This window comes from Shewanella seohaensis (assembly GCF_023283775.1).
Taxonomy (GTDB): Bacteria; Pseudomonadota; Gammaproteobacteria; order Enterobacterales; family Shewanellaceae; genus Shewanella; species Shewanella seohaensis.
Genome location: NZ_JAKILE010000006.1, coordinates 1 through 115,343 on the forward strand (window position 1 = coordinate 1; position 115,343 = coordinate 115,343).

At 47.8% G+C, this 115,343-nt stretch carries 103 protein-coding genes, 1 other RNA gene, 1 riboswitch and 1 other annotated feature (1 of these 106 running past the window's edge); of the genes, 35 read left to right on the plus strand and 69 right to left on the minus strand.

The genetic code is table 11. The features are described 5' to 3' along the window. Positions 1 to 161: 161 nt before the first annotated feature. Positions 162 to 638 (minus strand): MarR family winged helix-turn-helix transcriptional regulator, encoded by a 477-nt coding sequence (locus tag L2713_RS08455; RefSeq protein WP_248967597.1) that lies wholly within the window; start codon positions 636 to 638, stop codon positions 162 to 164. 327 nt (positions 639 to 965) lie between these two features. Here L2713_RS08455 and yiaY point away from each other — a divergent pair, with 327 nt between their 5' ends. From yiaY to L2713_RS08470, 3 genes are all read left to right on the plus strand, one after another. Beyond that, complete coding sequence (gene yiaY / locus L2713_RS08460) at positions 966 to 2,114, plus strand: L-threonine dehydrogenase (protein WP_088210573.1); 1,149 nt, start codon at positions 966 to 968, stop codon at positions 2,112 to 2,114. 691 nt (positions 2,115 to 2,805) lie between these two features. After that, complete coding sequence (locus tag L2713_RS08465) at positions 2,806 to 3,180, plus strand: cytoplasmic protein (RefSeq protein WP_086904376.1); 375 nt, start codon at positions 2,806 to 2,808, stop codon at positions 3,178 to 3,180. A 327-nt stretch (positions 3,181 to 3,507) separates the two neighbouring features. Continuing rightward, the gene (locus tag L2713_RS08470; protein ID WP_086904377.1) at positions 3,508 to 3,720 is read left to right on the plus strand and encodes a hypothetical protein; all 213 of its coding nucleotides are present in this window, start codon (positions 3,508 to 3,510) and stop codon (positions 3,718 to 3,720) included. Between the two features lie 37 nt (positions 3,721 to 3,757). Here the strand turns inward: L2713_RS08470 and L2713_RS08475 are convergent, their stop codons facing one another. The 3 genes from L2713_RS08475 to aceB all read right to left on the minus strand — a co-directional run bounded on the left by L2713_RS08475 (position 3,758) and on the right by aceB (position 7,616). Next, the gene (locus L2713_RS08475; protein ID WP_011623516.1) at positions 3,758 to 4,126 is read right to left on the minus strand and encodes an acyl-CoA thioesterase; all 369 of its coding nucleotides are present in this window, start codon (positions 4,124 to 4,126) and stop codon (positions 3,758 to 3,760) included. A 374-nt stretch (positions 4,127 to 4,500) separates the two neighbouring features. Further along, positions 4,501 to 5,823: an isocitrate lyase gene (aceA, locus tag L2713_RS08480; protein ID WP_248967598.1), complete on the minus strand. Its 1,323-nt coding sequence runs from the start codon at positions 5,821 to 5,823 to the stop codon at positions 4,501 to 4,503. A 143-nt stretch (positions 5,824 to 5,966) separates the two neighbouring features. Continuing rightward, positions 5,967 to 7,616, minus strand: coding sequence for a malate synthase A (aceB, locus tag L2713_RS08485; protein ID WP_011626816.1), 1,650 nt, complete (start codon positions 7,614 to 7,616; stop codon positions 5,967 to 5,969). 835 nt (positions 7,617 to 8,451) lie between these two features. Between aceB and L2713_RS08490 the strand changes: the two genes are divergently transcribed. Beyond that, positions 8,452 to 10,923 carry a TonB-dependent receptor gene (locus tag L2713_RS08490; protein WP_248967599.1) on the plus strand — a complete coding sequence of 824 codons (2,472 nt, stop codon included), beginning with the start codon at positions 8,452 to 8,454 and terminating at the stop codon, positions 10,921 to 10,923. Positions 10,924 to 10,991: 68 nt separating this feature from the next. Here L2713_RS08490 and L2713_RS08495 read toward each other — a convergent pair whose 3' ends face one another. The 5 genes from L2713_RS08495 to L2713_RS08515 form a co-directional block, all read right to left on the minus strand. After that, on the minus strand, positions 10,992 to 12,761 hold the full coding sequence (locus L2713_RS08495) for a monovalent cation:proton antiporter-2 (CPA2) family protein (RefSeq protein ID WP_248967600.1): 1,770 nt from the start codon (positions 12,759 to 12,761) through the stop codon (positions 10,992 to 10,994). Between the two features lie 223 nt (positions 12,762 to 12,984). Continuing rightward, positions 12,985 to 14,712: a tetratricopeptide repeat-containing diguanylate cyclase gene (locus tag L2713_RS08500; RefSeq protein ID WP_248967601.1), complete on the minus strand. Its 1,728-nt coding sequence runs from the start codon at positions 14,710 to 14,712 to the stop codon at positions 12,985 to 12,987. Positions 14,713 to 14,775: 63 nt separating this feature from the next. Continuing rightward, a complete protein-coding gene (locus L2713_RS08505) occupies positions 14,776 to 14,988 on the minus strand; it encodes a hypothetical protein (protein WP_086904596.1) in 213 nt (70 codons plus the stop codon). A 22-nt stretch (positions 14,989 to 15,010) separates the two neighbouring features. Beyond that, positions 15,011 to 15,271 (minus strand): hypothetical protein, encoded by a 261-nt coding sequence (locus tag L2713_RS08510; RefSeq protein WP_248967602.1) that lies wholly within the window; start codon positions 15,269 to 15,271, stop codon positions 15,011 to 15,013. Between the two features lie 44 nt (positions 15,272 to 15,315). Beyond that, a complete protein-coding gene (locus tag L2713_RS08515; protein WP_248967603.1) occupies positions 15,316 to 16,107 on the minus strand; it encodes an SAM-dependent methyltransferase in 792 nt (263 codons plus the stop codon). Between the two features lie 403 nt (positions 16,108 to 16,510). Here L2713_RS08515 and L2713_RS08520 point away from each other — a divergent pair, with 403 nt between their 5' ends. Further along, positions 16,511 to 17,002, plus strand: coding sequence for an outer membrane protein assembly factor BamE (locus tag L2713_RS08520; RefSeq protein WP_248967604.1), 492 nt, complete (start codon positions 16,511 to 16,513; stop codon positions 17,000 to 17,002). A gap of 75 nt (positions 17,003 to 17,077) precedes the next feature. On the opposite strand, the gene L2713_RS08525 is transcribed toward L2713_RS08520, so the two are convergent. Then, positions 17,078 to 17,413 (minus strand): RnfH family protein, encoded by a 336-nt coding sequence (locus L2713_RS08525; protein WP_011623525.1) that lies wholly within the window; start codon positions 17,411 to 17,413, stop codon positions 17,078 to 17,080. Continuing rightward, positions 17,403 to 17,840 carry a type II toxin-antitoxin system RatA family toxin gene (locus tag L2713_RS08530; protein ID WP_011623526.1) on the minus strand — a complete coding sequence of 146 codons (438 nt, stop codon included), beginning with the start codon at positions 17,838 to 17,840 and terminating at the stop codon, positions 17,403 to 17,405. The genes L2713_RS08525 and L2713_RS08530 overlap by 11 nt, the downstream gene beginning before the upstream one ends. A gap of 253 nt (positions 17,841 to 18,093) precedes the next feature. Between L2713_RS08530 and smpB the strand changes: the two genes are divergently transcribed. Both smpB and ssrA read left to right on the plus strand, forming a co-directional pair. Next, positions 18,094 to 18,585, plus strand: coding sequence for an SsrA-binding protein SmpB (gene smpB / locus L2713_RS08535; protein WP_011623527.1), 492 nt, complete (start codon positions 18,094 to 18,096; stop codon positions 18,583 to 18,585). 72 nt (positions 18,586 to 18,657) lie between these two features. After that, positions 18,658 to 19,012: a transfer-messenger RNA gene (gene ssrA / locus L2713_RS08540) on the plus strand. A gap of 366 nt (positions 19,013 to 19,378) precedes the next feature. On the opposite strand, the gene L2713_RS08545 is transcribed toward ssrA, so the two are convergent. The 6 genes from L2713_RS08545 to L2713_RS08570 all read right to left on the minus strand — a co-directional run bounded on the left by L2713_RS08545 (position 19,379) and on the right by L2713_RS08570 (position 27,372). After that, on the minus strand, positions 19,379 to 21,079 hold the full coding sequence (locus L2713_RS08545) for a toxin-antitoxin system YwqK family antitoxin (RefSeq protein WP_248967605.1): 1,701 nt from the start codon (positions 21,077 to 21,079) through the stop codon (positions 19,379 to 19,381). Between the two features lie 9 nt (positions 21,080 to 21,088). Continuing rightward, positions 21,089 to 23,323: a hypothetical protein gene (locus L2713_RS08550; RefSeq protein ID WP_248967606.1), complete on the minus strand. Its 2,235-nt coding sequence runs from the start codon at positions 23,321 to 23,323 to the stop codon at positions 21,089 to 21,091. A gap of 756 nt (positions 23,324 to 24,079) precedes the next feature. Further along, complete coding sequence (locus L2713_RS08555) at positions 24,080 to 24,382, minus strand: heavy-metal-associated domain-containing protein (protein WP_248967607.1); 303 nt, start codon at positions 24,380 to 24,382, stop codon at positions 24,080 to 24,082. Beyond that, on the minus strand, positions 24,379 to 24,696 hold the full coding sequence (locus L2713_RS08560; RefSeq protein ID WP_086904600.1) for a hypothetical protein: 318 nt from the start codon (positions 24,694 to 24,696) through the stop codon (positions 24,379 to 24,381). Before L2713_RS08560 ends, L2713_RS08555 begins: the two co-directional genes overlap by 4 nt. A 16-nt stretch (positions 24,697 to 24,712) precedes the next feature. Then, positions 24,713 to 25,852: a transglutaminase domain-containing protein gene (locus L2713_RS08565; RefSeq protein ID WP_133180956.1), complete on the minus strand. Its 1,140-nt coding sequence runs from the start codon at positions 25,850 to 25,852 to the stop codon at positions 24,713 to 24,715. A gap of 248 nt (positions 25,853 to 26,100) precedes the next feature. Continuing rightward, positions 26,101 to 27,372, minus strand: a complete 1,272-nt coding sequence (locus tag L2713_RS08570) for an amino acid permease (protein WP_248967608.1) — start codon at positions 27,370 to 27,372, stop codon at positions 26,101 to 26,103. A gap of 255 nt (positions 27,373 to 27,627) precedes the next feature. On the opposite strand from L2713_RS08570, the gene L2713_RS08575 reads away from it, so the two are divergent. The 3 genes from L2713_RS08575 to L2713_RS08585 are packed head-to-tail and all read left to right on the plus strand — an operon-like array spanning position 27,628 to position 30,028. After that, a complete protein-coding gene (locus tag L2713_RS08575; protein ID WP_086903343.1) occupies positions 27,628 to 28,011 on the plus strand; it encodes a RidA family protein in 384 nt (127 codons plus the stop codon). Between the two features lie 20 nt (positions 28,012 to 28,031). After that, positions 28,032 to 29,306, plus strand: coding sequence for an L-cysteine desulfidase family protein (locus L2713_RS08580; protein ID WP_248967609.1), 1,275 nt, complete (start codon positions 28,032 to 28,034; stop codon positions 29,304 to 29,306). A gap of 41 nt (positions 29,307 to 29,347) precedes the next feature. Continuing rightward, on the plus strand, positions 29,348 to 30,028 hold the full coding sequence (locus tag L2713_RS08585) for a helix-turn-helix transcriptional regulator (RefSeq protein WP_086903341.1): 681 nt from the start codon (positions 29,348 to 29,350) through the stop codon (positions 30,026 to 30,028). 78 nt (positions 30,029 to 30,106) lie between these two features. Here the strand turns inward: L2713_RS08585 and L2713_RS08590 are convergent, their stop codons facing one another. Continuing rightward, positions 30,107 to 31,705, minus strand: coding sequence for an RCC1 domain-containing protein (locus L2713_RS08590; protein WP_248967610.1), 1,599 nt, complete (start codon positions 31,703 to 31,705; stop codon positions 30,107 to 30,109). A gap of 200 nt (positions 31,706 to 31,905) precedes the next feature. Continuing rightward, positions 31,906 to 32,820, minus strand: a complete 915-nt coding sequence (locus L2713_RS08595; protein ID WP_011626843.1) for a polyprenyl-phosphate transporter — start codon at positions 32,818 to 32,820, stop codon at positions 31,906 to 31,908. A 238-nt stretch (positions 32,821 to 33,058) separates the two neighbouring features. Here L2713_RS08595 and L2713_RS08600 point away from each other — a divergent pair, with 238 nt between their 5' ends. The 4 genes from L2713_RS08600 to L2713_RS08615 all read left to right on the plus strand — a co-directional run bounded on the left by L2713_RS08600 (position 33,059) and on the right by L2713_RS08615 (position 35,960). Continuing rightward, positions 33,059 to 33,553 (plus strand): hotdog fold domain-containing protein, encoded by a 495-nt coding sequence (locus tag L2713_RS08600; protein ID WP_011626844.1) that lies wholly within the window; start codon positions 33,059 to 33,061, stop codon positions 33,551 to 33,553. Between the two features lie 99 nt (positions 33,554 to 33,652). Continuing rightward, the gene (locus L2713_RS08605; protein ID WP_248967611.1) at positions 33,653 to 34,090 is read left to right on the plus strand and encodes a nucleoside deaminase; all 438 of its coding nucleotides are present in this window, start codon (positions 33,653 to 33,655) and stop codon (positions 34,088 to 34,090) included. Positions 34,091 to 34,234: 144 nt separating this feature from the next. After that, positions 34,235 to 35,479, plus strand: a complete 1,245-nt coding sequence (locus L2713_RS08610) for a DUF418 domain-containing protein (RefSeq protein WP_248967612.1) — start codon at positions 34,235 to 34,237, stop codon at positions 35,477 to 35,479. Next, on the plus strand, positions 35,457 to 35,960 hold the full coding sequence (locus L2713_RS08615; protein WP_248967613.1) for a DUF1294 domain-containing protein: 504 nt from the start codon (positions 35,457 to 35,459) through the stop codon (positions 35,958 to 35,960). Before L2713_RS08610 ends, L2713_RS08615 begins: the two co-directional genes overlap by 23 nt. Positions 35,961 to 35,968: 8 nt before the next feature. Here L2713_RS08615 and L2713_RS08620 read toward each other — a convergent pair whose 3' ends face one another. Further along, complete coding sequence (locus tag L2713_RS08620; protein ID WP_248967614.1) at positions 35,969 to 36,577, minus strand: TetR/AcrR family transcriptional regulator; 609 nt, start codon at positions 36,575 to 36,577, stop codon at positions 35,969 to 35,971. A 248-nt stretch (positions 36,578 to 36,825) separates the two neighbouring features. Here L2713_RS08620 and L2713_RS08625 point away from each other — a divergent pair, with 248 nt between their 5' ends. Continuing rightward, the gene (locus tag L2713_RS08625) at positions 36,826 to 37,305 is read left to right on the plus strand and encodes an HPP family protein (RefSeq protein WP_248967615.1); all 480 of its coding nucleotides are present in this window, start codon (positions 36,826 to 36,828) and stop codon (positions 37,303 to 37,305) included. 131 nt (positions 37,306 to 37,436) lie between these two features. Here the strand turns inward: L2713_RS08625 and L2713_RS08630 are convergent, their stop codons facing one another. Next, positions 37,437 to 38,765, minus strand: coding sequence for a short-chain fatty acid transporter (locus tag L2713_RS08630; RefSeq protein ID WP_248967616.1), 1,329 nt, complete (start codon positions 38,763 to 38,765; stop codon positions 37,437 to 37,439). A 221-nt stretch (positions 38,766 to 38,986) separates the two neighbouring features. On the opposite strand from L2713_RS08630, the gene bamJ reads away from it, so the two are divergent. Next, positions 38,987 to 39,457 carry a BamJ family beta-barrel-assembly machinery protein gene (gene bamJ / locus L2713_RS08635; protein ID WP_248967617.1) on the plus strand — a complete coding sequence of 157 codons (471 nt, stop codon included), beginning with the start codon at positions 38,987 to 38,989 and terminating at the stop codon, positions 39,455 to 39,457. A 66-nt stretch (positions 39,458 to 39,523) separates the two neighbouring features. Here bamJ and L2713_RS08640 read toward each other — a convergent pair whose 3' ends face one another. Both L2713_RS08640 and L2713_RS08645 read right to left on the minus strand, forming a co-directional pair. Then, on the minus strand, positions 39,524 to 42,130 hold the full coding sequence (locus L2713_RS08640; RefSeq protein ID WP_248967618.1) for a glycosyl hydrolase family 18 protein: 2,607 nt from the start codon (positions 42,128 to 42,130) through the stop codon (positions 39,524 to 39,526). 108 nt (positions 42,131 to 42,238) lie between these two features. Next, positions 42,239 to 42,327, minus strand: a riboswitch (cyclic di-GMP riboswitch). Positions 42,328 to 42,800: 473 nt separating this feature from the next. After that, the gene (locus L2713_RS08645) at positions 42,801 to 43,592 is read right to left on the minus strand and encodes an ROK family protein (protein ID WP_248967619.1); all 792 of its coding nucleotides are present in this window, start codon (positions 43,590 to 43,592) and stop codon (positions 42,801 to 42,803) included. 362 nt (positions 43,593 to 43,954) lie between these two features. Between L2713_RS08645 and L2713_RS08650 the strand changes: the two genes are divergently transcribed. Further along, the gene (locus tag L2713_RS08650) at positions 43,955 to 45,772 is read left to right on the plus strand and encodes an aminopeptidase P family protein (protein ID WP_248967620.1); all 1,818 of its coding nucleotides are present in this window, start codon (positions 43,955 to 43,957) and stop codon (positions 45,770 to 45,772) included. A gap of 148 nt (positions 45,773 to 45,920) precedes the next feature. Here the strand turns inward: L2713_RS08650 and L2713_RS08655 are convergent, their stop codons facing one another. Then, positions 45,921 to 47,009: a porin gene (locus L2713_RS08655; RefSeq protein ID WP_248967621.1), complete on the minus strand. Its 1,089-nt coding sequence runs from the start codon at positions 47,007 to 47,009 to the stop codon at positions 45,921 to 45,923. Between the two features lie 381 nt (positions 47,010 to 47,390). Next, positions 47,391 to 49,313 (minus strand): methyl-accepting chemotaxis protein, encoded by a 1,923-nt coding sequence (locus tag L2713_RS08660; RefSeq protein WP_283105254.1) that lies wholly within the window; start codon positions 49,311 to 49,313, stop codon positions 47,391 to 47,393. Between the two features lie 808 nt (positions 49,314 to 50,121). Here L2713_RS08660 and L2713_RS08665 point away from each other — a divergent pair. After that, complete coding sequence (locus L2713_RS08665; protein ID WP_248967622.1) at positions 50,122 to 51,690, plus strand: methyl-accepting chemotaxis protein; 1,569 nt, start codon at positions 50,122 to 50,124, stop codon at positions 51,688 to 51,690. A gap of 307 nt (positions 51,691 to 51,997) precedes the next feature. Then, positions 51,998 to 53,299: a DEAD/DEAH box helicase gene (locus L2713_RS08670; RefSeq protein WP_086903327.1), complete on the plus strand. Its 1,302-nt coding sequence runs from the start codon at positions 51,998 to 52,000 to the stop codon at positions 53,297 to 53,299. 233 nt (positions 53,300 to 53,532) lie between these two features. On the opposite strand, the gene L2713_RS08675 is transcribed toward L2713_RS08670, so the two are convergent. Beyond that, the gene (locus L2713_RS08675) at positions 53,533 to 54,423 is read right to left on the minus strand and encodes a hypothetical protein (RefSeq protein ID WP_248967623.1); all 891 of its coding nucleotides are present in this window, start codon (positions 54,421 to 54,423) and stop codon (positions 53,533 to 53,535) included. A gap of 360 nt (positions 54,424 to 54,783) precedes the next feature. Between L2713_RS08675 and L2713_RS08680 the strand changes: the two genes are divergently transcribed. The 3 genes from L2713_RS08680 to L2713_RS08690 all read left to right on the plus strand — a co-directional run bounded on the left by L2713_RS08680 (position 54,784) and on the right by L2713_RS08690 (position 57,063). Beyond that, on the plus strand, positions 54,784 to 55,431 hold the full coding sequence (locus L2713_RS08680) for a peroxiredoxin-like family protein (RefSeq protein WP_248967624.1): 648 nt from the start codon (positions 54,784 to 54,786) through the stop codon (positions 55,429 to 55,431). A 128-nt stretch (positions 55,432 to 55,559) separates the two neighbouring features. Beyond that, a complete protein-coding gene (locus tag L2713_RS08685; protein ID WP_248967625.1) occupies positions 55,560 to 56,195 on the plus strand; it encodes a DUF2913 family protein in 636 nt (211 codons plus the stop codon). Between the two features lie 118 nt (positions 56,196 to 56,313). Further along, positions 56,314 to 57,063, plus strand: a complete 750-nt coding sequence (locus L2713_RS08690) for a substrate-binding periplasmic protein (protein WP_248967626.1) — start codon at positions 56,314 to 56,316, stop codon at positions 57,061 to 57,063. 99 nt (positions 57,064 to 57,162) lie between these two features. On the opposite strand, the gene L2713_RS08695 is transcribed toward L2713_RS08690, so the two are convergent. From L2713_RS08695 to L2713_RS08715, 5 genes are all read right to left on the minus strand, one after another. Continuing rightward, positions 57,163 to 57,471 carry a ribbon-helix-helix domain-containing protein gene (locus L2713_RS08695; protein ID WP_089068911.1) on the minus strand — a complete coding sequence of 103 codons (309 nt, stop codon included), beginning with the start codon at positions 57,469 to 57,471 and terminating at the stop codon, positions 57,163 to 57,165. A gap of 126 nt (positions 57,472 to 57,597) precedes the next feature. Then, positions 57,598 to 58,158, minus strand: a complete 561-nt coding sequence (locus L2713_RS08700; RefSeq protein WP_089067279.1) for a DJ-1/PfpI family protein — start codon at positions 58,156 to 58,158, stop codon at positions 57,598 to 57,600. A 156-nt stretch (positions 58,159 to 58,314) separates the two neighbouring features. Continuing rightward, complete coding sequence (locus L2713_RS08705) at positions 58,315 to 60,093, minus strand: flotillin family protein (RefSeq protein WP_248967627.1); 1,779 nt, start codon at positions 60,091 to 60,093, stop codon at positions 58,315 to 58,317. Between the two features lie 33 nt (positions 60,094 to 60,126). Beyond that, positions 60,127 to 60,762 (minus strand): YqiJ family protein, encoded by a 636-nt coding sequence (locus L2713_RS08710; protein ID WP_248967628.1) that lies wholly within the window; start codon positions 60,760 to 60,762, stop codon positions 60,127 to 60,129. Between the two features lie 106 nt (positions 60,763 to 60,868). Then, positions 60,869 to 61,435 carry a DsrE family protein gene (locus L2713_RS08715; RefSeq protein WP_248967629.1) on the minus strand — a complete coding sequence of 189 codons (567 nt, stop codon included), beginning with the start codon at positions 61,433 to 61,435 and terminating at the stop codon, positions 60,869 to 60,871. 81 nt (positions 61,436 to 61,516) lie between these two features. On the opposite strand from L2713_RS08715, the gene L2713_RS08720 reads away from it, so the two are divergent. From L2713_RS08720 to L2713_RS08740, 5 genes are all read left to right on the plus strand, one after another. Beyond that, a complete protein-coding gene (locus L2713_RS08720; protein WP_380822987.1) occupies positions 61,517 to 63,010 on the plus strand; it encodes a carboxypeptidase M32 in 1,494 nt (497 codons plus the stop codon). Between the two features lie 118 nt (positions 63,011 to 63,128). Then, a complete protein-coding gene (locus L2713_RS08725; protein WP_248967631.1) occupies positions 63,129 to 63,623 on the plus strand; it encodes a GNAT family N-acetyltransferase in 495 nt (164 codons plus the stop codon). After that, on the plus strand, positions 63,623 to 63,973 hold the full coding sequence (locus L2713_RS08730; protein ID WP_037415674.1) for a DMT family protein: 351 nt from the start codon (positions 63,623 to 63,625) through the stop codon (positions 63,971 to 63,973). Before L2713_RS08725 ends, L2713_RS08730 begins: the two co-directional genes overlap by 1 nt. A 37-nt stretch (positions 63,974 to 64,010) precedes the next feature. Next, positions 64,011 to 64,268: a DUF2960 domain-containing protein gene (locus L2713_RS08735; protein ID WP_011623573.1), complete on the plus strand. Its 258-nt coding sequence runs from the start codon at positions 64,011 to 64,013 to the stop codon at positions 64,266 to 64,268. Between the two features lie 39 nt (positions 64,269 to 64,307). After that, positions 64,308 to 64,817 (plus strand): RDD family protein, encoded by a 510-nt coding sequence (locus L2713_RS08740; protein ID WP_011717856.1) that lies wholly within the window; start codon positions 64,308 to 64,310, stop codon positions 64,815 to 64,817. 106 nt (positions 64,818 to 64,923) lie between these two features. Here L2713_RS08740 and lptG read toward each other — a convergent pair whose 3' ends face one another. Both lptG and lptF read right to left on the minus strand, forming a co-directional pair. After that, positions 64,924 to 65,982, minus strand: coding sequence for an LPS export ABC transporter permease LptG (lptG, locus tag L2713_RS08745; protein WP_086903315.1), 1,059 nt, complete (start codon positions 65,980 to 65,982; stop codon positions 64,924 to 64,926). Next, positions 65,979 to 67,091, minus strand: a complete 1,113-nt coding sequence (gene lptF, locus L2713_RS08750) for an LPS export ABC transporter permease LptF (protein ID WP_011623577.1) — start codon at positions 67,089 to 67,091, stop codon at positions 65,979 to 65,981. Before lptF ends, lptG begins: the two co-directional genes overlap by 4 nt. Before the next feature lie 255 nt (positions 67,092 to 67,346). Here lptF and pepA point away from each other — a divergent pair, with 255 nt between their 5' ends. Continuing rightward, positions 67,347 to 68,855, plus strand: coding sequence for a leucyl aminopeptidase (pepA, locus tag L2713_RS08755; RefSeq protein WP_248967632.1), 1,509 nt, complete (start codon positions 67,347 to 67,349; stop codon positions 68,853 to 68,855). A gap of 176 nt (positions 68,856 to 69,031) precedes the next feature. Then, positions 69,032 to 69,150, plus strand: a sequence feature (Phe leader region). A 37-nt stretch (positions 69,151 to 69,187) separates the two neighbouring features. After that, positions 69,188 to 71,191 (plus strand): chorismate mutase, encoded by a 2,004-nt coding sequence (locus L2713_RS08760; RefSeq protein ID WP_248967633.1) that lies wholly within the window; start codon positions 69,188 to 69,190, stop codon positions 71,189 to 71,191. A 148-nt stretch (positions 71,192 to 71,339) separates the two neighbouring features. On the opposite strand, the gene L2713_RS08765 is transcribed toward L2713_RS08760, so the two are convergent. From L2713_RS08765 to ffh, 11 genes are all read right to left on the minus strand, one after another. Then, positions 71,340 to 72,644 carry a cation:proton antiporter gene (locus L2713_RS08765; protein ID WP_248967634.1) on the minus strand — a complete coding sequence of 435 codons (1,305 nt, stop codon included), beginning with the start codon at positions 72,642 to 72,644 and terminating at the stop codon, positions 71,340 to 71,342. Positions 72,645 to 72,689: 45 nt separating this feature from the next. Further along, on the minus strand, positions 72,690 to 73,025 hold the full coding sequence (locus L2713_RS08770; protein WP_011623581.1) for a hypothetical protein: 336 nt from the start codon (positions 73,023 to 73,025) through the stop codon (positions 72,690 to 72,692). A 162-nt stretch (positions 73,026 to 73,187) separates the two neighbouring features. Then, positions 73,188 to 74,300, minus strand: coding sequence for an FAD-binding oxidoreductase (locus tag L2713_RS08775; RefSeq protein ID WP_428847967.1), 1,113 nt, complete (start codon positions 74,298 to 74,300; stop codon positions 73,188 to 73,190). An 81-nt stretch (positions 74,301 to 74,381) separates the two neighbouring features. Beyond that, entirely contained in the window at positions 74,382 to 76,046 is a 1,665-nt protein-coding gene (gene hcp / locus L2713_RS08780) for a hydroxylamine reductase (RefSeq protein WP_248967636.1), read from the minus strand. Positions 76,047 to 76,262: 216 nt separating this feature from the next. Continuing rightward, positions 76,263 to 77,402: a bifunctional chorismate mutase/prephenate dehydrogenase gene (gene tyrA, locus L2713_RS08785; RefSeq protein ID WP_248967637.1), complete on the minus strand. Its 1,140-nt coding sequence runs from the start codon at positions 77,400 to 77,402 to the stop codon at positions 76,263 to 76,265. A 62-nt stretch (positions 77,403 to 77,464) separates the two neighbouring features. Beyond that, positions 77,465 to 78,556, minus strand: coding sequence for a 3-deoxy-7-phosphoheptulonate synthase (locus L2713_RS08790; RefSeq protein WP_248967638.1), 1,092 nt, complete (start codon positions 78,554 to 78,556; stop codon positions 77,465 to 77,467). Between the two features lie 398 nt (positions 78,557 to 78,954). After that, complete coding sequence (gene rplS / locus L2713_RS08795; RefSeq protein ID WP_006080791.1) at positions 78,955 to 79,308, minus strand: 50S ribosomal protein L19; 354 nt, start codon at positions 79,306 to 79,308, stop codon at positions 78,955 to 78,957. A gap of 34 nt (positions 79,309 to 79,342) precedes the next feature. Continuing rightward, entirely contained in the window at positions 79,343 to 80,089 is a 747-nt protein-coding gene (trmD, locus tag L2713_RS08800) for a tRNA (guanosine(37)-N1)-methyltransferase TrmD (RefSeq protein ID WP_011623586.1), read from the minus strand. Positions 80,090 to 80,104: 15 nt separating this feature from the next. Continuing rightward, entirely contained in the window at positions 80,105 to 80,635 is a 531-nt protein-coding gene (gene rimM / locus L2713_RS08805; RefSeq protein WP_086903309.1) for a ribosome maturation factor RimM, read from the minus strand. 20 nt (positions 80,636 to 80,655) lie between these two features. Beyond that, entirely contained in the window at positions 80,656 to 80,904 is a 249-nt protein-coding gene (rpsP, locus tag L2713_RS08810; protein ID WP_011071566.1) for a 30S ribosomal protein S16, read from the minus strand. A gap of 218 nt (positions 80,905 to 81,122) precedes the next feature. Further along, positions 81,123 to 82,496, minus strand: a complete 1,374-nt coding sequence (gene ffh / locus L2713_RS08815; protein ID WP_011623589.1) for a signal recognition particle protein — start codon at positions 82,494 to 82,496, stop codon at positions 81,123 to 81,125. Positions 82,497 to 82,784: 288 nt separating this feature from the next. Between ffh and L2713_RS08820 the strand changes: the two genes are divergently transcribed. Both L2713_RS08820 and L2713_RS08825 read left to right on the plus strand, forming a co-directional pair. After that, positions 82,785 to 83,573 carry a cytochrome C assembly family protein gene (locus tag L2713_RS08820; protein WP_011623590.1) on the plus strand — a complete coding sequence of 263 codons (789 nt, stop codon included), beginning with the start codon at positions 82,785 to 82,787 and terminating at the stop codon, positions 83,571 to 83,573. A gap of 101 nt (positions 83,574 to 83,674) precedes the next feature. Then, positions 83,675 to 84,946, plus strand: a complete 1,272-nt coding sequence (locus L2713_RS08825) for an HlyC/CorC family transporter (protein WP_248967639.1) — start codon at positions 83,675 to 83,677, stop codon at positions 84,944 to 84,946. Between the two features lie 65 nt (positions 84,947 to 85,011). Here the strand turns inward: L2713_RS08825 and L2713_RS08830 are convergent, their stop codons facing one another. The 12 genes from L2713_RS08830 to rpoE all read right to left on the minus strand — a co-directional run bounded on the left by L2713_RS08830 (position 85,012) and on the right by rpoE (position 95,090). After that, a complete protein-coding gene (locus tag L2713_RS08830) occupies positions 85,012 to 85,548 on the minus strand; it encodes an Mpo1 family 2-hydroxy fatty acid dioxygenase (RefSeq protein ID WP_248967640.1) in 537 nt (178 codons plus the stop codon). A 169-nt stretch (positions 85,549 to 85,717) separates the two neighbouring features. Beyond that, the gene (gene acpS, locus L2713_RS08835; protein ID WP_248967641.1) at positions 85,718 to 86,101 is read right to left on the minus strand and encodes a holo-ACP synthase; all 384 of its coding nucleotides are present in this window, start codon (positions 86,099 to 86,101) and stop codon (positions 85,718 to 85,720) included. Continuing rightward, on the minus strand, positions 86,101 to 86,838 hold the full coding sequence (gene pdxJ, locus L2713_RS08840) for a pyridoxine 5'-phosphate synthase (protein ID WP_133178708.1): 738 nt from the start codon (positions 86,836 to 86,838) through the stop codon (positions 86,101 to 86,103). Before pdxJ ends, acpS begins: the two co-directional genes overlap by 1 nt. Before the next feature lie 89 nt (positions 86,839 to 86,927). Continuing rightward, positions 86,928 to 87,629 carry a DNA repair protein RecO gene (gene recO / locus L2713_RS08845; RefSeq protein ID WP_248967642.1) on the minus strand — a complete coding sequence of 234 codons (702 nt, stop codon included), beginning with the start codon at positions 87,627 to 87,629 and terminating at the stop codon, positions 86,928 to 86,930. 49 nt (positions 87,630 to 87,678) lie between these two features. Further along, positions 87,679 to 88,698 (minus strand): GTPase Era, encoded by a 1,020-nt coding sequence (gene era, locus L2713_RS08850; protein ID WP_011623597.1) that lies wholly within the window; start codon positions 88,696 to 88,698, stop codon positions 87,679 to 87,681. After that, on the minus strand, positions 88,695 to 89,375 hold the full coding sequence (gene rnc / locus L2713_RS08855) for a ribonuclease III (RefSeq protein WP_011626882.1): 681 nt from the start codon (positions 89,373 to 89,375) through the stop codon (positions 88,695 to 88,697). Before rnc ends, era begins: the two co-directional genes overlap by 4 nt. Before the next feature lies 1 nt (position 89,376). After that, positions 89,377 to 90,294 carry a signal peptidase I gene (lepB, locus tag L2713_RS08860; RefSeq protein WP_089067266.1) on the minus strand — a complete coding sequence of 306 codons (918 nt, stop codon included), beginning with the start codon at positions 90,292 to 90,294 and terminating at the stop codon, positions 89,377 to 89,379. 179 nt (positions 90,295 to 90,473) lie between these two features. Then, positions 90,474 to 92,264, minus strand: a complete 1,791-nt coding sequence (gene lepA, locus L2713_RS08865; RefSeq protein WP_011717874.1) for a translation elongation factor 4 — start codon at positions 92,262 to 92,264, stop codon at positions 90,474 to 90,476. Between the two features lie 167 nt (positions 92,265 to 92,431). Continuing rightward, positions 92,432 to 92,905 (minus strand): SoxR reducing system RseC family protein, encoded by a 474-nt coding sequence (locus L2713_RS08870; protein ID WP_248967643.1) that lies wholly within the window; start codon positions 92,903 to 92,905, stop codon positions 92,432 to 92,434. Between the two features lie 11 nt (positions 92,906 to 92,916). Then, a complete protein-coding gene (locus L2713_RS08875; protein WP_011717876.1) occupies positions 92,917 to 93,849 on the minus strand; it encodes a MucB/RseB C-terminal domain-containing protein in 933 nt (310 codons plus the stop codon). 12 nt (positions 93,850 to 93,861) lie between these two features. After that, positions 93,862 to 94,485 carry a sigma-E factor negative regulatory protein gene (locus L2713_RS08880; protein ID WP_088210499.1) on the minus strand — a complete coding sequence of 208 codons (624 nt, stop codon included), beginning with the start codon at positions 94,483 to 94,485 and terminating at the stop codon, positions 93,862 to 93,864. Between the two features lie 26 nt (positions 94,486 to 94,511). Next, the gene (gene rpoE / locus L2713_RS08885; protein WP_011623604.1) at positions 94,512 to 95,090 is read right to left on the minus strand and encodes an RNA polymerase sigma factor RpoE; all 579 of its coding nucleotides are present in this window, start codon (positions 95,088 to 95,090) and stop codon (positions 94,512 to 94,514) included. A 189-nt stretch (positions 95,091 to 95,279) separates the two neighbouring features. On the opposite strand from rpoE, the gene nadB reads away from it, so the two are divergent. Further along, positions 95,280 to 96,893, plus strand: a complete 1,614-nt coding sequence (nadB, locus tag L2713_RS08890; protein ID WP_086903302.1) for an L-aspartate oxidase — start codon at positions 95,280 to 95,282, stop codon at positions 96,891 to 96,893. A 103-nt stretch (positions 96,894 to 96,996) separates the two neighbouring features. Here nadB and L2713_RS08895 read toward each other — a convergent pair whose 3' ends face one another. The 10 genes from L2713_RS08895 to rppH all read right to left on the minus strand — a co-directional run bounded on the left by L2713_RS08895 (position 96,997) and on the right by rppH (position 105,716). Next, a complete protein-coding gene (locus L2713_RS08895) occupies positions 96,997 to 97,437 on the minus strand; it encodes a protein YgfX (RefSeq protein ID WP_248967644.1) in 441 nt (146 codons plus the stop codon). Beyond that, complete coding sequence (locus L2713_RS08900; RefSeq protein WP_109285503.1) at positions 97,418 to 97,666, minus strand: FAD assembly factor SdhE; 249 nt, start codon at positions 97,664 to 97,666, stop codon at positions 97,418 to 97,420. The genes L2713_RS08895 and L2713_RS08900 overlap by 20 nt, the downstream gene beginning before the upstream one ends. An 82-nt stretch (positions 97,667 to 97,748) precedes the next feature. Next, positions 97,749 to 98,657, minus strand: a complete 909-nt coding sequence (nhaR, locus tag L2713_RS08905; protein ID WP_086903346.1) for a transcriptional activator NhaR — start codon at positions 98,655 to 98,657, stop codon at positions 97,749 to 97,751. Positions 98,658 to 98,752: 95 nt separating this feature from the next. After that, positions 98,753 to 99,139, minus strand: a complete 387-nt coding sequence (locus tag L2713_RS08910) for a hypothetical protein (protein ID WP_086903301.1) — start codon at positions 99,137 to 99,139, stop codon at positions 98,753 to 98,755. Between the two features lie 2 nt (positions 99,140 to 99,141). Continuing rightward, on the minus strand, positions 99,142 to 100,311 hold the full coding sequence (gene nhaA, locus L2713_RS08915) for a Na+/H+ antiporter NhaA (protein ID WP_089067264.1): 1,170 nt from the start codon (positions 100,309 to 100,311) through the stop codon (positions 99,142 to 99,144). A 117-nt stretch (positions 100,312 to 100,428) separates the two neighbouring features. After that, on the minus strand, positions 100,429 to 101,223 hold the full coding sequence (gene thyA, locus L2713_RS08920) for a thymidylate synthase (RefSeq protein WP_248967645.1): 795 nt from the start codon (positions 101,221 to 101,223) through the stop codon (positions 100,429 to 100,431). Continuing rightward, the gene (gene lgt / locus L2713_RS08925; RefSeq protein WP_011623612.1) at positions 101,223 to 102,029 is read right to left on the minus strand and encodes a prolipoprotein diacylglyceryl transferase; all 807 of its coding nucleotides are present in this window, start codon (positions 102,027 to 102,029) and stop codon (positions 101,223 to 101,225) included. The genes thyA and lgt overlap by 1 nt, the downstream gene beginning before the upstream one ends. A gap of 45 nt (positions 102,030 to 102,074) precedes the next feature. Further along, a complete protein-coding gene (locus tag L2713_RS08930) occupies positions 102,075 to 102,875 on the minus strand; it encodes a sulfite exporter TauE/SafE family protein (RefSeq protein WP_248967646.1) in 801 nt (266 codons plus the stop codon). A gap of 58 nt (positions 102,876 to 102,933) precedes the next feature. Continuing rightward, entirely contained in the window at positions 102,934 to 105,168 is a 2,235-nt protein-coding gene (gene ptsP / locus L2713_RS08935; protein ID WP_089067261.1) for a phosphoenolpyruvate--protein phosphotransferase, read from the minus strand. A 23-nt stretch (positions 105,169 to 105,191) separates the two neighbouring features. After that, a complete protein-coding gene (gene rppH, locus L2713_RS08940) occupies positions 105,192 to 105,716 on the minus strand; it encodes an RNA pyrophosphohydrolase (RefSeq protein WP_011623615.1) in 525 nt (174 codons plus the stop codon). 691 nt (positions 105,717 to 106,407) lie between these two features. Between rppH and mutH the strand changes: the two genes are divergently transcribed. Together mutH and L2713_RS08950 are read left to right on the plus strand one after the other, a co-directional pair. Then, positions 106,408 to 107,079: a DNA mismatch repair endonuclease MutH gene (gene mutH, locus L2713_RS08945; RefSeq protein ID WP_011623616.1), complete on the plus strand. Its 672-nt coding sequence runs from the start codon at positions 106,408 to 106,410 to the stop codon at positions 107,077 to 107,079. A gap of 123 nt (positions 107,080 to 107,202) precedes the next feature. Beyond that, positions 107,203 to 108,270: an adenylate/guanylate cyclase domain-containing protein gene (locus L2713_RS08950; protein ID WP_041412723.1), complete on the plus strand. Its 1,068-nt coding sequence runs from the start codon at positions 107,203 to 107,205 to the stop codon at positions 108,268 to 108,270. Positions 108,271 to 108,295: 25 nt separating this feature from the next. Here the strand turns inward: L2713_RS08950 and oxyR are convergent, their stop codons facing one another. The 3 genes from oxyR to mnmL form a co-directional block, all read right to left on the minus strand. Next, positions 108,296 to 109,207, minus strand: a complete 912-nt coding sequence (gene oxyR, locus L2713_RS08955; protein WP_086903133.1) for a hydrogen peroxide-inducible genes transcriptional activator OxyR — start codon at positions 109,205 to 109,207, stop codon at positions 108,296 to 108,298. Between the two features lie 217 nt (positions 109,208 to 109,424). Then, on the minus strand, positions 109,425 to 109,790 hold the full coding sequence (locus L2713_RS08960) for an Hpt domain-containing protein (protein ID WP_086903132.1): 366 nt from the start codon (positions 109,788 to 109,790) through the stop codon (positions 109,425 to 109,427). A gap of 185 nt (positions 109,791 to 109,975) precedes the next feature. Then, entirely contained in the window at positions 109,976 to 110,905 is a 930-nt protein-coding gene (gene mnmL / locus L2713_RS08965; RefSeq protein WP_248967647.1) for a tRNA modification radical SAM protein MnmL/YtqA, read from the minus strand. A gap of 586 nt (positions 110,906 to 111,491) precedes the next feature. On the opposite strand from mnmL, the gene gltB reads away from it, so the two are divergent. Then, positions 111,492 to 115,343, plus strand: the 5' portion of a protein-coding gene (gltB, locus tag L2713_RS08970) for a glutamate synthase large subunit (RefSeq protein ID WP_248967648.1). The gene runs 597 nt beyond the window's last position; the window shows 3,852 of its 4,449 coding nt (coding positions 1–3,852); it begins with the start codon at positions 111,492 to 111,494; the stop codon falls past the right edge of the window.

Sequence of the window (115,343 nt, forward strand, 5' to 3'; positions counted from 1 at the left end):
CCTCTTACTTGTGGTGAATAAGAAGGTCTCTTTTAACATGGGCGTTATTCAGGCTATAGCCTTAAGGGACAATCACCACCGCCAGAGGCGGTGGTTTTGGGATGACAATAACAAAGCACTGTAGATACAGTGCTTTTGTATTATTTAGCACCGAAAGGGGATTATTCGTCCCCTTGAATTTTACCCACCAACAGCATAGGCGCGGCATCAATTTTATCGGCGTCCATCATGGCGGCAATGCGCTCCACCGATGAGAGCAATTGACTCTGTTCCCACTCTTCAAGATGTTGATATTGCTTTATAAAGTGCTCTTGTAGCGGTTTAGGCGACTCTTGCAATAATGCCCGCCCCGCCTCACTTAAATGTAAATGCACCTTGCGCTTATCGGACTCGCTGCGTTTGCGGATAACTAATCCCCGCCCTTCGAGCCTATCAATAATTGTCGTCACAGTGGCTGGACTGAGGGTGATTTCTTCGGCCACCTGTTTGGCTAAGGGAGCGCCGAGCTGGGCAATTTTCTGCATTACCATCAACTGCGGCCCCGTCAGGCCTGAATGTTTATTGAGTTGCCGGGAATGAATGTCGATAGCGCGGATCACCCTGCGCAGTGAAATCAGCAGTTGTTCGTATTTTTCCATCGTGCTTCGCGTGCTCCTCATCAACCCAACGGCCGCACCTTACCAGAAACTCAGCCACAACTCACCTCGGCGGGTAATTTTATCGCACATTCGTCCTAGGATAACTAAACAAGTAAAAGCTGAAAAAAACCTTAAAAAACATAGCGTATATCAAGCCTGATCCCTGTCATAAAAGTTCATTATTTAGTTATCTAGTTCCAACTTTAGTGGGAATTTCACCTCAATAAACTGCCTAAGCCGATCTAGATCACATCTTGCATACCCCTTAATTGGTAGCTTGGTCACCAGAAAGAAACAAATTTAATTTACAAGCAAATAGGTGGACTTATGGCTGCTAAATTTTTTATCCCTTCCGTCAACGTATTAGGCAAAGGCGCCGTCGATGATGCTATCGGAGATATCAAAACCTTAGGCTTTAAACGCGCGTTAATCGTGACGGATAAGCCTCTCGTCAAGATTGGTCTGGTCGGTGAAGTGGCCGAAAAACTCGGTCAAAACGGCATTACTTCAACCGTGTTTGATGGCGTGCAACCCAACCCAACCGTCGGTAACGTCGAAGCCGGTCTTGCGCTATTAAAAGCCAATCAATGTGATTTTGTGATTTCATTAGGCGGTGGTTCACCCCATGATTGCGCTAAGGGTATCGCCCTAGTTGCCACCAATGGCGGCAGCATCAAAGACTATGAAGGGTTAGACCAATCCGCTAAGCCACAACTACCATTAGTAGCCATTAACACTACTGCTGGTACCGCCAGTGAAATGACCCGTTTTTGTATCATCACTGACGAAGCTCGCCATATCAAAATGGCAATTGTCGATAAACACACCACCCCATTACTGTCTGTGAATGACCCTGAGCTGATGCTGAAAAAACCAGCGAGCCTCACAGCTGCAACAGGTATGGACGCGCTGACCCACGCGGTTGAAGCCTATGTGTCTATCGCTGCGAACCCAATCACCGATGCCTGCGCCATTAAGGCCATTGAACTTATCCAAGGCAACTTAGTGAATGCGGTAAAACAAGGCCAAGATATTGAAGCCCGTGAGCAGATGGCCTATGCGCAATTCTTAGCGGGGATGGCCTTCAACAACGCCAGCTTAGGTTATGTGCATGCGATGGCGCACCAATTGGGCGGTTTCTACGATCTGCCCCACGGTGTATGTAACGCCCTGTTATTACCCCATGTACAAGAATACAACGCCAAAGTGGTACCAGATCGCTTAAAAGATATTGCTAAGGCGATGGGTGTCGATGTAGCCAATATGACCGATGAACAAGGTGCTGCGGCGGCGATCGCCGCCATTAAGGCCCTATCCGTTGCGGTAAACATTCCAGAAAACCTGACGTTACTCGGGGTTAAAGCGGAAGATATTCCAACGCTGGCCGAAAACGCCTTAAAGGATGCCTGTGGTTTCACTAACCCTAAACAGGCAACCCATGAAGAGATCTGCCAGATCTTCACTAACGCGTTATAAACCCGCGTTATAGAGCATTCGGATTAACGCAGTCTGTCGCGCGCCAATTGACAGGATGTTGTTCGGCTAGCGCAAGCTAACGACATGAGAATCGGCCCAAACAAGGGATCTTGTTTGGGCCTTTCTTTTGGGCTGATCCAGCCAATTTTGCACTACGGCATAATGTAAAAAGCCGCCGTAGCGCCTTAATCTTCGGCAGTTGGGATCCCATAGATCGAAAAATCGGCCCAATAGCGTAAAAACGTGATCTTGGTGGGTTACATGCTGTTACAAATCAGCTAGACTGGCTCCAGTTCGCTTTTTCCCTGCAAAAGATGAAGCCAGCTCAGAGGCCCATTCTAAGGAATGGGCCTCTGTCCCTTTTAGCGCCCGTCCCTACACCTTCCCAATAATTTGCTACTGTTTAATGGCTCACGGCACCATGTAGATCCTGTCACTTATTTGCTGCTTTATTGCGCAGTAATTAAGCAAAAACGAATTTGAGTGCAAAACTGAGAGATAGCACATAGATATTCGTTAAAAACTCATGCTAAATAACACTGAATGGAAATGAATTAACTGACTCATTTTTAACCAAAAACACTTGTAAAAACTGTGATTTAACTCGGGCGATATCAGCGCAATTAATGATTGACCGAATTCAAAAACGATGCCTATGATGGCAGCAACATCCTCAACAGGTAGGTACGCTATGACAGCAATTACTCATGTATATAACTACACAGTTAGATGTCCGCATTACAAAGATCCCGAACATCCAGTGAGTTGGTTAAACCACATCGAATTAAACCAATCCAGTGAAATTGCCTTAAACCGTATCACCAAATGGCACGAACTCTCAGGCAGTAAATCCTTCGAAACCAGTAAGTTTGTAGTCCGCAAAGCCGACAATGAAGAAGCCTACTTCTCCATGCAAAGTGATAGGCTTAAAAATGATGGTCATGCGCTGGTCACCTTTAAAATCTTCCTCGATACCTGCTGCGACGATGCCGCCCCAGAAGAAATTATGCAGCACCTGATTGATGACTATCAGCAGCGTTTAGCGAAACTCGACCAAGCCTCATAATCTTTTGCTTGGGAGTCACATGTCACATAAGCGGTTAATCGCTAAGTGAAATAGTAACAATGCCAGAGTTAATACTCTGGCATTTTGTTTTACTCACCTTGTTAACCAATCCATTCTAAACCGTCACTCATCCGCCACAGACCCACGCCTCGTTAACTTGGATGAAGACATTTCATCTTTACTCAAGCAAACTTATGCATTATCTCTCATCTAATAATTGGGCTACAAAGATTGGAGCTCCGATAATTGGATTTTCAGATTATTAAGGCGCGGTACAGCAGTATTTGGTATCTTGCCTAACAAACGTGCGTTATCAGGATGAGTACAATGAAAAAAGCGATGCTGTTAATACTACCACTGCTACTGGCCACCACAGCCTGCGCCGATTTAAAGGATGCGGGTCGCGCCATTGGCACCACCACTAAAGATGTGACAAAAGAGATTGGTCACGCCACCCGCGACACCACCAAAGCCATTGGTCATGCCTCACGGGATGCGGTGAAATCGGTCAAAGAAGATCTCACTAAAGATTCAGAGTGACGCCCATGCGTCACTCTGCTTTATCGGGGCTCAATACTTAGGCCGCATTGGCTCGAATACCATGGGGCACGGGTAAGCCCTGGGCATTCACGTTTACAAACACCATCTTATCGATACTAACTACTGGCGCTTGCGTCATCTTATTACGTACTTGGCAACTGACCGTAATGGAACTGTGCCCAAGGCTGACAAGCTCCAAACCAAATTCCAACACATCCCCCTGCCGCGCCGGCGTCATAAAATTGATTTCAGAAATCAGCTTAGTCACATGGCTGGAGCTCTTCATCTGGCACGCAGCAAAGATGGCCGCCTCCTCGTCAATCCAACTCAATAACTGGCCGCCAAATAGGGTATTTGCAGGATTTAAATGTTCAGGTTTGACTAAACGACGACTGTAATATTTCATGACGGTGACCTCACTGTGAATGCCAAGTTTTACAGCCAATTCACAGCATTATTTAGGCCAAGATAAATAGCCATTGAATAACAATGAGATAGCATTAAGTCTTTGTAAAACGGTTAAAAAACTGCACCAACTCGAGTCAGAGTTGCACCAGAATAATCAATTAGATAAAAAAATAGCGACTCAGAGAGTCGCCAAGCTCAGGCAAGCAATGTATTGACTGGGTAGGAAGTTAAGTCACAAGGTTTGACTTAAAAACCCGTGCAGCACATGTAGGCGAACTGCACGGGGGACAACAGCTGCAATGCAGCTAAACACAGGGTTTACGGGTACAACATCTTACGGGTAGAACCTATTCGCGTTACAACAGACTTCGCTTAAAACTGCTCTTCTTCGGTCGAGCCAGTCAGCGCCGTCACCGATGAATGACCGCCTTGGATCACTGTGGTGACTTGGTCGAAGTAACCAGTGCCCACTTCCTGTTGATGCGCGACGAAGGTATAGCCTTTCTTCGCTGCTGCAAACTCAACTTCTTGAACTTTCTCAACATAATGCTTCATACCTTCACCACGAGCGTAGTCGTAAGCCAGGTCAAACATGTTGTACCACATGTTATGGATACCCGCTAAAGTGATGAACTGGTACTTGTAGCCCATGTCCGACAGCGCTTGTTGGAAGCGCGCAATCGTCGCGTCGTCCAAGTTTTTCTTCCAGTTGAACGAAGGTGAACAGTTGTAGGCCAGCAATTGGTCTGGGTACTGAGCATGGATTGCCTCAGCAAAGCGGCGTGCTTCTTCTAAGTCAGGCTTAGCGGTTTCACACCAGATTAAATCCGCATACGGTGCGTAGGCGAGACCGCGAGAAATCGCTTGGTCCAGACCCGCTTTTACGCGGTAGAAACCTTCACTGGTGCGCTCGCCAGTCACGAAGTCACGATCGTATGGATCGCAATCAGAGGTCAGTAAATCCGCCGCGTTCGCATCGGTACGAGCGATAACTAAGGTTTCAACACCGCTCACGTCGGCTGCAAGGCGCGCCGCAACTAACTTTTGTACCGCTTCTTGGGTCGGCACTAATACTTTACCGCCCATATGGCCACACTTTTTCACTGAGGCTAATTGGTCTTCAAAGTGCACACCGGCAGCGCCCGCGTCGATCATCGACTTCATCAACTCGAACGCATTCAGTACGCCACCAAAACCCGCTTCCGCATCGGCAATAATCGGCAGGAAGTAATCGACAAAGTTTTCTTCTTCCGGATTAACCCCATTGCTCCACTGAATTTGGTCAGCACGGCGGAAAGAGTTGTTAATACGGGCTACAACAGCAGGCACTGAGTTTGCTGGGTATAAAGATTGGTCTGGGTACATAGTGCCCGCTAAGTTAGCGTCGGCAGCCACTTGCCAACCAGACAGGTAAATCGCTTCGATACCGGCTTTAGCCTGTTGTACCGCTTGGCCGCCAGTCAGTGCTCCTAACGAGTTCACATAACCTTTTTTTGCGCCACCGTTGACTAAACCCCACAGTTTAGCAGCACCGCGTTTGGCAATGGTGTTTTCGGGTACGATAGAACCACGAAGTGCCACAACTTCCTCTGCAGTGTATGGGCGACGGACGTTTTTCCAACGTGGATTCTCAGCCCAATCTTTTTTGATCGCGTCAATCTGTGCCTGACGTGAAGTCTGTGTTGCCTTAGTCATAGTGTCACTCCTTTCTCTGTGATGTTGTAGCAAGTGAAGCTGCCCCACAGCCTCACCCTGCCCATTGGTTTAATTGGCGGCTTGACCGCCATAACGCATTCCATGTAAACGCATTCAGTGTTACAGCATTAAAACGCTAATCATTAAGCCGTTAGCATCTCGTAACCGGGTAAGGTTAAGAAATCGACCAATTCATCCGAAGTGGTAATATCCTCAAGCAATACAGCCGCTTGGGTAAATTTGCCGTGGGTGAATCTGTCACCGCCCACTTCTTTTTTCACATTTGCTAACTCTTCCACCAGCATGTCCTTAAACAATTGTTTAGTGACGGGTTTGCCGTTTGAGAGTGACTTGCCATGTTGGATCCATTGCCAAATCGAGGCGCGGGAGATTTCCGCCGTTGCCGCATCTTCCATTAATCCGTAAATCGGCACACAACCGTTACCACTGATCCACGCCTCAAGGTATTGCAGAGCGATGCGAATATTCAGGCGCATCCCTTGCTCAGTGCGCTCACCATCACAGGGTTTTAATAACTCTGCGGCGAGGATCGGTGCATCCACATCACGGGTGATATGCAATTGATTTTGATGATCTTGGCCTATGTATTCGTTAAAGATCCCCATTGCCGTATCCGCAAGACCAGGGTGAGCGACCCAAGTCCCATCGTGACCATTGCGAGCCTCAAGCTCTTTGTCCTTACGTACCCGTTGCAACACGGTTTCGTTCTGAGCGGGATCCTTCGCTGGAATAAAGGCCGCCATGCCGCCCATCGCCAGTGCGCCACGTTTATGGCAGGTTTTGATCAGCAGTCTTGAATAGGCGCTTAAGAAAGGCGTATCCATGGTCACCGCTTGGCGATCCGGTAATACACGGTCGCTATGACGCTTTAATGTTTTGATATAGCTGAAGATATAGTCCCAACGACCACAGTTCAGCGCGACAATGTTTGAGCGTAATTCATAGAGAATTTCGTCCATTTCAAACACTGCGGGTAAGGTCTCAATCAAACAAGTACATTTGATTGTGCCAGGCTGTAGGCAAAATCTTTCTTCAACAAAAGCAAACACTTTTGCCCACCAACGCGCTTCAATATGGCTCTCGAGTTTAGGAATATAGAAGTAAGGACCACTGCCCTTCGCCAGCAATTGGCGATAGTTATGGTAAAAGTACATCGCAAAGTCGAATAACGCGCCGGGAATGGACTGCTGGTTAAATTCAACGTGCTTCTCTTTTAAGTGCAGGCCACGCACACGGCAGATTAATACCGCAGGATTTGGGCCTAACTTGTAGTGTTTACCGGTTTCAGGCGCTGTGTATTCAATCTCACCACGCACAGCATCACGCAGGTTAATCTGACCTTCCACGACTTTCTGCCAGCTCGGTGCTAAGGAGTCTTCAAAATCCGCCATAAACACTTTGGCATTGGCATTAAGCGCATTGATCACCATCTTACGTTCGACGGGACCGGTGATTTCGACACGGCGATCGAGTAAGTCATTCGGAATGCCGCGGATCTTCCATGCACCGTCACGAATTGCGCGAGTCTCGGGTAAAAAGTCAGGCAAAGCCCCTTTATCGATACGCGCCTGTCTATCTTTACGTTTGGCGAGTAAGGTGGGCACTTCTGTCGCAAATTCACGGCAAAGTGACTCAAGCAACGCCAGCGCGCCTTCGGTAAAAATCACCTCCTGCCCCGGGATGGTATTTCCTACTAAGGCCAGAGTGCCATTCGCAGTGGCCTTATTCTGTGTCGAATTCAATTGCTGTTCACTTAAAGTGTGTTCCGTCATCTTCTCGCCCTCCCAAGAGGCTAACCTTTTGCTCGTTTACGACCCGTTACCAGCAAAGACATGAGTAACATGTACAAACATTCACCACAAAACATTCAAATGTTCGTTTAGAACCAAAACTTACAGACAAACATTTGTATTTGCAACTATCCAAAAGTGCCATAACCGCTAAAAAATTTGACCAAAAAACCTCTCAAAATTGGTCTGACCAAGACTAAAAACTCAGTGCAAGCAACTGATAAATAAAAGCTTTAAAAATTTTAGCTAAATAAGATTTTTCTTATCGTGAAATTTGTCAGACAACTTTACCACTACAAGCGCCATGTAATTTTATACGTAATTTAATTACCTACTGAAAACTTAGCCATACAGCATTTTTAACCTATTCGACCTAAGTAGAAACCTGTGCGCGTTTTGAACTCCACCCGGAGGAAAGCGGTAAAAATCAACAAAACCAATCAATTAACAAAATAGAAACAGATTAAAAATTTAAACACCCGTTTAACTATTACGTTTACGTAAACAGTCGAACAAGTAAGGGGAGAGTGACAGGGATCACGGGTTATGTTTCTCGATCAAAAACCCGAGTCGATGTGGTTAACCCAAAAAATAAATCACTTTTTTATAAAAAAAATGAAACAAATTAGAAATCTGACCCAGCATTGCTTCAAATGAGGGCAGCAAGTGATAGTGAAGGTCTTTATCCCCAACACAGTTAACCGTATTTCATATGTAAAGATAACCAAGGTTCATGGTCTTTTAAGTGCCAAACAAGGGGTTGCAAACTAGATGAAAATCATTATCATTCGCGACCTTTCTGATTGGGTGACTTTCAATGCCAGTATTACAGCCTGTATTTCGCTTATCGCTTATTGCACTCGCCTGCCTCAGTGCTTTACCACACACAACCTACGCCGATGACACACCTTCAGCTCGCGATGAAAACGTCGAGCGTATAACGGTATATGGCAGACAAAACTCTGTGGTGAAAAACTCAGGACTTGCGACTAAGTCAGATATGTCCTTAATGGAAACCCCTGCGGCGGTTGTTATCGTTGACCAGGAGCTGATTAACAGCCAAGGAGTCGACAATCTGCAGGACTTGATTCGCAATATCAGCGGGGTGACTCAAGCGGGCAATAACTACGGCATTGGGGATAACTTAGTGATTCGCGGCCTCGGCGCAAACTACACCTATGACGGCATGTATGGTGGTGCCGGCCTTGGCAATACCTTTAACCCCACTCGCTCCCTAACCAATGTGGAATCCGTGGAGGTTTTAAAGGGGCCAGCGACTGGACTCTATGGCATGGGCAGCGCGGGCGGCGTGATCAACCTGATTGAAAAGAAACCGCAATTTGAATCCAAACACAAAATCACCACAGAAGTTGGCCAGTGGGATACCTACTCGCTCGCCGTCGACAGCACGGGTGGAATTACCGATGATCTTGCGTACCGCTTAGTCGCCAAAACCGCCCGCAGTGAAGGCTACCGTGATTTAGGCGCCGACCGTGATGAAGTGTTCGGCTCACTCAAATGGGTATTAAGTGACAGCCAAGATCTGATGCTATCCGGCGCGTATATCAAAGACGCCATTGCCGTTGACTCCATCGGCCATCCAATCCGTATCTACAATGCCGATTCTGTCGGTGGCAAAACCGCGGGCGAAGTCACTTGGCAAGATTTGATTAACGATCCTAAGGGTCAAGGCATACAGCTAACCGATGAGCAGCGTCAGCAATTAGCGGCATCACTCGCCAGTGGTGATGGTTTAACTCCCTACTCCTTCGGTGACGCGGGATTAATTTCTCCGATGGCAAAGGATAACGAAGGTGAAGAATTAAGGTTCAAGCTGACCCACAATATCTACTTTACCGATAATCTGTTCCTCAACCAGCAGTTGCAATATCGCGACTACACTACAGGTTTTGCCCGTCAAACAGGGGCTTACAACTATGTGTATTGGAAGCGTAAAATCAAGGTTGGCGGCGTATCGACTGATGTGATTAACGAAGATCCCCGCGCGCCACTGGTTGAAAATGGCGTGCTCTATCCCTTTGCAGCCAGACGTCAGGAATACCGCCAACTCGATGCCGAAGAAACCTCATGGCAGTATTTTGCCGGTCTACGTTACGACTTCCAAATCGGCAATATCGACAACGAATTACTGGTGAACGCTAACTACGAAGATCGCAACATTCGCCTCGAGCAATTCTCGATTTACGATGCGGATCAAGTCATTAAAAACAAACAAGGCGAAGTGATTTACCGTGGTTCGCTGCCTTACATTTACGATATCCGCAATCCAAACTGGGGAACGGGGAAATTTGCCGACTACGATCCACTCAAAACCGCCAACTACAACAAAAAAGTCAGCGCTTGGGGCTTAGGCGTGCAACATGTGGGTTATTTAGGTTATGGCTTTACCACCCGCGTTGGCGTGGCCTTTAACGAAATCAAACAGAGCTATGAGCACTTAGGTGTGGATGAGCGCTACAGCGCGAGTCAAGCGAGCCCCACTCCAGAGGAAGATAGCAAAGATAACGGTGTGACCTACAACTTGGGCTTAACTTATATGCCCATTGATGATTTATCATTTTTCGTTAATCACTCAAAGGGCCGCACCGCCTATAGCATCTTAGGCTCAATTACGGGGGAAAATACCGACCGCGAAGACTCAGAATCCGTCAGTAACGATCTCGGCATGCGCTTTAAAGCCTTTGACGATCAGATGCTAGCATCACTGGTGTTCTTTAAAAGCTCACGCACTAATGTGCCTTACAACAACCCAGACTATAACGCTGGCGTGTCTGGTGCCGAGGTGCCCGTGTACTTTTACGATGGCAGCGAAGATACCCAAGGGGTCGAGCTGGATCTCAATGCCCACTTAAACGATAACTGGCGCATCAACCTTAACGGCATGTATCAAGACGCTAGGGATAAACAAAACCCAAATGACAAAGCCAACTACGACAGCCGTCAAAAAGGTGTGCCCTATGTGACCGCCAGTGCTTGGATAACCTATGGTGCAGACTGGTTTGCCTTAACAAGCCCTATTGAGCTGAGTTTAGGCGCCAAGTATGTGGATGATAGAAGCACACACTCAAGCTCATTTGGCATCCCAGATGGTTATGTGCCGAGCTACACCTTAGTGGATTCTGCCATCAGCTACGCCACCGACTCTTGGAAGTTACAATTGAATATCAACAACCTATTCAATAAAGACTATTACAGCAAGGCGATGTTCCTCGGTGGCATGCCGGGCGAAGAGCGTAATGTGAAGCTGCAATATAGATACAGTTTCTAAGCGTTTTCCTTAAGCCCATAAACAAACAAGAGAGCCAATAGGCTCTCTTGTTGTTTTAGCTGGCAGACTTAACTGACGTTTTCCCGGTCACCACGCATCAGCGACTCCAACTCGGCTTTCCCCTTAGTGGATAAATCAATCAGCTTGGTTAAATCATGCTGATGGGCAGCACTGGCGATCACCAGCTTTTTATCGTGCTCGGCAAAAATCTTCACCCTTTCATTGGCTTGTACCTGTGATAAGCCTAAGCCCTGCAAAATCTTCTCACTGGCAGACAAAGCCGAACCAAAGGTTTCACGGAACACATCGGTCACCCCAAGGCTCATTAATCGATACGCGTGGTTACGGTCCCGCGCCCGAGCGACAATATTGATATGGGGGAAATGGGTTTTCACCTGCAGGGCAATTTCAATCGAATCCTCAACATTATCAACGGCCAGCAGCAACAAGCGCGAGCGCGCAATCCCGGCCGACATCAACATATCTAAACGTCTGGCATCACCAAAATAGACCTCACCGCCGTATTTGCGGATCACATCCACATGGCTGGCATCCTTATCTAAGGCCACAAACGGAATGCCCGATGACGCTAAAATCCGCCCAGTGATCTGCCCTACCCGCCCAAATCCGGCGATCACCACCTCAGACTCAGTCACATTAATGGTATCGGGCAAACGAGTATCCACCACCTTAGGTTTAGTGGCTCTAAATAGCGTGAAAATCATCGGTGTGACTGCCATGGATAAACCAATGGCGAGCACTAAGATTTGGGCGATTTTATCATCCACTATGCTGGATAATTGCGCCTGCGACAGCAGCACAAAGGCAAACTCACCGCCCTCGGCCAAGATAAGCCCTAGGGCAATACTCGGGCGCCATGTATGGTGTCGTAAACGTCCAAGCAGCATCAGCACGAGAGTCTTAATCAGTAACATGCCCAGCAAAATCGCGAGGATAAGTAAAGGATCGGTTAAAAACAGCTTGAGATCCATACTCATGCCGACCGCCATAAAAAACAGTCCAAGCAGTAAGCCCTTAAAAGGTTCGATATCGGTTTCGAGCTGATGTCGGTAGCTGGAGTTCGCCAGCATAATTCCGGCTAAAAACGCCCCCATACCCGCCGATAGCCCCAGCCACTCCATCAATTCGGCGCTGCCCATCACCAGCAATAATGCAAAGGCGGTTAACACCTCACGAACCCCGCTACTGGCAACAAGTTTAAGTAACCGCGGCAACAGATATTTGCCCACCAACACAAAGCCCACTAATGCCACACAAGTCCAATACCAAGGCACCGCATGGTGCTCAATCTGGGCCGAATTAGGCGCAAGGTAAGCGGTTAATAGCAACATGGGGATCACTGCGAGATCTTGCATCAACAACACCCCAAAGGCATCGCGGCCCAGCGGGGTGGTCAGCAGTCTATGTTCACTCATCAACTGCACCGCAAAAGCCGTCGATGACAAGGATAACGCCGCGCCCACCACTAATGCTGCCTCAACGGATAAGCCAAATCCCCAAGCTAAACCGCCAATTGCCGCCCAAGAAAGGAGTAACTGACCACTGCCGAGACCAAAGATGGCGCTGCGCAGCTCCCATAACTTGCTCGGGTTGAGTTCAAGCCCGAGCACAAACAGCATCAATACCACACCCAGCTCGGCAAAATGCAGCACGGCAGCGGGATCAGACACCAGCGCCATGCCGCCAGGCCCTAAAATCACCCCGGCAGCGAGATAAGACAGAATCGGTCCTGCGCCAAAACGTTTGCCCAAGGGTACAAAAATCACCGCGGCCAATAAAAATAACAGTACAGAAGTGAGCAGACTCGACTCTTCCATTAGGGCTCCACAACGTTAGCGAAAGGCAAAAATAGGGGTATGACCTTAAGCGAAAAAAGCTTCGGCTACCGCTGGCAATCATACTCTAGTTAGGCAGGAAAAAGTGTGAAAAATTGACCTAAAAATCATCGAGAAAACGCAAGAAATAACCGAAAAAACAAAAGAAGAAAACCGCGTTACATTAACCTAAACAGTCAGTTACACAGACAATACAACTCGTACCCTACTGCCTTGCCAACTGACTGGTAATATTGGTGGCGCGTTTATCGGAGGCTAAAGCGTCCTCATAACAAAATACACTGTTACGGCCATTCGATTTTGCGGCATACAGTGCCATATCGGCACGGTGCAGCAGAGGGTCTAGGCTTAAGTCTTCTTTTGTCATACCGCTGACCCCAAAGCTCGCGGTGATAGTAAATTTATGCCCCGACAGATGCGTATCAATGGCTTCAATTCGGCTTCGGCATTGTTCGGCAACTTCCATCCCCTTAGATTCATTGGCGTAAGGCAAGAATAGTGCAAATTCCTCACCGCCAATCCGAGCAAACACATCGCCATTGCGCACATGGGGTTTTAACGCCTCAACGACTTTTTTCAGCGCCCAGTCACCCGTACCATGGCCGTAGGAATCATTAATCCGTTTAAAATGATCTAAGTCGAATAAAATCACACAAAAATCGCCCCCTCGGGCAGCGGCTTGCACAAACAGATTTTCGCCAAGATCTTGCCCTGCACCACGGTTAAGCACACCCGTCAATGCATCCATTCTGGCCATGCGCATAAAACGCCGTTTTTGCAAATTGCCCACGACTAACAAAATCGCGAGGAAAAACAGCCCGCCCACTAATATCGTGATAAACATCAGCATATTAGTGTACTCACGTTCTTTTACCGTTTGCTGGGCGATATAAAGTTCACGTTCTTTATTTAGCAAGTTGATTTCACGCGCCTGCTCATCGGCATTAAACTTAGCCGCCTGATAAGCAAGGGTTTTCATCTTCGACTCATCAAAAATCAGTTGATTATAATGTTGCTCTTTTCTGGAGTATTCATAGGCTTGCTCAAATTGTTTGTCCGCCGCCATCAACTCGGCAAACACTTTGTAGGCAATATGCTTATGTTCGATATAACTATTATCATCGGGAAATGTGAGCACCTTAACAGCGTGACTTTTTGCTTGCACCAGCTCACCCGTTGCAAAGTAATTCTCGGCAAGTAGTGCATTCACATGGCTGATTTCTAATTGAAATTGGAAAGCTTCATACCCTTTTAACGTTAATAGCAAAATCGCTCTCGCATCTAAATAGTCACCCCGCTCCTGCAAAACCATCCCTTTGCCTTTCATCGACATCGTTGCTAAAAGGGGAAATTGCTTCGCATCACAATATTGACGGCTATCTTCGAAGGCATCGAAGGCGTCAGGACTTTTCACACCGAGCAAGTAAATCGCCCGCAGCAATTTGGCGTGGCAAATATCGCGGACATCGGTTTCCTGAGCGAGTTGTAACACCTTATTGGCATAGAGGCCCATATCGCTATAAGCGTCCATTTCAGAATAAATATTGGCAATTCTTAGATAGGAGTGACGTTTAATCGTAACATCATCGATATTCACCACTAGGGCTAATGCTTTGGCAACTGCCGACAAAGCTTTGTCATAGTCACGCATCCCTATATAGACCGTGGCTTGATAACTATAAATTGACGCTAATAATTCAGAACTTGTGATTAAGGTTTCGGCCTGATGCAGATCGTCTAACGCTTTGGCATATTCACTGACAAAAATATAACTAATGGCTCTGTCAATTCTTAGTCTGCCTTTTTGTGTTGGGGTTAAGCTGCTAAATGCAGTCTCATATTCGGCCAGTTTTTTCTGCGCAGCGCTAAGATCAGATTGCAGTAATACATCAAGCTCATTGAGTGCCTGATCAAAATCGAGAGAGTTAGCCATCAATGCTGTCGAACACAAAGCAAAGATGGCTAATAGGGCACAACGTAACCGTTTCAAGATAAGTTAATTATTACCATGATTCACTAATAAGAAGGCTTGATAGTCTTGGTCGCCACTTAACGTTTTGAGCTTTTCCATATCCCCAGTCATTACAGCGTTAATTTCTTCATCAGTTAATCCATGGGCACGCATCACCGCCTCGGGATTCTGTTTATAGTCTTCCATTAACTGCGCATCTTGGCCTAGCTGGGTAAAAAAATCCGATAATGCAGACATATTTTCTCCTTGCGATTACTAGTTAGGCTGCACAGCCAAAAGCTCTAACATTGGTCACTAAATCCGAACCTAAAAGGTTACCATGTGAAATGATAAGGTAAGACTGATAGCTACTATCGCCACTTAACGCTTTGAGCTTTTCCATATCCCCAGTCATTACAGCGTTAATTTCTTCATCAGTTAATCGATGGGCACGCATCACCGCCTCGGGATTCTGCTTATAATCTTCCATTAACTGCGCATCTTGGCCTAACTGGGTAAAAAAATCCGATAATGCAGACATGTTTTTTCCTTATTGTTAATAATGACTCAGTATCACACTTCAATTTAGCCCAAATCTTCGGGACCGATCCCTAACTTAGCCAAAATAGCATAGTTGTACTCTAGCTTTTTTGCTGGCGGAATTAACAACGTACTAACCGGTGTTAAGTGCGCTTGGGGTAAATTCGCTAAGGGTAAACGCTCGATACGCGGGGCTTGGATTGGCAAATTGGCCGCTTCGTATATGACCACCTCATGGTCGAGCGGGTACCATTGGTTCAACTGTTCCACGAGGATCTGCAACCTATCACTCGAGGTATGAAATTGGGTTAAGGTATGTTCGCCCGCAATCGCGATTTGCCAGAGTAATAAGTGGGTGGTGGAATCGGGCACATGGTTGAAAAACATAAACTGGCTGGCTTCAAAGCTTTGATGCCCCGAGTTACCAGGATCAATCCCTAAGTCGGCCCACAGGCAAGCTTCGGCCGAAATCCCCGGCTCCATCTTGGCCGAAAACCCTTCGGCCTTGGCGCGAGTTATCGCCATATGGGATACACAGGCAAATACCCCCGGATGACCATAGAGTGCACACACGGTTTTTTTACCCGCTCTCACCGCATCTAGAATGGCATTGACCATTTGTTCGTAGGTGTCTCGACGATTTTTAACTTCACCATTTTGCGCATAAAACTGCTGCAAATTGATGATATTGGAGTTGAGCTTCGTCAACCAACGCTGCGAGAAACCGTCGGGTAAGAGTGAAAATACAATATCGGCATGTTCAATATAGCTGCGGCTTAATACGCTAATTTGTCCCGCGAGCTGTAACCCCGTACCCACACAAACGAGTGTTCCCAATGGTCTCTCCTAAAAATGCACTGCCGCAGGCTTATTGATGAACTCAAACCGTCACCTTGATAGCAACCGCTAAACCCTATGCTACTCCCTAAAGTAGCGAAAAAATGCTAACACCATCAAAGTAAAACACTTTCACAACTTTACCCATGTTTTCACAACATTGCTACATGACTATTTCGACTTTGCTTAACTTTACGGTTTTTCAGCGCAATTTACCGCGGGGCAGCTTATTTAAGCGCAATGATCAGCATAAAAATCTTCACTCACAGCGAACTAAAACGCGCCGCTTAGGTCGAAAACTCACACAATTGCAACGATAAGCGCCGCAACGCCCAATTACCCTTGTCATAAGGGGGAGTGCTTGGGTATGATGGCCGCCAGATTTTCAGAAGTAGCGCATACAATGATCAATAAAAAGCAAAGTCTTACCCTGCTGAGTGCCATTGCGCTCTCAGTTTCGCTCAGTGCCTGTAGCGTGTTTGATTGGCTGGTCTATAAGCCCGATATTCCGCAAGGCAACTACATGGAGCCGCAACAGGTTGAAAAGTTGCGTATCGACATGACCAAAGAGCAGGCCGAATACATTCTTGGTCGCCCAGTATTGCGTGACAGCTTTGCCGATGACACTTGGTATTATGTTTACCACTATAAGAGTGGCCGTGATGCGAGCATTACCCACAAAGAACTGATCCTGCACTTTACTGGTAACAAATTAAGCTTAGTGAAGGGCGACTATGAATTAAGCCCAGAGTTTAATACGCCGCTTGAACAGAGTAAGTTACCTATGGCCAGCACCGCTGAGTCTGCGCCACTCGTGCCAGCACAGCGCCCAGATGAAAAGCCATTAGTGAAAGAAAATCAAACCGAAGCGCAAGTTCAAAAGCCAATCAAGTAAGCACACGGGTTTAACACTTGCCTTAAACACAAAAAGCGCCCATGGCGCTTTTTGTTTGTTCGTATTGCAGACAGATTAAGACACCCGTCCACCGGTCACTTTATTGGCACGACCTTCATCCTTGGCCTTATCGGCACGGCGACGGCGCACATCCTTAGGATCGGCAATCAGCGGGCGATAAATCTCCACTCGCTGCCCCGGTAAAATCACTTGGTCATGCTTAACCACATTGCTAAACACCCCAAGCTTTACCGTTTCTAAATCAATCTCAGGGAAAAAACTCACCATATTGCTCTGACGCACTATGTCAATTGCGCTCGTGCCGGGCAATACGCTAACCGAAATCACCTTTTGCTGAGTCGGCAGCGCATAAATAACATCGACGACGAACTTATCTGCTTCATTTGTCACTGTAAATTACCTTAGCGCGGCTGGTAAATGCCGTCACCATTGACACCATAAGATCATTAAACACTTTACCAAAAGCCATATCGACCAATGAGCTGGAAAACTCGAAATTTAAGTCAAACTCCACCTTACAGGCATCTTCCGTTAACTCGGTAAAACGCCACTGGCCGAATAAGTGTTTAAAAGGCCCATTTTCAAGTCTTAACTCGATACTCTTTCCCGGCACCACCTGATTGCGCGTGGTAAAGGTCTTACGGATCCCCGCCTTACTCACATCGACCGAGGCCACCATGGTTTTACCATCAAACTCAAGCACTTTACCGCCAACACAACCGGGTAAAAACTCTTTGTACGACTCAACATCATTGACTAAATCATACATTTGCATCGCACTAAAACGAACTAACACACTCCGAGAAATTTGCGGCATAGGGCTTGGCACTCTCAATCTAAGTAAACACGCTGTCTCAAGCGAACTCCGCGCGCCCTAATCTCTAGGGAAGCGAACAAAATTGGTTTGGATTCTACCACGATACTTAAAAAACGCACCCCTCACATATCCCTATGATGACTAAGCAAAACCGCATAAAAAAACAGCAATAAATTGATGAGGGCTTGAAATAGCTCAAATAAACCCTTATATCCATTTCAAATTGATTCACCGTGCGTATAATGGCGCCACTATGGTAAAGAAAAACTCAAAAAAAGCCGCGCCTGCGACAATCGCACGAAATAAGCGCGCAACCTTCGAATACCGTTTCGAAGAAAAAATGGAAGCTGGCATTTCCCTCATGGGATGGGAAGTGAAGTCTATCCGCATGGGTAAAGTGAACCTATCGGACTGCTACGTCTTCTTAAAAAATGGCGAAGCCTTTATGCACGGCTGTACCATAATTCCGCTCAATACCGCCTCCACTCATGTGGTGTGCGACCCGATTCGACTGAAGAAATTACTCTTAAGTCGTAAAGAGTTAGACAAATTAGCCGGTCTTGTTGAGCGCCAAGGCTACTCGATTATCCCTATCTCCATGTACTGGCGTAAAGGGGCTTGGGTCAAAGTGGAAATCGGCCTAGGTAAAGGTAAAAAAGACCACGACAAGCGTGAGGATACTAAAGCGCGTGAGTGGGAAGTGGAAAAAGCCCGCGTAATGAAAAAGGAAAAAACGCGCGGATAATGAACAAACGATTGAACTTGCAGCAAATGATACTAGGTTATCGCCACGCTACGAGTTACAATCAACTTTCTTGGGGGCGATTCTGGATTCGACAGGATTCACGAAACCCTGGGAGCATGCCGAGGGGCGGTTGGCCTCGTTAAAAGCCGCAAAGTTATAGTTGCAAACGACGATAACTACGCTCTAGCCGCTTAATGCCGCTAGCCATCTACCACACGTTTCGCACATGGGCAGTGGATTTGATGGTCATCTCACATCGTGCTAGCGAGGGAACCCTGTCCGGGGGTGAACCGCGAAACAGTACCGGACTCACCGTGTGGGATCCTGTCTTTCGGAGTTCAAACGGTTAAACAATAGAAAGACTAAGCATGTAGCGCCTTGGATGTAGGTTTTCTGGACGCGGGTTCAAGTCCCGCCGCCTCCACCAAATAAAACAAGGACTTAGCAGAGATGCTAAGTCCTTTTTCTTTTCAGTGGCCACAAAATGGCTACATCGGGATATTGCCCACTTAGCTCTTAAGATTTAATGCTCATTATTTTCTTGTACCCAAAAGATGACCTTGTGCATTTTTTAGTTTAACTAATGCACTTTGATTATTTATTTTGTAAACAACCCCAAATGCATCAAGATATGGCCAATATAGCTGCATATGGGACTACTCAAGAGATATATTTCGATGGACAGGCAGTTGTGGGGGATTGCCGAGGCTGAAAAATTTAGCTCAAATCCAAACTGACAGCGGCCCACTAAAAATGGGCTCGGCCAGTTTAGATCTGAGCGAGTACAGATACGTTATTGGCCCACATCGACACCATTTTGATAATGGTATTCAGATGAGGCTTCGCCGTTGAAGTAGTAGACCAACTTGCCGTGTAACTGGTTATCGACATACTCTTCGCTTCGCTGCAGGCTGCCGTCTTCATTGAAGCTGTAGCTTTTCCCTTGCAAAAGGCCTTTGTTATCGTATTGCATCGTACCCAATAAGTGGCCGTTAGCGGACATGGCTCGCCACGGCCCCACTTCGTGCCCCGCTTGGTATTGGCCGTGCCATAACTTCACCTCGCTGTAGCTGCTCTCGTCTTGTACTAACCATTTGCCTTCACGCTGGCCGTTAACGTACTGCCCTTGAGCTTGCAGTTGTTTATCGAAGCCTCGCTGTAAAAAAGCGCCATGCAGCTTATCGTTTTGATAAAACGCTTGATACATTACCGTGCCGTCGGCGGCGATATCGCTCTGCTCGCCGTTGAGCTGTCCTTGCGAATTAAACTGTTCGATACGCGTCGAATCAGGATTTTGGGTGACCCACTTACCAACCTTTAGATCCGATTGATATTGCCCAGTGACAAAACTGCCGTTTTCGGCGTTATCTTCACGATACGCGCCGTGCATTTTGCCTTTACTGTAATTTATCCGCCAGAGAGAGCCATTCCAACCTGCGCCGACATACACCCCTTCGTAGCTGCCTTTAACTCGCTCTTCTCGTTCAAGCAGCGAGCCTGTCCCATCAAAACGCTGACGCAGACTCCAGTCTTTTACGGTATCGCGCTGATATTGATAAGTTAGCTTTCCGCTCTCATCGAAGCGCTGCTCGTTGGTTATATGGCCTTTCGCGAGATATTGAGTGTCAATTTGGGAGGTTACATGGCCTGCACTCGCATAGGTTATATCCTGAATCTCACGGCCTTGTGCATCGTATTTCTGCTGCTGGGCTAACCGCCCTTGCGGATCAAAACGTTGTTGTATCCCTACCTGCTTATCATGCTGATAATGTTTAATTTCTCTAGGCACATCAGCGGCTTGGTAAACCAACACTTCACCGTGTAATTTCCCCTTAAGATAAAACTCCTTAGTGAATAACCAGCCTTCTTTTGTCCAGTAAAGGCGCTCGCCTTCTCTCTTCCCCGCCACCATATTCACGGTTTGCTCGGGCTGACCATTGCTATGGAAGCTTTCATATAAGCCTTCCATTCCCTTAGCGCCATAGGTTACCCGTGTTTGCAGCTGGCCATTGTCAAAATAACTTTGCGCTAATCCTGACTCCACTCCATTCGCATAATGTTGATGGTCGCGTAATTGACCATTGGTGTGGTAACGTTTTTGCTCACCGTGGAGCCTGCCATTCAGATATTGGTACTCACCTGAGCGTGTTCCATCTTCCCAGTAATACAGATGCGTTCCCTGATAACGCCCTTGTGCATCGCTACGTCCCTTGCGAGAGAGTTGACCATTGGGGTGATAAAATTCGAAATCACCGACGATAACACTCTCCGCTAAATTGGGGCCGTTGACTGTCCCCTTAAAAACGGGTTTATCCGTCTCTACATAAAAAAGCGTTACTGGCCACACGCCCTCTTGCTCAGTCGCTAGCTGTTTCTGGTAATAAATTGCTTCACTAGGCACCTCGCTAGGCTGCCATTGTTCGTCGAGTAAGATGCGTTCAGCCAACACATTAAACGACAGGAATAGTGCAGATAATAGTAATAAGGCTCTCATATCAGCTCCTTAAGGTAAGGCTGGGAATGCAGTAACCCACTGTTTATTGACGGGCTCGCCGCTAACCTTCAGGTATTCAATCGCCTGCACTCGCCCTTGCAGCTCAAACCAACGGTCTTGATGAAGCACTTGCTGTAACGGCCGTTGATAAAAATCGTCGCGCTCCCCAGGCATAAAAGGTGCGAGTGGAATGTTCTGCGCATTTAAAAAACGATAACGGCGCATCACCTCACCCACGGTTTGCGTGGTATCGAGTTCTGGCAATTGAGTGGTATCAATCAACCAACCTTGCTTAGGTTGATACGCAATCGCTTGCCATTCGGGCGTACCCGTACAGCTCAGGGCACTGCTGACTTTAATATCGTAAAAATTACGACGGATCCCATCGGCACTGGTAAGTTGATATAGAACCGTCTTATCAAGATGTTCCGCCATACTGTTTTCGGATTTAATCTGCGTCCATTGCAAGCTGTGGCCGTCAACTTGGGGCGCATCCACCACAGTTAAGGAGCACACTGCAGCTTGCTCGGCGCTTAACTGTAAGCTCACACCATACTTAGCTACCATTTGGGGTTCGAGTAAGGCGGGATCGGCGACTAATGTCTCTTGCGGCTTATCATAGCGCGCATACATATCATCACGGTAAAGCGTGCGCTGATCCACGGGGGGATAAGCGACGTTATTCATGTAATCCCCCATTGGAATAAAACGAACATCTTGGGTCAGCTCGCTACTCTCATCCGGTGTATTCACATAGATGGTTAGCGCCTGTGGCTCGGCCGGAAAACTAAACAAGCTGATGGGTTCAAATTGTATCGATGCAGCTAACCCCAACATATTCCGTTCGGCTGCGGTTAACCAAGCAGGTCCTTCTACCGACGGCGATTGGTACTTCATCATGGCGCCTTCGGCACCATCAAATCGCCCCGCTAACCAAGATTTATGGGTTGGGTCACGCGATGTCAGCACATAAGAGAAGGGCTTATCGGGGATGGGAGCAAATTCCAGCTGTAAATCTTTATACTGCAAGGACACCGTTTTGTTTGGATCGGGTGTTAATGCCAGTTTAACCAGCTTAGCGCCCTGATAGTGGGCCTTAGCACGAAACTCAGTCACTTGGGATAACAGCTCGGAGGGTTCATTCCAACCGACAAGTAAATGTTGCTCTACGGATTTATAAAAACCATCCTTTTCAGCGAAATTAAAGCGATAAATTTTACTGAGTTGTATCGGTAAAACACTGCCATCGGCACTGTGCGCCGTAATATCGGTTAGATGAAACTCTCCCGATGCTTTTAAACCTGAAAAATCATGCTGATAGGTAAGGCTGAGTTGGTCATCATAGAGATCAAAGTAACCTGCATCGTAGGCAAATACCGCCTCTTGGGTTAAAGATTTATTGGCCTCTTCAAGTGATAATTCGGGCTGTTTTTCATACTCACCTGGTGGGAAATCGTAATCAAAAGCCACTCGCTGCGACAGGTCGCCCAGCTCACGCTCCTTGGGCACCATAATCACATTGCTGCGCATCGTCCCCTTAAAGCCGTAACGCTCAAAGGGCACCTCAGCCACTAGCCCCATCTGCACAAGCCATCCTCGGTCGCGCTCCAGCATCAGTTGGCCGTATATTTTGGCTTGCTCACCTTCGCTTTCCACCTGAGCCAGAACATGGGTGTCAGTCACCTTTAACACGGTAAGCTTAGAATTAGCATGGCCTTGATAGGCCGGAAGCATCACCACAGCCCCCACTTCAGCGGGTATCGAATTAATAAAAACCGATGAGCTAAAGAGCTTTTTAAGTTCCTGCTCAAGCTCAAGACCGCGCTCTGCCAGCATGGCTTGCCAGGCTGGTTTATTTAACGCACTAAATTCTTTAACGCTGCCATCGTCTAAATCTAATGAAAATTCAAAGCCCTGAGAGAAAATGGCATGCATTTCGGGATTTCGCTCAGCCCGTTCACCGCTGCTCACGCCACTCCCTTGGCCATCTTGCATTTTCATATAATCGACATGCACTTCGAAGCGGCTATTTTTACCTGCCTCGAGCACCTTATAACGCAGTAATTGATGGGATGTGGTGTCCACCGTTTCATTACGGCCACCTGCCTCGACCGAGATACGGGCAGAGCTATAGACTTGATACGCGCGCTCATCGCCTTTTTGTGGCTTAAACTCCACATCGGCATCGCCAAATGAGCAGGCTGATAAGAGAAAACATGTAACTACGCTAACCAAATACTTCATGGTTATTCCCTGTAACTGAATATTAAAACGCCGCATTATGCCTGTTAATCCAAAATAAATACATTTTTGAGGCGATTTTATCGGGTTCTCTATTTGAGCGAAGCATATTATTGATGGAAAATGAGCGCGATTTCGAATTCAATTTTCGCTGTTCTGCGGTAGGAATTCGACGGTAAAAAGAACTATACCAAGCATCCCAAATAGGATTGCAGCAACTTACGGATAATATTCGCTGACGACGCTAGCGACTAAAATGACTGAAAAGGTAATAGAAAGGTTGTAAAAAAGATAATGGCATATATTTCCTGAAATGATTTAAAAATATCTATCACAAGCTCAACCTGCAGCTAGATATGAAAAAATACTATAAAATCAAAATCATGTTTGTCAATCGCAAATATTCATTTTATAAGCATGCTATTAGATCCTTTCCTCATCCAAGCATATTCAATAAGCAGCATCGATAAGCCTCTGGCTCTACATAATGAAATGCTGTTTATTGGTGCCAATAATAGGCCATGGACGATATCGTATATGATTGCTGGCAGTAAAATAGCCATATTGACAACCAGAAATCTTATTCAGTCAAAAGTATTAACTTAATTGGCTTTAACCATAATGGTATTAGTGAGCGAAAAACTCAATATTAATATTGTTCCGCTTGATAGAACTCAGTCCTGATAGATGCTAATAAAAAGCACAACCCAATTAAGTTGTGCCTTTTTGGTTAAATACTGAAGCGATATTGAGCCAATATCAGCTCTGCTTTTCGACCTTATTGATGCTGCCTTTGTAGCCTGTAGCATCGACGGCGGTAATCAACTTATCGAGGTTAAAATCATCGGCGACAGTGACCACAGCCTGCTCGGTTTTGAGGTTCGCCTTGGCTTTGATCACCCCATCGGTTTTACGCAGCGCTTGATTAACCACGGTAACGCACAGTGGGCAGGTCATGCCTTTAACATCGAGTGTCACCTGCACGTTATCCGCCCAAGTGAATGGGGTAAACCCCAATGAAGTGATGAGTAGGAGTCGTGCAATACGTGATAGTGGCTTCATTCGAACACCTCAAGTAGCCAAGGTAAAACAAAGGGATACAGTTGGAACGCCAGCACAATAGGCACAGTCAGCCAATAGGCTAATAGCATTTGTCCTCGGCTAAATGTACCGGTACAGAGCGGCTTTTTCGCAAAGTACAAGCGCCAAAAACCCAGCAAGATCAACCCTGTTGATAGGAGCAACATGGGTACTTGTAACCAAGCTAAGCTCGATAACCCCGACAGCCCCGCCGCAGACACGCCAAACACTAAATAGATTAAGGGCGCGATGCAGCAAAGGCTAGAGGCAACCGCCGCAACAACGGCGGCGGCCATGGTGGCAAGCAGCGGTTTAGCGCTGCTCGCTTGACTTGTAGTCATAGGCAAAGACTTTTGGCTCATAGTAATTAACAGGATCGCCGTCCACTTCGGCATAGGGATAACCAAAATTGTTCAGTGGAGTCTGCTCCGCCACGGGGAATAAGTCAAAGTCACGGCCATAGTTAAAGCCAACCCAATTCATTTCCCAGTTACCAAACAGGTAATCATTCACCGCTTGTACCGCAGGATCGCTATGCTCCTTCTTCTCAGTGAGGCGCATCTTAGTCACATCTGCAGGGTCGGCGGGCAACCAACCATAACCCGCTAAGTAGAACATGGCACGGCAATGTTGACCACCCGTCACATCGGCAAAACCCTTATCATCGGCGCTGCCAAAGGCCTTTTTGGAATAATGGCCCATCTTGATGGCTTGCCCTAAACGAATACCAAACATTTCACGAGCTGGCACACCGACAGCGCGCATCAGCGCCACAAATACTGAGTTGATATCGGTACACTTACCACCGAGTTTGCCACTTTCAAGAATGGCGGCCACATCGCCACTGCCACAACCTATAACATCGTTATCACGATACATGTTGGCGCTCACCCAGTTGTAAATCAACTGTGCTTGCTTAAGCGGCTCGGTTTCTTTGCCCACAATCTTATCCGCCGTTTGCTTCACAATACCGTCTACTGGCATATGCTTGGTTGGCTTAAGATAAATGGCGACGTCGGCAGGATACTCAGGCTTAGCTGGCGCACGGTAATGGGTCAACTCGCCACTTTTAACGGGTTCCCAATCTTGGGTTTCTATCACTAATTCTAGCGTTAGGGTCATCTTGCCCTTGGCATCGGGCCAAGTGGCAAACAGGGTTTTAGCGCCATAATGGTTATTGGCACTGATGTAGGCATCTTGATAAGTCCCACTAAAGTTAAGTTTTTCAACCTGCTGGAAAGCCGTGTTTTCGGGGAGTGGCACCCATAACTTCACCACGCCCGCAGAACCTTCTGGCGCGACGAGCTGATAGGTATTGGTTAAGGTAAAACGGCGGCGACCACAGGTTTTATCGGCCATAGCATGGGCTTGCGTCGACGCCGCCAACACTGGCATCACGGTTCCTGCCGCCGACAGAATGGCTGCACCCTTTAAAAAATCACGTCTTTGCATTAGGCATTCCTTAGTTTGATAAGCATTAGAAAAAAAGATACCACTAAAGTAGTTGCCAAGGATTATAGAAAGTTATCGATCGGGCACAATCACCAAATTTCATCCAGCGCGAACAGCATGACAAAAACCACTACCAGCGCACAGAGTCCCCCATTGCCAGGGGGAAGACTAAGACAATTTGTCCCAATCGCAGACAAACAAACAGGCACAGCACGACTGCCATACCTGTTTGTAAAGGAGGTAAATCATTAACTAAAGGCAAGCAGAGGAGAGACGCATAACAGTAAGCCGGTGACGATAATGATATACAGCGACACTCCTTTATATTTATGCAGCGCAGGCACTTGATAGACCAAATAGGCCGGGATCAAACATCCCACTAAACCGAAGATTGGACTACAGATAGAGGTAAAACTCAGCACAGGGGCATTTAATACAATCGCACCCCACGACAGTAAAATGGTAAAGATCATAATGCCGTAACCTACTAACGACTTATTGATCCGCTCCTCAGGCATCACTCGGCGCAGCATATTCATGGTCAATCCCTGACACGCCTCTCTAAACCCTAAATACACACCAAAATACGCCGTCATTACCGCAAAGATATTTAAGGTCAAGCTAAGCAGTTTTAAGGTTTGTCCTGGCATGCCCTGGGCCACCATGGCTAAAGCAGAGATATTTTCATGGGAAGCACGCACCGCCTGCTCATGCCCCATGGCGAGGGTAAAAGACACTGCGTAGAAAAACACCACTACAAACAACACCCCAAAGGCAATGTTCATCGCACGCATCGCCTTAAAGCGGGCTACGGCAAGGGATTTTTCCCGCGAGCGGTATGAGATCACCATAGGGCTTAAACTTTGGATAAATAGAATCGATGTCAGCGTAAAAGGCAACATCACAATAGCATCCTTTAGCCAATCGCCCGTGCTGGGCACGCTACCAATGTTATTAATATCCCATTTATCGACCATCATCAGCCCGAGTACCGCCACCACCCCAAGCTTAGTCAGCACCATAAAGGTGGAGATCTTAAATAACAGGTTTTCACCACGGGAGGCCAATGCGACTAAACCGCAGATCAGCGCTAGACCATAGAAGGGGTTTTCAGACAACAATGACTTAGTCGCGCCAAAGCTTTGTAAAAAGGAGGCGCTATCATTGGTGATGGCCGTGGAATACACAAACACCCAAATCACCAACATAATGAAGTACAAGCCGCCGAGTAAGATGCCCCAGTTTTTGCCCAGATACCCCGAAATCACACTCGGATAATCCTTACATTCAGGCGACTCGGCCAAGGTATTGATAAACAATCGCTGGAACAAATACATGGCAGGATAACCAATCACGCTGGAGAGCAAAAATACCCACAAGCCCATCAACCCCACCTGCACTGGCAAAAATACGATCCCGGCGCCAATCGCCATGCCAATACTCATAATGATCCAGCCCCAATCCGTACTGTCGAAGCGGGTATCCTCTTTCCATTGTGCCGCCGTTATCCTTGCATCCATATCTCATCCTAACCGAGTTGATGTTATTTTTTGCAAATATATTTGAACAAAACAAACTCAGCAAACAAAATACTCAACTTTTGTTGAACAAAGTGCCATCGCTCACAATTCAGTCCAAAACCCGCCGAAAGACGCATAAACTCGTCTTTACGGCATGAAACATTAAAAAATAATTGCAACCAAACCAAAATATGCAAATAATATTGCACATAGAATTTCGATAGCATTCAATTTTATTTGCAGATTGGAGAGATAATGAAAAGCATCATTCATGCAGAACGTGCCCCAGCCGCGATTGGCCCTTATTCCCACGGCACCAGTTATGGCAACCTGATTTTTACCTCTGGACAACTGCCTGTATGTAAAGAGAAAGGCGGCGTTGTCGATGGCGGGATCAGCGAACAATCTGTGCAATGCCTAGAGAATCTGAAATACGTGATTGAAGCCGGTGGTGGCAGCCTAGAAACCGTGCTTAAAACCACCTGTTACTTGAGTGAGATCAGTGACTTTGCCGCCTTCAATGAAGTCTATAAAACCTATTTCAAAACCGACTGCCCTGCCCGCAGCTGTTTTGCGGTAAAAGATCTTCCACTGGGTGTCAAAGTGGAAGTAGAAGCCATCGCCCACGTTCACGCATAAATTGGTAAGGTTGTAGCCCGATGAAACCTCTATGGCAGCAATACATTCAGATCATTAACCAAGTGGTTAAACCCGCCTTAGGCTGTACCGAGCCGATTGCCGCGGCCTATGCGGCGGCCGTAGCGCGCACCTTATTACCGGTAGAACCCGAGTCAATTGCGGTGCAAGTTTCTGATAACTTGTATAAAAACTCGATGGGCGTTTATGTCCCCGGCACAGGTAAAATCGGTCTTGCTATTGCCGCAGCCGCAGGCGCGCTTGCAGGCAATGCCGATGCGGGATTAGAAGTCTTGGCCAACGTGACACCTGAACAAGTGGCACAGGCGCAAACCCTTATTGATGTGGGTAAAGTGAAGGTTGAACGTACCGAGACCGACGAATTTATCTATTGCTGCGTGAGCTTAACCGCTGGCGAACAAGAAGCCATGGTGAAAATCTGCGGCGGCCATACCTTAATAGCCGAGAAGCGCTTAAATGGTGAGTTAGTCTTTACCGCCGATAGCGCCCAAACCAAGGCCACAGGCTCAATCTGCGACGGCGTCGATATCAATATTGAATCGATTTACCGCTTCGCCCAAGAAGTGCCCTTCGAAGAAATCCAATTTATTCTTAAAGCCTCGGAATTAAACAGTAAATTATCCGATGAAGGCATGTCCAAACCCTATGGCTTGGAAGTCGGCCGCACCATGAAGAACGGCATTGCCGCAGGGATCATCGGTGAGGACTTACTCAATAAGATTGTGATGCTCACCGCAGCGGCTTCGGATGCGCGTATGGGCGGTGCCAATCTGCCCGCCATGAGCAATTTAGGCAGTGGTAACCAAGGGATTGCGGCGACGATCCCTGTAGTGATCACCGCCCAGTGTTATAAAGTCAGCGAAGAGAAGCTAGCTCGCGCGCTGATCATGAGCCACCTCGGGGCGATTTATATCAAGTCCCACTATCCGCCGTTATCGGCATTCTGTGGCAATACGGTCACCAGTGCCGCAGCCTCTATGGCCATGGTGTATTTAGCGGGCGGCAGTTTCGAGCAATCTTGCTTTGCGATTCAAAACGTCATCAGCGACAGCTCGGGCATGGTCTGTGATGGTGCCAAAGCCTCCTGCGCGATGAAGGTCAGTACCTCATCGAGTGCGGCGGTACGCTCCTTCTTAATGGCGCTCAACAGCCAAAACGTTTCAGGCCAAGGTATCATCGCCAAAGATGTTGAGAAAACCATTAAGAACATAGGCAAGATGGTACTCAATGGCATGTCATCTACGGATGTCACTATCATTAACATCATGTCTGAATAAGACGGTTATTCCTGATAAGCTGCTGAAAAAGGCCGAATATTGTGAAATTGCAAGACTTAACCCAAAGCGATCTGGATATACTCAAGTCCATCGAAAATATCGTCGATGGGATTGCCGCCATGTATGGCCAACATACAGAGGTCGTGCTGCACAGCTTAGATGCTAAGCACCCTTCGGTGATCAAAATTGCCAATGGTCATGTCACTGGCCGTGAGGTCGGTGCGCCCATCACTAACCTGGCCTTGCTTAAGCTCAAAACGGGTCAGGATATTTCCAACTCTTACCTTACCAAGTGTGCCAACGGTAAGACATTACGCTCGATAACCACAGTGATCCGTAATCCTAAAAACCTGCCAATTGGGCTGCTGTGCATCAATACCGATATGGACGCGCCGCTGCAATCTGTGCTGCGCACTATGATGCCAGAGCAGCTCCTCGGCAGCGAATTGACCAGTTCGCCCGAGGTGTTTGCGCGCAATATTGATGAGGCGCTGCACAGCACTATCGATAGTGTTAACCACGAGGTGCGTGCGAATCCTGCGATTTCTCCTTCACAAAAAAGTCGTGAAATTGTCAATCAACTCCATGAGTTAGGGATTTTCGAACTCAAGGATAGCGCCCAAGTGGCTGCCACGCGATTAGGGATTTCTGTGCATTCCATTTACCGCTATTTGCGTGAAATTAAAGCCAATCAGGCGGAAAGCGAGAAAAGCCTCGCTTAAAAACAAAAGGGCTAAGATCTTCATCTTAGCCCTTTGTTTTTATCAGCTTGCTAGCTTCAAATGGGATTGCTCATTGGCTTAGAGCACATTGCTCGTTCTACCTGTTACATCCCAAGCCTGTACCGTGCCATCGTCCATTAGGGCAATCACATCCAGTAAATTACTGCGAATATCGCGCATGTGACTCAAATCAACGGCTTGCTTATCTAGCGTCACCGCGGGATCTTCCCGCATCCATACTGCAATCGAGCCATCTTGGCGTTTAACCGTAAAGCCTAACCCCGTAGGGAAAATATCCGTGGCTTGAGTAATGTCAGTTTTGGGACCAGAGTGGCCATCAACCACAGTGCCATCTTGCTTTAAAAAGGCAAACTCACGTTCATGGGTCACCACTTTGCTTACCTGAGTGACCTCTTGATAACGCGGCTGGTTTTCTGCCAATTCCCATCCTTCCCAAGCGATAGCCGTATTATCCCTACGTAGCGCGACAAATCCTTCATCAAAGGGATAAACCTTATGCACACTTTGTAACTTATCCTTAAGGACTGACGTATCAGCACCATTGAATTTACTACCCCAAACGATAAGTTGACGACCTATGGTTAAGGCGGCAAACGCGTCATTATTGGCAAAAATATCAATCACTTTATTGGCGCGACTGGGACGAGATAAGCGGGCAGGAAATGGCACATCATACTCAGTTAACTCCCCTTCCCCCCACGCATAAACACTACCGTCAGCCAGCAGCGCTGCAAAACCATTTTTAGAAGGAACAACTTTCACGGCAGGCGCAAGCTGGCTAAGCTTTGCCACTTGCTCACGGCCCTTTTGATCCTCTCTTACCTCACCCCACGACACCAATCTGCCCGTCGCTGTCATAGCGGTAAAAGCATTATCGTTAGCATAGAGTAGTTTCACATTGTTAAGCGCTGAGGCGACTTCGCGACTATCGCCACCATAATTAGCCTGCCCCCATGTCACTACTGTTCCATCCCGTTTTAAGGCGGCAAAAGCCCGATAGTTAACAGATACAGACACGACGTTAGTCATCGCAGGCGCGGCGTGCTTACCAGAGCTTAGCTCGGCAGTTGATGCATCTTCAAAAGACCAACTGACGACACTTCCATCTTGCTTAATGGCGGCATAGAGCCCCTTAGCCACAACAAAATCGCGCACATCATGCAGTACAGGTCTCACCCCTCGAGTCCAAGGCATAGTTTCATCCCCCATTCCCCAAGGGATCAGTTTGTGGTCATGGGTTAACGCGGCAAAGCCGCAGGTATCCTCTGCCACATACAGCTGTTTTACATTAAGTAGAGGCTCGGCGGCGTTATTGCTATCGCCACCACACTCGCCATCACCCCATGTGACTACAGTACCGTCTCGTTTGAGCGCCGCAAATGCATTGAGATTGCTGTAGATTTGACTCACATCGGCTAATTCTGCAGGCATAGGGATTTTGGGCGAGGTCTCAGCAATCTCAGGGGTGTTTGGCTCATGAATCAAGACATTATTCGCGAAAGCGGGCGTTCTGTGAGCCTGAATAGTGTCAGAAATTTGCTGCTTTAACTCTGGGGATATTTCAGAATCTTGCTTATCTATGATTAAGTTAACCACATGACCTAAGGCAAAAATGGCTAGCGCCACGCCAACCCAGGGGACCTGTTTTTTTTCCACAACTATATCCTTATCGTAACTGCAAACTCTCACTGAGTTTAAACGGATGCACAACATCGACTGCGTGCACTCTGAGGCGCGATTGTAACTTAACGGACCAGCAAAATAACATTGCCCAAAAGTCGAGTACATTCCATCGGCCTTAAAACATAAAAGCAGCGAATATCGCTGCTTTTATTTATATCATCCACAGGATTGGCTTAATCCCGTTTGCCGACCTTCTCTAAACCCCAAACTAAGGCGATGGCCGCCAACATACACACAACAGCTAGCATCAGCTGTGAAGGTTGGCCCGTCACTTGTTCAAAATTCAGCGGCGAAATATTTTGCTCCAATAATGGCACTTGTTCACCGTGGGAGTTAGTACGCCAGGTTAAGGTTTGTTTCCAAGGCCAAATTTTACCTAAGGTGCCGAGCATCAAGCCCGTGAGAAATACTACGGTCGCATCATGGTATTTACGCAGCAAGGCCGAGAGTAAATGGCTAAAGCTTAAAATTCCCAGTAAAGCGCCAACGGCAAAACAGGCCAAGATATCGATTTGGATATTTTTTGCCGCCGCGAGTACCACTGGATATAAGCCGAGCAGTAATAAGATAAAACTGCCCGAAATCCCCGGTAATACCATGGCACAAATGGCAATCGCACCGCCGAAGAAAATATTTAAATAGCTGGCCTCGACCGATACAGGGTTCAGTACAGTGATCACCCAAGCAGCCAAAACCCCTAAGGCAAATAATCCCAAACGCGCCAGCGTAAAACCACTCACCTGTTTAAGCATGTGCACCACAGAGATGATAATGAGGCCAAAGAAGAATGACCAAATCGGAATGGGATGTGCCACCAGCAACCAAGAAATCAGTTTAGCGAAGGTAAAAATACTGGTCAGAATGCCCGCTAATAGGCTCAGTAAAAATCCACCATTAATATGCTCAAAGGCGCCTTTAATTCCCTGCGACTTAATCACGCCCCAAAGTGACGGATTAATACGCTTAACGCTTTCGAGCAGGGTATCGAGAATACCGGTGATAAAGGCGATAGTGCCACCCGAAACCCCAGGCACCACATCGGCGGCCCCCATGGCCATTCCCTTAAAATAGGTCAGCAAATATTTCACTGTGAGTCCTTGTAGTTAAATCATTATGACGTGTCATTGATGACAAATTTGTCGTGATTATACGGTGTTAGCGTAAAAACCGCGAAATGAAGTTTACTTAATTCGGCCGACTGGCATTTAATGTTATCCCAATGTTACACTCATCCGACCAGAAAGAAACAGGCACGCCGCTAAGCATTAAAAAATATCAGCGGCCCAAGACTAACACCTTAAGTTTGCACTCCGATGAAGGATAACCATGAGCCCTAACGCACAAACCCCAAACGCTAAGCCCAATAAGGTTCTCGCGCTCTACCATAAAACCCAAGGCTTACCCTTTGGCCAAAAAATCTTCTCCATCATGGTATCACGCATGGCGCCTTATTTTGGCACCATCAAACCACTGATCACTGAATTACGCCTTAACCGCTGCGCTTGCCTGATTAAAAAACGTCATGCCGTTCATAACCATATAAAAACCGTGCATGTTATCGCCATCTGTAACGGCTTAGAAATGGCGATGGGCGTGATGGCCGAAGCATCGATTCCAGCCCATCTGCGTTGGATCCCTAAGGGCATGAGCCTCGATTACACCGCCAAGGCGGGCAGTGATATTTTATGTGTTGCTGAAGTCACGCCAGAGCAGTGGACGCCCGGCGATATGTTGGTGCCCGTTACCGCCTACGACACCCAAGGTGTTGTGGTCGTGAAGGGGCATATCAAGTTATGGATTTCAGAAAAGCCGCAGAAGTAAGCCAAGCTTAATCATCAATCGAAATCACCACTTAGGTTGTCTTGCTCAACGCTTGCAGGCTGCTATGCTAAGCCAAACAACCTAAGATAGGGGATCGAAATGGATGAATTTTTACATGCCGCCATTGATGAGGCCAAACAAGGATTAGCCGAAGGCGGTATCCCCATTGGCTCAGTATTAGTGATCGACGGAAAAATTGTCGCCCGCGGCCATAACAAACGCGTGCAACAAGGCAGCGCCGTGCTGCACGCCGAAATGGATTGCCTCGAAAATGCCGGCAGACTAATCGCCGCCGATTATCAAAAGGCCACACTCTATTCGACTCTCTCCCCCTGCGATATGTGCAGCGGCGCGATACTACTCTACGGCATCCCTAAGGTAGTGGTCGGTGAAAATGTTACCTTTCAAGGGCCGGAAGCCTATGTGCAGTCCCGCGGTGTAGAAGTGACTGTGGTAGACAATCACGAGTGCAAACAGTTAATGCGCGATTTTATCGCCGCCAAGCCACAGCTATGGAACGAAGATATTGGCGAATAGCCAATATCTTCCGAAGCGGTTCACGCGCCTAACGCTTTATGTCGTTGAGTGTTTTTTGGTTTGAGCGCCTGTTAAGCTAGCGCCTTGTATTATCAACTCAATCTCGCCGAGCTGACTCGGTTTATTATCCCTAATAGCAAAAGGATGCCTGCTATCAAACCTATCACTCAAGCTGCCCAGGATCCTTGGGGAAATCCCGTCGATGCGACTCACACGCCCCATCAGCCTATCCCAACTGAACGTAATGCCAACCTCGATGCCATACGAGGGTTAGCAGTATTGGGAATATTTTTTATGAATATCTATTTTATGGGGATAAGCTTTTATGGCTATGCGCCCCATCAAATCCCATTACTCTCAGACCAAGTGCTCGAAGCCTTTAGCAATTTCTTTATTGAAGGGCGCTTTATCAGCTTGTTTTCCATCTTATTTGGCGTTGGGCTTTATATTCAGTACCAACGATTTAGCGATAAAGGCTTAGCGGCCTATTCGCTACTGCGCTCACGCTTGAAATGGTTGATTGTCTTTGGTCTGATCCACGGCATCATTATCTGGCCCGGTGATATTTTACTGACCTATGGGATCAGCGGCTTTTTAGCACTCTGCTACCGAGATGCCAGCATCGCCGAGTTAAAACGTAAGGCCAATATTTTTATTTTCAGTTCGTTAGTGGTTATCTGCTTAATCAGCATCATGGGCAGTGACGAACTCTTTACCCGCGAATCGCCCTTATTCGCCGAGCAATACAGCGCTTGGACAGCAAGTTACCCTAACCAACTGTTGCTGCATGTTATGCAGGTCGGTTACATGGCGCTGGTCATTCCCTTCACCTTAATGTGGTTCACGGGTGGGTTGATGCTGCTCGGTATGGCGCTCTATCGCCAAGGTAGCTTCGAGCTGGGGTTTGAGCGAAACACCTTAATCAAGCTGGTTTTAGCCAGCTTAGTGCTATCCGCCCTAGATACCCTGCTGGGATTATCTCAAAACCCGACATTGGTGATGTTTTCGGACATCATAGTCATGCTAAGTGCTATCCCTACCGCACTGATTTACATCCATATACTGGTTAAAATCTGCCAAAATCGCTCGGCAGTGCTAAGGCCTTTACAAAATGTCGGCAAACTCGCCTTTAGCCTGTATATATTGCAATCCATTGTCGGGGTGTTTATCTTTCGCCACTTTGCCCCAGAGTTACTATTAACGCTCGACAGGGGCGGTTATATGGCGATAGCGCTGGGTTACTCGCTGCTACAATTGCTACTGGCAAGCTTGTATTTACGCTACTTTCACCAAGGGCCACTCGAAAAACTCTGGCGCCAGCTCGCCTTTAAGTCCATCAACGCTAGTAGCCATTTGAACTCGAACAATGAACAACAAAAGAGCCAATAAAACGCCGTCCGCTCCAGTACATGAACGAAAAGCGACTCAACAAAGAGTGAATCAGCGAAAAGCGACTAAATCTAGAACCACTGAATCAAGAGCGGCTAAGACTAGAGCCGCGCGCTCGCGTCAGAGTTCGATGCCTTTGTTATTAGCACTGGTTTTTCTGGCGATGCTAATCGGCGCCGCTTGGTGGCATATGCTGCCCATCGCGATTGTGGGTTTATATCTGCTGCTGAGTTTATGCACCTTTATCGCCTACGCCTTCGACAAATCGGCGGCCCGTAAAGGTCGCTGGCGCACCAAGGAAAGCACCCTGCATCTAATGTCTCTCCTCGGTGGTTGGCCCGGCGCACTGTTTGCCCAGCAGCTACTACGGCATAAATCGGTCAAAGCCGCCTTTCGCCAACTGTTTTGGCTCACGGTCGTGACCAACTTAGCCCTGCTGGGTTATGGGATCCAAACGGGCTTCATGGATAGATTGATTTAACCGTCACGCTAATTCGTTTCTATTTCAATCAATTGCTCGATAGCTTTTAACGCTTGCATGGCAGCACCTGTGTCGCCGCGCAGCTGCGCCGACACTATGGCGCCTTCCTTCAATAGGCATAGGGTATCGACAAGATAAGCCGCTTTTGCCTCGGACAAGCCCAAGGCCGCCACTTGCTGACCCATTAAATCTGCCACCCGCTGTTTATGCTCGGCGCACAAACGATGCACGGGATGGCTGGCATCGGTAAATTCGGCACTCACATTGATAAAAAAACAGCCCCGAAACTCACACAACTGCGGCACTCTTTGATTAAACCAGTCATCGAGCGCCATAAATAACGCGCGGATCCCCGCCTTACCCGTCTCGGCCGCCTGCACTCGCTCGCTTAACCATTGATAAAACACTTGGTCGCGGTACAGCACCACTGCTTCGACCAACTCATCCTTACTGGCAAAATGATGGTACAAGGTTTTTTTGGCAATCGCCGACTCCTGCAAAATCTGGTTAATGCCTACCCCATGTACGCTCTGAAAATAAAACAGTTTAAATGCCGTGCTGATGAGCTGTTGACGTTTATCTAAGGGCATATCTGACAACACTTCGGGTTGCGGCATATTGCCTTCCTCTGCAATTAGGATTTAAACGTATCTTCTCACAGGTAGACAACTCAGTCTACTCATGCAATGATACCAGGTAGACAGACTGGTCTACCCTTTAAAGATTCAACACAATTAAGTGCAACGCGGCCACTGGGATGGAGTCAACGGGCAACTCAACACTACCCCCAAGCCGCAGCCATTGATATTTAACACATAAACATCTGCCCTTGCGCGATAGCCAAGTTGGGCTCAAAGGACACAAAATGAAAGTGATAAGCCAACAGCAATTAAAACCGGCACTGCTCGCAGGCATAGGTGCCATGTTATGTATCAGTGCCTTAGCAAGCTTGGAGCAAATGAGTACGCACTTGTTGTGGCTGATGGCCCCCTTTGGCGCCACTATGGTGATTTTATTTGCCCTTCCCGATAGCCCATTGGCGCAGCCAAGAAACATTGTCTGCGGCCACCTACTGACCAGTCTGATGGGACTTATCATCCTCCACAGTGTGGGCGTCTCGCCGCTGAGTTTAGGGTTGGCCGTAGGAGCGGGAATCGCATTGATGATGCTGACCCACACAGTGCATCCTCCTGCTGGAGCAAACCCGCTAGTTATTATGCTGACCGCGCAAGGGTGGGACTTTTTATATTCGCCGGTCGCCAGTGGTCTAGTGCTGATCCTATCCTTTGGCTGGCTGTATCATAATATGCTGTGTCGACGCCCCTATCCGCAGAAATGGTTTTAAGCTGCGTCAAAACACTAAAACCTTAACGTGTTAACACATTCAGGCGTGAAGTGGCTAAAAAAGAGAATAAAGAAGAGGATAAAAATAAAGGGCAAGTTGATTGCCCTTTATCAAAACTGCTCACTTTGATCTTAAAACCAGCTGAGGGCGATACTGATAATCCCCCCGGTGATCAGCAACTGCATTAAACAGAACCCCATGATATCCCTCGCCTTTAATCCGGCGATTGCCAGCACTGGCAGCGCCCAGAAAGGCTGAATAAGATTGGTCCACGCATCACCCCAAGCCACTGCCATAGCAACCCGTGCCACATCGGCGCCCAAGGCTTCGGCGGCGGGTAACATAATTGGCGCCTGCACAGCCCATTGTCCGCCCCCCGAAGGCACGAAAATATTCACAATCCCTGCACTGATAAAGCTCCAAAATGGCAGACTTTCGGCACTGGCGATGGCCACAAAACCTTCGGAAATACTCTGGGCTAACCCCGATTGCACCATCACCGCCATAATGCCAGCGTAAAAAGGAAACTGGATAACGATACCCGCGCCGCCTTTAATGGCTTCGTTGAGACTCAGCAATAAACTGCGTGGTGTTTGATGCAACACTATGGCGAGGAATAAAAATAAGAAGTTGACTAGGTTAAGGTTTAAGCTGCCCCCCTGCACCGCAAAGTAATAGCCTAAGTAAACGAGTCCCGCGCCGCCGACACTCCAACCGAGCAAGCGACTGTTTTCTAATTTATCCGCAGGGCGAGTCGTATTGGCCGTTAACTGCGCCGCTTTATCGTCTGCGCCTCCATCCTCAAGCGCCTTAGGATCGACATAAATGCTGTCTTTCTCTTCGGGCAACATAAAGCGGTTCACCAGTGGCATCACCACAAACAAAATCAGCACTAACAGCAGGTTAAAGCTAGCGAAGATGGTCTCGCTGGTGGGGATAATACCGATTTGTGATTCTGAGAAATGCCCCGCCGTGGCAATAGTTAACGGAATCGAGCCCGCTAAACCGCCGTGCCAAACCACAAATCCCGAGTAAGCACTGGCGACCAATAAACGGTAATCCACACGCACTTTACGCGCTAACGCCTTAGCGAATAAGGCGCCGACCACTAAGCCAAATCCCCAGTTAATCCAACTGGCGGCGAGGGAAACCAAGGTCACTAAGATAATCGCCTGAGGCGCCGACTTGGCAAATCCTGCGATGCCATCGAGTAATTTCTTAATCGGTGGCGAGCTGGCGAGCATAAATCCCGCCACCAGCACTAATAGCATCTGCATCGAAAAACTCAGCAGCGCCCAAAAGCCATCGCCCCAGTAATTGATGACTTCGAGTGGAGTTTTATGCTCGGCTACCACGGCCGAAATCAGCACCACTAAGGTTAAGAGCAAGACAAAGATATAAGGGTCGGGTAAATAACGGTCGACGAGCTTGACCAGAGGTTTTGCCGCTTTGGTTAACATAAGACTGTCCTTGTTTATTCTTCTTATCTGTTTTTATTGAGTTTTTGTAGAGTCTAATGTCACAGGTTAAGCGATCTCTAAGACGGGATAAAGCCTTTAGCCATTTTTAAAAAGTGAGAAAATGTAACGCGAATAATCCAGTACCGCGCCAAACCGAGGCGCTAGCCACTTCGGCTAAAAAACTGATAACATGACCAAAATTGACTGAGGTGCTCCTTAAAATGAAAATGTTACTTGCCGTTGTTGTGATTGCTGGGGTGATTTTTTACTTCTTTACCTCGATGAATAACCAAAAAGCGGCCCAAGAAAATATCCGTTTAGGTAATGAGTTTTTAGCGCAAAACAAAACTCAAGAAGGGGTGAAAACCACCGCCTCTGGGTTGCAATATCAAGTGTTACAGCAAGGCACTGGCACTGTTCATCCTAAGGCGAGTGATACAGTGACTGTGCATTACCACGGCACCTTAATTGATGGCACTGTGTTCGATAGCTCGGTCGAGCGCGGTGAGCCGATAGCCTTCCCACTCAATCGTGTTATTCCAGGTTGGACTGAAGGCGTACAACTGATGGTCGAGGGCGACAAGTATCGCTTCTTTATTCCTAGCGAACTGGCCTATGGCAACCGCAGCACTGGCAAAATTGGCGGTGGTTCGGTACTGATTTTTGATGTTGAGCTGCTGAAGATAAATTAATCTTATGCTGTATTCCTTAATAAAAAGCCCTGCATTGCAGGGCTTTTTGTCTTTAATCCCTATCGACTAAGGGCAAGACGCCCCGCCGATATCCGTCCATACTGCAGCGACACCGGGGACATCTCCCTTAGTCCAGTATTTGGCTTGCCACTGACGACCGTTATAGCTAGTCGTTGCTCCGCCGTTGTAGGCAACGCCCGCATCCCAGCCTAACTCAACCTGACTCAACAATTGCCATTGGTCGGCGGTTCTTGAAGGTGTGTTACCTTGAGTCCAGTATTTCGCCTTCCAAACCAGTTGGTTATAACTCACTGTATCACCTGTGTTGTAAATGCTTGTCGCATTCCAAACAGGATAGTTGGCCGCATTGGGGTCAGTTGCGTCACATTGACCGCCCGTCGCCTTAGGCGTCACGGTTAAGGTCAAGGCAGCACTGGCATCTAAGGCACCATCGGAGACTAATACACTCAAACTGTATTGGGTCGATTGAGTAACCGTCGGCGCCGTAACCATCAGTGTGGCAGTGTTTTGTCCACTCGCCGCCACGCCGCTTGGCACTGTCCATGCGTAGGTGAGGCTGTCGCCATCGGCGTCAGTCGCCGTCGCATTGATGCTCACCGATTGCCCCGCTTCAACCGTCACAGTCGCTGGCACAGTCACCACAGGCGCTTGGTTTGCCGTCTCAGCCTTATGGGTGAGAGTCACAGTGTCGGTTGAAGATAATCCTTCAGGATCCGTGACTCGCAGACTGAACACATACACCACATCCGACGCCGTCGCGCTCAGTTGCACCACAGCATTGGCCATATCCGCATTACTGATACTTAAGCTAGGGCCAGAGACTTGGCTCCATTGATAACTCAAGGCGCCGTTTTCAGGATCCCGCGACGCGCTACCATTTAGCGTGACATCCGTAGTACCGGTTACCGTGATATCCGCTCCCGCGTTGGCAATCGGCGCTTTATTCGCTGGTGGCGTTGTGCCCTCGCCATGGCCTAGACCTTCGTGCATGGCATTGAGAATGTCACCATTATCGGCATCAATTTCCCAGGCGAACAAACCACCGAGCTGATTGGTCAGCACGTATTGGCCCTTGGCTTTAACAGAACGAGCATCGTCGAAGGTAATTAAATCACCCGTAGATGCATTAAAGACAGATGGCGCTTCAGCGGTTTCATCATAGGCATAGCTCCAACCTGCGCCCATATAATCCTTGGCGATCTGGCGATAATCCACTACGCCCGCTTCCCAAGTGCCCTTCACTTTGCCCGTTGCAGTGCCCGTGAAAGGATTGTTACCGCTGTAGCCATTCACCCCAGTCCAGCCACGGCCGTACATAGCAGCGCCGACCACAATCTTACCCGGAGTCACCCCTTGAGAGAGCAGGGCTTTTACGCCTTTGTCCGTGGTGTAACGGGTATTAGGATCCCAGCTCGCCTCATAGAGATTGGTTTGATGTCCAAGCTCTGTATTGGTCCAGCCGCCATTAAAGTCGTAACTCATCAGGAAGATGTAATCCATATATTGCTGCGCCGCCTGATAATCGACCTTAGCAATTTTATCGCCGCCCGCACTGATGGCCGACGTCAGCTCATAGGTGCGTCCAGTTTCGGCGCTGAGCTCATCGAGCATCGCCCGCAGTTCACGCATCAGGGTGACATAGGTTTGTCCGTCGTTGGCATTTCCTAAGCTTGGGTTAGCACCACTGCCGCCGGGGAATTCCCAGTCGATATCGACACCATCGAAGAACTTCCAGGTTTGTAAAAATTCCTTCACTGAGGCGACAAAGGTGTCGCGCTTGGTTTTATCCCCCAAAAAGTAGAAGGGATCGGAGAGCGTCCAGCCACCAACGGAGGGGAGGATCTTCAGATCGGGATAGGCTTGTTTTAACGCCATCAATTGGCCGAAGTTGCCTTTGTAGGGATCGGAATACTCATTCACCCCCGCCTGCGGCATTTGCACCGCCGCCCAAGGGTCGTGGATCGCCACTTTAAAATCGGCACGGCCAGCACAGGCACGCTGCAACGCCTCAAAGCTACCTTCGATTTCCTTTAAGCTGTCGTTGATGCCATTGCCACCACAAATCGGGGTAAAGCCGTATAAAATATGGGTTAAGTTTTGTGCAGGGATCTTATCGACGGGGAATTTACGTCCATAAACACCCCACTCCACAAAGTAACTTCCCACCACTTTGCCGGATTTATTCGCATAGGGACGATTGTTTTCTTTCAAAGGCGCATTGAGTGGCAGTAAATGACTGCCATCGGTATCGGCGACTAAGATTTCCCTCGCATCACTGGCACTGCAACCTTCATTATTACAAAGCTGCACGCGCATTTGATAGCGCCCGCCCTTATTGACCTTGAAATTGGCCGTACCCGCCGCACTCGAAGGACCTTCCCATGCCACATTTCCGTTGAGTAACACCTGCGCCTTATTGCCGATATCGCCGTTATACAAGTTCCAGGTCACGGACACATCGGCGGCATCTTTTACCGTCACTAATTGGTTATAGGCTGAGGCGGCTTGATTCACCTCGATAATGGCAAACTTGGTTTCCCCCCAACCTAAAGTCGGTTTTCCGGGGAGCGCCGCAAAGGCTTGAAAACTGACAGCGGATGCCAGCACCGAGGCCACCAGCATCGCCGAGGTGGAGATTTGAGTCTTAAACATGAGATTTCCCTATTGAGTAAGTTATGCATCAATAAGGCAAACAAAGCGTAGACAGGAAACAACACTCTTAAAACCATGTGCGTACAACGGCAGCATGAAGAAACAACCTGTGGTATCCCCGCTATCATAGGTACAAACGAACCCTTAGACCGGAGGCTTTGCGTCCCAATCTTTCGATTGGTTTGCCTTTTTCACTAATGACAACGTTGTCATTACGTTAATTAGCATATGCCGCTATAGCGTTAAATTGCAACTAAATATTAACAAACGGGCCATTGTACCGATTACCAACACTGGATTGGCTTAAAGGAAAAGTAAAACCACTGAGTGCAAAAAATGAGCAATGAATTGTATTTAAAAGGATTGCTTAAGCCATGGAGTCCTATCATGGACTGGTATCGCCAATAGGGAAGACAATAAAAATAAATCGAAAGTCTTAAGAAAGCGGTTTGCAAGGCGCAACTTGATAACTCGTGCAAACAAAAATGCGGTCATCGAACGAGGTGATATGCAGAGTGCACTGCAAACACACAAATCCGATGGCCGCATGCTGTTGTTCTCGACCCAAACGAAATCAATATCTGGATCAGCGTGAGTAAGCCAAGATTGATAACCTGAACGAACCTATCACGCCTCAATCTTGACCTATTCGCATCTCAATCGAAAGCCGTTAGGCGGCGTCCTTCGAGTAATCCCTTGCCAAGATCACCGATAAGCCACGGCAGACTAAGGTCTCCATATCATCGACACGATTAATCTTCATTTCGGCTAATGGAGCCCTGAGAGCCATGCGTCTTAAACTATCCAGACAACCCTTGTAGTACGGCGCGCTGTTCATCATGCCACCCGCTAACCAGATCCGATTAGGATTAAACAGATTGACCGCCCACGCTAGCCCCATCCCCAGATAAGTGCCGGCGAGATATAAATCATCGGCGGTGGAAATCTTACGGCTGCGGATAGAATCGCCACTGGCGAGCTGCTCGAGACTAAACTCCCCCGCCTCCGTCATCACCCGGCAATGCCCAAGCTCCCCCGCGACTCCCGTAGCCCCCGTAAAAGCCTTGCCGCTCAACGCGATCGACATGCCAATTCCAGTGCCACACATGACTAACAACTCACAGGCATATTTTTCGTCACAGGTTGCCTGCATACCGGCGTCGATATCATTGCAGATAAACTTAAGTTCGCCTTGGGTTTTCAAGGTTTCAAAGCTTAGCCCATTGAGACCGGGCAGCGATTTACAGGACACCAAACGATTCTGTTGTACGAGTCCAGGTACAGCGATCGCTAAATGGTAGTGCTGTAAATCATAATCCCGTTCCAGCGCCGCGATTTGATCATTTAAATCTTCAATTTTAAAGCCTTCACCCGTGGGGATTTTATATTGTTCTGTATGCCCCTTGAGTTGAAGTTCGAACAGGGCTTTGCTACCGCCCACGTCTATTGTTAATGTTTGCATCGCCAACTCCACTGATACATGTGCTCCCCTCTGACCCCGAGCGGAGATGGCGAATGTTAGCATAATGGGTAAATATTAGCGATTGAATAAAACTTAAGTAGCTAATTTGTAAGAATTAGTCGGAAGAACTGAATGATAAAGATAACATTTCAATTTGGAAATTAGTCTAAGATCACAACCCTTGTTACTGCAAAGTGATGCCGAAAAAACAAAATTGTATACAAAATCCTTTATTCCATCCCCTTGCATCTTAGCCGTTGAGCTTGCGATAATCGCCGCCAATTCGCATCCTTTTCGCCAGCATTACGCATTATAATCTTGGCTGCCTACGTCAGCCGCCAATGCCAATATTTGGAGCCCCTATGTCGTTACCATCGTCACCACAATCCCTACAACCGAATAAGATTGCTAACCGTCTTGCCGCCATTCGTAGCGAACTCACCAGTGCCAATTTAGATGCCTTTATCATCCCGCGCGCGGACGAGTACTTAGGCGAATATGTGCCTGAGCATAACGAGCGTCTGTACTGGGCAACGGATTTTACTGGCTCAGCGGGCATGGCCATTGTCTTAAAAGACAAAGCCGCCATCTTTACCGATGGTCGTTACACGGTACAAGTGCGTCTGCAGGTGGATGCAAATCTCTTTAGTTATGAAAGCCTAACTGACACACCGCAAATCGAATGGCTATGCGATACGCTTGCCGCTGGTTCACGTGTAGGCTTCGATGCCCGTTTACACACCTTAGCTTGGTTTGAAAACGCCAAAGCGACGTTAGCAAAAGCCCAAATTGAATTGGTTGCCGTCGAACAGAATCCGATTGATAAGCACTGGCAAAATCGACCTGCACCATCGAGCGCGGCTATCACGTTATTTAGTAATGAGAGTGCGGGCAAGACCAGCCTGCAAAAACGCACCGAGATTGGCGCACTAGTCAAAAAAGCCGGCGCCGATGTCGCGCTGATCGCCGCTTTAGACTCCTTCTGCTGGCTGCTCAATATCCGTGGTAATGACGTGCCGCGTCTGCCTGTCGTGCTCGGCTGCGCGCTACTTCACGCCAATGGCGATATGCAACTGTTTACCGATTTAAGCAAACTCCCTGAGGGCATTGAGGAACACGTTGGAGCGGGTGTGAGCTTTAAGAGCGAAGCTTCCCTTGCCGATACCTTGGCAAGCTTACAGGGCGTGAAACTGCTCGCCGATCCCAATTCTGCTAATGCTTGGGCACAAAATATTGCCCGCGATGCAGGCGCCAAGTTAATAGCCGGAATTGACCCGGTCTCCCTGCCTAAGGCACAGAAAAATGCCGCCGAATTAGCAGGCATGCGCGCCAGCCATATCCGCGATGGTGTGGCCGTGAGCCGTTTCCTTGCTTGGCTCGATGCCGAGGTCGCTGCCCATCGTCTGCACGATGAAGCAACCCTCGCCGACAAGTTAGAAAGCTTCCGCCTAGAAGATCCACAATATCGCGAGCCCAGTTTCGATACCATTTCCGCTGCTGGCGCCAATGCGGCCATGTGCCACTACAACCATAACAATGGCACGCCAGCCATGATGACGATGGACAGCATTTACCTTGTGGATTCTGGCGCTCAGTATCTGGACGGCACCACGGATGTCACCCGTACCATCGCCATTGGTAACGTGACCGATGAACAGAAGAAAATGGTCACCTTAGTATTAAAAGGCCATATCGCCTTAGATCAGGCCCGCTATCCGAAAGGCACCACAGGGCAACAACTCGATGCCTTCGCCCGTCAATATCTGTGGCAACATGGATTTGATTACGACCACGGCACAGGCCATGGCGTTGGTCATTTCCTCAGCGTGCACGAAGGCCCGCAGCGCATCGGTAAAAACCTCAATGCCATCGCCTTAATGCCAGGTATGGTGTTATCCAACGAACCAGGTTATTACCGCGCCGACAGTTTTGGGATCCGCTTAGAAAACCTAGTGGTAGTGCAACACTGCGAAGCCTTAAAGGGCGCAGAGCGTGAAATGTATGAATTCGATGCCTTAACGCTGATCCCAATGGATGCTCGCCTTATTGATAAGAGCCTGTTAACCCAAGGCGAAATCGACTGGTTTAATGCTTACCATCAGAAAGTGTTTAACACCTTATCGCCATTAATGTCGGGCAGTGAGCTTGAGTGGCTGACAAAGGCAACAAAAGCCATTTAATCAAAGCCCTAAAATAAAGGCGTGCATTCAAATGCACGCCTTATCACTCGCCTTTACATGTCCATCTTTAGATATACGACGTTTTCCCAAAGCGCTAACCACACTTTGCTTCGTGATTGCTTAGTGATTTTGAATAAACAACTAACCATCAAATCTTCCAGTTCAAATCAAAGTCATAGCGAACACCTAAGGCAAAAATAGTGTCATCTTCACGTTCATCGTTGTTTTGTTGCAGGCATTCTAGATGCAAGCGCACATTGCTCGCCGCTTGCCATTCTAAGGTGAGGTTATAGCCGTCATAATCCAGACTCGTACTATCCTCTATCCCATCTTTAAACCAAAAGTAGCCTAGCTTCAGTTTATAGGCATTGCCAAATGGGATAGCTAACGCACTATCAAAGGTACTGCCAGTACGGTTATCACCCATATCAAACTTGTATTCCTTATTTTGATAACCCACTGCGGCATAAATACCATTATTAAACTCATAGGAGATAACCCCGCCTGTGAGCTGCTCCTCCCCCGTTTTCACCTCGCCGGTATAAGTATCCTGCTGCAAATATGCGATACCAAAATGAACGCCATACTTATCAAAGCCTGCACCGACATTCACCGCATCTGCACCGCTGCCACCAGCATTACCATCAAAAATACCAGATGCCATAAAAGTGACAGGTTGGAATTTCACTTCGTATATCAGTGCATTATTAACAAAGAAAGGACTTTCTTGATTGTAACCAAATGGACTATTAGCGTTATTAAACACATCAATATATTCAGCCACTAACGTATATTGCACTGGGCGTTGACGGCCAAAAGTCAGCTGACCATAGGGAGAGGCTATCCCCGCAAAGGCGAGGCGGGCCTCACCGAACCGCCCATTATCGTCGAGACGAATTTTCCATTCGCCGCGGGCAATGGCGCGCCAATTAGGCGCAAATTCGGTTTCTGCTTTTACGCCCAAACGCGAAAGCGCATCACCGATGTCCCATTGGTCGTCCGCCTTGTCTTGGTATTCTAAGGTGGGGCGAAATGAACCATATAGGGAAAACTGGCTATTACTCAAGGAGGACTGCATTGTCGGGCTAGGTTGCTGGGTCGATTTTGCCTGTTGCTCCAATTCCTTAACTCTTTGCTCAAGCTGTTGCAATCGTTCAGCTTCTTCCGTGGTTTGAGCATAAACCTGCATAGTGACAGGAAGCAGACTAACTAATAGTAACTGTACGATTCTACTCATGATGAGTGCCTTCCTATATTCATATTTTCCGTCCCGAAGACGGGATAAAATCATGATTGATAGACTCAAGCGACCCGAAGTTGCCAACCTCTGGGGTTCATGAATGCTTCACTTCAAGGTACATCAATGACCAGCTGAATTTAGGCTAAACGCCAAGTCAAACACTCAGGTGCAACCCGTCAGGCCGACGGGAAAATCCATAACATGCCAAAGCATTCAATAGCACTGTATTAATGTCCTTATGCTAAATGTCCTTAATATGAAATGACTCCATGTAAAACGGCCATATGTAGAACGGCACTATTCAAAAACAGCACTTACCAACAGATCACAGCGAGTCGTAGCCGCTCTTAGTTGCAAGCTAAAAGATTGGCAATCACGCTACACAATGAATTTGTTCAGAATCGTATCTTGTTCTTTGATGTACTTAGTTTGCGTATGCATCGCTGTACTAGCATTGACCGCGACATTCGACACCTGAACGGATAAATCTTTAATTCTAATAGTGTTGTTATTAATCTCCTCAGCAACCAAGCTTTGTTCTTCGGCTGCGGAGGCAATCTGCAGATTCATATCGCTGATCTGCATGATGGCTTCACGAATTTTATCCAACGCCGTATTGGCGCCCTGTGCACGCATTACGGCATCTTTGGCATTATCTTTACTTTGACTCATCACATCGGTCACCGCACGGGCGCCTGCCTGAAGCTGCTCTATCATAGAGCGAATTTGCGTTGTCGACTGTTGAGTCCTTTGAGCGAGTGTTCGAACTTCGTCGGCGACCACCGCAAAACCACGGCCAGAATCCCCCGCCCTTGCCGCTTCAATCGCCGCGTTTAAGGCCAATAAGTTCGTTTGGTCAGCAATGTCATTAATCACTTTCAAAATAGTGGCAATGTTATCCGTTGCAGCGCCCAATGCGTTGACTTCAGACACCGCCATGTCGATTCTCGATGATAGGGCATTAATCGCATCGGTGGTTTCACTCACGACTTTGGACCCCACCCCCGTTGCCTCATCCGCCTCTTTAGCCGCAGAAGAAGCACCTTGAGCATTACGGGCAACATCGGATGAGGTCGTTGCCATTTCGTGCATTGCGGTTGCAAGCTGTTCGAGTTCATGTAGTTGTGAGTTCATCGCATCCGTAGATTGCTGTAACTCTAATGAGGTTATTTCGGAGCTTTTATGGATTTCTTGTCCAATGGACTTAGATTCAATAATTAATTGCTGCAAATTATTCGTAAAGGTATTAAACCCAATCGCCAAAGATGAAAACTCAGCGTCAGTTTTGGTATTTAAGCGTTTAGTTAAATCACCTTCACCCGAAGCAACATCTTGAATGGCATTATTTAATGTCTGTAATGGCCGCATTAAACTCGTTATTAAAAACAGCAATACTGTGATACTGATAATTAAGGCGACCACAGAATAAAAAATTGAACTATTACGTAAGTTTGTAACCGCAGCATAGGCAATAGCCTCATCTAAAATAACACCGACATACCAATCTTCCCCTGATACTCGAGAGAATCCAAGGGTATAGTTTTTACCATCGAGAGTGACTTTTTGAGGACGCTCCATCACCTTGATATTGGGTAAGAAATCACTCATAGGTAAACCATTTCGTTTTGCATCGGGATGCGCGATAGTGGTTCCATCGCCAGAAATAATAAATACATAGCCCGCATTAAATAGCTCAACTTCATTCACAAGCTTTGCTAAACCAGCAAGGCTAACATCATAAAAAATAGCGCCAATAAACGTGCCTTTATCCTTGACAGGGGTAGCGATGGAGACAAGTATCTCCCCTGATGCAGAATCGGCATAAGGCGCTGTAATAATCAACTTGTCAGATTGTTTTGCGTCCGTATACCAAGGGCGAACTCTTGGGTTCCAACCAGATCCTGGGTCCCAAGTCGGGTCATTATTAATATTGCTGCCGTCTTTTTCGTAACCAAAACCGACAAGTAAAAAGGTGTTTTTAACAACAGGAAGGTTAATGACCGACGATATGTGTTCTGGCTCGAGGTCTTGCTCGATTAAACTCGTGGTATAAGCGGCAATTTTTTTACGGGCTTCAATTTCTGAGGACACAGTATTACGAACGCCGTCGACAATTTCGGTGACGCTCGTTTCAAGCTGCGACTTCATTTCTTTTTGAATGGTAAAATATTGGGTTGTCGTTAATAAGGCGACCGTCAATAACAATAGTACTGAGGATGCTGCAACAATCTTATGACTGAACTTCATTTTATTTCCTATTGAATACTTAACCATTTCAACCGAATAACATTTAATCGCCAAAATAAAACTCAAGACGAATAAATACAACCAAATGAATTTGCTGAATACACTATCGTTTAAATAGAATTAAATTATGTATAATTTGGCTCATTATTTGAGTTCATTCTTATTCTCAAAGCCTATTAAATTTATTTAATAGGTATAGTCATCATTTCGTATGAAAGCCAGTTTCGGCCTGTTTTTTTAGCGAACATATTAGCCCTTAAACTCAGAGGTGAATCGTTAGGAAGAGGGTTGCTCAGTCAACATTCAATGACCGTTTTCGGCTCAATGTATCAGCCCTAGCTCTGGCTCACCTCTTTTCGCGCAATTCAAAGAAACTAAGCGCATGAATTTTATGGCTTAAGTTCGTTCTTATGTGAACGACCATTTGCTAGGTAAGACGAAGGCATATGGATTGGCAATGTCGAGCATCGAGTTCACAATTGCACTTAGCTATGTAGCATCCGTTTTGTCCCTTATGCTGCTACCACAAGATAAGAGATTGAAGTGTTAACGGCCAATCTTTAGGTAACAGGTCAAGTTTTAAGGTAATCACACAAGTATCGATAGCGGATAAAACACAAAATCAACCATTAAACAGGATAAAAAATCGTTTTCTTTAAGATAAAAACACTAACGTTTGCAAAACCTTATAAAAGCAATAAAACATTACTTTTGTTGCGGATAAAGCAAAAAACCGCTCTCCAATAACCACACAAAAATGATACCATTATCACATAATAAGCCGGCCCAAATGAGAGCTGGCACCCGTTTTACCAGTTACATTTACCCAAAAAGTCGTATCGGCCCTGAATGGACACACTAAATGAGCCAGAGTAACCCTAGCCGCAGTAAAACCAGTCAACTCCACAGTAACGCACAAGAAGTCCGCCTCACACCACAAGACGAATTGATTTCCACAACGGATACTCGTGGGATCATTACCTATGTGAATCAACGTTTTGCCGAAGTATCGGGTTACACTGCCGAAGAGCTAATCGGCCAACCCCACAACAAAGTGCGCCACCCAGATATGCCCAGCGCCGCCTTCAAAGAAATGTGGGAAAAGCTGAAATCCGGCCAATCCTGGCGAGGCATAGTCAAAAACCGCTGTAAGAATGGCGGTTTCTATTGGGTCGATGCCTTTGTCTCTCCACTGTTTGAGAATGGGACTATCATCGGCTATCAGTCGGTGCGTATCCAGCCGCAGGCGGCCTATGTCAGTAAAGCCACGGATATATACCGCAGATTAGTGCAAAACAAACCCATAACTAAGCCGCTGAGTTTGATGCAAAAACGATTTGTGTCAGCCGTGGTGGCCACCACAGGGTTACTGATTGCAGGTTACTTTTGGGGTTGGGGTGTGATTTTCGCAGGGGCGATTTTAATGAGCCTCAATCTGGCCATTTTCTACGATGAAGCCTTCCGCATTCCAGCCAAATTGGTTGAAATGCAAGAGAAATATGACTCGATCAGTCGCTACATCTACTCGGGCGCCGACACTTCATCGATTCTCGATTTCCAATTGATCCTATTGCAAGCCAAGATGAACGGCGTGCTTGGCCGCACCCAAGATCAGGCCCACCACTTACATGCGATTGCCGACCAGCTGGTGGTGACGACAGAACAAACCTATGTCAGCCTAGATCAAGAGAAAAACCAGCTTGAGCAACTCGCCAGTGCGATGGAAGAAATGAGCTCAACCATTGCCGAGGTCGCACAAAATACTCAACTGACCTCGACCAGCATCAACACCGCCTACGATCTCTGCCTGAAAAGCAGCGCCAATATGAAGGCCAACACCCAAAAAGTTGAGCAATTAGCCAAATCCGTGGCCGATGCAGCCAATAATGCCCATCAACTCAATAAAGAAGCCGAACGGGTGGCCAGTGCCATGGGCGAGATTGACTCGATTGCCGAACAGACTAACCTGCTCGCGCTCAACGCCGCGATTGAGGCGGCTCGCGCAGGTGAGCAAGGCCGTGGGTTTGCGGTGGTAGCCGACGAAGTACGCGCACTGTCGAGCCGTACCCAATTATCGACCAACAGTATTTCCCAAAGCGTCGACAAGATGTTCAGCATGCTAAATGCCTGGGCGAAGGAGATGGAGCAAAGTCGGCAACATGCCGAGCTGTGCGCTAACGATATTCAAACCTCCGCCGAAAACGTCAACACCATTTACCAAGAGGTGAGTGAGATCCACACCTTTGCTCAGCAAAACGCGGTGGCCGCCGATCAGCAGCGTCAAGTGGTGCATGAAATCACTAACAACATTCACTCCATTACCCAAACCAGCAGCGAAAACCTCGCGGCAACCCATCAAATTGGTGATGCAGCCAATCACCTCAAGCAAAACGCCGAAAAGGCACTCGGCCTGCGCCGCGCCTTTGGTTAACATGCCTACCGCACCATTGTCGATGCAGGCAATGGTGCGAGACGCTCTCCTCAGCCTTTCCCACGCCTTTATCCATATCAAAACCTACTAACACTGCGTCATAAAAGCCCAAAAGGTTAAAAAGTACAGGTTTTAACCGAAAATTTTGCTATACTCCGCGCCCGCCATTTTTATGCTCTCCGTGCAGAAAAATACTGGATGGGGAAATGCGTAACCAAGCGCATGATGGTTTGACTCAGGTGTTAAAGTGATTGCATTCGAGTCATGGCGTTTGAGTGATTGAATAAGTGAACAACAGGAATCCAAAATGAGATTTGAATCTTTTAGTTTTTGCCCCGAGATTTTACGCGCTATCTCAGATTGCGGTTATCAAAAAATGACACCTATTCAGCAGCAAGCGATCCCCGCCATCCGCCGCGGGCAAGATGTGCTCGCCAGCGCGCAAACGGGCACAGGTAAAACGGCGGCATTCGCATTACCTATTCTGCAAAAGATGGCAGAAAATCCCAGCGAGACCTTAAAATCGAACGCGCGGGTATTAATCTTAACGCCGACTCGCGAGCTCGCAGCTCAAGTCGCCGACAATGTTGAAGCCTACAGCAAGTATTTAAATTTCAGCGTGTTAACCATTTACGGCGGTGTAAAGGTTGAGACTCAGGCGCAAAAACTTAAACGCGGTGCCGATATTATTGTCGCAACGCCGGGCCGTTTGCTCGAGCACCTTACCGCCTGTAATTTAAGCCTCTCTAGCATCGACTTTTTAGTGCTCGATGAAGCCGACCGTATGTTAGACATGGGCTTTAATGCGGATATTCAAAAAATCCTCCAAGCGGTGAATAAGAAGCGTCAAAACCTATTGTTCTCGGCCACTTTCTCGAGCGCAGTAAAAAAACTGGCCAACGACATGATGGTCAAGCCTCAAGTCATCAGCGCCGACAAGCAAAACACCACCGCTGATACCGTGAGCCAAGTGGTGTATCCGGTTGAGCAGCGCCGTAAGCGCGAACTCTTATCCGAACTGATTGGTAAGAAGAACTGGCAACAAGTGTTAGTCTTTACCGCGACGCGCGATGCGGCCGACACCTTAGTGAAAGAATTGAATTTAGACGGCATTCCCTCTGAAGTCGTCCACGGTGAAAAGGCGCAAGGTAGCCGTCGCCGCGCACTGCGTGAGTTTATGTCGGGTAAGGTACGCGTCTTAGTCGCCACCGAAGTCGCCGCCCGTGGCTTAGATATCCCAAGCCTTGAGTATGTGGTCAACTTCGACTTACCCTTCCTCGCCGAAGACTATGTGCACCGTATTGGCCGCACCGGCCGCGCGGGTAAATCTGGGGTCGCAATTTCATTTGTGAGCCGTGAAGAAGAGCGCACCTTAGCGGATATTGAAAAGCTTATCGGCCAAAAAATTCGTCGTATTACCGTTCCCGGATACGAAGTTGGTAGCCGCGACTTGCTGTTAAAGCAGCTACAAACCCGCCGCAGTTTTGCCAAGAAACAACAGCGACTCGACAACGTGAGCGAGCAGATCATTGCCGAAAAAAGCATGCAGGGCCGCCGCGTAAAAATGAAAGTTGGCCAAGCCCCAAGCAAGGCAAAAAAGCTGAAATAAACACCTGACATAGGTGATACCGCTTCGCCAGTCAGTCTCATTATAAAAGCAAGAAAGCGTCCCAAGGGACGCTTTTTTATTGAGCCGAAATAATGAGCTACAAGCCATAAGCTATCAGAGTGACTCGCTCTAAAGATGGCTTATCTCAGTCCGAACTCTAAACGGACTGAATCAGCAAGTTCTCTACAGCCTCATTGACTCAATACTTAGCCCACGGAACTGAGGCCGATCACTTATTCCAAAAAACCACCAAATAACTGTTTAAGCCTTTGCTCATCAATGGGATTTTCGCCGCGCCAGCCCGCAAGCGGTAAGATGATGTCAGAGCGAATACTGCCGGGATATTTGATATTGCAGATATCCTCAAATGGCGTAAATGCCTCATAAAGCGGCGTAACATAGGAATTTGGCATGATGCCAAGCTCTGCTAACACCATCAGTTGGCCACGGAAACTGTACTTATTAAAATTGGGGATAATCTTGGTTTTCTTCACCCTTTGCTCGAGTTTTCCGGGTGTTTCATCTAAAGGAGCCTGACGGATAGCTTCAATTAACGCACTGAAGATGGCCACATCCTCTGCACTGGGTTTACAAGGCGATAGCGTACAAAATTCTTGTAATTCTATGAGATTGTGCGCCCAGCGCTCGTTCCACACACTGCCAGCGTAACAGGAAAAGATTTTTTGTCCCTGCTCAATCCAGTTAACGCGCTTGATGGAACACACAGGACAAATGTCACTATCGGTTGCCATCGAATGTTCTGGTAACGCCTTAGCAAACAAATAACTGAGAATGGGTTGACGACCGCGAGGGAGGCTTGAAAAACCACATAAATAGGCCGCCAGTACATTTTCGAGGGAAAGATTCGGCTGCTTTAGTATCGCTTTATAGCCGAGCACCACATCATCATGGCTCAGGTTAACCCTGTCGTTGACCGGATAGCCACTCTGTTCAATCAATGCGATTTCGGCATCAGTTAGACCTTGATAGGAGTAGATATAAGTTCCCGTATCGACATCAAACACATCGCCATTATCGATTCTTTGTTGGTAACCATGCTCGTCTTTGCGGTACGACTTTTTATAATAGACTTTCTTTAACGCGTTAAATAATCCCTTATCCATTTACGGCTTTCCTACTGAAAAAATTACCAAATATCATTTCAGCCTTTCAAGGCGGTGGCAATACTATCACTTTCGCGTTTTGCGCCCCACCTTATCTCAGTTAATTAGCAGACTCGATTAGCTCACTCAATTAGCCCACGTTATCGGCTCACACCATTGACTTATATGAGACTAAAACGAGCTCGAGGGTGATTGAGCAACATTGCTTTAAAAACACCACGAAATCTGGATACACACTGCAATAAATTGCTGCATTCGCCGTTCTTATAACTGTCTTCCCCATTCACGACCCAACAAGCGTACAAACCAGAGCCAATCGCTTGAATCGATAGAATAACCCATAACACAGAGAGATTACTTATGCCGTCCCTACTACAGCGATTCTTACTGACCACCAGCCTACTGCTCGGCAGTTTTACCACGCTAGCTCAACCTATCGCTAAGGATGAATATTCGGTTAGCCCACTGCTCAATGGCGAACAAATTCCCACAATTACTTTGCAAGACATGAATGGCCAAAGCGTTGATTTAGCAAAATTAACCGCACAAAAACCAACCATTTTCTTCTTTTACCGTGGCGGCTGGTGCCCGTTTTGCAACAACCAAATGGGGCAACTAAAAGCCATCGAACCTAAACTTATCGACATGGGCTTTCAACTGGTGGGGATTTCCCCTGATACGCCCGCACAGTTAAAGGCATCGGCCGCAAAAAACGAGCTTAAATACCAGCTACTTTCCGATGAAAAAATGCAGGCATCGCAAGCCTTTGGCCTTGCCTTTTACACTAGCAAACAAGTCACTGATACTTATCTGAGTCGCTTAAAACTGGATAACCCACTGTGGACAACGCCCGAAGGCGATAAACGCTTAGTTCTGCCTGTTCCGGCAATTTATATCGCTGACACTCAAGGATTAATCCATTTCCAATATGTGAATCCCAACTATAAGGTGAGACCCGCACCTAAGTTGATTCTGACGGCCGCCAGCCTCGTCGGAGCACCAGAATAATCCATCCCCCGTCCAAACAGCCGCGAAGAATCGTTATCGATTTAGCGGCTGCTTTGCTAAACTAGCTTGGCCGCAATCGATACTACACGTTCCATTAGATCAATCCTTTAGCCCGCGGCGGAGCCACAATGAATTCTCAAACCTATAACCAAGCCGTACTCGAACTCGCTCGCGCGGGCCTTGCCGATTTAACCGCCTCAGCCCAAGCTAAAAAAGCCCAACGCACGCCTGCGCAAGAGAGTCATTTTTTGTGCAACTGGATGGTCGAGGCGCTCAAAGAAAAGCGTTTCTCTAAACTGGTGGCCGACGATCTCACTGCATGGATCCGTATGGCTCGCAGCCAAGGTGCTGGTGCCGAACTTAAGCGGTTATTGGAGAGAATTGTTCAACAGTATCAAAGCGTTGAAAACTCGCACGTCGAATTAGGTACATCATTAAACGCTATGATTGCCGAGTTAACTCAGCTCGAATGGCTAGTGTTTACTGACACCGAAATTAACACCAAACTTAAGCTGGACGCCGATGGCCAATCGAGCTTAGTGATTGATATGAAAGAATTTACTCAACATATCAGAGATAATCAGCTCATCAAACCGATCAACTTATATGTCCGCGCCGATGAGCAGCAGTTGACTCAAATCGCCCTCTCCCACGGGCTGCTTATCAGCCAAGGTAATAAAAAAACCAGCCTGATTAAGCACCATAAAACCTATCAAATTTACCCGCACAATCAGCTGCCAGCCTTATGCCAACTCTTGGCTTAAGCCTAAAAAGCTGCTTGAATAGGAAAACTGCGTTACAGATAACAATTTTTTCACAATGACAAGATAAAATGTAGCGCAGTCACTGCGAAGCTCGTTCAACCAAGGAGTGAAGGACAAGATGCGTAAAGCTGGTATTTCCTATCGTTGGCGAGTAAACGCCATTTTGTTACTGCTACTCTTTGCTCCCTCTTCCTTTGCCCAATTACTCAAGTACAACATCACCGGCTCCTATTCTTGGTATCCCTATTTTATTGCTAACCAACCCGAAGCCCCTGGCATGGTGTCTGAGTTAATCCCGCTGATTTTATCCTTAGCCAATATCGAGGGCGAAAACCTGTCCTTGCCACCCAAACGGACGAACAACGCCCTTGAAACTGGCCAGTTAGACTTTGATGTGGTCAGCCCAAGTTGGTTTGCAGATCAAGACTTTGGCCCCTTATTCGTAAAATCCGATCCCATTATGCCCATCACAGAATACGTGGTGACCAGACCCGAGAATGTCGAATCCTTTAAGGAAGTCGCTGAAATTAAAGGTAAGCAAATCGGTACCGTCAGGGGATATTTGTACCACGACGACAAAGAGTTTATCCGTGTCGATTTTACCTCGGAGCAAGAACTGATTAAGGCATTGGATAAACACCGCATCACGGCCATTATCTCGGGTAACTATCCCGCCTTATATTGGTCGAACAAGCTTAAGATCCCCGTTGGATTGGCCGCAGTGCATTCCGATGGCGTATTGGTGTTAAGGCTACGTAAGGAGCATGCCGATCTACTGCCCGCACTCAATCACGCGATAGCACAGCTAAAAGCCGATGGAAAAGTGGAACAGATTATCCAGAAATACACCCAAGCCTTTGCCAGCTAAACCGATAAAAGCGCATGTTTCCAAGTGCTCACCAGAAAATGGCTCTGCAATAACGCGGCAAGCTTTGTATTTTGCAAACAGCAAAGTTGAAATGGATACTTAAGAGGATGTCGCGTTTAGCGCAACCTTAGGTTTTAACACCAAACGCTGCCCCTGATTCAGATGGGTGGTGCAGGCAACCCGCAGCAAAGAGGCAAAGTTAGCCACTTCGCCCTGCCTAGTTAACACTTCACGGTAAATACGGGTTAAAAACACCGCCACACTCAGCTCAGCATCTTCGGCAATCTCTTCAATAATCTGCCAAAAAATCGCCTCGAGCCGCACGCTCGTCACGACACCATCGATTCGAATGGAGCGGGTTTTGAGTTCAAACAGTTCGGGTTCGGCACCGGAATAGATTTCACACACAATATTACTCCCCAAGCGGCGATTGCGCTTTGTTCCAGCATTGCGCTTAGCTTAAGTCCACAGCGGATATTCAACTTAAGCCTCTACCCGAACTGTTATGCCATAAATAAGGCAGGATGAATATCGTTAATTCAATAACTTGTTGAACTGCGCCAACCATGCAGGATGCGCAGGCCATGCGGGCGCTGTGACTAACTTGCCATCGGTGATTGCCGCAGTCACCTCAATATCACAGTACTCGGCGCCCGCTTGTTTCACTTCGGGCGCGCAAGCTGGATAGGCAGACACTTTCTTACCGCGTACCACATCGGCCGCCGTCAGTAACTGCGCGCCATGGCAAATGGCCGCAATAGGTTTATCTTGGGCGGCAAATTCCGCCACCAAGGCAATCACCGCAGGGTTTAGGCGTAAATACTCAGGTGCACGACCACCGGGAAGCAGCAGCGCATCAAAATCACTGGCGTTGGTACCGACAAAATTGCCATTTAGAGCAAATAAGTGCCCTGGTTTTTCGGTATAGGTTTGGTCGCCTTCAAAGTCATGGATTGCCGTTTTAATGGTTTGTCCCGCCACTTTATCAGGGCAGACAACCGTTACGCTGTGGCCCACCATTTGCAGGGCTTGGAACGGTACCATTAGCTCATAATCTTCAACAAAATCACCGGCGATGATCAAAATATTGGCCATGAGAAACTCCTTTTATTCGATAAGGGAAAACGCAAAATCGGATTTCACTCTACTCCGACCATTAAATTTAGGGTAATAGTGGAATACTACAAATTGGTGCTGCGATTTCAGGCATAAAAAAAGCGCCCGCAGGCGCTTTAATCTAAACCATTAAGATCAATTACTTATCTTTGGTTCAATCGCAGCATGTTGCTGACTATAACCATTTAATCCGCTATTGGCAGATTTCACTACATTTAAGGCTTCAGCGGTTAAGGCATTATTGCCATTCAGTAAGTCATTTAAGGTGCCAGACTCAGATTGCACTAAGCCTAACTCTCGCAGCATGGCATCCACCACTGGCGCATTGGCGCGGTAGTTTAACGCGGCGCTGGTGACTTGCTCGGCGATACCGCCTTGATGTGCGACTGCGCCATCGGCTCCCGATGCCAATTGATTACCGGCGCCATAACCTTGAAGGATCTTAATACCTTCGATATTTTCCAGCGGTTTAACCGCCTGCGCGACAATCTCAGGCAGTGCTTTTAAGATAGCGAGGGATTTTTGCAGCGCAATTTGCTCATCACGCAGCACGTTTTCGGCTTCATACAGAGCTTGTTTACCCGCCGCTTCAACGGCATAGACCTTCTCGTCGGCCTCAGCTTGCAGTTTTTTCGCATCGGCACTGGCGCGGGCTTCAATCAGAATCGCGCTCGATCTGTCTTCGGCGGCACGTTTTTCCGCCTCGGCTTGTACCGTCACACCTACCGCATCGCGCTCCGCTTCTTTGCGAGCGTCGATCACTTCAATCTCTTTACGACGATTCGCCTCAGCCACTTGGCGCACCGTAATAACCGCTTCTTCTTTCTCTACCTTGGTTTTTTCCGCTTCGGCGGCGCGGGCACGGGCAGCAGACTCTTCTTCCGACTTCGCGGCTACCGCGATGTGTTTTTCCTGCTCGGCAACTTCGATATCACGTTGCTGTTGAATACGGGCCTGTTCGATAGATTTGCGCTTTTCAATCTCGCGGGTTTCGATGTCTTTAGTCTTTTCGATTTCCGCTGTTTCGATTGCGCGCTCTTTGGCAATCTCAGCTTCACGTTCTTCACGGGACTTGTTTTCTTTTTGCTTAATAATTTCCGCTTTCTGCTCGGCACGCTTAAATTCGAGTGACTGCTGCTGCACCAGACGCGCTTCTTCTTCGGCCTTTTCAATCTCCAGCGATTCTTTTTCAGCCTCTAGGTTACGCTGCTCGATCTTGATGCGGTTTTCCTGCTGGATATCGTTGGTCTCTTTACGTTTTTCTTCGATGATCTTGGCTAAACGCGCACGACCTTCGGCGTCGAATGCGTTATTTTCATTAAAGAATTGCAGATCAGTCTGGTCAAAACCCGTTAACGACACGGATTCGAGTTCTAGCCCGTTTTTCTCGAGATCGTTGGCGACGTTATTCTGTACCCGCTGGACGAAATCGGCGCGCTGCTCGTGCATCTCAGTCATGGTCATTTCCGCGGCGACCGCACGTAACACGTCAACAAACTTAGATTCCATCAGCTTTTTCAGCTCTTCCACACGCGTGGTACGGGTACCTAAGGTTTGTGCCGCCATTGAAATGCCTTCGGCATTGGGCGCAACACGCAGATAGAAGTCGGCCTTCACATCGACACGCATTCTATCCTTAGTGATCAGCGCATCTTTTTGGGTTTTCTCCACTTCGATGCGCAGGGTATTCATATTTACTGCTATGGTTTCATGCAGCACGGGTAAGACGATTGCGCCGCCGTCCTTAATAATTTTTTCACCACCAAACCCCGTACGTACAAAGGCCATTTCCTTCGTCGCACGTTTATATAATTTGGCGAAAATCAGACCAATCACAATCAGGCCAATCAATACCATTCCGGCAACTAACAACACGAAGTTGCTCGAACTGGTTACATCATTTAACACATCCATTTGCTTTCCTTTTTCGTTAATGGCTTTGGAAAATTAATTATCAAAGCGAGTCACAGACCAGACTCTTCCTTCTCGTTTTAACAGCACCACTTGCGTGCCACTGGCAAACTCGATACCCGAGGTTTCGGGTTCGACTAATACATAATGTTTTTGTTGATGTTTATCGCGCACCACGGCTTCCGAAGGCATGCCCTTCATGGCGCAGCCTAAGGTGATAGTACCGACATAACCACTTAAATCATCAAGGGATATGGCGGTGGACTCATTCTTAGGGAGTAAATCGGCCAAGATCCGCCCGAGATAGCGACAGGCAAACGCACTGCCAACCACAGCAATCGGTAAGGTGAAGAGTTGCGGTAACAAGACGCCCGTGAATAACAGGCTCAGGTAATTTGCAATATAACCGACTATCGCAAAACTGGTCAGTGCCAGCACAAACCAGATAAGTAAGGGTAATCGATTTAGACATAGCCAGCCCGCAATCCCTGTCAGGCCAGAACCGCCAATATCGGCATCATAATCCACATCGGCGGGCACCCATTGGTCGAGCGCACTCATCATGCTTAACCCTATCACTAGGGCTAAGGCTTCAAACACACCAAGGACAAGCACGCAGGCGAAGGCAATAGTGTAAGGTAGGTTAGGCTGTTCAACTAAAAACGCCCACATAGTCATCTCCTTGAACGATACAGCATTCCATTTACTTCACTGTAATTATCAACTTACGAGTGACAGAATAGCAAGGCGAGCCTAGTTTCCAAACAAAAAATTTACCCTAAAACGGATTTTGACTAAATCCTTGCTGCGCCAGAATCGCATGGGCTGTCATCGCAGACAGGGCCATATCGACGCCCGGTAACAAAGAAGCGTTGTATAAGTCAAAATAAGCGGCGCTCTGACCACAGATATAAAACTTCACCCCATGGGCCACTAAGGTTTTCACTAAGGCTTTATTGGGGTTTTGCGCCCCGTTGTGCTGCTTGGCATAAAAGCTATCATCGGCTAAATCGCCAACGGCACTGCCATGCACCACCATCGCTAGCTCAATATCGCTTTCTTTCACGCCAGCCGCCACGTGCATATTAATAAAACGGGCAAGGCTGTCGAGCTGACGATTCACTTGGCCGACATCGGCCGCCTTACTCATATCGAATGCCACCTTAAACTTCATCCCCGCAGGGATCGCAAGGTTGCTTTCGACCTTAGCCACTTGACCAAATTCGGGGATAGCGGTTCCAGGCGCAAAGCTCTCGGCTCCGGCATGGGCGGCGCTAGATAAACCGACCAACAGCGCCATGGTCATGACTTTAAGGGTTTTAGTGTGATGTGATTTTGGCTGCATGATATTATCATCCTGTTATTGTTATTTTTTCGTGCTAATAGATAACGACAGCACCTTAAGATTGAGTCTATGGATACCGCTATGAACAGCAAAGAACCTACGCCAAGTTACGATAAACTCACGGCCCATTTCCAGAAAATTTCACATTTTGAACATTTTAGTGCGCTTGGTGATTGGGATCAGGCCGCCATGATGCCCCTCGGTGGCGGCAGCGAGCGTGGCGATGCGATGGCAGAGCTGGCGTTACATATCCACAGCCTTAAAACGGCGCCAGAGCTTGGCGATAACCTTGCACTTGCCACACAAGAGGCGCTGAGCCCAGAGCAACAGGCCAATCTGAGGGAAATGCAGTATCAGTATCAACAGGCGACCTTAGTGCCGGGTGAGCTGGTACAGGCCAAAACGAAAATGGCCTACCAGTGTGAGAATGCCTGGCGCGAGCAACGCAAAAACAATGATTGGCAAGGTTTTAAACCGAATCTAAAAGCGGTGATTTCCCTCGCGAGGGAAGAAGCCTTAATTCGCGCGCAGGCCCTTAACATCTCTCCCTATGATGCCCTGCTCGATAAATTTGAGCCCGGCATGACCACAGCAAAGCTTGAGCAGACCTTTGGCGACTTAAAAACGTGGTTACCTAGTCTTATCCAAGATGTGCTTGCAAAACAAGCCAGTGAACCCAAGCTTACCCTTAACGGCCCCTTCGAAATCCAGGCACAGCAAGCCCTCGGCCAAGCGGTGATGGCCTATTTAGGGTTCGACCTTAACCATGGCAGGCTCGATATCAGCAGCCACCCATTTTGTGGTGGAGTGCCAAGCGATGTACGCATCACGACACGTTATAATGAAGCCGATTTTAGCAGCGCCATCATGGGCATAGTGCATGAAACTGGCCACGCCCGTTATGAGCAGGGCTTACCGAAACAATGGCGCGGTCAGCCCGCCGGATTGGCTCGCTCCATGGGCGTCCATGAGAGCCAAAGCTTATTTTGTGAAATGCAGCTCGGTGCCAATCCCGCGTTTTTACGCCAACTGCAACCACTGATTAAACAGCATTTGGGCTGCGAGTTTAGCGCCGAAGACTTGGCAAGACACTATACCCGCGTCAATCCCGGGCTTATCCGTGTCGATGCCGATGAAGTCACTTACCCTTGCCACATTCTATTGCGCTTTGAAGCCGAAAAAGCCTTTGTCGACGGCAGCTTGAGCGTGGATGATCTCCCCGATTTTTGGTCAAGCCAGATGCAACAACTGCTCGGGATCAATACCGATGGTAACTATCGCGATGGTTGCATGCAGGATATCCATTGGGCCGTAGGTGAATTGGGATATTTCCCAAGTTATACCTTAGGCGCCATGTATGCAGCCCAATGCCGTTTTGCGCTGGAGCGAAGCTTAGGCCCGATTGAAAACCTTATCGATAATGGGCAGTTATCCCAAGTATTTGACTGGCTTGGTCAACATATTTGGTCCAAAGGCTCATTACTGACAACGGATGAACTCATCATTCAAGCCACAGGTGAGCCGCTCAATAGCCTGTATCTTGCCAAACATTTGAAGCAACGTTATTTGGAGTAAACGCCGTAAGCAGCCGAGATAATCGCAGCACTGGCGAGTTTCAAAGCTTTTGCTGCGATTTGGGTATATAATCCCCAACTTATTTATTCACACTGTTTTGGACGGAAAAAGGTCGACCATGTTACTGCGTGCAATCACCCCAGAGGATTGGGATGCTATTTTACAGATCCAGGAAGAATGTTACTCCCAACTGGATCCTGAACCCCTGCATGTATTGCAAAGCAAGTGGCACGTTTCACCTCAATCCTGCTTTGTGTTTGAGGTGAATGAGTCGGTGGTGGGCTATTGCCTCGCCCACCCTTGGACCACCAATATGCCTCCCGCACTGTATGAACCCATCACTCAGTTACCTAAAGCTGATACCTTGTATCTGCACGATATTGCCATCTCGGTAAAGGCCCAAGGTTTAGGCGCAGGCTCAAAGGCCCTAATGCGCTTAAAGCAACTCGCGGATCGCTTTAACTTAAGCTCCCTCTCTCTGGTCGCGGTACAAGGTGCCGATAGCTACTGGCGTAAAATGGGCTTTAAACCTAAAGACATTGAGAAATGCCTTGGCAGCTATACCGACGATGCAATGTATATGATTTATAAGCTTAATCATCGAGAAGAATGATGAACCCCACCCTAACGACTATTGGTTTACTCTGTCTTAGCAATATTTTTATGACCTTTGCATGGTATGGGCATTTAAAATCCTTAGGCTCAAAGCCTTGGATTATTGCCGCCTTAGTCAGTTGGGGCATCGCCTTATTTGAATACCTACTGCAAGTGCCCGCTAACCGCATCGGCTACACAGTGATGAATGTCGGCCAATTAAAAATCCTGCAGGAAGTCATCACCTTAAGCTTGTTTGTGCCCTTCGCCTATTTCTATATGAAGGAACCGCTCAAACTCGACTATCTCTGGGCTGGCCTGTGTATTCTCGGGGCGGTGTATTTTATTTTTAGAAGCGAATTTAACTAATTCCAGACTTATTTCAGGACTTTTTCAGGAGAGAACCATGGCGCGTCAAGTGACTTACACCTTCAAAGGTGAGACGAAAACCATCGCCTTTAGTTATGATAAACACCGCGATTTATACGAAGCCGTGGCCGAAGCCGAAGGCATAGACTTAACCAGGTTTCTCGCGATGGAACAACAAATTGCCATGACCTCACGCAAAGGAGCCAAGGCCGAAAAAGACTATCGCAAGGTCGAATTTGCGCGCTTTGGGTTTAGCAATATCCACTTTGTACGCGATGAAGAACCCGAGGCTTAAGCCTTATCGTCATTTATCCATTTAGAATTAGGATTGCAGATGTTAAATGCTGAACATGCTAACTTCCCCCGTGCAGGATTCTTCCGCCGCTTAGGGGCAATGATCTATGACCTGCTGCTCGCAGTAGCCGTGTATATGTTTGCTGGCGCCATCGGCTTTGGTATTTTCTTCGGACTCACAGCCTCCGGCCTGATTAGCATGAATGGCTTTGAACATGTGTCCGACGCCCTCAATGGCACACCGATATACCATGGGATTTATCAACTCTGGTTAGTGCTCTGCGTTGGTACTTTTTATGCGCTTTTTTGGAGTAAGGGCGGTCAAACCCTCGGGATGCGCGCTTGGCGCCTTAAGATCCAACATCCTAATGGCCAAAACTTAAGCCTTATCACCGCCTATGCACGCATCGTCTGGTCATTACTCGGCATTGGTAATCTGTGGGTGCTGATCAACGACGATAAACTCGCACTACAGGATATGATGACCCGCTCAGAAGTGGTTGTGTTATCCAAGGAAGCCAACCAAATGCGCAATTGGCATGGTGCATAAAGCGTAGCGCTTAAAGCTAGCACTAAACCTCACAACCGTGATTAAGCTAATTTGCCCCAATAAAAAACGACGCCATATGGCGTCGTTTTTTATTACCTGCGTTTTATCACCGCCGGATAAAGTAGAAGGCTATGCCAGTAAACAACAGACTCGGCGCGATAGCCCCCACGTAGGCCGGCAACTCATATACCATACTCATAGGGCCAAAGATCTCGTTACTGATATAGAAGCTAAACCCTGCCACCACGCCGAGCAACACCCGCGCTCCCATAGTGACTGTCCGCAGCGGCCCAAACACAAAGGATAAGGCCACCAGCATCATCACCCCGACCGTCACAGGCTGCATCACCTTGCGCCACAGGGCTAATTCGTAACGGCTTGGGTCTTGGCTGTTATTTTTAAGGTAATCTAAATAACCCATTAAGCCGCGAATCGATAAGGCCTCGGGCTTGACCGATACTACGCTAAGTTTGTCGGGCGTGAGACTTGAGCGCCAAATATCTTCATCTAAGTGTTCGAGCTTCACTTCGTCATAGCTTAGGTCGGTACGCTTTACATCCATAAGATGCCAGCTGTCCTTACTGAACAAGGCACTCTTGGCATGCACAACATTCGTAAGCTTTAACTCACTGTTAAACTTATACAAAGTAATATTATTCAGCTTATCAATATCGGCGACTTCGCCAATATTCACGAACAAATCACCATCCTTTGCCCAAATGCCTCGGTGGGATTTAATCAAACTGCCGCCGGAGAGTTTAATGGCTTGGAGTTCATTCGCCTTTTGCTCGGCCACTGGCGCGCCCCACTCTCCCAATGCCATCACCATCAACATCAATGGCACTGCGGTTTTCATCGCAGATAAGGTGATTTGCAACCGCGACATCCCCGAGGCTTGCATCACCACCAGTTCAGAGTTCGAGGCCAGCATCCCCATGCCGATCAGCGCCCCTAACAGCACCGCCATCGGGAAAAACATTTCAATATCGCGAGGCACGAGGAATAACACATAAATGCCCGCATCCATCATGGAGTAGGAACCTCGACCGACTAAGCGCAGCTGGTCAACCCACTTGATGATGCCCGACAGGCCCGTCAGCACTAGCAAACACAGCGCCGAAGTGCTTAATAAAACTCTGGCGATATAAAGGTCTAAAATCTTCATGCGGCCACCTTTTTACGCGCCATTGCCGTCGATAAACGAGCAAATAAGGGTCTGTCTTTTCCTAGGAGTAAAATCCCCATAATGAGTGCCGACAAATGGATCCACCACATGCCTAAATACTGTGGAATAACACCATCTTGCAACGCTTTACGTCCCGCGACCATCAGGCCAAAGTAGCCAAGATATAACAGTACCGCGGGGAGCATTTTGGCAAACTTACCTTGGCGCACATTGACTCGCGCCAGCGGCACGGCAATAAGTGTCATGATAGGAATCGCCAACGGAATCGCTAAACGCCAATGGAACTCGGCCACGGCTTCTGGCCCTTCAACTTTCATCAATTCCGTCAGCGGTAAGGCTGAGAGTTTACGGCGACGCTCATCGACCTGTTGCTCTTTGATTTGCATCTTATAACCACCAAATTCAATCATTTGGTAGTCTTTTTGTTGTGGGCTGCCCTGATAGCGCACCCCATCATTAAGCTGTAACTGCTGCGAGCCGTTCTGATCTTCCAGTACCCGTCCGCCCTTAGCCACGACCACGTTGGTTAAACCAATTTCGTCATTAGGGTCAGGCAACTGGGCCACAAACACTTTATCCAGATCGTTATCCTTGCCGATACGCTCAACAAACAGCACTGCACGGCCGTTAGGGCTCGCCTGAAAACGCCCCTGCACTAATGCGGCAAGGCCCGCCTCGGATTGAGCTTTCTCGAGCACTTGGTTTTGTTGCTCCTCGGCCCAAGGCGCAACATAGAGGGATAAATAGCCAGTAAACAACATGTTGATAACGGCGAGGATCAAAGTTACTCGGGTAACATACCATTCACTTACGCCAACACCGTGGAGAATGACCATTTCATTCTCGGCATACATGCGGCCGTGGGCCATGAGGATCCCAAGGAACAAACTTAAAGGTAAAACGAGAACAACAAGATAGGGTAAGTTGAGGCCTATCAAGGTAGCGATAAGAGAAGCAGGAAATTCACCGTCTGAGGCGTCGGCCAATATGCGCACGAAATGCTGGCTAATAAAAATAGTTAACAGTACGAAAAGTACTGCAATTTGCGCCTTTAAAACTTCTCGAATAAGGTATCTAAATACAATCACAGGTAGGATCCGGTCTCTAAACTTATCTTTTTGCTGGTAACAGACTAACTTTCATGTAAACTGTTTACTTTTGATAGTTTTCTGACCAGCTTCAGGGGTTCCTGGCAAACAATAAATGTCACGGATTTTTCACAAAAACGTGACTCAAGTGCCGAGAATAAATCACCTTTGGAGTAATAACTTAGGCCCTTTTCGGGACAAGCAGACATTATCCAATAAATATAAAAATTTGTCTTTAAGAATCTAGGAGTGCTCATGGAGTTTAGCGTAAAGAGCGGTAGCCCCGAAAAACAACGCTCAGCCTGCATCGTTGTCGGTGTTTATGAACCCCGCCGTCTATCCGGCATCGCCGAGCAATTAGACAAGATTAGCGAAGGTTATATCAGTAATCTACTGCGTCGCGGCGATTTAGAAGGTAAGCCAGGCCAAATGTTATTACTGCACCACGTTCCTAACGTATTGAGTGAACGAGTGCTGTTAGTCGGTTGCGGCAAAGAACGAGAACTAGACGAACGCCAGTACAAGCAGATCATCACTAAAACCATCAACACCTTAAATGAAACAGGTTCAATGGAAGCCGTGTGCTTCTTGACCGAGTTACACGTAAAAGGTCGCGATACCTATTGGAAAGTTCGCCAAGCGGTAGAAACGACCAATAGCAGTTTATATAGCTTTGATGCGCTCAAAACCCGTAAAGGTGAGACCCGTCGTCCGCTGCGCAAGTTAGTATTTAATGTCCCAACTCGCCGCGAACTGACCTTAGGTGAGCGTGCGATTGAGCACGGCATGGCTGTTTCTGCCGGTATGCATTTATGTCGCGATGTAGCTAACATGCCGCCAAATATCTGTAATCCAGCCTATTTAGCCTCTCAAGCTCGCCAATTGGCCGAAGTTCACGAAAACCTGCATGTCACGACTGTGGGCGAAGAGCAAATGGCAAAACTCGGCATGAACTCTTACCTTGCCGTCGGCCGCGCCAGTGCCAATGAATCCATTATGACTGTGATGGAATACAAGGGTGCCGTTGACAGCACTGAAAAACCTATCATATTGATTGGTAAAGGCTTAACCTTCGACTCTGGTGGTATTTCACTAAAGCCAGGCGAAGCCATGGATGAAATGAAATACGATATGGGCGGCGCAGCTGGTGTTATCGGCACCATGAAAGCCATCTGTGAGATGAAGCTGCCAGTCAACGTCGTTGGTATTCTCGCGGGCTGTGAAAACATGCCATCGGGCAATGCTTACCGCCCTGGTGATATTTTAACCACAATGTCGGGTCAAACCGTTGAGGTGCTCAACACCGACGCCGAAGGCCGTCTGGTACTGTGTGACGTATTAACCTATGTTGAGCGTTTCGACCCAGAGCTGGTTATCGACACGGCAACTCTGACAGGCGCCTGTGTGATTGCCTTAGGTAAACATGCCTCTGGCCTGTTCTCCTCACACAACCCTCTGGCACACGAGCTGCTAAATGCTGGTGAGCAGAGTGGTGACCGCGCATGGCGTATGCCACTGTGGGATGAGTACCAAGATATGCTCGATAGCCCATTTGCCGATATGACCAACTTAGGTGGTCGTCCAGCGGGCGCGATTACTGCGGCTTGTTTCCTGTCTCGTTTCGCCAAGAAGTACAACTGGGCTCACTTAGACGTAGCCGGTACGGCCTGGAACAGCGGCGCGAATAAAGGTTCAACGGGTCGTCCTGTGCCAATTCTGACTCAATTCCTGATCAATCGCGCAGGCGTAGAATTAGGTGAGTAATCGCTAATAGCACTGAAAAGGCGAAGAGTTTCTTCGCCTTTTTTATTTGGCTCGAAGGCGAAATGACGATTGGCTGAGGAATAATTGCAGCCTAGCAACGGGAAGATGAAAGAAAATCGCGATTGAATAATTTTTGATTGACAGCCACGCCCTCGCCCTTTAGTTTTACTCCCTATGAAAACAAATACCGCAGCTTTTTTTACTTTCTTTTTTACACCCCCACTCTAGGAGGCGGATTTACTGTGTAAAAACGAAAGTAAAAATCCAAAGCCTCCCACTGGGAGGCTTTTTCGTCTTAAACGCTCGATAATACGGTGGCAAATGAGGTCAGAATGCAAAAACCACAGCCTTTAAATCAAACGCGAGAACAAATTACTCACCTCGACAATGAGCTTCTCTCGTTACTCGCCGAACGTCGACGCCTAAGCCTTGAAGTGGCCCGCAGTAAAGAAGTGGATGTAAGACCCATTCGCGACACCCAAAGGGAAAAAGAACTGCTGGCAAGATTAGTCACAGCTGGCCGAGAAAAAGGCTTAGATGCCCACTACGTGATCTCACTGTATCAAAGCATTATCGAAGACTCAGTCCTTAATCAACAGGCTTATCTCCACGGCCGTGCTAATCCAGAAACCCAAAAACAGCAGTACTGTATCGCTTACCTTGGCGCCCGCGGTTCCTACTCTTACCTTGCCGCCTCTCGCTATTGCCAACGTCGTCAGGTTGAGATGCTCGACTTAGGTTGCCAAAGTTTCGATGAGATTGTCCAAGCCGTTGAGTCAGGCCACGCAGACTATGGCTTTTTGCCGATTGAAAACACTTCGTCCGGCTCTATCAACGAAGTATATGACGTGCTGCAACATACGAGTCTGTCCATCGTAGGCGAGACGACTATCGAAGTCAGCCATTGCCTGTTGGGCAAACCGGGTAGCAAACTGAGCGATATCAAAACTGTTTATGCCCATCCGCAGCCAATCAGTCAGTGCAGCCGTTATCTCAGCCAGCACAAGGACTTAAGACTGGAATATTGCTCAAGCAGCGCCGAAGCGATGGAGAAGGTCAACCAATCTGCCAACAATAGCGCCGCTGCGATTGGTAGCACCGAAGGTGGCGCGCTGTACCAACTCGAGTCGATTGAGTCAGGCCTTGCAAACCAAAAGATTAACCAGAGCCGCTTTATCGTGGTGGCTCGAAAAGCCGTAGCCGTACCCGAGCAATTGCCCGCTAAAACCACCTTGATTATGGCTACTGGCCAAAAGGCAGGGGCGTTGGTAGAAGCCCTATTGGTACTTAAAGCGCATCAGCTCAATATGAGCAAACTAGAATCTCGCCCTATTCCAGGCACGCCGTGGGAAGAAATGTTCTATCTGGATATCGATGCCAATATCTCCAGCGAAGCCATGCAGCAAGGGCTAAAGCAGCTCGAGAGGATCACGCGCTTTATCAAAGTATTAGGATGTTACCCCTGCGAAACCGTCAAACCGACGCAACTCAGTAATAGCCAATTACTCATCGAGCCGAACACCTCAAAAGCTGAGGTGATAAGCACGGTGAGCCTTGACCCGTCGCCCTATCGCTTCAGTAAGGCGTACAAGGCGCAGGCGAGTGAAATTCACTGCGGCCCCTTTACCATTGGCGCAGGCCATATTGGTGCTATAGCCAAAATCACGTTGAGCAAAAGCCTACTGCAGCAAGAGTCGTCACAGGCCGCCTTATCCGCCTTTGAGCGCAGAGTGAAACAGCTAAAAGAAGCGGGTTTCCAAGCGGTGATTTTAGACGGATGTCACTCACTCGCCTCAGCCGAAGCCATCATCCCTAAGCTACGCCAAACCCTACATCAGTATGATTTGCTCTGTGTCATCGCCATCGAACAGGCGACGGATATGCCATTGGCGACTGGTCATGCCGACATGCTGTTCTTAACGGGCAAACAAATGTTTAATCAGACCTTGCTGACTCAGGCAGGTACCTTGCCGATTCCGCTATTCCTCGAACGTAACGATATGGCAAGTTATGAGGAATTTATGGCGGCAACCGAGACGATTTTAAGTCAAGGGAACCAACAGCTTATCCTATGTGACTCTGGCATTCGTACCTATAACAATGCCAACTTACCCACCTTGGATTTAGCAAGCCTCATCCAAATTAAGGCCAACAGTCATCTCCCCATAGTGATTAACCCTTGTTATGCCATCAGCGAAGATGCGCTGCCACTGCAAACTCAAGGGATTAAACAGCTGAAAGCCGATGGCCTAGTGCTGAATTGCTCCCTTGAAGAAGATAAAACACATGACTCATTGGCGCTGATGAGCGAGGTCGTAAGGGAGTTATATCGCTAATTTGCGTGTATAAGGATACTGAAGAACATACAGCCACGAATATCGTGGCTGTATTGTTTAGGGCTTAGGATTTAAGACTGTAGATTTAGGGCTGCGGATTTAGCGCTTCGCGTTTGGGTTTTACCTCTCGAGCTTAGCCCCTGCAGACCTAGGTCCGCTCAGATGCAATCTGATGATTAGCCTCTGTTGCCACCGCATTACTGCGGCGAATTAACCCCGTAATACTCGAGCCTTGCACAAGGATTGAAAACACCACGACGGCATAGGTCATCACGAGCACAAGCTCTCGCAGCTCGGCACCAGTTTGTGAGTCGATAATCACGCCCTCGGGTAAGCTCATCGCCATGGCCAAGGCTAAACCGCCCCTGAGCCCGCCCCAGATAAGTATCGACTCGGCATAGGGATTGTAAGACTTAACCAACCTAAACCCGATATAGGGCAGCAATACACTCACCGCCCGCGCAGCTAAAACCAGAGGAATGGCCACTAACATAAACCACCATAATGGCGCCTTAAAGGTGACGAGCAGGAGTAATAATCCGAGCAGGAGGAATAGCAGCGCATTAAAGAAGGACTCAATCAGTGACCAAAAAGTGTAGAGTTTCACACGCTCATGGCGCACAAAATACTTAGGCACGCTGTAGTTACCGATAATAATCCCCGCACTCACCATCGCCAGTGGTCCCGACACACCTAACACTTCGGCGATGACATAACCCGCCGTCGGGATCAGTAAAGTGACCAACATCAGCTGAGTTTCTTCCTCACAGTAGCGAAAGAAATGATGCAGCAATACACCCAGCAGGGCGCCATAAACGACGCCACCGAGCGCCTCTTGGACGAACAATAGCGAGATTTGCGAGAAGGTCAGCGGCTCAGTTGAAAAGGCCAGATGGGAGATGGCCACAAAAATCACCAACCCTATGCCATCGTTAAAGAGCGACTCCCCTTCTACCTGAATGGCAATATCTTCGGGCGCGCCCATCTTCTTCAGAATGGCTAACACGGCAATTGGATCTGTGGGTGAAATCAAGGCGCCAAAGAGCAAGCAATGGCTTAGGGCCAAGGGCAATCCCAGCATGGGAGCAATGTAGTAAAGCAAACCACCGACGATAAAAGTCGAGAGCAATGTACTGACAAAGGCAAGGATGAGAATTTCCCATTTCTGATGCCTTAAGATTTTTAAGCGGATCTGTAATGCCCCGGCAAACAAGAGAAAACCCAACATGCCGTTGAGTAACAGAGCCTGAAAGTCGAGCTTCTCCAGCCCCGCAACAAAGTAACCATAAACATGGCCGCCAAGCGCTTTACCGCCCAGCAAGAGTAACAGGCTCATGCCCAACGCCAATGCGGTAATGGCAACGGTTTCTTGCAGCTTATGCAAACGCGAGGATGCCACAGACGTGACTAAGGCTAACGCACAAAGAATACAGAGAATTTGATAACTCGTCATAAGAGTCTCTAATCACCCTAAGATGAAGAGACTCTAGCACAAGTTTTAGACTTCTAAACCATCCAACAGACTTAACCAGCCTTTAATAATGCGATGGCAAAACCAAATGATACCAAAAAGATAAATCGAAAGACTGAGCCAAGTGATCGGCAGGCAATAGCCCAACACCAACAGGCCGAGAAATATCACATTGGAATGACGTTGCCAGCGTAAATGTGATGCTAGCAAGGCATTACCTTGCGTATGCCGTTGAGACAAGTTGATAAATAGACTCAACAACACCGGCAGCAGTAACAGCGGAAAGCCTGACATTAAGGCGTAAAGCAAATGGCCTAAGCTGCGATCTTCAATTTTTGCGGCATATGTGGTTGTCGTTGTCATTGAGAGACTCCAGCCAGACGATGGGACTGGGCGTTACTCCGCCCTCGTCTTTAACCTTACGTTCTCGCAGACATAATCGCAACTAAGGCGCAAAAATATTTCCGCACGAGTTTTTTAAATCACCGATGTTTTGAAGCGACCAATGCCCTTCGCTGGTAAATATCAAGTCAAAGACAGCGTCACATCCGACTTGAGTTTAGTCGAGCAAGCTAACACATATCCGGCTTCGATTTCGCTAGGCGTTAAGGTCATGCTACTTGTGGACTGGGTCTCCCCTTCTAGCACTTGGCATTTGCACGCACCGCATACCCCCGAACGGCAGGCCGCAATAATCGGTAAGCCTTCGGCTTCGATCCCTTCAAGCAAGGTTTGCTCGGCCGTTAAAGCCCGCTTTTTATCGCCAATGGATAACATAAAGCTGTTACCGCCACTCACAGGAGCCTCAGTCTGCATTTCGGCCTGTTTTACGCGACTTTGCGCCTCTTTTACCGCTGTGGCAAAACTCTCGTGATACAACTGAGTCATATCGAAGTTAAGCTCAGCAAGAGTCGTTTTGACCGCCTGCATATAAGGCTCTGGCCCGCACAAAAACACGGTTCGTTCGGCAAAATCCGGGACTAAATCTCGTAGATTATCAACACTTAAACGGCCGATATCATGCAATACCGCCTCGGGATGCCAAGCCGTATCAGTAGTGACATCCTCCACAATATAACGCAGCTTAAAATCTCGATGGCGCGTAGCCATGGTCTCTAATGACGTTTTAAAAATAATATCGGCCTGGGTGCGAGCACTATGTACAAAAGCAATGTCGGCATTCATTTGACTGTCGGTTAAATAACGCGACATCGAATACATGGGCGTGATCCCACAGCCTGCACTCAAAAATAGGTATTTTTTGGCAGGAATATCAAACAGATTAAACTGCCCCGTTGGCGGTAGGACTCGCACCGTTTGCCCCGGCTGTAAATGATCAATCAAGTAATTCGACACCAGTCCGCCATCGACTCGCTTAATGGTTAACATTAAGGAATAAGGTCTCGAAGGGGTTGAGGACAAGGTGTAACTGCGGCAAGCCTGCTCACCGTTGATCTCTAGCACTAAGGTCATAAATTGCCCCGGCTTATAATCAAACTTCATCGGCTCACCGGCTTGAAAGCGAAAACTCACCACATCGGCGGTTTCGTTCCAGCGCTCCACACACACTAACTGGCTAAAACCCACAACACTTGCAGGCGCAGAAGATAAAGCGGGACTTGGCATGATATTTTGCATAGTACTGATATTCATCGTCTTTGTATCCATAACACTGCGGCTTTAGCGCGAAAGCCGCAGTGACTCCATGCATAAATCGGCCTAGGCCACGTTCAGCATGGTCTTCAGATCGGCTTCAACTGTGGTGGTGTTACGCAGGCCAAATTTCTCTTCCAAAATTTTGGCAAGATTAGCCGTTAAAAACGCCGGCGGCGTTGGGCCGGTACGGATATTTTTCACCCCGAGCGACAATAGCGTCAGCAGCACAACAATGGCTTTTTGCTCAAACCATGAAAGCACGAGATTCAATGGTAATTCATTGATATCGCATTCAAAGATTTGTGATAGTGCAATAGCCAACTGAATAGCCGAATAGGCATCGTTACATTGGCCAATGTCGAGTAAGCGTGGAATACCGTTAATATCGCCAAATTCCAACTTGTTGAATTTGTACTTACCGCAACCTAAGGTCAGGATGACAGAATCCTTTGGCGCCGATTTCGCTAAATCGGTGAAATAACTCCGCTCCGACTTATCGCCATCACAGCCTCCGACTAAGAAGAAGTGTTTGATAGAACCGTTTTTGACGTTTTCCACCACTGTCGGCGCTGCGGCCATTAAGGCATTACGGGCAAAACCAATGGTGATATTGTGTGGAATTTCATCGTATTGGAAGCCATCGAGTGCAAGCGCCTTGTCGATCACAACTGAAAAATCATCCCCAATTACATGGGTCACACCAGGCCAACCCACGATACTGCGGGTAAAGATACGGTCGCTGTATTGGCCCACATTCGGGTCGATAATACAGTTTGAGGTCATCACTACGGCGCCGGGGAAATTAGCGAATTCTTTTTGCTGGTTCTGCCATGCACTGCCGTAGTTACCCACTAAATGGGCATATTTTTTAAAGGCAGGATACGCAAGCGCAGGCAGCATTTCACCATGGGTATAAACATTAATGCCTTTGCCCGCCGTTTGCTCGAGGATAAGCCCTAAGTCCTTCATATCATGGCCAGAAACCAGAATCGCTTTGCCTTTAACGGGTTTAGTGTTGACGACAGTCGGTTCAGGATGACCAAAGGCTTCGGTCTCGCCCGCATCGAGCATGGCCATGATACGGTAGTTCAGCTGACCAATATCCATGGCTGTAGTGAACAGTTTATCGGCATCGACACTCGGCTCACCAAGAAACGCCATGATCTCATGGAAGCGACCAGCAATCTCAGCATCGGTTTTACCTAAAACACGGGCGTGCTCCATGTAAGCCGCTGCCCCTTTAAGGCCATATAAGCACAGTAGTCTCAGCCCAAGGATATCTTCGTGGATCTCATTTTTATCTTTATTGAGTAAGGCAACTGGTGCTTGAGACAACATTTCTGGCTTGCTGGTACCCAGTACAAATTGCGCCACAGGAGGGAGCGATTCAGCCCGTTTACCCGCAGCTTCACACGCCGCTTCATAGGCATTTTTTAAACTTTCACGGTATTCAGCGGCCTGCTTGGCATAGGCGATGATGCGTTCATCATCGAAGTTAACGTTGGTTAAGGTTGAGAAAAAAGCTTTAGGAACAAAGGTATCCACCTCAGGGTTAATGACGCCCAGTTCACGCGCCTTAGTCGCATACACTGAAACTCCCTGCAGCATGTAGATTAACAAATCTTGTAGATCCGAGGTCGCGGCCAATTTGCCACACATGCCTTGGGCATAGCTACAACCGTTGCCAGCTGGGGTACGAATAGTTTGCTCACACTGAATACAAAACATGGATAGACTCCTAATTTAAATTCATGCTTTATTTTTGCATGTTTAAAATAAGTCTACCGAAACCGTAAATAAGCGATAGCCTTTTCTTGGTTCGAATGCGAAATCTTAGAGAGAGATCACCTTCAGCAATTGCTAATTAACAGGGTGAAATCAGCCTGAAAAACCTAAAAAAATGCCCATCAAAGATGGGCATTTTTATGGCTAACTCATTCATTATCAGTTTGTTTTCATATCACTGACCGATTGCAGCATCATGCGGCTTTCACGCTGAAACTGCGGAGCAAAATCACCAAACCATTTTGCAACCGTTTGGAACTGGCTGATAAACGCGTCCCTATCACCCCGTTTTAACAGCTCTAATGCCTCACGGTAGTTATCCAAATAATCGCCAATCGCATGCAGGCTATCCTGCTGGGCAAAAATAATATCGGCATAGAGTTCAGGACTTTGGGCAAACAAGCGCCCTACCATGGCGAGCTCTAAGCGATAGATAGGTGAACTAAATTGCAGCAGGGTTTCAATATCCGCTTCTTCTTTGCAAAGATTCAAGCCATACACAAAGGTCGAGAAGTGGCGCATCGCCTGTACCAGCTGCATCGCATTGTCGTGACGTTCAGGCTCAGCTTCGACAATCCGCGCGCCCCAAATTCCAATTTGCTCGAGCAACCATTGGTATTTATCGGCTTCGCGGCCATGGCACACCACCACAACCTGCTTAGCCAAACTGCCGACATCTGGGCCAAACATGGGATGAAAGCCGACAACAGGCCCATTGTGAGCGGCCAACATGGCATTCATAGGTTCAGTCTTGATCGAGGTTAAGTCGGCTAAGATACATTCCTGCGGCAATTGGGTCAGTTTCTCACGGATAATGTCGCAGGTGATGGCGATAGGCACAGTCACCAATACCAATCCGGCGTCAGCAAATAAGGTTTCCGCTTGTTGCCAGTCATCTTTATCAAGCACTTTGACCTGATAACCCGAGAGCGACAGCATTTGTTGGAACAGTCCACCAAGCTGACCCTTACCACCAACAATCACGACCGAACCGAGATCGTTTTTCACTTGCTTAAAGCCGACATCCTTCTCGTTGAGATAGGACTCACGCATCAAGCGGCGCAGAATATCTTCAATCAGTTGCGGCGCAATGCCCATGTTTTTGGCTTCTTCGCGGCGTTTTGCCAGCATTGCCGCTTCACGTTGCGGTGCATAAATCGGCAGTCCTGCGGCGTGTTTTACCGTTCCGACCTGGGCGACTAAATCTAAGCGTTTACGTAGTAAATGCAGCAATTGCTGGTCGACACCATCGATGAGACCACGAAGGTGTTCTAATTCAGTTGTGGTTTTTTCGTTCATCTTATCAGTCCACTACACACCTAAAATAAGGTGTTTAAACATTCGGCTCTTAAGATTGACTCTTAAGCATTGGCCACTTTGAGCATATCGAAACGCGTTGCTAGTACCGAAGATAACTTCGATGCGCCCGCACGTAAAACGCTTTCGGTTTTTTCCCAATTAATACAGGAGTCTGTCACAGAAACCCCATAGGCCAGTTCGCTCAATGGTTTATCACAACTTTGATTACCTTCGTTTAAATGGCTTTCTAACATCACGCCGATGATGGACTTATTGCCGTTGTAGATCTGGTCAAATACGTCCTCACACACGGGGACTTGCCTGGTGTAGTCCTTAGAGGAATTACCGTGGCTGCAATCGATAATAAGGCGAGCATTGAGTTTGGCTTTATGTAACTGCGCCTCACACTCGGCAACGCTCTTAGCATCATAGTTGGGCGTTGCGCCGCCACGGAGGATCACATGTCCATCGGGATTTCCCGCGGTTTGCAATAACGCCACTTGGCCCTGCTGGTTAATCCCCATAAATCTGTGGCTGCTGGCCGCCGATTTCAACGCGTTAATCGCTACATCGAGCTTTCCATCTGTGCCATTTTTAAAGCCGACGGGCATAGATAAACCCGACGCCATTTCCCTGTGGGTTTGCGACTCAGTCGTGCGAGCACCAATGGCCGACCAAGTGACTAATTCCGAGATGTACTGTGGGCTGATAGGATCGAGCGCTTCGGTTGCCACAGGCAGTTCGAGTTCGGCCAGCCAAATCATCAGTTCACGGGCCATCTTTAACCCCTTCTCAACATCGAAGGACTCGTCCATATCAGGATCGTTAATCATCCCCTTCCAACCCACTGTGGTACGTGGCTTCTCAAAGTAGACTCGCATCAGGATGTAAAACTCATCGCTGAGTTCATCGTGTAATTTTTTAAGTTTTAAGGCGTATTCCTTAGCGGCATCGATATCATGGATAGAACAGGGTCCAGTGACGATAAGCACGCGGTTATCGCGCTTATGGACAATATCCGCAACGGTTTTGCGTGCATTGAGGATATAACGATACGCGTGCTCAGAGAGTGGCAGGGCCGCTTTTAGCTCCTGCGGTGTAATAAGAACTTTCTCTGAACTGATGTGTACGTTATTGATCGTATCCTGTTGCATGCTTACCACCTAAAACTGAAGTCATATCCCCACATTATCAGGAGTCTGGATCTCAAACCGCTGCGGGGAAAAATAAATAGCCGAGGCTATCATGTAATATCGTAATGCTACACCATTACAATAAGCGACCAATATGCCTATTTATTGGCAGAAGATCAAGGAAGAATTTAACAAAATCGGCATTTATACCCATCGTATTAGGGCGTTTTCATTCCGCGGGAGTTAAACGCGCTTTAGACAAGGCGAAGGCTTGAAGGCATAGTGGTTCTCTGTCGAAAGCTGTATTAACCCGAAACGCACACGAAATGGCTAAAAAGAAAAACGTCAGGCAACAAAAAACCGCCACGAGGGCGGTTTTCTGTGCGAACACTACGTCTTGTTTTCTGTAGCGGGTACTATTACTTAGTAGCCAGCTTTTCACGGATACGTGCAGATTTACCTGAACGATCACGTAAGTAGTACAGTTTGGCGCGACGAACGCGGCCACGACGCTTAACTTCAATGCTAGCGATCAGAGGGCTGTGCGTTTGGAATGCACGCTCAACACCTTCGCCATTAGAGATTTTACGAACTGTGAATGCAGAGTGCAGACCACGGTTACGCTTAGCAATTACAACGCCTTCGAAAGCCTGTAAACGCTCTTTATCACCTTCTTTAACACGAACCTGAACTACTACTGTATCACCAGCACCAAACGCAGGTACGTCTTGTTTCATTTGCTCATCGTTGAGCATTTTAATGATGTTGTTCATAACTTACTCCGTTCTAGAATTAACTGAGCTACGACTAAGCATTCTTGTCCATTGCTTCAACGAACTGCGCTAAAAGAGTCGATTGTTCGTCAGTCAGAGCTAGATTTTCAAATAATTCTGGCCGTCTTAGAAAAGTCCTACCAAGGCTTTGCTGCAAACGCCAGAGTCTAATTTGTTCGTGGTTGCCACTTAGCAGTACTGCGGGTACATCGAGTCCATCTAAGCTTTCAGGGCGCGTGTAATGAGGACAGTCCAGTAAACCGTCGGAGAAAGAATCTTGCTCCGCCGAAGCTTGTTTTCCTAGCACGCCAGGAACCAATCTCGATACTGCATCTATCAAGGTCATTGCGGGTAATTCGCCGCCCGAAAGCACGTAATCCCCAACCGACCATTCTTCATCCACTTCCGTTTGAATGATGCGTTCATCAATACCTTCGTATCGACCACACACCAGAATCAACCGGGATGATTCAGCCAACTCAGTGACGCCTTGCTGATCCAGCTTGCGTCCTTGAGGTGACAAGTAAATCACCTTTGCCTCTTCGCCTGCCGCCGCTTTCGCAGCATGGATGGCATCGCGTAAGGGTTGCACCATCATCAACATACCGGGACCACCGCCGTAAGGCCTGTCATCTACCGTACTGTGTCTATCATGTGTGAAATCGCGAGGATTCCACGTGTGCAACTCAAGCAGACCGTTCTTCACGGCACGACCCGTAACCCCAAAGTCTGTTACGGCACGAAACATTTCTGGGAACAGGGTTATTACCCCTAACCACATATGTTGTACCTCGACTTAAAAGTCAGGATCCCAATCCACTAAAATCTGTTTACCTTGGACATCCACCTTTAAGATGAATTGCCCTGGGACAAAGGGAAGCATACGCTCCACTTTGCCGAAGCTATCTTTCGCGTTGGCTTTCACTAAGAGCACATCGTTCGAACCGGTTTCCACGATTTGATCGACAACACCCATGTTATAGCCATTAGTATTAATCACTTCACAACCGATGAGGTCACGCCAATAGAACTCGTCTTCTGGCAATGCGTTCATCTGCTCTGGCAGGATCCCAATTTCGCAATTGGTGAGCATTTGTGCTCGCTCCCGCGTGGTGACACCTTCAAGCTCGGCGACAACCGCCTTGCCTTGGTAACGCCACTGAATGACTTTTACTTCGCGCCATTCACCATTTTCTTTAATAAGCCAAGGTGAATAGTCAAAGATACCTTCAACAGAATCGGTATAGGCGGTGATTTTCAGCCAACCTTTAATGCCATGACAGGAGCCTAATTTCCCCAGTACGACTGGCTGTTGGTTACTGCTCATCAATCTATACCTTAACGCTATTAAGCAGCTGCTTTAGCGTCTTTGATCAATTTTGCTACGCGATCAGTTGTCGCAGCGCCGTTCGCAACCCAGTGCTCAACACGAGCTAGGTCTAAACGTAAAGTTTCTTCTTGGCCACGAGCCAATGGGTTGAAGAAACCAACACGCTCAATGAAACGACCGTCACGAGCGTTACGGCTGTCAGCAACAACGATGTTGTAAAATGGACGCTTTTTAGCGCCACCACGAGCTAAACGAATGGTAACCATGCGTTTTCAATCCTCTAATGATTTGCTTGAAGCAAAAATAAAAACTGGAACCCCGTGTTCGCGAAGAGTCCCAGATAGAAAGCCGGAAGATTTTACCTGACTTTTCAACGAATGCAACCAAATCTGGCGATTATTAAACCTGCCTTAGGATTGCCCGCCTCATTTCAAATAGAATCAACCAACTGATAAAACATCAACTTTGATGAAAATCGCTGGAATTAACGGCCAGGAAATTTCATGCCGCCAGGCATCATTCCACGCATTCCGCGCATCATCTTCTGGATGCCGCCCTTGGCCGACATCTTTTTCATCATCTTTTGCATTTGGGTAAACTGTTTCAATAAACGGTTCACGTCTTGAATTTGCGTACCAGAGCCTGCTGCGATACGGCGTTTGCGTGAACCCTTGATTAAATCTGGGTTTTTACGCTCTTTCGCCGTCATTGAGTTAATGATGGCTTCCATTTGACGGGTCATTTTACCGTCTTGGATTTGCGCTAAGGCATCCGGTGGCAATTGACCCACACCGGGCAGCTTTTCAATCATGCTCATCATGCCGCCCATGTTTTTCATCTGCTGTAGCTGCTCGCGGAAATCTTCAAGATCAAAACTGCCGCCCTGCTTCACTTTAGAAGCCAGCTTCATCGCCTTGTCTTTATCAACACCGCGTTCAACTTCTTCGATAAGCGATAATACGTCGCCCATGCCGAGAATACGTGAGGCGATACGGTCTGGATGGAAAGGCTCTAGGGCATCGGTCTTCTCGCCGACACCGAGGAATTTAATCGGCTTGCCGGTAATGTGGCGAATCGATAATGCCGCACCACCGCGCGCATCACCGTCGACCTTAGTTAAAATCACACCGGTGAGCGGCAGCGCTTCGTTAAAGGCTTTGGCCGTGTTTGCCGCGTCTTGACCTGTCATGGCATCGACCACGAACAGTGTCTCAATCGGTTTAACCGCCGCGTGCAGCGCCTTGATCTCATCCATCATGGCTTCATCGACGTGCAGGCGACCCGCGGTGTCGAGGATCACCACATCGATAAATTTGAGTTTAGCGTGGGCAATGGCCGCCTTGGCGATATCGATTGGCTTTTGGCTCACATCCGATGGGAAGAACTCCACATCGACTTCGGTCGCTAAGGTTTCAAGCTGTTTAATCGCCGCAGGACGATAAACGTCGGCACTGACGACTAATACTGATTTTTTATGGCGTGTACGCAGCAATTTACCCAGTTTGGCAACGCTGGTCGTTTTACCCGCGCCTTGAAGACCTGCCATCATCACCACGGCTGGCGGCTGAGTGGCTAAATCCAGAGCTTGGTTTGCCTCGCCCATGGATTTTTCAAGTTCACTTTGAACAATCTTAATAAAGGCTTGACCAGGACTTAAGCTCTTCGCCACTTCCTGACCAACGGCACGTTCTTTTACATTGTTAACGAATTCACGCACCACAGGCAGGGCAACATCGGCCTCCAGCAGCGCCATACGCACTTCGCGCAGGGTTTCCTTAACGTTTTCTTCGGTTAAGCGACCACGGCCACTGATATTCTTCAGCGTGCGTGACAGTCTGTCGGTTAGATTCTCAAACATCGTCCTGCTCTATACCTTTAGGATCTCGATTAATGGGCTGTATTATAACGATGCGGGCGTATTATGCTACTGCTATGCCCTACTTGCGTTAACTTCGGCAACTAACCTGCTTTAGGTCATATTTTGCGATTCGCCTACGACTATTTACGTCTAACAATAAGAATCTGCTAAATTTTGCAACTTATGTCACTGCCCATTTGCCGACAGCTCATGTTATTCTAGGCAAAATATTGATCTGTATGCCCCGTTTTCAAGGCACCATTAACAACACAAATAGGTTAATTACCCATGGTCATTTTTTCTGCCTCAGCCATGTTTTTTTATTGCATTGCATTGGTATTAGTGACAAGTCGACTGTTCCACCCTGAAGGTCCTAATCGAAAGGCCGTTGCCGGTGTCGCCGCCATTGCCGTGATTTTGCACGCAGCCGCCCTTTCTCAAGCGATGTTTACGACAGATGGACAAAACTTCAGCCTCACTAATGTGATCTCGTTAGTGAACTGGATTATCGCCTTCACCTTTACCGTGATGATGTTTAGGCTAAAAGTGATTGTGGTTGTGCCCGTGGTTTACGCCTGTTCTGTGCTCTCTGTAGCCCTACTCTGGTTATTGCCGCCTAAGTTTATTACTCACTTTGAGCTGTACCCTGAGGTTTTGGCCCACGTTGTGCTCTCTCTCATGGCATACAGCGCCCTGATGATCGCCGCCCTGTACGCGATTCAGCTCGCGATGATCCAAAATAAACTCAAGAAAAAACAATTAATGTTAAGCCCAGGCATTCCGCCGCTGATGACGGTAGAAAAGCAGCTCTATCATCTTGTAATTATTGGCGTAATTTTATTGAGTTTATCCCTCGCCACTGGCTTTATCTTCCTCGATGATATGTTTGCCGATGGCAAAGGCCATAAAGCGATTCTGTCTATCATCGCGTGGTTTGTGTATATCGCCATGCTATGGCAGCAGTATTGGGTCGGCTGTAAAATTCGCACCGCGGTCATTTACACCTTAACCGGCGCGACCTTGTTATCCTTAGCTTATTTTGGCGCTCGGATTGTCAAAGAGTTAATTCTTAGTTAATAATTTCAAGTCAGCTTAGGCGCTTATTCCCTGAGCTGACTTGACACCCCGTTTATTTCTCGGTATCAACTTAAACTTATCGGCCTGATTGGAGCCTATTTTTGGACGCTATATCGACAAGCGCACTCCTCATTTTCTTACTAGTGCTTATCCTTTGTTCTGCCTACTTTTCAGGTTCTGAAACCGCCATGATGACCCTTAACCGCTATCGGTTAAGACATCTCGCCTCAAACGGCCATAAAGGTGCCATACGTGCCCTCAAGTTACTCGAACGACCAGACCGCTTAATTGGCTTAATTCTGATAGGCAATAACCTGGTTAATATTCTCGCCTCGGCCATTGCGACCATTATTGGCATGCGTCTTTGGGGCGATTTAGGTGTCGCGGTCGCCACAGGAGTACTGACCTTAGTCGTATTGGTCTTTGCCGAAGTCACCCCCAAAACTATCGCCGCCTTAAACCCTGAACGCATTGCCTTCCCATCGAGTATTTTACTCATTGGTCTATCAACGATTTTTGCCTATGTCGTCACCAGCGTTAACTGGATAACCACAGGCATACTGCGCCTCTTCGGCATCAAAACCATCAGCAGCAGCGATGCACTCAGTCAAGAAGAGTTAAGGACGGTCGTACACGAAGCTGGCGCCTTGATCCCCCAACGCCACCAAGAGATGTTGTTATCAATCTTGGATTTAGAGAAAGTCACCGTAGAGGACATCATGGTGCCGCGCTCGGATATTTACGCGATTAACGTCAACGATGATTTTAAGTATATCAATCGTCAAGTTATCCAAAGTCCACATACTCGTGTACTGGTTTACCGCGATACTATTGACGATGCCGTCGGCTTTATTCATCTGCGTGACGCGCTGCGCCTGCAATCGAAAGAGCAGTTCAGTAAGTCCTCATTGCTACGTGCGGTAAAAGAACTTTACTTTATTCCCGAGGGAACACCGCTCAATGTGCAATTAGCCAACTTTCAGCACAATAAAGAGCGTATCGGCCTAGTGGTCGATGAATACGGTGATATCCAAGGATTGGTGACACTCGAAGATATTCTCGAAGAAATTGTCGGTGACTTCACCACCTCTATGCTGGCCACACCGAGTGAAGACATTACCGCCCAGCAAGATGGAAGCTACTTAGTCGATGCCAGTATCACTATCCGTGATTTGAATAAAGAAATGAAATGGGATTTCCCAACCGATGGCCCCAAAACCCTCAATGGCCTGATCTTAGAGTATTTAGAGGATATCCCCGCCGAGAACACTAGCCTTCGTCTAGCCGGTTATCCTTTAGAAGTGATTGAAGTTGCTGACAATATGGTCAAAACAGTACGTATCATTCCACAGCATTATCAGTCGCCACGCTAACGTTCCCAGATAAAAAATCGGCTGAATCCAAATGGAATCAGCCGATTTCCTTCTCCCCCAAGAAATTATTTAACGCTTTGCGTCTTTAGACGTGCTTCGAGTGCTCGACGCTTCTCGATAGCAATAGGTGTAATCTCGGCATCTAACGCCTTTTCTAACCCCAAGATAAAATACACTTCGGCCATCAAGAAGAACGGACCAATTAGCAGTTGGTTTAAATCGTCCACAAAAGCGGGTTTGGCCTTTTCGTATTGATGGCCAATTAACTGGAAAATCCATCCCACGATAAATACCGATATAGCCAACCAGAAGGCGTTGGGAGAGTCTGCCATGAGTTCAGTGGTATAAACGACGGGGGCGATAAATAAAGCTAGGCCAATCGCTAACTTTGCATGTAAGCGAAAATAATAAACCAGCACTCCTGCCCCTAAAATCACACCTAAACTCACATCACCCGCACTGCCAAGTGGAATACGGATAGTCGCCAGCAATAGGAAAGCAGACCATATAATCAATGGAATACCAACGAAATGGGTAAGTATGTTGCGCTGATTTAAATGCACACTCTTATAGGTTGATAGCTGCTCTACGGCGGATTTCATCTGGGGCTCCTTTTGCTGTGTCCCTGCACATTAGTGTCTAGATACCACTTTTGACCTAACCTAGCCCAAAAATGCGAAACTGAACAGAAAAAAGTAACAAAAATGTTGCCACGCATTTTACGCAATAAAAAAGGGAGCTAAGGCTCCCTTTGTGCTAATGGGTTAGAAACTAGCGCGATTCGAGGATAACCGTCGCAATGGCGTAGGATTTTTCATCGGCGATTGAAATGTGTCCCACCACGCCGTTGAGCAAAGCTAAGCGCTGCTGCGCCCCCTGTGTAAAATCAATCGTCGGCGCACCATCGGGTGTATTCCCGATATGGATATGCTGAAAAGATACCCCTCGACCAATCCCCGTCCCCAAGGCCTTAGCTGCGGCTTCTTTGGCGGCAAAACGTTTCGCCAAATAACGGCTCGGTTGGCTATGCTGTTGATAGATTTCGAACTCAGCCTCTGTCAGTACACGTTTAGCCAGTTTATCGCCGGAACGTGTCACATGAGCCGTGATGCGCTCGATTTCAACTATGTCAGTGCCAAGCCCAACGATTGCCATTATTCGCCTCGACGACCTTCTAACATCAGCGCTTTCATGTCTTTAACCGCTGTCGCTAAGCCATCAATGGCCGCACGCGCGACAATGGCATGGCCAATGTTGAGTTCATACAGCTCTGGGATCGCCGCAATAGGCTTAACATTGTGATAATGCAGCCCGTGGCCCGCATTCACGACTAAGCCCTTACCGTGGGCGTATTTCGCCATTTCGCTGATACGCGCAAGTTCTTTGGCCTCTTCCTCAGCTGTTTTAGCGTCGGCATAGCAACCGGTATGGATTTCGATAAGTGGCGCGCCAGAGGCGACTGCGGCATCGATTTGCGTCTTATCGGCATCAATAAACAGTGACACTTGAATACCATTGGCGGCTAAACGGCTAACAGCAGCAGTGATTTTATCGAGTTGACCAGCCACATCTAAACCGCCTTCAGTCGTCACTTCTTGACGTTTTTCAGGGACTAAACAAACGTAGGTTGGTTTGACTTCGCAGGCGATGTTGAGCATTTCTTCAGTCACGGCACACTCAAAGTTCATCCGCGTCTTTAAGGTTTTTGCCAGCAGATACACATCGCGGTCGATAATATGACGTCTGTCTTCCCGTAAATGAATCGTGATACCGTCGGCTCCCGCATGCTCGGCAACCGCCGCCGCATGGACAGGATCAGGATAACTGGTGCCACGAGCCTGACGCAGGGTCGCAATATGGTCGATATTAACACCCAATAAGATACGGCTCATCGGGAACTCCTTTATGTTTGTAAGGCTAGAATTAACGCTAATTTGCGCCCTATTGTACTGGGACAGACAGTAAAAAACAGGAGCTAGGGCTAATTATTCCCATCTCTGTTAGAGGCTGTCGCTTGAATAAACAACTGCCGACTCACCAGCGGCTTGTTTCCGAGCAGGGGTTGCAGCATAGAGCGCATTAACCGTTTAGCCTCTAGAAACTGCTCTTGCAACAATTGATTATCGTTAAGCGCGGTTAACATCGCGCCTTGATAGGTATGCTTTGCCCTGCTGTTCAGCACAAATTGAAAACCCAGTTCTGGCACGAGTTGATAGTAATGTTCAGGGATCAGCGGTTCGCCTTGGGTATCGCGAATAAGGGATGGCATGGCCCCAAGTTCCCGCAAGAGCGCCAGCTCAAGGTACCGCAGCTTCGACTCACAAAACTGCGCCGCAAGTCCTACTAAGGCTTGGTGGTAGATGAGAAATAACGCCTCGGCATTATGGTGAACCGACAAGGTTCGCATCAGCAACTCATTGATATACATGCCAGCATACAGGCTATAACCCGATAAAGGCACGGCTGGCGCGGCCGCTTCAATTTGGCTGATGTTTTTGAGTTCAGATTTACCGCTAAATTCAAAAATCAGCGGCTGAAAGGGCTGGAGGATACTTTTGATGGAGCGTTTACCGCTCCCAACTCGCGCGACGACATCGACACGACCAATACCGTCAACCAAGAGATTCACCAGCGCGCTAGACTCCCGGTAAGGGCGATGATGCAAAACATAGCCCCGTTTCATCGGTCTGCGCGCTCGTTCATGATCAGGCTCGGCCTATTATCAGTAACGATTAATCGTCACCGTAACCTAAGCTTCGCAGGGCGCGTTCATCATCGGCCCAACCGGATTTGACCTTCACCCACACCTCGAGGAACACTTTGTTATCAAACAAGGTTTCCATATCGAGGCGCGCTTGCGTGGCGATGGTACGAATGCGCTCACCTTTGCTACCAATCACCATCCGCTTTTGGCCTTCACGCTCGACCAAGATCAGGGCGTTGATTTGATAAACGCCGTTTTCCATCATCTTAAACTGCTCGATTTCAACCGTCGCATCATAGGGCAATTCATCACCTAAAAAGCGCATCAGTTTTTCACGGACAATTTCAGAAGCCATAAAACGTTGCGAACGGTCGGTCACATAATCTTCTGGAAAGAAGAAGGGATTCTCGGGCAGAGACTCTGCCGCCATCTCTAAAATGCGCTTAACGTTGGTGCCCTTACTGGCTGAAATCGGCAGGATCTCATCGAAGGGATACTTCTTGGCGACTTCTTCCAAATAAGGGAAAAGAGCTTCTTTGTCTTTGATATTATCGACTTTATTGATAGCTAAAACGGTTTTACGCTCTTCACCGCCACGGCGAAGTTTGCTTAATACCATCTCATCATCGGCGGTCCATGTCATACCATCGACCACAAAAATCACCATAGACACATCGGCAAGCGAGCTCGCCGCCGCACGGTTCATCAGACGGTTAATCGCACGCTGCTCTTCAATATGCAGACCCGGTGTGTCGATAAACACGATTTGGCGTGGACCATCGGTATGGATACCCATGATGCGATGACGCGTCGTTTGCGGTTTTTTCGAGGTAATACTGATCTTTTGCCCAAGCAAACGGTTCAGGAGGGTCGATTTTCCCACGTTAGGGCGACCAATAATGGCCACCATGCCACAGTAGGTCACATCATAGTGTACAGACGGCGCCGCCGCGCTCGCCGCATTCATCCTTGCCAGTAATTCATCTAAGCTCGGCTCATTGCTCGCGTTAGCGGCATCGACAGCTGGCAAGTCTGTTTTTTTGGTCATTTCTTCAGTAACTCCAATACTTGAGCCGCGGCAATCTGCTCGGCTTTGCGGCGCGAACTCGCTACGCCAATCACGCTTTCGCTCAAGTCATCTATACGACATTCAACGGTGAATGTTTGATCGTGGGCATCGCCTTCTATATTGATTACTTGGTAATCGGGTAGCGGCTTCTTTAACCCTTGTAAATATTCTTGCAGTAAGGTTTTAGCGTCTTTTTGATTCACGCCCGGTTGGATCTCGGCCAAACGCTCAGCGTACCAATGCAGTAACAGCTTACGGCACACTTCGAGATCGGAATCTAAGTAGATTGCGCCGATAATCGCCTCGACCGCATCGGCCAAGATAGACTCACGTCTAAAACCACCACTCTTTAACTCGCCGGGGCCTAAGAATAAATAATCCCCAAGCTTAAAGGCCTTAGCAATCAAGGTGAGCGTATCACCACGCACTAAGGTGGCGCGCATCCTGCTCAAGTCACCCTCAGTCGCCTTAGGAAACTGATGGTATAAGGCGTCTGAAATCACAATCGATAAAATCGAATCGCCTAAAAACTCTAACCGCTCGTTGTGCTTATTTGCCGCACTTCTGTGGGTCAACGCTTGGGTCAGAAGCTCAAGATTCTTGAACTCATAACCCAAAGTACGGCACAAACGGGGCAAATTTTTAATCGGTTCCATACTAGTGAATTCCACCTACTCGTTCAAAACGTACTCCACTTGGCACCCAAGTTGGCAGGAAGTCGGCTTTAGAACGGTCAAACTCAAAACTAATCCAGATAGCGACCGCTTTGCCGACAAGATTCTCTTCTGGGACAAAGCCCCAGAAACGGCTGTCGGTACTGTTATCGCGGTTGTCACCCATCGCAAAATAATGTCCTTCGGGTACAAGGAACTCACCCGCGGGTAAGTTAGCTTCACGCTTGAAGTATCCCAGCATATCGGGGCGGCTTGGATTGATTAAAATATCGTGGGCCACTTCACCGAGTTGCTCTTTAAAACGAATTAATGGCACACCATCTTGGCTGAAATCACCACGGCTGATTTCGGTACGCGCCACCAGTTCTGGCTCTGGACAATTAGTTTGCTCTGCGCCACAGGCTTTTTGGATCATCAACTGCTTATTGCGGTAAATAATCCTATCGCCCGGTAAACCCACCACGCGCTTGATGTAGTCAATCTGAGGGTTCTCAGGGTATTTAAACACAATCACATCGCCACGTTTCGGCTCGCCCGTTTCAATCAGTTTAGTGCGCCATACGGGATCTTTTAGGCCATAGCTAAACTTTTCCACCAGAATAAAGTCACCCACTAATAGGGTTGGCATCATAGAGCCTGAGGGAATTTGGAATGGTTCGTAAATAAACGAGCGCAGGATCAACACGAAGGCAATCACAGGGAAGATGGAATGCGCGGTTTCAACCACTGTGGGTTCGCGGATGATGTTATATTCGGCTTCCTCGGTTAAATTAGCCTGAGAAGCCTTAGCTAAGGCTAAGCTTTCGCGGCGTTTAGGCGCAAAGACCAGCACATCGATTAACCAGATCAGCCCTGAAATCAGGGTGACTAGCACTAAAATAATGGAAAAATAGGCTGCCATTGCTTATTGAACTCCTGCCTTGAAATGTAAAGATCCAAACTCAGCGACTATTGTATTTCGACTCGCGAACTTTAGTTAACTTACCGTATTTCTAAAAAAACACCACAAAACATACGATAAGCTAAGTAAAGCGCCGCAAACTGCGGCGCAATAATAGCTAAATTGTGTTATCTCGAGTGTTACTCGTTTAGCTTAAGTACCGCTAAGAACGCCTCTTGCGGCACCTCAACGTTACCCACTTGTTTCATCCGTTTTTTACCCTCTTTTTGTTTATTCAAGAGTTTCTTCTTACGGGAAACGTCACCACCGTAACACTTCGCCGTTACGTCTTTACGTAGGGCTTTTACGGTAGAACGGGCAATAATTTGGCTGCCAACAGCGGCTTGAATCGCGATATCAAACATCTGACGTGGGATCAGCTCCTTCATCTTCTCAACCAACGCTAAACCACGGTGACGAATGTTTGAACGGTGAATAATCATCGCCAATGCGTCTACGCGGTCGCCGTTGATCAGAATGTCTAAGCGCACCATGTCCGCAGGATCGAAGCGGATGAAGTTGTATTCTAACGATGCATAACCACGGCTGGTCGATTTTAAGCGGTCGAAGAAGTCCATCACCACTTCTGCCATTGGCAGGTGGTAAGTCACGGCCACTTGATTACCGTGGTAAACCATGTTCACTTGGGTACCACGTTTTTCGATACACAGGGTAATCACGTTACCTAAGTATTCTTTTGGCACCAGAATGTTAGCTTCAACGATAGGCTCACGCATCTCTTCAATGTTGTTAATCGCCGGCAAGTCTGCTGGGTTATCAACATAGATGGTTTCACCACTGGTCAACAGCACTTCATACACTACGGTTGGTGCCGTCGTGATTAGGTCAAGATCGTATTCACGCTCTAAACGTTCTTGAATGATTTCCATGTGGAGCAGGCCTAAATAGCCAATACGGAAACCAAAACCCAGTGCTGATGAACTTTCAGGTTCGAAGAACAATGACGCATCGTTGAGGCTGAGTTTGTTCAGCGCATCGCGGAAGTTTTCATATTCATCGGTAGAAATTGGGAACACACCGGCGTAAACCTGAGGCTTCACTTTCTTAAAGCCGGGTAATGGCTTTTCAGCGCCATGCTTAGCCAGCGTCAAGGTATCTCCCACAGGTGCACCGTGAATTTCTTTAATACCCGCGATAACGAAACCTACTTCACCGGTTTTCAGCTCGGTTTTATCGGTTTGTTTAGGTGTGAAAATACCCACGCGGTCTGCAGTGTGGTTTTGTCCGGTAGACATCACCTTAAACTTGTCACCTTTCTTCAGCACGCCGTTTTTAATACGTACCAGAGAAACAACGCCTAAGTAGCTATCAAACCAAGAGTCGATAATAAGCGCTTGTAGCGGCGCCTCTGGATCGCCTTCTGGCGGTGGAATTTGATCGACGATGACTTCTAATACTTCGTCAATACCCACGCCGGTTTTGGCCGAGCAACGGACAGCGTTCATCGCATCGATACCCACGATGTCTTCAATCTCAGCGGCTACGCGCTCAGGATCGGCTTGGGGTAAATCGATTTTGTTGAGGATAGGTACCACGTCCAGATTCATATCCAGCGCGGTGTAACAGTTCGCGAGCGTTTGAGCTTCAACGCCTTGACCCGCATCCACCACGAGCAGCGCACCCTCACAGGCGGCTAATGAACGAGATACTTCATAGGAAAAGTCAACGTGGCCTGGGGTATCAATAAAGTTAAGTTGGTAAGTTTCGCCATTTTTGGCTTTGTATTCCAACGTGACGCTCTGGGCCTTAATCGTGATACCGCGCTCACGCTCTAGATCCATAGAATCAAGAACTTGCGCATCCATTTCACGGTCGCTTAACCCGCCACAAACCTGAATCAGACGATCTGATAGCGTCGATTTACCATGGTCGATATGGGCAATAATTGAGAAGTTTCTAATGTGTTTCATTATGCTGCTATGACTAATACTGAAAAATGGATACGGTTCAAAGGTGCGAAATTGTACCTGATTGCGGTTTCAATACCAATCAGATTCACTCATCCTTCTCTTTAAGTCGGAAAATGTGGCTCTCAGCGGAAGTTTATTGCCAGATTAAAATCAATAACAATATGAAATTAAACGGGTAATTTTTCTAAACTGATCCCTGAGCCTAAATAAGCCAAAATGACAGGTTGCGAATCGACTTCGAGTTGTTTTGCCTTGTGCTTTCCAAAGAACCAAGCGGCTAACGCACCTAAGGCAGCAAAGGCTATCGCACTGAGATCCGAATTGATTTCCAATAAACCTGCGAAAAACTGGCCAAATACCGCGCCAGCAAATAAACCAAGCAGCGGCATCAAATAAACTAAGGCCGCCGCTTTCAGGATCACGCTCTCTGGCAAACCGAGCTTTAGCAGTTCGCCAACCTCGCAGTTTCGTTCACTTTGAATGGAGAATTGTTGTGTCTTTGCCGAAAAAGCCTGAGCCACAGCCGACGTACCACAAGACTCGCTACTGCTGCAGCTCTTGCAAGTACTTTTAAGCTCAACCTCGACGGTCAGCCAACCTTGATTATCGCAGGCGATAACCCGCGCAACTTCTTCCATCATGATAGGAGGCCTTATTCTAACATCAGACTTTTTGCGATACGGGCCAAGGTTTCTGTCGGTACTTTACCCACGGCAACTACTTCGGCGTTACCCACTTTTTCAGATACCAAAGACAAGCCATTACGAGTGATTAACTCTTCGGGTAATGGCGTGGAACCTGCTCGTGCGACATAGACAGAAATACTGGCTAAGCCATCGGTTAAGGCAATATATTCAACCGCCTCGTGACTGCCAATCAAACGGTGGTGATCACGCACCACAACACTAAATCCTGCTGGTAACCAAGAAAACTGCCAATTTTGTCCATCTTGGCGTTCAGCCTGATCGATAACCGCTGGCCATTCTTGCTTATAGGCTTCCTGTAAAATCGATGGCGGCTCATTTAACTCAATAAGCTCAATCACCATCAACTGTTCAAGTAATTGTTTATCTTGAGTCAGCATGTCGTATCTGAGGGGCAGATAGGTGTCCATATCCAGCCAAATTTGGAAACCGTAACGGTACTCATCATTTGGCAGTAAACGGATCATTTGACCGGGACGTCCCGCAATACGCGTACGACCACCGAGTACAAACTGATAACCCACTTCTAAATCACTCATCTTTGACGAGAAAGCCGCAGGCCATACGCCCTGAATATGATTAGAAAGGATGCTATAGGCGGGTTGATCGTGTTCGATAAAGGTGACTCGATTGCCCACTCTGACCGCATTTTTTGGCGGGCCATTGAGGTACTCAAGAAACGCAACTTCTTGATTATTCACCTTACCGTGAAGATAAACCAAAGGCCGAATATGGTCGGCCTGAAGTTGTATAATCGATGCTTTAAACTCTTTCTCTTTTAAAGCCTGGCTCATTTTCTCAAGCCAGACTTTGGCAGGCATATCTTCCTGCGCCACTGCAGGGAATACCAAGGCTAACAAAGCCAACAGGATTAGACGCAAGTTAACTCCTTACTACTGATTGACAGGAACGGGAATAACCTCGCTATTGTCTTCTACAACGGCACCCGTATTCAATCGTTGTTGCAACATATGGTCCTGAATATAAGTGTTAATTCGGCGACGTTGCTCATTCATTTGGTCATTAGTGTAGCTCTGATTTTGCTGCACAGGACCTGTCTGTAAGCTCACTGGCGATGCACTACCAACCAGGGGACGGGTAATGAGCACTGGCGATGGCGACGCGGCATCATCAGCTGTTTGGTTAAAGTTCTGAACGCCGACGATGGCGAACATGGCCACAGTAGCGGCAATCGCATACTGACCAAACTGTTTGAATAACGGCACAACGCGGCTTTGGCCAGCATTGACGGCGACTTGCTGTGGAGCCGCTGTAACTTCAGGTGCGCTCACTTGAGGCGAGACAATGGCAGGCTCAAGTTCGATTGCAGCTGCAATACTGGCGGAAAGGTCTAACGCCATAGCCTGGGGCAATTCACCCCGCATAGCATCACCTATCACATGATAGTTACGCCATTTATTATGTGAATGCGTATCGGCAGCAAGTTCTGCCATAGTCTGCAGATCTGTCTCTCCATCGACAGCGGCAGATACCCATTCTTGACCTAATTTATCCATTGTTCACCTGTCTAAATTTAAGGGTGTTACTCTTCCAGTAATGGCTGGAGTTTTTTATCGATTGCTTCACGGGCGCGGAAGATGCGAGATCTTACAGTCCCCACAGGGCAATCCATGATGATGGCAATATCCTCGTAACTCATCCCATCGAGTTCACGTAGCGAAATCGCCATACGTAATTCTTCCGGCAAGGTTTCTAATGTCTCGAAAACCACTTTTTTGATTTCGTCCGATAACATTAGTCGCTCTGGGGAGGCAAACTCCTTTAGCGCATCACTGCCTTCGTAGTATTCGGCATCCTCGGCATCCACATCATTTGCAGGCGCTCTGCGCCCCTGTGACACGAGGTAATTCTTAGCCGTGTTCACGGCTATACGGTACAACCAGGTATAAAACGCACTTTCTCCGCGAAAGTTTGGCAAAGCTCGATAAGCTTTGATAAACGCTTCCTGTGCCACATCGGTAACGTCGGCTTGGTTACGCACATAGCGTGAAATCAAGCTCACTACTTTACTCTGATATTTAAGCACCAACAGGTTAAAAGCGTTTTTATCTCCCCGTTGTACGCGCTCAACTAATTGTTGATCACTTATTTGTCCACTCATCCGAGCCGACTTCTCCCAAATCTAAAATGCTGATTTCTCAGTCGCTCGAATCATATTCACTTATGTAGACTAGCGTGCTTTGAAAAAGTTCTAAGAATTATACAAAAAAAGTAAGGTTAAAAGGAAAGTACCCATAATCGGTGAGTTGGTTTACCATAGATGGCACTCTCAGTCATAGCATGATACCCGATGAAACAAGTAGTTGAACACCAATCTGACATATTAGTCATAGGTAGCGGTGCCGCAGGTCTGACACTAGCTTTGCATCTTGCTGAAAAAGCAAACGTAATTCTGCTCTCAAAAGGCCCACTCTCCGAAGGGTCGACATACTACGCCCAAGGCGGTATCGCCTCCGTGTTCGATGAAAGTGACACCATCGAATCCCATGTGGCCGATACCTTAGTGGCCGGTGCCGGCTTGTGCGATAAAGAAGTGGTAACTTTTACCGCTGAAAACGCCAAGAGCGCCATGCAATGGTTAATTGAATGTGGCGTGGCATTCGATAAAGAAGAAACCGCTGGCGATAATGCCAAAGACGCACCTTATCATTTGACCCGCGAAGGCGGCCACAGCCATAGACGCATTCTGCATGCCGCAGATGCGACGGGCAAAGAAGTGCAAACCACGCTGCAAGAACGCGCCCTCGCCCATCCCAATATTCAAGTTTTAGAACGTTACAACGCCATCGACCTTATCACCACCCGTAAATTAAATCGCCCCGGCAATCGCGTGTTAGGCGCTTATGTATGGAACCGTAATGCCGAGCAGGTCGAAACCATTAAGGCAAAATTTGTCGCATTAGCAACAGGCGGTAGCTCTAAGGTCTACCAATACACCTCAAACCCCGATGTGGCGAGTGGTGATGGCATTGCCATGGCGTGGCGCGCAGGTTGCCGTGTGGCCAACATGGAATTTAATCAATTCCATCCAACCTGCCTTTACCATGCTGATGCGCGTAACTTCCTACTGACCGAAGCCCTGCGCGGTGAAGGAGCTTATTTACGTCGCCCCGATGGCAGCCGCTTTATGCCTGACTTTGACGAGCGCGCCGAACTCGCGCCCCGCGATATCGTGGCCCGCGCCATCGACTACGAGATGAAGCGTTTAGGTGCCGATTGCGTCTACTTAGACATCAGCCATAAAGACAGCGACTTTATCATCAAGCACTTCCCAACAATTTACAGTCGCTGTTTGGAACTGGGCATTGATATCACTAAGGATGCCATTCCTGTGGTGCCTGCCGCCCACTATACCTGTGGTGGTGTAATGACGGACTTGCATGGCCAAACCGACCTCAACGGTCTCTATGCCATCGGTGAAGTAGCCTATACCGGCTTACATGGTGCAAACCGCTTGGCGAGTAACTCGCTGCTCGAGTGCTTGGTATTTGCTCGCGCTGCATCGCAGGATATTGAGAGCCAAATGCACAAAATTCCATTACCGGGGCAAATTCCGGCGTGGGACGAGAGTAAAGTGTCCAACTCCGATGAAGAAGTGGTGATTGCCCACAACTGGCACGAACTGCGCCTCTTTATGTGGGATTATGTGGGGATTGTCCGCTCGGATAAACGCTTGGAGCGTGCATTGCGCCGCTGCCTGATGTTGCAACAGGAAATCCAAGAGTATTACAGCAACTTCAGGGTCAGTAATAACCTGCTGGAACTGCGTAACTTAGTGCAAGTGGCGGAGCTGATTATCCGCTGCGCGATGGATCGTAAAGAGAGCCGTGGTCTGCACTACAATATCGACCATCCCGAGAAGGTAGACTCACCGCAACCAACGATTCTGCAACCTGAAAAATAACCGAGTTGCTTAAGTGACACATTTAACGGGCTAAATCTACTCAGATTTAGCCCGTTTTATTTAGGTTGAGTGAATGGATTAAACTTACCAACTCAGAGTTGAATTAAAGGGACTCACCTTGACTCGTCGCTTGAGTTTTAACCTTAAGTAAGAGTCGGCATAAGTGGCGGTAATTCTTATCACTAAACATATCGGCCCAAAGGGGCAAAAGATACAACTTATCGGCGGACTGATAATAAACCAAGCAAACAAAGGGCGTTACCCAAGTTCTGGGGAGCACATGAAACGCCTCCCCCGTCGATAGCCAACCTTCCCCTTTTCCATTAAGCTCAAAACGGCAATGCCAAGTTCTCAGTCGCCATAACTGATAGCCCAAGAATCCGAGGATTAAAACGGCGAAGACCAACTTAAGCACAAGCCAAAATACGACATCCGTTTCAGGCCAGATAAGTAACGAAGTACTGCAGACACAAACAAAAACGACCAACGAGAGTCGTTGGTCGCAAGAGGCTTTTACGCTAAAACTATGGCGCCGCTCTGCCACGGACTTGTACTACCATGCGGGCAAGCTCTGCATCGGGACAGGCTTCATGACCCATAAACCATGCAAATAATTCAGGGTCTTCACACTCGAGTAAACGAATGAATAGGGCCTTGTCTTCATCCGACAAATCCTGATAAACATTTTCGACGAAAGGCTGGAACAAGACGTCCAATTCGAGCATTCCGCGGCGACATGCCCAGCGGACCCGTGCAATGTTCATTAACTCCAAGTTAATTCTCCCAAAACTAATTTCGCCTTAGTTTACCAGTTCACGCCGTAGAGTGTCGATGCAAGCAGTATTGAAACTCGGTTTAACACCGCTGAACTTGGCTGTCTAATCCGGCAAATAAATCACTGAAATCCGTCTCTAATAAACGTTTCACCGCGGGATGTTGGATCATCCGCTCGGCAAACATCACATGGTATTCTTCCTTCACATCTAAGGTTTCACCTAGGAGATGCATGCCATGGGAAATCACCTCTTGAGGGTAAACCGACGGCGTAACGAAGATCCCGCGTTTCAGGTAGCCAAAGGCCTTCATCATCGCCGCATCGTCAAACTCACCTAGGATGCTCACCTTAAGATTTTGTTCATCGAACCAACGGTATAATTGTTGCCCAAGCGATGTTCTACGACCGGGGATCAGCAATTGTGCTTGTTCTAAACAAGCCGGGAAATCGGCGCTGTAGGTTTCAGCGGAGAAAAAGCTCACGCCACACTCACCCAGTTTTTTCGATAAAATCTCAGGATATTTCAATGACTCACCCGCACAGTCCGAGAGGATCATATCCAGTTTATGCTCGCGTAAACGGGTCATTAAACTTTCGTGGGTCGCTTCATAACAGGCAAGGTGCATAGAGCCGTCATTGGGCACCACAGAAAGTAATACGCGACTCGCTAAGGCTTTAGACAAGGCATCGGCAATACCCACTTCAAATAAAATGGCATCATCTTTTTGATAGTTGAGTAAATCGAGCATCTCATAACTGAGGGAAAACATCTTATCAGCGTAGCGAAATACCAACTCACCGAGTTCCGTCGCCTCTAAATTGCGTCCGACACGTTTGAATAGACTACCGTTAAGGCGATCTTCAAGGGCGCGAATTTGCCCCGTGATGGTTTGAGGCGTCAGACAAAGGGCTTCGGCCGCCTTGGCCACAGAGCCCTTCTTCTTGATCATCCAGAAATAATACAGATGGTTGTAATTAAGATGCAGCATCGCCAATGAGCTTCCTCTAATGGATACCGCAGCCTCAAAGGCTGCGGTATGTCGGATCGCAGTGACTCAGCTTAACAAATGATGAGTCGATAGCGCTATTTTAAACGCTGACAATCCAATAAGTTAACCACAATTCCCTGCAACTGTTCTAAATCGGCTGCCGTACCCGTGCTAACCGCTTCCGTTACGCCAGAGACTAAACTGTCTCTATCCGGAATACGGTTGGCGCAATAAGTGCGATTCGCCTCTTGGAAACGTTTACCGCCACGATACTTGAGCGCTCTAGACTCATAGCCATTGGTTTCAAGCCTTGCGCCTAATGCCTCAGACTTAAACATTAACGCGCCATCGACTATGCCCTCAAGGTAGCTTTGACAGGTTTGTGATGCGACATCCTTGTTACAGGCATCAATCTGCGAAGCCATTGCGCTTGAAGAAAGTGTTAACAGTGCTGCCACTCCTACTAATTTCATATTTATCATAGTTATACTCCTTTTTTAGGTAACACTTTTGATAACCAGAAATACCCGATCAAGGCCGCCAGAATTGAGCCTATCAAGGTGCCAAGGCGCGCTAAGTCGCCGTACATAGGGTCTGCTTGCTCAAATGCCAGCGAGGCAATAAACATCGACATCGTAAAACCAATACCACACATTGCCGCCACAGGCGCAATCTGCTTCCAACCAATCCCATCGGGTAATTGCGCCAACTTCAGTTTGACGGCCACATAACTAAACAGCATCACACCAATCGGCTTACCTAACATGAGTCCCAATGCAATCCCGACAGGTACAGGGGAAATCAGAGTGTCCAAACTCATGTTACCTATGGCCACACCCGCATTCGCAAAGGCAAAGACTGGCAGGATAAGGAAGGTGCTCCAAGGGTGCAGGCTATGCTCTAAATGCTCAGAGGGTGAACTTCCATCCTTTGCCCGCAGAGGGATACAGAAGGCAATAATCACCCCGGCTAAAGTCGCGTGGACGCCAGACTTTAATACCGCCACCCACAGAACGAGTCCTAATACCCCATAGGGGGCTAATGCGGTCACACCTTTACGGTTTAAGGCGACTAAACCGACAATCGCAATGCTGGCAATCACTAAGCTAATGGTTGAGAGATCGCTGCTGTAGAAGAGCGCAATAATCACAATCACACCTAAGTCATCAATAATGGCGAGTGCCAACAGGAAGACCTTCAATGCCACTGGCACGCGGCTACCTAGCAGCGCCATGATACCTAACGCAAACGCAATATCGGTGGCCGCAGGAATGGCCCAGCCAGCTTGGGTCACAGGATCGCCATAGTTAAATAACAGATAAATGCCTGCTGGCACTAACATACCACCAATCGCGGCAAAGGTTGGCAGTGAAGCCTGGGCCACACTGGATAAGGCGCCTTCTAACAGTTCACGCTTTACCTCTAAGCCAATCAGTAAGAAAAACAATGCCATCAGGCCATCGTTAATCCACAGCAATAGCGGCTTATGCAGATCGAGCGCGCCGACACGCACTTGTACTTCAGTTCCGAGAAAACCTTGATAGAGTCCCGCTAGAGGAGAGTTGGCCATGAGCATGGCTAAGACAACAGCAACCAATAACAGGATGCCGCCAGCCGATTCCTGGCTCAGAAAATTTCTAATTGCTTTTTCCATCTTGCACTCCAAAAAATCATAATGAAATGAGTGTAGACGAAGAAAATTGACAAGTATAATCGATAGTTTCGACAAAATACCTCGGCAATTCCGAGGTATCAGTCGATTATTTCGCCGTTAAACGGCGACAGGCGCTTTGATATGCGGGTGTGGATCGTAGTGAGTTAGTTCGAAATCTTCGAATTGATAATCAAAGATTGAAGCAGGTTTACGCAGGATAGTCATGGTGGGTAAGGGTCTTGGCTCACGGCTTAACTGCAACGCCGTTTGTTCCATATGGTTGGAGTACAAGTGGGTATCGCCGCCCGTCCACACAAAGTCACCCAAAGCTAAATCACATTGCTGTGCCACCATCATGGTCAGCAGCGCATAACTGGCGATATTGAAAGGCAAGCCTAAGAACACATCACAGCTACGCTGGTACAGCTGACAGGATAATTTGCCATCGGCAACATAGAATTGGAAAAAGGCATGGCAAGGTGCCAACGCCATTTTATCCAGTTCACCCACGTTCCACGCAGAAACAATCAAACGACGAGAATCGGGTTGAGATTTGATTTGTTCAATCACCTGAGCGATTTGGTCGATAGCATCACCACTTTGGGTCGGCCAGCTGCGCCACTGCGCGCCATAGACAGGGCCCAAATCGCCGTTTTCATCCGCCCATTCATCCCAAATACTGACTTTATTCTCACGCAGATAAGCAATATTGGTATCGCCCTTCAGAAACCACAATAGCTCATGAATAATCGAGCGCATATGGCACTTCTTGGTGGTCACTAAGGGGAAGCCCTTACTCAAATCGAAACGCATTTGATAGCCAAACACCGAGCGAGTGCCGGTACCGGTACGGTCTGATTTATCCACACCTTCGGCTAAGATGTGCTTCATCAAGTCTAAATACTGTTGCATTACTGCTTACCCTCTGGACGAAGAATGAGATACAAACCGAAGAGGACCATCGGCACAGATAAGATTTGCCCCATCGTCATAAAGCCCCAGTAGAGACCTAACTGCGCATCGGGTTGTCTTACGGTTTCAACAATCACACGGAAAATCCCGTATCCGAGTAAGAACATGCCCGACACGGCGCCGACTTTCTTCGTTCGTTTACTGAACCAATAGAGGAGCAGGAATAAGGCGACCCCTTCAAGGGCGAATTGATAGAGTTGTGATGGGTGACGAGGTTCTGGTCCACCACTTGGGAACACCATGGCCCAAGGGACATCGGTGACTCGGCCCCATAACTCACCATTGATAAAGTTACCGATACGGCCCGCACCTAAGCCAATAGGTACAACCGGTGCTACCATATCAGCGACCGCAAAGAAGGTACGCTTTTGCTTCCAAGCGATATAAATCATGGCGGTAATCACCCCCATCAGACCGCCGTGGAAGGACATGCCGCCTTCTGAAATCTTAAACAAATACATTGGGCTAGCGAGGAAATAATCGAAATGATAGAAGAGCACGTAGCCGATGCGGCCACCTAAAATCACCCCTAAAAAGCCATAAAACAGTAAATCGGAAACCTGTTCTCTTGACCATAAACCATTGGAGCGGTCGGCCTGGCGATTGAGTAACCACATGGCGGCGACAAAGCCAACTAAGTAAGTAAATCCATACCAACGCAGGGCGGGTTCAAAGGTTTGTCCAAAAATATCAAAGGGACCAAACTTCACGATCACAGGATCGATATTGGGAAAATTCAATGCCATAACTTATCCATCAACAGCCTCAAATCGAGGGCTAAACACTAAAAATCAGCTCAGAATTAATTTGAGACCGACACACAGGAGTAAAAGTGCAAATATTTTTTTAAGGACCGAGGTAGGCCAAGTGCTTGCCGCCTTAACGCCTACAGGAGCCATAAAAATTGAGGTTATTATTAAGCCAAATAGCGCAGGTAAATAGATATACCCTAAGGTTCCCTCAGGGAGATCCGGCGCGTTAAAGCCCGCGATTATATACCCTAAGCTGCCCGACAAGGAGATTAATAATCCGGTCGCGGCGGAAAATCCCACCGCTAGGCGCATCTGCAAACCAAAATAGGTTAAAAACGGCACTAACAAGACGCCACCGCCAATCCCCATTAATCCTGCAATCGCGGCCACAATCACGGCCACCACAAACAAAATCATCGAGTTTGGTAGCTCTCGGTTCGATTCGGTTTTAAAGGGATAAGCCATTTGAATCGCCATTAACATCACAAATACCGCAAACCCTTGTCTGAGGGTCGCCGCCGGAATTTGTTCGGCAATAAAGCCGGACATCAAGGCGCCGAGAATAATCCCCGGGAACATGGTTCGAAATAATCCCCAGGGCACATTACCGCGTTTATGGTGCGCTCTTGCAGAAGAAATCGAGGTTAAAATAATCGCCGCAAGGGATGTGGCAATCGCAATATGGGGTAACTGAGCCGAAGTGATACCGACAGAAGGTAAGATATAAAGCAGTGCGGGCACGACAATTAAGCCACCACCGATGCCCAATAAACCCGCCATAAAACCGACAAACGCGCCTAAAGCCAAGCAAATAAAGAACACCGACAGCAAACTATCCACACGGGTACCTACAGCGTGATTAAGTGAAGCCTTAGCTTAAAGCAAAAGGCGCGATTAGTTAATTAAGAATTGTGGCCAATCCCTGCTGTGTTAAATATTCTTTAACCAACTCACGCACTTGAAAACCGTTTGATAGGCTCAAGGCCTGCGACAAGAGTTGCGTCAAATCGGCGCGAGACACCCGGCGCAGCAGATAATTAATCCGCGCTAAACTGCCTTGGTTCATACTCAAATGCTGGTATCCCATCGCCACCAACAGAATCGCCCCCATGGGTTCCCCCGCCAGCTCGCCACAGATACTAATATCGAGTTCATGGTAGTCACAATCGAGCCGAGCCTGATGCAGCGCACGAAGAATGCCTGGATGATAACTATCAAACAGGGAACTCACCCTTGGGTTGTTACGGTCCACCGCGAGTAAATATTGGGTCAAATCGTTACTACCGACCGACACAAAATCGACGCGTTTTGCGACTTCATCCAACTGATACAACAGCGCAGGAACTTCGAGCATAATGCCAATGCGCGGCATTTCAATCTGGCTGTTCACATCGTTCTTGAGTTCAACGTAAGCCTGTTCTAAATAGGCCAAGGATTGATCAATTTCATCTAAGTTACTGACCATGGGCAGTAATATACTGAGCTGTTTGCCCTCTCCGCCTGCTTGCAACATCGCTCTTAGCTGTACGAGGAACAGTTCGGGATGATCCAATGATAAGCGGATACCGCGCCAGCCGAGGAAGGGGTTATCTTCTTTGATCGGGAAATAAGGCAGCGGCTTATCGCCCCCCACGTCTAAGGTACGCATCACCACAGGGCGACCCGATGCCGCCGATAACACCTGTTGATAGACTTTTACCTGCTCAGACTCACTCGGAAAACGCTGCTGCAGCATAAAGGGAATTTCGGTGCGATATAGCCCGATACCATCGGCGCCTTCGGCGATTTCAGAGGCGACACCACTGAGTAACCCAGCGTTAAGATACAAACGAATTCGCGTACCATCGAGCATGACCGACGGCAGGGCTAACTCCTGCGCGTATTGGCGTTGCAGCGCCTTTTGCGCCGAAATCAAACTGCGATATTCGCTCACAATGGCAGGCGATGGCGATACCATTAATTGCCCACGGCTGGCATTTACCACTAACAGCTTCTGGTCAATATCGGCCGACAACAACTGCTCAACGCCAGTAATGGCGGGTACGCCCAGTGCGCGCGCTAAAATGGCCGCATGGGAGTTAACGCCCCCCAGTTCAGTGACAATACCGGCTAATTTTTGTCGGGGGAATTCCGCCAGCAATGTGGCATCCGCTTCACGGGTAACGAGAATCACTGGCTTATCGGGCTCAAGCTCTAAACGCTCTGGTTCGATTAACTGCCTTAATACCTTTTGCCCAAGGTCACGAATATCGCTCGCCCGCTCCTTCAGGTAGGGATCTTCCATCGCTAAAAACTGTTGAATATAACGCAGCGAAACTCGGCTGACCGCCGATTCGGCTTCCCAGCCCTGCTGCACTTCACGGGCATATTCACCACCTAGGCTGGCATCATCGAGCAGCAGCTGCAAGGCATTGAATATTGAGGCTACTTCTTCATCCTGCTCACGGTCGAAACGCTGAGATAAGGCGCCGATTGCCTCTTTACAACGCCCCATCGCCGCCACTAATCGGCTGGATTCGAGAGCGATATCCTCGCAGCGCACATCGGGCTGCTCGAGGGAAATTTCGCCACCGAGTACTAAGGCATGGGCAATAGCGATACCGCTAGATGCTGAGGTGCCCTGGAATAAAATCTGTTGATGCAGCGAACTGACCTGTGCCTTTTGCTTTAATCCTCTAATCGCCATCGCGAGCTGCGCGGCCAAGGTCATTAAGAAGGCTTCTTCCCCTTCGCTAAATTGCCGCGCGCTGGCCTGCTGCACCACAATTACGCCGACTACGGCTTTTTGATAAATAATCGGGACGGCTAAAAAGGCACGGTATTCTTCTTCAGCGACTTCGGGGAAGAGTTTAAAGCGTGGATGCAAACGGGCATCGGCAAGGTTTACGGCTTCTTCGCGTTCAGCAGCCAAGCCAACCAAACCTTGGGTTAACGGCATGCGCACGCGCCCAACGGCACTCTTTTCGAGGCCATCGGTGGCTGATAATACGAGTTCTTGCTGATCTAGGATGTAGACCGAGCAGCATTGGGTTTCCATCGCCGCTTTGGTCGATGAAACTAGGACTTCTAATGCGGTTTCTAAGCTGTGGGCGGACGCCACAGCTTGAGTAATATCCCTGAGCGTATTTAACACTGTTTTCAATCCTCTTTTGAAAATCAGCCCGTTGTTCTTTGTCTTACCCGCTTCCTCGGAATTTCCTGGGTTTGGAATGACAATGCCGTTACCGCAAATTCTTTCATGACCTTACGATAAACATCACGCTTAAATGAGACAACTTGCCGCACAGGATACCAATAACTTACCCAACGCCAATCGTCAAACTCAGGGTGGCCTGAAGAACTTAAATTAATCGCACTATCTTGGCTTTTGAGTTGTAACAGAAACCATTTTTGTTTTTGGCCGATACACACAGGCTTGCTGTCCTGCCTCACTAAACGTTTAGGTAAACGATATCTCAACCAAGAACGGGTCGAGGTTAATATAGTGACATGCTCAGGTCTTAAGCCTACTTCCTCATACAATTCACGGTACATCGCCTCTTCTGCCGTCTCACCATCATCGACGCCGCCCTGAGGAAATTGCCATGAATGTTGTCCGAATCGTCTGGCCCACATGACTTGGCCGTATCTATTACAAATTATTATGCCCACATTTGCGCGAAAGCCGTCGCTATCAATCACATGGACTCCAAATAAGGATAACTTTTAATAAACCGATTGTTTCACAAAGCCAGTCTCTCAGCAAACCTCTATTTACAGCTATTTTTTGGATAAATACCCTCAACTTACTACTTTATCAACAATCCAAGGGTTTCAACCTTGGGGATATCCACATTTTCTGTGGATATCTCTGTTTGAAACTAGGGTAAACTAGGTATATCGTTCAAAAAACATCAAATATCGTTCATGACAGCCTGCTTATTTAAATAAAATAAAAAATTTAAAATCATAAAGTTACATATAATCAGCGTAAGAATATGTGACTTAAAAACTAAAAAGCTCACTTTTTGACCTAATGCAAATTATGCGATTTCATCCGAGTAACAACTAAATGTTATACACAGAGCTCTCCCAAAATTACCCACACTCCCGAGGAAAAATGCCCCTTTTAGCCATTGACTCACGATTTTCAATCGGTTAAAGCCCACTGCATTGTGAGTTATCCATAATATCTGTGGATAAATATGTGAGAAACGCAAGGGAAAACCGAGAGTAACTTTGAACACTTTCGCAGGTATTGGAATACAAACTGACAACTAACATTAAAATCATGCACTTACAGATTTATCTGTGAGTACAATCTTATCCTTTTTTGAGTGCTTAATTTTTAACCTCTGTTGCTAAGCACCTATTTTTCAGTAAAATTCGCCCTATGAAACCGATAATCCCTCCTCAAAATCTGAGCGAACTGCTCGAACGTGCCAATATGATGGCTGGCATCTCTTTGGCCCAAATTGCAGCCCACCGCGGGATTACTGTGCCTAAGGATCTGAAACGAGATAAGGGCTGGGTCGGACAACTCATTGAAATGGAGTTAGGTGCAACTGCTGGCTCAAAGCCCGAGCAGGATTTTCTCCACCTCGGCGTTGAGCTAAAAACCATTCCCATCGATAGCAAAGGCAAACCACTGGAAACCACCTATGTGTGTGTGGCCCCGCTAACCAATATCGAAGGCTTAACTTGGCAAGACAGCTTAGTGTGTCACAAGTTACAGCGTGTGCTCTGGGTACCCGTTGAGGGCGAGCGGCATATTCCTGTGGGAGATCGTCGAGTCGGCACCCCCATATTGTGGGAGCCCGATCTCCAAGAGCAAAGGTTACTGCAACAGGATTGGGAGGAGATAATGGAACTTATCGCCTTAGGTAAAGTGGAAAAACTCACCGCAAGGCATGGCGAAGTGTTGCAACTGCGCCCTAAAGCAGCCAACAGTAAGGCGCTGACCCAGAGCATTGCCGAGGACGGTAGCCTTAAAATGACCAATCCACGGGGTTTCTATTTAAAGACCGCTTTTACCGCCATGCTATTAAATAAGGTATTTGGTTAAATTTTCGTAGCTATATAGCGTTGGATTGATCCAGATCACAAATATCGCTGGCACTCTAGTGATGATTTTCTATAAACTACGGCATCCTGAAATATATGGTCGTATTCGGATACAAAACCCGTTGTGAGAGCACGTAGACAAGCGAAAAAACTTCTTTTTGCGATATTAGCTTGGGCGATAGCCATGGCTGCGTTCGTGTTTTTCCGATATGCACAGTCGCCAGAGTTACCACAATGGGCTGTCGGTTCGGCCGATCTCGCGACGCTTGCCGTCTACATGGGCATCATTTTTGGCAGCCTACATTGGATGTCGAACCTGATCGCCGACTTCAGCGCCATCAATCGTCTTCCCTATGTTTTCTCAGTGATTTTTAAAGGTTTGTTCCTGTTACTCGGGGCGACGACCTTAGCCTATATGACCCAGTTCTTGAATATGTGGGCCATTGAAAATCATATGTCGACCCTAAGGCAAATGCTCACGGCGCATATTCTCTATAGTCCGTCCTTCCAAGCTCTCATCGTCTATTTAGTGGTCGTACGGGTCAGCTTAGCCTTTGTCGAACAAATGGCACTCTTAGTTGGGCCGCGTATTCTGCTCAATATTGGTTTAGGTAAATACCATAAACCTAGGTACGAACAGCGTTTATTCCTTTATTTAGATATGGTTGCTTCGACAACCCACGCCGAATCCCTCGGGGATTACCGTTTTAGCCGTCTCATTCAAGACAGCTTTAGTCTGCTATCCGATACTGTGACCAATAACGAAGCCGAAATTTATCGCTATATGGGCGATGCCGTCTTGATCCACTGGCCGTTAGAAGAAGGCGTGGTGCACGACCGCTGCATGAATATCTATTTTGAATTTAGCCAGCAGTTAAATTGGCAGCGACGTTACTTTGAAGAGCACTATGGCTTTGTACCCAAATTTAAAGCGGCGGCACACTGTGGACAAGTGGTCGCTGCAGTGGTCGGTGTGCAAAAACAAGAAATTAGCTTCTTTAGTGATGTGCTAAATACCTTAGCCAGACTTCAAGATCAGTGTAATCCACTGGGGCAACGCATGTTGATCTCAGGCGCGCTGGCGGGCCGACTCGACAATCCCAATAGCGAATACCGCTTAACTAATTTGGGTCCAGTCAAATTAAAGGGGAAACAACACTCGATTGAAGTGTTTGGTGTTTCCCCTCTCTAAGATCCTAAGCTTTAACTTACAGCGATTATTCCATTTCTTTGGTTAACAGCTTTTGAATAAGCAAACCTAAGGTACGGAAGGTCAAAATCCGGCTGGTTGTTTGTCGCCAAACTAAGCCGATATCGCGGTAAGGCGCTTCACCTGGCGGAGTCATCACCACCAGATCGGTATCATTTAAGATGCCAGCATCAATCGCCATTTGCGGTAAGAAGGTTGTGCCCAGCTTGCTATCCACCATTTGTACTAAAGTGTGCAGACTGGTTGCGGCAAAGGGATTCACCTTAGCGCTGTCACCTAACTGACAAGCGGTAATCGCATGCCCTGTAATACAGTGTTCACTCTGTAGTAGGAAGATACTCTCATCGGGCAAAGTCTGATAGTCGATAGGCTGATGAATGCCACCCACTAAATCTTTATGGATCACCATCTTAAAGGGGTCTATCCCGACTTTCATGCTGTGGTAACCACTGGTATCCACAGGCAAGGCGAGGATCAGTAAATCCAATTCCCCTTTGCCTAAGGCATCGAGCAAACGCTCAGTAGTATCCTCTTTGAGTAATAAACTCATCGCCGGATAAGCTTGCTGACATTGCTTAACCACGCGACTTAATAAAAATGGCGCTATCGTTGGAATACAGCCTAAGCGGATATCACCAGTCATAGGTTCGCCCTGGTTTTTAACCAGTTCGACTAAATCATCCACATCCGTGAGGATTTTGCGGGAACGCTGCACCACTTCTTCGCCGATAGCGGTGAACATAAAGGATTTATGATCACGTTCAATCAATTGATGGCCAAGCTGTTCTTCAAGATTCTGGATCCCGCTCGACAGCGTTGATTGACTCACAAAACACACCTTAGCGGCGCGGTTAAAATTCTGCTCTTGGTGAAGATTCACCAAATAGAATAAATTCTTGAGGCTAGGTAAATTTTTCATTTAATCGATTGCCACTAAGGTTATGAATTAATAAATTTCATCAACTCTAGCATAAGTTATCAACTAAAACGCGGCTGAATTACTCAATAGTGTGAGCAAAATCGATTTTCAATCAAAGGAAAAGGTAGGAGATCGCTTACAGCGTACAAACGGATGGAATAAACACTGGAAATAAGACTTGGAGGTGCAACATCGCGCTGCACCTCTAGGCGACAAACTAAGCTTTAGCCTGTAGGAATTGCTTTAACTGCTGGAGATCGGCACTTGCAAATTCAACAATTTGCGCGACCCAGGTTCCATGCTCGGCTTCCCAACGCGCTTCTTCACCATGTTGGAGTAACTGGGCAATTTGCTGAATACGTTTTAAACCTACTGAGCCCGCCGCACCTTTAAATTTATGGGCCTCGGAGCATAAAGTGTCCTTATCGGCAGCTTCGTTAGCCTTGACTAGATTCCCTACATACTCAGGCATTAATTGCTCAAACAAGACCACACTCTTTAGCAGAGTTCCGGCACCAATCGCACTACAATACTGTTCTAACGTATTGAGATCTAGGATTGTTTCTAATTCAACTGTGGCCATCTAGGCCTCCCTTAAGTAGTCCAATGCTTAAAACACGTTTATGACATGATACCCACTAAAATTGTCAGTGCAACTTATAGCAGCATTTGTGGTCAAATCGCGGTTTATTTAACAAAATTTCAACTATTTCAAACACTCTCAGCGATAAATCGAGATCAACTGAATCCCTTCAAGCGATATAGTCATTATGGTCGCGCTAATGCCGCGCCTTGTCCACCCTTACGCGCAAGATCCTCAACAATTGCCACTAACCCATTCCAACGATAGCCGCACCAATCAGGCGCGAGTAGTATCGGTTTTTTCGCATAGGCGGTCACCCGATGAAAAATCACCTCTTTCGGTGTATGCCGAACCAGTTCACCGACACAAGCCGCATACTCCTCAATACTGAGCAAGGGTAAGCGTCCTGCACGCCAAGCTTTCGCCATCGTACTACCCTCGACGACATGTAATGGATGTAGCTTTAAGCCGTCGACGCCCTGCGCCAGCACCGCTTGCAGTGTCGCCATATAATCGAGGTGAGTTTCACCGGGTAAGCCTAAGATAAGGTGAGTACAAACTTTTAGGCCTCGGCTTCTGGCCCGTGCAACTGTATCGCAATAACAAGCAAAATCGTGCCCACGGTTAATCTTATGCAAGGTGCGATTATTGGCAGTTTGCAATCCAAGCTCCAACCAGACATCGACGCCCTTTTGCTGATAACTCGCTAATAAATCTAACACATTATCTGGCACACAGTCGGGGCGAGTGCCGACACACAGGCCCACAATCTCACTGTCCTTGACCGCTTCATCGTATTTAGCCATCAACACTTGATACTCATCATAGGTACTCGTATAGGCTTGAAAATACGCGATAAATTTATCTGCGTTCAGCTTAGGTTTCGCCTCTTTATAACGGGCTTTCCCCTGCTGTAATTGCTCACTAATGCTGAACGTTTCCGCCTGCTGATAACTAAAGGAGGCCACATTACAAAAGGTACAACCGCCACGTCCCAGAGTGCCATCACGGTTAGGGCAAGTGAATTTGGCATCGATAGTCAGCTTGCGTAAGCGCTCGCCGTATTTAGCCTTACACACGGCACCGAATGTGTTTACGTATGCATCGAGCCCCATTAGCTCGTCCGCCAAATTTCATGTCGTTTCATTAAAATTAACCAAGATAAAATCACAAAAAAGAAGGAGTAAAGACGTGTGTTTAGATGAAAAAACTCATGATAAACAAAGCGAGCATGGTTTTCTTGGTGGTAAATCAAACTCCCGTTAGATTCACAGCGTCAAAGCTCAAAACCTGAGTCATTGCTCACAGTGTCTTTACACTCCGTGATTCCACTCACAGGCAAACGGAATAACAATTCACTTATTTTATATTTTTATACAGACACTGTATTTGCAATAAAAATCACTATTTCTAAATCAAAAACAATCGATTTCAATGTTACATTTTAGTAACCCTATCGTTTTTCATTTTTTAAAATTCTTTTTATTCATAACGTTATACAGCACTTTAATCAGTTAACGTTAACGTCAAGTAATTATGTTTTGTGTATGAAACATGAATTAATACCCACATTTTATGCAAATTTTTGGTTTGACCTTTAGTTAATCTCAGGATAATTTGGGTGGTTCGGGTGCATATCTATAGAAAGTCTTTACATTTCTCCCGAGTAGTAATTTCGTTGAGGTCAAGGGAGGTTTTTGTATGAGCTTATATCATCCCAGTTTTGAGCGGGACAATTGTGGTTTTGGCTTGATTGCACAAATGGATGGCGAAGCCAGCCATCGTATCGTGCGCACCGCCATCCATGGCCTCGATCGCATGAAACACCGTGGCGGTATCGCCTCTGACGGTCGAACTGGGGACGGCTGTGGTTTATTAATGCAGCTACCATTGCAATTCTTTGAAGCCATTGCCGCGGAAAATGACTGGCACCTGAGCCGTAAGTTCGCCGTGGGCATGTTGTTTTTAAGCCAAGATGAAGAACTGGCCGACCAAGCCAAGTTTATTCTCGAACGCGAACTCGAGCGTGAAACCTTAAGCATTGCCGGCTGGCGTAAAGTCCCCGTCAATCCTGAGGTATTGGGTGAGATAGGTAAATCAAGCCTGCCGCAAATCTATCAAGTACTGATCAACGCCCCTATTGGCTGGCGTGAGAAAGATCTTGAGCGTCGCCTCTACATGGCTCGCCGCCGTTTAGAGCAACAAATTACTGACGATAAAGACTTTTATGTCGCGAGTCTTTCAGGCCAAGTCATCGTCTACAAAGGCTTGATGATGCCTGCCGACTTGCCCGCATTCTATCCCGACCTTGCCGACATCCGTTTGAAGAGCTCTATTTGTTTATTCCATCAACGCTTTTCAACTAATACTTCACCTAAATGGCCACTCGCTCAGCCCTTTAGATATCTTGCCCATAACGGCGAGATCAACACTATTACCGGTAACCGCCAATGGGCGCGTGCCCGTGCCTACAAGTTTAATTCACCACTATTGCCCGACTTACAACAGGCAGCACCTTTTGTGAATGAAACGGGCTCCGATTCATCCTCCCTCGACAATATGCTCGAGATGTTGCTCTCGGGCGGTATGGACCTATACCGCGCCATGCGTTTGCTTATTCCGCCTGCATGGCAGAGTAACCCAGAGATGGATGATGAGCTAAAAGCCTTCTATGACTTTAACTCCATGCATATGGAACCTTGGGATGGTCCTGCGGGTATCGTAATGACCAACGGTCGTCACGCCGCTTGCGCAGTGGATCGTAACGGCCTGCGTCCATCACGTTATGTGATCACCAAAGATCGTATCCTCACCCTCGCCTCCGAAGTGGGCATTTGGGACTACGCCGCCGATGAAGTGATTGAAAAAGGCCGCGTCGGCCCTGGTGAGCTGTTAGTGTTAGATACACTCAATGGTCGTCTGTACCAGTCATTCGAAATCGATAACGATCTTAAGCGTCGCCACCCCTATAAAGAGTGGATGGCGAAAAACAGTCGTACTCTGGTACCAGCCGAGCAGTTAGCAACGGAGCAACATGGCGCCAGCGAATTAAGCCCTGAGCAACTGCTGCAATACCAAAAGCAATTTGGTTACACCCGCGAAGAGCTTGAACAAGTGATTTGGGTGCTGGCAAAACAAGGCGAAGAAGCGACAGGTTCCATGGGCGACGATACGCCAATGGCCGTATTGTCGAAAAAGTCACGCTCGCTCTATGACTATTTCCGACAGAAATTCGCTCAAGTCACTAACCCGCCTATCGATCCACTGCGTGAAAAGCACGTAATGTCTCTGGCGACCTGTATCGGCCGCGAGCAAAACCTCTTCAACGAAACCACTGGTCATGCCTATCGGGTGATGTTCAACTCACCGATATTATTATTCAGTGATTTCAACCAATTACTCGGATTAGATAGCACTTACTATCGCGCCAATATCGTCGACTTAAACTACGATCCGAAGGAAAGCTTAGAGCACGCTATCCGCCGCATCACCTCGGAAGCCGAGCGTTTAGCTCGCAGTGGCACCACGCTGCTGATTTTATCCGACCGTGCGATTGATAAATCGGCGCAGGTGATCCCAGCGGCCATGGCAGTTGGCGCAGTACAACAAATGCTGGTGAGTAAGAGCCTGCGCTGCGATACCAACATCATTGTTGAGACCGCCTCGGCCCGGGATCCGCACCACTTTGCGGTGCTGCTCGGTTTTGGTGCTACGGCGATTTATCCGTATCTAGTGTATGAATCAATCTCTGATCTGGCGAAACGCCATCAGTTGACTGATACCACGGCGCTGATGCTGAACTTCCGCTACGGCATCGAGAAGGGCCTGCGTAAGATCATGTCGAAGATGGGGATCAGCACCGTCGGTTCCTACCGCTGTAGCCAACAGTTTGAGGCCATTGGTATTGCCAGCGATGTAATTGAACTCTGCTTTAAAGGCGTGGTGAGCCGTATCGAAGGCGCCAGCTTTGAGGATATCGCTCAAGATCAAGCGCTGCTGCATAAAGCCGCTTACCGCGCCCATGTGCCACTGCCACAAGGCGGTTTACTCAAATACGTAGATGGCGGTGAATACCACTGCTTCAACCCAGATGTGGTCAACACGCTGCAGGCGTCCTTAATCGACAAGAATTTTGCGACCTATAAGAAATTCGCCGAATTAGTCGATAACCGGCCGGTTGCCACCCTAAGGGATTTGATTGGCATTAAAGCTGACCAAGCCGCAATTGAACTGGATAAGGTCGAAGCTGCTAGTAACTTGTTCCCACGTTTTGACAGTGCGGCCATGAGTATCGGCGCCCTAAGCCCCGAGGCCCATGAGGCATTAGCCATCGCCATGAACCGTTTAGGCGGCCGCTCCAACTCGGGTGAAGGTGGTGAGGATGCTCGCCGCTTTAACACCGAACGTAACTCGGCGATTAAACAAATTGCCTCGGCACGTTTTGGCGTAACCGCCCATTACCTAGTCAATGCCGATGTGTTGCAGATTAAAGTCGCACAGGGCGCGAAACCCGGTGAAGGCGGACAACTGCCAGGGCATAAGGTGAGTGTAGAAATTGCAGGGCTGCGCCACGCGCGCCCAGGTGTAACCTTGATTTCACCACCACCGCACCATGATATTTATTCTATCGAAGACTTAGCCCAGCTGATTTTCGATTTAAAACAAATCAATACCAAGGCACTGATCTCCGTGAAGTTAGTGTCTGAGCCAGGTGTCGGCACTATCGCTACAGGTGTGGCAAAAGCCTACGCCGATATGATCACTATTTCTGGCTACGATGGTGGCACGGGCGCAAGCCCTATCACCTCGGTGAAATACGCCGGTAGCCCATGGGAACTCGGCCTTGCCGAAGTGCATCAATCTCTGGTGGAAAATGGTCTACGCCATAAGATCCGCTTGCAAGTCGATGGCGGCCTAAAAACTGGAACCGACGTCATCAAGGCGGCCTTACTCGGCGCCGAAAGCTTTGGTTTTGGGACTGTGCCTATGATTGCCTTAGGTTGTAAGTACCTGCGTATTTGCCACCTGAACAACTGCGCTACCGGTGTCGCAACTCAGGACAAGAAACTGCGCGATAACCACTACCACGGCTTACCAGAGCGAGTGATGACTTACTTTGAGTTTGTCGCCGAGGAAGTACGCGAGTGGATGGCAACGCTAGGAGTCAGCAAGTTCGAAGACTTAGTGGGCCGCAGTGAGTGGCTACATACCTTGGAAGGCCAGACCGATAAACAACGCGGACTCGATTTAGCGCCGATCCTGTATCAGCCTAAGGTCAGAGCCAGCACCTCGCGCACTTGGCAGGAAACCAATCCACCAGCGGATTTAGGCTTACTCAACCAACATCTGCTCAACGAGTGCCAGAGTGCGGTCGATAAGGGCGAGTGTTTCGATGCCGCTTACAGTATCAACAACACCGACCGCTCAGTGGGCGCACGCCTGTCGGGCTATATCGCGACTACCCTTGGGGTTAAAGGCACTAAGGCACCGATTAAACTCAGCTTTAATGGCAGTGCCGGCCAAAGTTTTGGGGTATGGAACAGCCCAGGCCTA

Coding starts and splice junctions, on each gene's coding strand:
- L2713_RS08520 (WP_248967604.1), top strand. CDS start 16,511: ATGATCAATAAAAAGCAAAGTCTTACCCTGCTGAGTGCCATTGCGCTC.
- L2713_RS08830 (WP_248967640.1), bottom strand. CDS start 85,548: ATGAAATCCGCCGTAGAGCAGCTATCAACCTATAAGAGTGTGCATTTA.
- L2713_RS08715 (WP_248967629.1), bottom strand. CDS start 61,435: ATGCAGCCAAAATCACATCACACTAAAACCCTTAAAGTCATGACCATG.
- tyrA (WP_248967637.1), bottom strand. CDS start 77,402: ATGAACGAAAAAACCACAACTGAATTAGAACACCTTCGTGGTCTCATC.
- L2713_RS08770 (WP_011623581.1), bottom strand. CDS start 73,025: ATGACAACGACAACCACATATGCCGCAAAAATTGAAGATCGCAGCTTA.
- L2713_RS08465 (WP_086904376.1), top strand. CDS start 2,806: ATGACAGCAATTACTCATGTATATAACTACACAGTTAGATGTCCGCAT.
- L2713_RS08655 (WP_248967621.1), bottom strand. CDS start 47,009: ATGAGTAGAATCGTACAGTTACTATTAGTTAGTCTGCTTCCTGTCACT.
- L2713_RS08545 (WP_248967605.1), bottom strand. CDS start 21,079: ATGAGAGCCTTATTACTATTATCTGCACTATTCCTGTCGTTTAATGTG.
- L2713_RS08565 (WP_133180956.1), bottom strand. CDS start 25,852: ATGCAAAGACGTGATTTTTTAAAGGGTGCAGCCATTCTGTCGGCGGCA.
- L2713_RS08575 (WP_086903343.1), top strand. CDS start 27,628: ATGAAAAGCATCATTCATGCAGAACGTGCCCCAGCCGCGATTGGCCCT.
- L2713_RS08910 (WP_086903301.1), bottom strand. CDS start 99,139: ATGATAAATATGAAATTAGTAGGAGTGGCAGCACTGTTAACACTTTCT.
- smpB (WP_011623527.1), top strand. CDS start 18,094: ATGGTAAAGAAAAACTCAAAAAAAGCCGCGCCTGCGACAATCGCACGA.
- L2713_RS08710 (WP_248967628.1), bottom strand. CDS start 60,762: ATGTGGGCGTTTTTAGTTGAACAGCCTAACCTACCTTACACTATTGCC.
- aceA (WP_248967598.1), bottom strand. CDS start 5,823: ATGACTAAGGCAACACAGACTTCACGTCAGGCACAGATTGACGCGATC.
- hcp (WP_248967636.1), bottom strand. CDS start 76,046: ATGTTTTGTATTCAGTGTGAGCAAACTATTCGTACCCCAGCTGGCAAC.
- L2713_RS08495 (WP_248967600.1), bottom strand. CDS start 12,761: ATGGAAGAGTCGAGTCTGCTCACTTCTGTACTGTTATTTTTATTGGCC.
- rpoE (WP_011623604.1), bottom strand. CDS start 95,090: ATGAGTGGACAAATAAGTGATCAACAATTAGTTGAGCGCGTACAACGG.
- pepA (WP_248967632.1), top strand. CDS start 67,347: ATGGAGTTTAGCGTAAAGAGCGGTAGCCCCGAAAAACAACGCTCAGCC.
- L2713_RS08790 (WP_248967638.1), bottom strand. CDS start 78,556: ATGCAACAGGATACGATCAATAACGTACACATCAGTTCAGAGAAAGTT.
- era (WP_011623597.1), bottom strand. CDS start 88,698: ATGACCAAAAAAACAGACTTGCCAGCTGTCGATGCCGCTAACGCGAGC.
- L2713_RS08880 (WP_088210499.1), bottom strand. CDS start 94,485: ATGGATAAATTAGGTCAAGAATGGGTATCTGCCGCTGTCGATGGAGAG.
- L2713_RS08735 (WP_011623573.1), top strand. CDS start 64,011: ATGGCGCGTCAAGTGACTTACACCTTCAAAGGTGAGACGAAAACCATC.
- L2713_RS08490 (WP_248967599.1), top strand. CDS start 8,452: ATGCCAGTATTACAGCCTGTATTTCGCTTATCGCTTATTGCACTCGCC.
- L2713_RS08570 (WP_248967608.1), bottom strand. CDS start 27,372: ATGGATGCAAGGATAACGGCGGCACAATGGAAAGAGGATACCCGCTTC.
- rplS (WP_006080791.1), bottom strand. CDS start 79,308: ATGAACAACATCATTAAAATGCTCAACGATGAGCAAATGAAACAAGAC.
- mnmL (WP_248967647.1), bottom strand. CDS start 110,905: ATGGGGCTCGATGCATACGTAAACACATTCGGTGCCGTGTGTAAGGCT.
- L2713_RS08500 (WP_248967601.1), bottom strand. CDS start 14,712: ATGGCTAACTCTCTCGATTTTGATCAGGCACTCAATGAGCTTGATGTA.
- bamJ (WP_248967617.1), top strand. CDS start 38,987: ATGAAAATGTTACTTGCCGTTGTTGTGATTGCTGGGGTGATTTTTTAC.
- L2713_RS08665 (WP_248967622.1), top strand. CDS start 50,122: ATGAGCCAGAGTAACCCTAGCCGCAGTAAAACCAGTCAACTCCACAGT.
- rimM (WP_086903309.1), bottom strand. CDS start 80,635: ATGAGCAGTAACCAACAGCCAGTCGTACTGGGGAAATTAGGCTCCTGT.
- L2713_RS08610 (WP_248967612.1), top strand. CDS start 34,235: ATGCCTGCTATCAAACCTATCACTCAAGCTGCCCAGGATCCTTGGGGA.
- nadB (WP_086903302.1), top strand. CDS start 95,280: ATGAAACAAGTAGTTGAACACCAATCTGACATATTAGTCATAGGTAGC.
- thyA (WP_248967645.1), bottom strand. CDS start 101,223: ATGCAACAGTATTTAGACTTGATGAAGCACATCTTAGCCGAAGGTGTG.
- aceB (WP_011626816.1), bottom strand. CDS start 7,616: ATGACGGAACACACTTTAAGTGAACAGCAATTGAATTCGACACAGAAT.
- oxyR (WP_086903133.1), bottom strand. CDS start 109,207: ATGAAAAATTTACCTAGCCTCAAGAATTTATTCTATTTGGTGAATCTT.
- pdxJ (WP_133178708.1), bottom strand. CDS start 86,838: ATGAGCCGTATCTTATTGGGTGTTAATATCGACCATATTGCGACCCTG.
- yiaY (WP_088210573.1), top strand. CDS start 966: ATGGCTGCTAAATTTTTTATCCCTTCCGTCAACGTATTAGGCAAAGGC.
- L2713_RS08625 (WP_248967615.1), top strand. CDS start 36,826: ATGAAAGTGATAAGCCAACAGCAATTAAAACCGGCACTGCTCGCAGGC.
- L2713_RS08630 (WP_248967616.1), bottom strand. CDS start 38,765: ATGTTAACCAAAGCGGCAAAACCTCTGGTCAAGCTCGTCGACCGTTAT.
- L2713_RS08470 (WP_086904377.1), top strand. CDS start 3,508: ATGAAAAAAGCGATGCTGTTAATACTACCACTGCTACTGGCCACCACA.
- lepB (WP_089067266.1), bottom strand. CDS start 90,294: ATGGCAGCCTATTTTTCCATTATTTTAGTGCTAGTCACCCTGATTTCA.
- L2713_RS08960 (WP_086903132.1), bottom strand. CDS start 109,790: ATGGCCACAGTTGAATTAGAAACAATCCTAGATCTCAATACGTTAGAA.
- L2713_RS08560 (WP_086904600.1), bottom strand. CDS start 24,696: ATGGCCGCCGCCGTTGTTGCGGCGGTTGCCTCTAGCCTTTGCTGCATC.
- L2713_RS08645 (WP_248967619.1), bottom strand. CDS start 43,592: ATGCAAACATTAACAATAGACGTGGGCGGTAGCAAAGCCCTGTTCGAA.
- L2713_RS08505 (WP_086904596.1), bottom strand. CDS start 14,988: ATGTCTGCATTATCGGATTTTTTTACCCAGCTAGGCCAAGATGCGCAG.
- mutH (WP_011623616.1), top strand. CDS start 106,408: ATGAAACCGATAATCCCTCCTCAAAATCTGAGCGAACTGCTCGAACGT.
- L2713_RS08615 (WP_248967613.1), top strand. CDS start 35,457: ATGAACAACAAAAGAGCCAATAAAACGCCGTCCGCTCCAGTACATGAA.
- L2713_RS08620 (WP_248967614.1), bottom strand. CDS start 36,577: ATGCCGCAACCCGAAGTGTTGTCAGATATGCCCTTAGATAAACGTCAA.
- L2713_RS08475 (WP_011623516.1), bottom strand. CDS start 4,126: ATGAAATATTACAGTCGTCGTTTAGTCAAACCTGAACATTTAAATCCT.
- L2713_RS08455 (WP_248967597.1), bottom strand. CDS start 638: ATGGAAAAATACGAACAACTGCTGATTTCACTGCGCAGGGTGATCCGC.
- recO (WP_248967642.1), bottom strand. CDS start 87,629: ATGAAACGGGGCTATGTTTTGCATCATCGCCCTTACCGGGAGTCTAGC.
- L2713_RS08580 (WP_248967609.1), top strand. CDS start 28,032: ATGAAACCTCTATGGCAGCAATACATTCAGATCATTAACCAAGTGGTT.
- L2713_RS08680 (WP_248967624.1), top strand. CDS start 54,784: ATGCCGTCCCTACTACAGCGATTCTTACTGACCACCAGCCTACTGCTC.
- L2713_RS08820 (WP_011623590.1), top strand. CDS start 82,785: ATGGTCATTTTTTCTGCCTCAGCCATGTTTTTTTATTGCATTGCATTG.
- lgt (WP_011623612.1), bottom strand. CDS start 102,029: ATGGCATTGAATTTTCCCAATATCGATCCTGTGATCGTGAAGTTTGGT.
- trmD (WP_011623586.1), bottom strand. CDS start 80,089: ATGTGGTTAGGGGTAATAACCCTGTTCCCAGAAATGTTTCGTGCCGTA.
- L2713_RS08725 (WP_248967631.1), top strand. CDS start 63,129: ATGTTACTGCGTGCAATCACCCCAGAGGATTGGGATGCTATTTTACAG.
- nhaA (WP_089067264.1), bottom strand. CDS start 100,311: ATGGAAAAAGCAATTAGAAATTTTCTGAGCCAGGAATCGGCTGGCGGC.
- rnc (WP_011626882.1), bottom strand. CDS start 89,375: ATGGAACCGATTAAAAATTTGCCCCGTTTGTGCCGTACTTTGGGTTAT.
- rpsP (WP_011071566.1), bottom strand. CDS start 80,904: ATGGTTACCATTCGTTTAGCTCGTGGTGGCGCTAAAAAGCGTCCATTT.
- L2713_RS08530 (WP_011623526.1), bottom strand. CDS start 17,840: ATGCCGCAAATTTCTCGGAGTGTGTTAGTTCGTTTTAGTGCGATGCAA.
- L2713_RS08510 (WP_248967602.1), bottom strand. CDS start 15,271: ATGTCTGCATTATCGGATTTTTTTACCCAGTTAGGCCAAGATGCGCAG.
- L2713_RS08740 (WP_011717856.1), top strand. CDS start 64,308: ATGTTAAATGCTGAACATGCTAACTTCCCCCGTGCAGGATTCTTCCGC.
- L2713_RS08675 (WP_248967623.1), bottom strand. CDS start 54,423: ATGGATAAGGGATTATTTAACGCGTTAAAGAAAGTCTATTATAAAAAG.
- L2713_RS08720 (WP_380822987.1), top strand. CDS start 61,517: ATGAACAGCAAAGAACCTACGCCAAGTTACGATAAACTCACGGCCCAT.
- lptG (WP_086903315.1), bottom strand. CDS start 65,982: ATGAAGATTTTAGACCTTTATATCGCCAGAGTTTTATTAAGCACTTCG.
- L2713_RS08605 (WP_248967611.1), top strand. CDS start 33,653: ATGGATGAATTTTTACATGCCGCCATTGATGAGGCCAAACAAGGATTA.
- L2713_RS08555 (WP_248967607.1), bottom strand. CDS start 24,382: ATGAAGCCACTATCACGTATTGCACGACTCCTACTCATCACTTCATTG.
- L2713_RS08730 (WP_037415674.1), top strand. CDS start 63,623: ATGAACCCCACCCTAACGACTATTGGTTTACTCTGTCTTAGCAATATT.
- ffh (WP_011623589.1), bottom strand. CDS start 82,496: ATGTTTGAGAATCTAACCGACAGACTGTCACGCACGCTGAAGAATATC.
- L2713_RS08705 (WP_248967627.1), bottom strand. CDS start 60,093: ATGGATGTGTTAAATGATGTAACCAGTTCGAGCAACTTCGTGTTGTTA.
- L2713_RS08765 (WP_248967634.1), bottom strand. CDS start 72,644: ATGACGAGTTATCAAATTCTCTGTATTCTTTGTGCGTTAGCCTTAGTC.
- L2713_RS08670 (WP_086903327.1), top strand. CDS start 51,998: ATGAGATTTGAATCTTTTAGTTTTTGCCCCGAGATTTTACGCGCTATC.
- L2713_RS08550 (WP_248967606.1), bottom strand. CDS start 23,323: ATGAAGTATTTGGTTAGCGTAGTTACATGTTTTCTCTTATCAGCCTGC.
- L2713_RS08870 (WP_248967643.1), bottom strand. CDS start 92,905: ATGATGGAAGAAGTTGCGCGGGTTATCGCCTGCGATAATCAAGGTTGG.
- acpS (WP_248967641.1), bottom strand. CDS start 86,101: ATGGCAATCGTTGGGCTTGGCACTGACATAGTTGAAATCGAGCGCATC.
- L2713_RS08760 (WP_248967633.1), top strand. CDS start 69,188: ATGCAAAAACCACAGCCTTTAAATCAAACGCGAGAACAAATTACTCAC.
- lepA (WP_011717874.1), bottom strand. CDS start 92,264: ATGAAACACATTAGAAACTTCTCAATTATTGCCCATATCGACCATGGT.
- L2713_RS08775 (WP_428847967.1), bottom strand. CDS start 74,300: ATGCAAAATATCATGCCAAGTCCCGCTTTATCTTCTGCGCCTGCAAGT.
- L2713_RS08600 (WP_011626844.1), top strand. CDS start 33,059: ATGAGCCCTAACGCACAAACCCCAAACGCTAAGCCCAATAAGGTTCTC.
- nhaR (WP_086903346.1), bottom strand. CDS start 98,657: ATGCTGCATCTTAATTACAACCATCTGTATTATTTCTGGATGATCAAG.
- L2713_RS08650 (WP_248967620.1), top strand. CDS start 43,955: ATGTCGTTACCATCGTCACCACAATCCCTACAACCGAATAAGATTGCT.
- L2713_RS08700 (WP_089067279.1), bottom strand. CDS start 58,158: ATGGCCAATATTTTGATCATCGCCGGTGATTTTGTTGAAGATTATGAG.
- L2713_RS08690 (WP_248967626.1), top strand. CDS start 56,314: ATGCGTAAAGCTGGTATTTCCTATCGTTGGCGAGTAAACGCCATTTTG.
- L2713_RS08640 (WP_248967618.1), bottom strand. CDS start 42,130: ATGTTTAAGACTCAAATCTCCACCTCGGCGATGCTGGTGGCCTCGGTG.
- L2713_RS08685 (WP_248967625.1), top strand. CDS start 55,560: ATGAATTCTCAAACCTATAACCAAGCCGTACTCGAACTCGCTCGCGCG.